The sequence below is a fragment of the Bacillus stercoris genome (genome assembly GCF_029772985.1).
Taxonomy (GTDB): Bacteria; Bacillota; Bacilli; order Bacillales; family Bacillaceae; genus Bacillus; species Bacillus stercoris.
The window spans coordinates 633,599-748,941 of sequence record NZ_CP121861.1 but is presented as its reverse complement, the minus strand read 5'-3'; the positions used below and the strand labels follow the sequence as shown (position 1 = coordinate 748,941).

The window sequence follows — 115,343 nt, the reverse complement described above, 5'->3', positions numbered from 1 at the left end:
GCCGTCAATTCTGACTCTGACATAGCCTTGTTTTCTAATCTGTTCAAGCACCTTGACATGAGCGCCTTTTCGGCCCGAGACAATCGGCGCCAGCACCTGAAGCTTCGTCCGTTCCGGGTATTCCAGAATTCTGTCCACCATTTGCTCGATGGTCTGGGATGTAATCTCAATTCCGTGCTCCGGGCAATGAGGCTTCCCTACTCTCGCATATAAAAGACGCAGATAATCATAAATCTCCGTTACCGTACCGACAGTAGACCTCGGATTGCGGCTCGTTGTTTTCTGATCGATGCTGATGGCGGGAGACAGGCCTTCAATTGCATCAACATCAGGCTTATCCATTTGCCCTAAAAACTGGCGGGCATAAGCAGACAGCGATTCGACATACCGTCTCTGTCCTTCAGCATATATCGTGTCAAAGGCAAGGGAGGATTTACCTGATCCGGACAAACCCGTGACAACGACAAGCTGATCTCTCGGAATCGTTACATCTATATTTTTCAGGTTATGCGCCCTGGCTCCCTTCACCTCTATCCGATCCATAGCCATTTGTTCATCATCCTTCCGCTTTTAGCTCTAAAAGTAAATCGCGAAGCTCCGCGGCTCTTTCAAAGTCAAGCGCCTTGGCGGCTTCCTTCATTTCATGCTCCATCTGTTCAACGACTTTCTGGCGTTCTTTCTTCGTCATTTTCGACAGCTTCGGCGCGGCTTTTGCTTTGTATTCCGCTTTATCCTCAGCTGCTACTGTGGCACGAATGACATCGCGAATTTCTTTATTTATCGTTTTCGGCGTAATGCCGTGCTCTGCGTTAAACCGCTCCTGCTGCTCGCGGCGTCGTTTTGTTTCGTTAATCGCAATTTCCATAGACTTCGTTATTTTATCGGCGTACATAATGACGCGGCCTTCCGCATTTCTCGCTGCCCGCCCGATGGTCTGGATCAGCGAACGCTCCGAACGAAGGAAGCCTTCCTTATCCGCATCCAAAATCGCAACTAAGGATACTTCGGGAATGTCCAGGCCTTCCCTCAGCAGGTTGATGCCGACAAGCACATCGTACTTGCCAAGGCGCAGGTCACGAATAATTTCAATCCGTTCAAGCGTCTTAATCTCAGAATGCAGATAGTTTACTTTAATGCCGATTTCCTTTAAATAATCGGTCAGATCCTCTGACATCTTCTTTGTCAAAGTTGTCACAAGCACCCGTTCATTCCGCTCGATTCTTGCTTGAATTTCGCCGATCAAGTCGTCAATCTGGCCTTCGATTGGACGAACGTCGATAAGCGGGTCAAGAAGCCCCGTCGGACGAATGATCTGTTCGACCATTTCATCTGTGTGTTCAATCTCGTACGGCCCTGGTGTTGCTGATACATACACGATATTATGCATATGCTTTTCAAATTCCTCAAAACGAAGCGGACGGTTATCAAGCGCTGATGGAAGCCGGAAGCCGTGATCCACGAGCACCTGTTTCCGCGCCTGGTCTCCGTTAAACATGCCGCGCACCTGAGGAATGGTCACATGCGACTCATCCACTACGATCATAAAATCGTCTGGGAAATAATCAAGCAGCGTATACGGCGTTGAACCTGGAGGCCGCAGCGTCAAATGTCTTGAATAGTTCTCGATACCCGAGCAGAAACCCATTTCACGCATCATTTCAAGATCATATCTTGTCCGCTGCTCTAAACGCTGCGCTTCAAGCAGCTTGCCGTTTTCGTGCATAACTTTCAGCTGTTCCTCAAGCTCTTTCTCGATATTTTGAATCGCTTTCTCCATTTTCTCGGCCCGCGTTACGAAGTGGGACGCCGGGAAAATCGCAACATGATCACGATCGCCGAGAATTTCTCCTGTCAGCGCATCCACTTCCCGAATCCGTTCAATTTCGTCACCGAAAAATTCAACTCTGATACAATGCTCATCACGGGATGCCGGGAAGATTTCCACTACATCCCCGCGCACACGAAATGTACCGCGCTGAAAGTCGATATCGTTGCGGGCATATTGAATGTCTACAAGTTTTCTGAGCAGCTCGTTGCGCTCAATTTCCATTTCACTCCGCAATGACACGACCATTTCCCGGTATTCCTCAGGCGAACCGAGGCCGTATATACAAGACACACTCGCAATAATAATGACATCTCTACGCTCAAACAGAGACGATGTGGCGGAGTGTCTCAGTTTATCAATTTCATCATTAATACTAGCGTCTTTCTCTATAAATGTATCCGTTTGAGGCACATACGCCTCCGGCTGATAATAATCATAGTAGCTGACAAAGTACTCGACAGCATTGTTCGGAAAAAATTCCTTGAACTCACTGTAAAGCTGTCCAGCAAGAGTTTTGTTATGGGCAATCACGAGAGTCGGCTTATTGACTTCTTTAATCAAATTGGACACCGTAAATGTTTTCCCAGTTCCTGTCGCACCCAGCAGAGTCTGATGCTTCTTGCCTTCCTGAATTCCTTTTACAAGCTTTTCAATGGCTTTCGGCTGATCTCCCTGGGGCTGATATTTCGAGACTAACTCAAAGCGATCTTTCACAAAAATAAGCCTCCGTTTCTTTAACGAAATCTTCCTATAGATATAGTAACACAATGGAAAGCAAAATCACTAAAAATACGAACTAAAGTTCGGTGGTTTTTTATTTCCAGCTGTTTTTGTGTATAAAAAACCTGCTTTTTAAACGTAAAAGCAGGTATTCGGTCTTTATATTCATTATGTCCGATTATTCTTCTTTTTTCTCTGCAGCTTTTTTGGCCATATACAGTCCGCCAGCCACAAGAGATACAACATCCAATCCTACAATAAAATACGTTTCTGTATAGCCTTTTAAATAAGAGGCAAACAGCAATGCAGCTGTTAGAGCGATCGCCACATAATGATTAAACGTGACTCTAGTAAATAGAACGACAAGCATAAAAGGGAAAAACAATGCAAAAACGGCTTTTGTAATCAACAAAAACCCTCCTCAGGGATTCTTCATCTGATCTGATTATAGTAAAAAATGAAGAATCGGACAATCATGCATTCGCTCCCTCTCCTACACCATACCCCTTTTCATCCAAAATCAATCACCATATTTGCATTTTTGGTGCTGGACATTGTTCTGCTGTCCCACACAGCGGCACTTTTTCTATTACATCATCAAGTCCGCCGCCAGATTCCTAGAATAAAAGAAAATAGGTATACAGCACCAGTTCATCCGTATATTTCATGATAATATAACTAACTTAACTATTCATTTTATTTAGGACTTTCTGCGTTTGACAGCATTTTCCTGAAAACCTACAATGGAATGATAGTGTTTACTATCATTTTTAAACACAGGCTCCGCCATAAAAAGACTAGAGAGAAAAATAAAATGAAGGAGAGAGGGGTTTCAACTATGTATTCTGTTTTATTTCGCCAGGCAGAAGAGTCCAGCCAGCTGGCTGGAGCAAAAGGAATGAATTTGATTAAATTGACCAAACACGGTCTTCCTGTTCCGGACGGGTTTATTATTCAAACGAACGCGCTCGCACGTTTTATGGAGGACAACCAGCTTCAAGAGACTAGCAAGAGCGTCGAAAGCGAGATCATTTCCGGGACATTTTCGGAAGAGCTGAAAAATGAGCTGACTAGTTCTTTTTATCAGCTTAGAGAATCATATCGATCCGTAGCCGTGCGTTCTTCATCTGCTTCGGAAGATTTAGAAGGCGCCTCATTCGCGGGTCAGTATGAAACCTACTTAAATATCAAAACAGAGGAAGAGTTTCTGGCTAAAGTGAAAGAGTGCTGGGCCTCATTTTTTTCAGGGCGGGTCAGCAGCTATAAGAAAAAAATGAACAATCAAATTACAGAGCCGTTAATGGGAGTGGTCGTTCAGGGGCTGATCGATTCAGAAGTGTCAGGTGTTATTTTCAGCCGCAACCCTGTTACCCATGATGATAGAGAGCTTTTAATCAGCGCCAGCTACGGGCTGGGTGAAGCTGTCGTTTCAGGAAGTGTTACCCCAGACACGTTCATTGTTCATAAATCTTCGTTTGAGATTCAGAAAGAAATAGGGGCAAAAGAAATCTACATGGAGTCTGCGGCAGAAGGAATTGCTGAAAAGGAAACGAGTGAAGACATGCGCAGCCGTTTTTGCCTTACAGATGAACAAGTGATTGATTTGGCTGAAATCACAAAAAAAACTGAAGACCTGTACGGGTATCCTGTTGATATAGAATTTGGAATTGCTGATCATCAAATATACCTTCTGCAAGCTCGCCCGATTACAACCATTGAACAGGACAAAAAAGCGGCAGAAGAAAAACGCAGCTTCATGATTACCGATGCTGATATGAATGACTTCTGGCTTAACATGGAGTCTAATATTGAAGGTCCGGTGAGTCCGTTATTTTCATCCTTCATCGTGCCGGCATTGGAATATGGCTTAAAGAAGAGCATGCAAAAGTTCCCGATTGGTGTTGTTGTTGATGAAGTAAAACTTTATCGCGGACATATTTATTCCAAAAACCAAGGAGGACAACAGCCTCCTTCTGAAGACTGTGGCAAAGAGCTTTTCCCAATTTTATCGGAGCGTATGTATGACATCATCAATCACACCTATCTTCCTTTTTACCGGACACTGGACCAGCTCGCACAAACTGAGCATACTGCAGAAAGCGCACTGGATGCTTTTCGACACCTAAAGGCATTTTATCTCACGGCTTATGAAGAGCACTTCAACATCGTTTTCCCGCAAATCCTTTTAACAAACAAACTGCAAGCGATGTATCAGGACATTCAAGGAGAGTCCGAAAACGCTCATTTTTACGAGATGCTGACAGGAAAAATGAACAAATCACTGGAAACTGACCGTTGCCTATGGCTTTTTTCCGTTGAAGTTCAGGAGAACCCGCACCTTCTGGCCATTTTTGAAAACAACAAGCCTGAACAGCTCCAAGAGAAATTGGAACAAACAGATGAGGGAAGACGCTTCCTGAAGAATATCCATGAATTCTTGCAAGAATACGGATGGAGATCTGTAAAAAGTCATGATCTGATTGAACAAATCTGGGCGGAAAATCCGTATTTTGCTCTGGCCAATATTCAAAATTATGTCCGTAATGGCTATCATTTTGACAATGAATTTCAGAAAACGAAAGAAAAACGAGAGAAATTATACAATGAATTCTTGAAAAACATAGAAGATCCCGATTTACGCACAGAATTTGACCGCTTTTATCAATGGACGCTGAACGCTGCAAATATAAAAGATGATCACCACTTTTATATTGACGCCATGCTGGATGCCAAGGCGAGAATCTTTCTGCTGAAGGTAGGTGAATTGCTGGCGGAAAACGGTGTTATTCAAGATCGTGAGGATCTTTGGTTCTTATATGACGACGAAGTGGAACACGCGCTTCTTCACCCTGTATCCCTGCAAGAAAAGGCTGAAAAACGCAGGAAGACCTTTCATGAGTATGAGCTGGCCCAAGCCCCTGCCTATCTCGGCACTCCGACAAAAGAACAGCTCAAAGCAGCTGAAGAAATCGTCGGCGCTGTGATAGAGGATGAAAAAAACACAGAGAATCATATTTTTGGCATTGCGGCATCAAGCGGCATTGCGACAGGTCCGGTGAAGATCATTCGGGACGCCAATGAATTTTCTCAATTCGCGCCTGGGGACATACTTGTTTGCAAGATGACCACACCGCTGTGGACCAGCCTGTTTCAAGATGCCAAAGCGGTTATTACAGACACGGGCGGCATTTTGTCTCACGCTGCGATTATCGCCCGTGAATACGGCATTCCAGCCGTTCTCGGCACACGCACGGCAACAGAAAGACTGCGAGACGGAGACATCATCACGGTTGACGGAAGCAGCGGCAAAATCACAGTTGTCAGCCGGTCCTGATGCGTCCCCTCTTTCTTATACAAGCGGGGCAGGTGTATACTTGTCCTGCCAGTATATTCGTGAGGTGAAACGTATTGAGACCGACAAACAAGAGAATCCTTGACGCTGCCATGCAGCTGCTCGTCCAAAAAGGATATCGCGCAACGACTACAAAAGAAATCGCAGAAAAAGCAAATGTAAGTGAAGCGACGATTTTCAGGAACTTTAAAAACAAACAAGGACTAGTTGAGGCTTTGCTTTCTCAGCATTCTACAAACAGAAGCAGCATTTTGGAACAAACCGAAGGGGATTTGTACAAAGACCTGCTTCATATCGGAACCTGTCTCTTGGAGGAGCTCGAACATAGAAAAGATATCATTAAAATCAGCTTTCGTGAACCGGCCATGTTTCAGGATGTCATTAACCACGTCACTGAATATCCCCAATCTATGAAACAGCTATTGGTTGATTATCTCAAAACGATGGGTGAAAAAGGGGTTATTCAGACAGGAAATGAAGCGGAGCATGCCGACGTGTTCATGTCGATTATCTTCGGTTATTTCATTCACCGTCTCCATTTAGGAAATCGGGTCATATCAATGCCCCAGGAAAAAATGCTGGAGCACAGCACAGCTTTATTTGTCAAAGGAATTTCTGCTGATTAACTCCTTGGCATAATAAAAAGGAGGATCCCAATGAGCTCAAGAAAAGAATGGGCGCTGATCGTCTCGCTATTATTGGGGGCCATTCTGGTTCCCATTAACTCAACGATGATCGCGGTCGCGCTCTCATCTATTTCCCATACGTATAACGAATCCCTCGCAAGCATCACTTGGGTGGTTACCGTTTATTTAATCGTGATGGCAGTCACACAGCCGATTGCAGGAAAGCTCGGTGACATGTACGGCAATAAAACAATGTACTTATGGGGAGTCGGCCTATTTCTATTCGCATCCCTAGGCTGCGCTCTCTCACCAAGTCTGCTCCTGTTAATTGTCTTTCGGGCATTGCAGGCAGTCGGAGGGGCATTGCTTACGCCAAACAGCATTGCCATTATCCGGCATGTGGTTTCTGAAAAACGCCTGCCGAAAGTGTTTGGATTTTTCGGACTGGGCGCGGGACTTGGTGCAGCACTCGGGCCTTTTATCGGCTCTATACTGATTGACAGCTTCAGCTGGCATTCGATTTTTTGGGTCAACATTCCGTTCCTCGCCATTGCTTTATTTACGGCATTAACGATGTTTCCTCAATATAAAGAAAATAAATCTGACGCGCCGCTGGATATCATCGGCTCTCTCTTGCTTGCAGGCAGCATCGTTTCCATTATCCTGCTGACGAAAAATGAGGTTTCGTGGGGTTATGCGTTATACAGTGTATTAATACTTCTTTTTGTTCCGCTTTTTTTCAGAAGAGAAAAACGTACACAGCATCCAATCATTGACTTTGCACTGTTTAAAAGCTCAACCTTTACAAATGCCAATCTATCAGTCTTGTTAAGCAATTTAATGATGTATGCCGTCTTATTGATCATGCCGTTGTTCATGACGAACCAATTTGGGCTTACTACGTCTAACAGCGGGATGGCGCTTTCTGTATTTTCGATCTTCATGTCAGCCAGCAACTGGGTGGGCGCACAGTTCCATCATAAGTGGGGAGCAAAAAAAATCATTTTTCTTTCATTTGCTATGATGGCTGGAGCGAATCTATTATTTTTGCTGTTAAGCAGCTCGCATTCCGTCTTGTTTCTCATGCTGTCTCTTATCCTTGGCGGACTTGCTTCCGGAGTCGGTCTGACCAGCATGCAGGTGTCATCCCTTGCCACAGTAGATCCTAGTATGTCAGGAGTGGCATCGGGCATTTTCTCGACCTTCCGTTATTTCGGAAGCATCATTTCATCAGCCTTAATCGGCCTGATTTCGGGATATCATACCCTATTTATGATTCTCTTTGCTGTATCCATTATCGGCGTTTTTGTTTCATTGGGCATCAAATCTGATGAAACGGCACGGATTGAAAAAAACTCAGCGTAATACAAAACAGCCCGGCCCCGCATCTTCCTGCGGTGCCGGGCTGCCTTTTATGATCCCGAAGCGGCTGCTTCGTCTTCACGTTCATCCTTTACGAAGAGGATGCCCAATTCATGATGTTCTCCTTCATAAGAAGCTCGCTGGTCAAAACGAATTTCTCCATTCAAACCGATAATTTCAAGCTTCACATATGCACGGTTATGCTGGAGCGCCTCATAGAAATCGGAAACGTTCTTAACCGGTATCCCATTAACTTTTGTAATGATTTCTCCGATTTTCAATTCCAGGTCCTCAGCCGGCGTATTGGGGATAATCCCAAGCACCATCAAGCCCTGATCCCGTTTCGAGAAATAAAACGGAGCCGCGTTATCATTCACCCTTTGTTTTATAGACAGAAAAATGCGTCCTAACAAAGCTGTACAGACGGCTGCACCCGCAAGCGGCGTCCAAAGCAAGCTCGCTGCACCAAGAACTGTGACGGCAAGGCCGAGAATACAAACGCGTTTCGCTGTGATCCTTATACTCGTTTCAGGAAGCGATCCCTGTACCCTTTGTCCGAATCCGACAAAGTAAGGAATCCATAGAAAATGGAATGAGCCGCCGGGAACAGTAAACACGGGCCACCAGCTAAGATGCGATTCTAAACCATTACCGGGCACGAGAAGGAACAGCGGCAAAAGCCAAACCCGGTTTGCCAGCTGCTGTCCGATCGGCAAACCGCGGCTGCTTACGACAAGCGCCGGTGATGTTCTCACATGCGCAGAACGATAAGCAACCGCTCCTTCAGTGATAATCAGCAAACCTAGAAACACAGCCACAGCCGGCCAAACAACTGCAAATCCTTGCGGAAATCTCTCCAGAAAGGGCTCAGCCTGATAGACTTGCAGTCCAAAACCTATCAGCATACTCACACTGACGATATATGCAGCAGACATCCAGTTTGCGCGAAGAGTGAACGCTGCCGCTGCAGTGATAACGGCAATAATCGCAAGTAAACCGAGAGGAATCGATATTCCGAGTCCACCTAAAACAACTGACAAAAGAAAACCTGGAATCAGTCCCTTTGTATATGTAAATTTCAGATCATCATAAATATCTGCTATTCTTGTATGAAAGGTTTTGCGTTCCCTTTTGATTCTTACATAGCCGAAAGCCAGAGTTATGATGATAAAAAACCAGAAAAGCGGGTGTAAGAAGAACAGGCCCGCGCTTTTTAACAGTTCAATTCCCCATTGAACAGACACTATCTCTCACCGCCTCAAGCCAAACATGTTACTCATATTCTATCAAATATTAAATGGCTTGGATATCCTCAGGAGAGTTTATCTCTCTTGCGTCATCCACAGCGTGACATTCGATAGTGAAAAATCCTTTAAATAGTGGTTTACGTCCACATCCAATAACCCGCTGATTAGATGCATCGACCTTTTTATATCTGTCAGATTAATTCCTAATCGCTTATGGTTTTTCATTAAGTAGTTAAAATAATGTTTGGCACATTCCTCATTAATGTCATTTACTGATTCGACATTGGTGTAATTGACCAAATATCTGCTGAACAGCATAAGAAGACTTAGTGCTTTTGTAGCTGAAAATGTTACGTCTTGTGTTCTGTCTTTTAATTGTTCCACTAATTCATAATATTTTTTCTCACGCACAATACTTGCCCTCTTCAATTGTGAACCCCCATTTTCTTTATCCAGATAAGCACGGGCCAGTATACGCAGCAGTACTGGAGTGCTAACAAGCATTCTCGCTAACGTTACTCTTTAAATACCTGTCGTTCAGCTGCCATAAACCTGATTACTGTTCTTTTTAGAACCTTCTTATATTGTATGAAGTAAACAAAGACTAGGCAACTTGCAAAAGTTTCATTTTAAATGCATATTAACTCGTTAGAAAGTCTCTCTCATATATTGATATCGGGTAATAACAGTCCTTTATAAATGTTTATTTGTGAAAATTTTTTTAATTTCTTGTCAAAAACTCATTTTTTATGTGACTTATGATCCATAATCTCTTTAAGCATAAAGAAACAGGAGATGGAATACCATCTCCTTTAATTGACAAATAATGATTTCAATGCTGTTTGAAGCTGCAAATCATTTTTTTCATCTGATTTTTTCTTTTCTATCTGCTGATTCAGTGCCTCTGCAGTGCGTGTGTCGATTACACCCGTTTTATTCAGCTTGTTTTGATCCTGAAAGGCCATAACCGCTTTTTTCATGTCTTTGCTGAAATAGCCATCCTCACGTCCCGGATCAAAGCTGAGACCTTTTAACAATACCTGCGCATGCTTGACATCTTCATTGTTCATGTCCACTTTAAGCGGCTCTTTCAGCTGCAACGGCCCTGCGGAAAAATAATCGGGCTGCTTAATCGCAATGGTCGGCTCAATTCCTTTCTTATGAATCCAGTTTCCATTTGGCGTCAGCCACTTGTAGAGCGTTAATTTGATGTTGCTGCCGTCCCCCATTGGCACAGCCTGTTGAACCGTTCCCTTGCCAAAAGACGTATCGCCTACAACATCATAATGGCCAGCCTCCTTTAATGCGCCGGCAAGAATTTCTGATGCGGAGGCACTTCCTTTATCCGTAATCACGTTGACAGGGTACGCTTTTTTATGGGCCAATGTTGAGAAATAACGTTTTTTATCTCCATTGCGTTCAGCAATCTGTATATACGGCTGATCCTTTGTAACGAAATGCTTAAGTATTTCTTCCACACTTTGAAGATATCCGCCCGGATTGCCGCGTACATCAATGACTAGTCCTTCTATTTCTTTTTTCTCAAGCTCTCTCAATGCTTTTGCAAAATCCTCTGCGGTATGCTCAGAAAAAGTAGAGATGGCGATATATCCGACAGAATGCCCCTGCACTTTTTTCTCTGATGCAAAAACAGTTTCAAGCGGAATCTCAGCTCTTTTGATCCGGAATGACAGCTGTTTCTTCGTTCCGGGCCGCTGAATCTTCATTGAAACACTGGACCCTTTCTTTCCTCTTATTTTTAACACAGCGTGGTTTAAATCCTTGCCGGCCATCGATTCTCCATTGATGCTGATAATTTCATCATTAGGCTTCAACCCGGCTTTTTCCGCTGGCGATTTCTTGAATGGGGAAACAATAATAATTTTGCCGTCTTCCATGCCAACCTCAGCCCCGATGCCTTCAAATGAGGAATCAAGAGAATCAGAAAATTGCTTAGCTGTCTGCTTGTCCATATAAACAGAATAAGGATCATTTAGCGTAGACAGCATTCCCTGGATGGCTCCCTCGAGCAGCTTTTCTCTATCAACTTTTTCTACGTACTCATTCGAAATTAACTCATACGCTTTTTCGATTTTGTCCATAGCTTTATCCCGTTCAGAGTCAGCTTGTGCCGTCGCGGGAACTGCTGCAGTCTGGGGCTTATCCATCTCAAGCAGGTTGATTCCCGCATATACACCGGCGCCTCCGAACAGCATGCTCCCTGCTGCTATCACAGCCATTATTTTTTGATTCATCCTTTACTCCTCCTGTATGCCAGACTGTCTTTATCAAAACCTAGAGATAGTATATGTAAAGGATGGAGATTTCATGTAATCATAGAAGAAAAAGAAGGCAAATGAAAAGCCGCCCCGAAAGCGGGACGGCTTTTTCACTTTATACTCGCAGAAACTTGCGGATGGAAGTCAGACTTCCCCATACTCCAATTACTGCACCGATTGCAATCAGCACTAACGAAACTTGGAATACAAATGGATTATAAGGAAGAAGAGAGACAAATGATCCTTGAACCTTTGGAACGACCCATCCGATGACGTATTGGTACGTGCTCAGCACCAATGCAATCGGGATCACAGAACCGAATACGCCTAGCAGCAATCCTTCAAGGAAAAACGGCCAGCGGATAAACCAGTTTGTCGCGCCGACAAGCTTCATGATTTCAATTTCTTTTCTTCTTGCGAAAATTGTAATTTTAATGGTGTTGGAAATTAAGAACATCGCCGTAAATACCAGGCCGATAATTAACGCGATTCCGATGTTGCGGGAAACGCCGACTACTTTAAACAAACGGCTGACCTCTTCTTTCCCGTAAGTGACTTTATAGACATGATCCATTTTTTCGATCTTTTTCGCCACGTTCGGCGTATCATGCGGATCTGTCGTTTTGACGACAAACGCATCATTAAGCGGGTTTTCCTGATCCTTCATCGTCAGGGATTTTCCGCTGTCGCCAAAGCTGTCAACCAGCTGGTCAAGCTCTTTTTCTTTAGATGAAAACGTGACACTCTGAATGCCCTTCAGTTCCTTAATATCGTTCTGAAGCTTGTCCTGCGCCTTCTGATCTGCAGTCAGATCAACCAACACTTTAATTTCGACTTGTTTCTCAGCATTCGTAGCCATGTTATTCAAATTCAGCATAATCACTAAAAACACGCCGACCAAAATCAGCGTAACGGTTACAGCACTAATGGATGCGAATGTCATCCATGTGTTTCTCCCGAGAGATTTAAAACTCTCACGCAAGTGGCGCCCGAGAATTTTAATCATATGAACCATACTCCCCTCTTGACTCATCACGCACAATGATACCATCTTCGATTGCAATGACACGTTTCTTCATGGTGTTTACGATTTCTTTATTATGTGTCGCCATCACGACTGTTGTCCCGCGGTTATTAATTTCCTCCAGCGTCTTCATGACTTCCCAAGACGTATCCGGATCAAGGTTTCCTGTCGGTTCATCAGCAATCACAACATCAGGGTTGTTCACAATTGATCTGGCAATAGATACACGCTGCTGCTCCCCGCCTGAAAGCTGGTCAGGAAATTGTCTCGCTTTATGCTTCAGCTGCACGAGATCAAGCACTTCAAGCACCCGTTTTTTAATGACAGACGGCTGTTCTCCAATCACTTCAAGGGCAAATGCCACATTTTCAAAAACAGTAAGTTTCGGCAAAAGCTTGAAATCCTGAAAGACAACGCCGATTTTACGGCGCACGAAAGGAATCTCTTTTTCTTTAATTGCCGCGAGATCTTTATGATTGATTAAAATTTGTCCTTTTGTCGGTTTTTCTTCTCTGTAAATCATTTTAATAAAAGTAGATTTACCCGCTCCGCTCGGACCGACAACATACACAAACTCGCCGGGATGAATGGCAACAGAAACCCCATTGAGCGCTTTTACGCCGTTCGGATAGGCTTTATATACTTCCTTCATTTCTATCATGAAATCACCTAATCTTTTATATCATTTTATCTATCACACGGTCATACTCTTCGAATGCATTCGACAATTTATGACCCATTCATTTGTAAAAAGATGAAAAATCTGAAAGTTTCCTTTTTCAATACACTTCATTATACGTCAAATTTAGACATAATACTATTACAGTTTCTTTTCATTCATATTGTTATGGTATAAAAAAATCCTTGCCAGCACTCGGCAAGGATTTTCTCATCTTACTTTTTTTCTGACAGCCATTTGGCAATAACAGCGGCTTCGTTATCATTTACAAGCCCCTTTGGCATATTGCCGCGGCCGTTTTTAATAATGCTTTCAATTTTGTGTTCGTCATATTTGCCTCCGACCTCTTGGAGATTAGGTCCTGACACACCTTCTAAATCCTTGCCGTGGCAACCAACGCAGCTTTGCTGATATAACTCTTCCCCTTCAGATGCAGTGGCTTCCGTCTTGCTGCCGTTGTCTGTCTTCTCTTCTTTTGCATCGTTTGAACCACAGGCAGCCAACAGAACAGAAAGCGCAAATCCAAGCATTAGTATCGATAACTTTGATTTCATGTTGAGAAGCACAACTCCTTTACGATCTCTTCCATATTATAACCTCGTTTAAGCGCGTTTGAAACCCTCGCCCAGCACCTCGCTCGCGTCTGCTACAATCACAAAAGCAGACTCATCAATCTGTTTGACGATTTGTTTCAATTTGGTGAATTCAGTTTGCCCCACCACGCACATTAAAATCGGACGGTCATCGTCGGTATATCCGCCAACTGCTGAAATTTTCGTCACGCCTCTGTCAATCTTCTGTAAGACAGCCTCCTTGACCGCCTGCTCCTGCTTTGTAATAATGAGCGCCATTTTGGAACGATTAAAGCCGACTTGCACAACATCAATGGTTTTGCTGGACACATAGACGCCAAGCATGGCATATAAGCCTTGCTCAATATTAAATACGATCATAGCGGTAATAACGATCATTCCGTCAATGATAGCAAGACACTTCCCCAATGACAGGCCGGAGTACTTATGAATGATCTGTGCAGCCAAGGCTGTTCCTCCTGTCGAACCTTTCCCTAAGTACACAATGCCAATTCCGACACCTATCCCGACACCGCCAAAAATTGCCGCTAAGAGTTCATGGTGAGTGGCTGGCTGAATATCCCTTGTCAAAAACACTACTAGCGGCAAAAAAACAGAACCTGCAAGCGTCTTTAGCCCAAATTTCCCGCCGAGCAAAATGACACCCGCAATAAATAAAGGAATATTAATAATCCACTGTACATACGCTGCTTCAAAACCGTATGATTGTAAAATCGTACTGATCCCGCTGACCCCACCGGCGGCGATCTTGTTCGGAAGCAAAAATACATTAAAGGACACGGCTGTAATCGCTGCTCCTATCAGTATGTATACATAATCCCGCAAAATCCATAATGTTTTATTCCGTACGTCCATCAAAATATCCTCCGTTTCTTCCAATGCTCTCCGATAGCATTTTAATCCTTCCCTGATTAGATGTAAATAACACCCAAATGCAGTGGTAATATGCTAAAGCAGCAGTGAAATCAAGGATATGAGGAATAAAAAACACACCCGGATGCATCAGGTGTGTTTTTCAGCTTAGGAAAGCTTAGAACGCAGATAGGCATCAATAAATGTATCAATGTCACCATCCATTACAGCTTGAACGTTCCCCATTTCTGTATTAGTCCGATGGTCTTTTACCATGGAATACGGGTGGAATACATAAGAACGGATTTGGCTTCCCCAGCCGATTTCTTTTTGTTCACCGCGAATTTCATCCAGTTCTGCCTGCTGCTCTTCAATTCTGCGCTGATACAGCTTGGCCTTCAGCATTTTCATGGCTCTTTCACGGTTTTTGATTTGTGAGCGCTCCGTTTGGCACGTCACAACCACATTCGTTGGCAAGTGAGTAATCCGAACGGCTGAATCTGTCGTATTGACGTGCTGTCCGCCCGCTCCGCTGGCACGGTACGTATCAACTTTAATATCCTCCGTACGGATATCAATATCGATCTCATCGTTAAATTCAGGCATGACTTCACAGGACACGAAAGACGTATGGCGGCGGCCTGATGAATCAAACGGCGAAATCCGCACGAGACGATGGACACCTTTTTCCGCTTTGAGATATCCGTAAGCGTTGTGTCCTTTGATTAGCAATGTCACTGACTTAATTCCCGCCTCGTCACCTGGAAGGTAATCGAGCGTTTCCACTTTAAAGCCGCGGCGCTCTCCCCATCTTGTATACATTCTAAGAAGCATAGAGCCCCAGTCCTGTGACTCTGTACCGCCAGCACCTGGGTGCAATTCTAAAATCGCATTATTTTTATCATACGGCTCGCTGAGAAGAAGCTGAAGCTCAAACTCATTGAACTCTTTTGTTAATGATTTTAGTTCTTTTTCAAGCTCAAGCTGGAGATCTGAGTCCGGCTCTTCTTTCAAAAGATCATGAGTCATTTGTAATTCTTCGTGGGATTCATTCAATTTTTTATACGAATTGACATAATCCTTTAAACCATTTGCTTCATTTATAACCGTTTGAGCTTTTTGCTGATCATTCCAGAATTCTGGGTCAGCCATTTGTTCATCTAGCTCAGCAATGCGGGCCTCCTTTGATTCGAGGTCAAAGAGACCCCCTAAAGTCCGCTAAACGAGAAGCCATATTTTCGAGCTCTGCTCTGATTTCTGATAATTCCATTTCATTCACCTCATTAAAAGATCCGCAGGCGCCTGCAGGCGCCGCGGTCAATAAACGTGCCGGAGCGAACTATTCAGTACGGCCGCAGCAATTTTTGTATTTTTTCCCGCTTCCGCAGTGGCATGGGGCATTTCGGCCGATATCAACCACTTTTCGAACCGGTGCTTTCTTTGCTTTTTTGTTATCGTCGCCTTCTTGCGGCTGATGGGCTGTGGTTTGGCCTTGTACAACCTCTTCACGCTCCAGATTGTTTTCAATCTCAGCTTTCATCACAAATTTTGCGACTTCATCCTCAATTGATTCAATCATATGCTCAAACATCGCAAAGCCTTCCATTTGATACTCACGCAGCGGATTTGTCTGCGCATAAGCACGAAGGTGAATTCCTTGGCGAAGCTGATCCATCGCATCGATATGATCCATCCATTTAGAATCAACGGCACGAAGAACGATAACTTTTTCGAATTCACGCATTTGCTCTGTGCCGAATTGCTCTTCCTTCGCATTATATTTCGTGATGATGCGATCCATAATGAGTTCAAGCATTTCATCCGGCTCTTTGCCGAAGATGTCGCTCTTCTCAAGTGCGCCTTCATCAAGATAAGTCGTGTTGATGAGCTCAACTAGACCATCAAGCTTCCACTCCTCAGGAAGCTCTTCTCTTGGCGTGTAGGCTGCAATTGCGCGTTCGAGAGAAGACTTAATCATATTTTCAACGATTTCACGCAGGTTTTCAGAGTCAATGACTTCAAAGCGCTGCTTATAAATGACCTCACGCTGCTGGCGCAGAACATCATCATATTGCAGAAGCTGCTTACGCGAATCGAAGTTATTGCCTTCAACTCGTTTTTGAGACGATTCAACCGCGCGAGATACCATTTTGCTTTGAATTGGAGTAGAGTCGTCCATTCCGAAGCGGTCGAGCATTGCCATCGTCCGCTCAGCTCCGAATCTGCGCATCAATTCGTCTTCCATAGAAAGATAAAATTGAGTGATCCCCGGGTCTCCCTGACGTCCGGAACGTCCTCGAAGCTGATTGTCAATCCGGCGTGATTCATGTCGTTCTGTTCCGACAACAGCGAGTCCGCCAAGCTCTTTTACACCTTCGCCAAGCTTAATGTCCGTTCCTCGCCCCGCCATGTTAGTCGCGATCGTAACTGCGCCTTTTTGGCCGGCCTCTTCAATGATCTGCGCTTCACGTTCATGGTTTTTGGCATTTAACACTTGATGCGGGATTCCTTTGTTCTTAAGCAGCTTAGAAATCAACTCAGATGTTTCAACGGCAACCGTACCGACAAGAACTGGCTGTCCCGTCATGTAACGCTGTGCGACATCCTCCGCAACCGCCTTAAACTTTCCTTCCATCGTGCGGTAAATTAAATCCGGGCGGTCATCACGGACAACAGGCCTGTTGGTAGGGATCGTGACAACCTGCATGTTGTAGATATTGCGGAATTCTTCTTCCTCTGTCTTTGCCGTACCGGTCATACCGGCAAGTTTTTCGTACATCCGGAAGTAGTTTTGGAACGTTATTGTCGCCAAGGTCATGCTTTCGTTTTGGATTTCAAGCCCTTCCTTCGCCTCAATTGCTTGGTGAAGCCCCTCACTGTAGCGGCGGCCTTTCATCAGACGTCCCGTAAAGGAATCAACAATAACAACCTGTCCGTCTTCCACTACATAGTCAACGTCCTTTTGCATCGCAACGTGAGCTTTTAGGGCCTGGTTGATATGGTGGTTGAGCGCGACATGCTTCACATCAAAGAGGTTATCGATGCCGAACGCTTTTTCCGCCTTCGTCATTCCTTCTTCAGTAAGCTGTACAGCTTTTGTTTTGATATCGTACGTGTAATCCTTCTCCGCTTTTAACGTACGGACAAAAGCATTTGCCTGTACGTACAGCTTAGTGGATTTTGCAGCTTGTCCAGAAATGATAAGCGGTGTTCTCGCTTCATCAATTAAAATAGAGTCAACTTCATCTATTACCGCAAAATGAAGCGGGCGCTGAACCATCTGCTCTTTATAAAGAACCATATTGTCACGCAAATAGTCGAAGCCAAGCTCGTTGTTTGTGGAATAAGTGATGTCAGCGGCATAAGCTTCCCGTTTTTCGTCTTTTGACATTGAGTTTAAATTCAAACCGACAGTCAAACCGAGAAACTCGAAAATTTTACCCATCTGCTCAGCATCACGGCTTGCCAGGTATTCGTTGACAGTCACGATGTGTACACCTTTACCTGTTAGCGCATTTAAATAAACAGGCAGAGTTGACGTTAACGTTTTCCCTTCCCCTGTTTTCATTTCCGCGATATTTCCGTCATGAAGCGCAACGCCCCCCATGAGCTGGACTTTGAACGGGAACATGCCTGTTACGCGGCGCGAAGCTTCCCGAACAACAGCGAATGCTTCAACAAGAAGATCATCCGTTGTCGCCCCTTTTTCAAGGCGTTCTTTAAATTCAATCGTTTTATGTTTCAACGCGTCGTCAGAGAGATTTTCATAGTCTCCGCGAATCGCATCAATATCGTTAGCAATTTTTTCGTATCTATTCAGCGTACGTTTTGTTGGATCAAACATTTTATTTAAAATTCCAAGCATTTATAACGCTCCTCTATCATCACATGCCTATTTTAGAGGCATGTATAAATAATTTACTAGTCCATGTATACCTCTCATTATCATATCATACCTTTTGTTATTTCCAAAGAATTTGCAAATAAGAAAAACAAAAACCTTCCGCGGACATCACGGAAGGCTTCTCTTCATTATTCAGTCGGTTCAATTAAGCCATATTTCCCGTCATTTCTGCGGTACACGACATTTGTAAGGTTTGTTTCCGCATTTGTGAAAACAAAGAAATTATGGCCGAGCATATTCATTTGCAAGATCGCTTCTTCACTATCCATCGGCTTTAAATTAAAGCGTTTCTGACGGACGATGTCCAAGCTCTCCTCCTCTTCTATATCATCCTGAACCGCAATATCTGTATCAGAGCTAAGGCCGTTTGCCAATAAATATTTCGGAGAGCCCTGCTCACGGAATTTACGGTTTACTTTCGTTTTATGCTTACGGATTTGACGTTCCAGTTTGTTTGTTGCGAGATCAATTGCGTTGTACATATCCTCGTTATGCACCTCGGATCGAAGCGCCAGATCTGTCATCGGAATCGTAACCTCAACCTTAGACTCCTTGTCATTGTAAAACTTCAAGTTGACGTTCACATCGGCATTCACGCTATGGTCAAAATAACGCTCCAGCTTGCCGATTTTCTTTTCGACATGATCCTTTAACGCAGGTGTCACTTCAATATTTTCTCCTCTGATGTGATAGTTCATCAAAGAACGCCTCCCTTTTATTAAGGATATGTATCTATTTCTCTTTTACCCTTTACAATTCCTGCTGAAACATAAATCTTTTGTGAAAATTCAGTGAACTTTGTCGAATATTGTTATTTACTGCTATTGGCGGTTCAGAGGTATATGTATATGCTGATTCAACAAAACAAATACCTCCCACACGCCTAATTGATTAAAAAGGGTTCCATACATTGATGAATAGACAGCATCCATTTTCTATAATGAATCAGAAAATGTTCCTTTAAAAACTCACAGAACTCATGAGAGGGAAAAGAGAAAGAGACCAATTGATCAAACTCCGCAAAAATTTGGTCAAAAGCTTTCACACAAATTTCAGCACACCGCGTATCCATAATAAAGAGAAGTGTTGAATGTGTTGAATCCAAATAAAAAAAGGCTTGGATCAGATCTTGATAGATCCGATCCCCTTCTGTTTTTGATAAATTCTCTTCAGCCTCTATCAAATAACATAACCCTTCTTCAATGGTAAAAAGAAGATGATAATAAGCTGATAAAAGCGTATAATCTTCAATGCTCTTCAAGGCACTCACCTATTTACGCTTGTCATAATATGTGCCGTCAATCGTAATATTGTTATAAGGATTTAAATACGTCGTATGCATCACACGTTTTCTTTTCATCTGCTGAAGTTCTGTTGCGATTGACTGCTTCAGTCTTTCCATTTCCTTCACAATCAGCTGATCCCATGTCAAGATGAGTTTCATCTGCTTTCGCTCTTCTTCTGAAAGCGGCAGAGATATCTCCTGAATCAGTTCAGACCGTGTAGCCACAAAGTCTTCAATTTGCTTTAAAAGTTCATCGCTTTCCGAGGTATCTTGTATGTGTGACAGCATACTCTTCGTCTCAGTGTATAGTTGATCTATGTTATTCATGCGATCCCGCCTGATCCGTGCCGGTCCTTCCGTTCACTTTGAATGGCTTGTTTCCAAGCATCGCGAAAATCTGTTACATAACCTTCAACCTCAGCCAGCATGCCCGTATCATTTTTGATGTTTGCCTGTACCAATCTTCGATACATATAATCGTACATCGCACCCATAGAAGCGGAAAGCTCTATGTTACGGTTAAGTGTAAAATTTAATTCCTGAATGATTTTTTGCGCTTTAATCAGATTTTCATTTTTACGTTCCATATCATCATTCTCAATGGCCTGAGAGGCAAGTCTTATAAATTTCAAACAGCCATTATACAGCATAAGCGTCAGTTCACCGGGTGTAGCCGTATTCACTGAATTTTGCTGATAGGCTGTATAAGGATTTTGGATCGCCATGTGTCATCCTCCAAATTACATTTATTGTGCAAGAAGCTGTGATAAATAGGACGCTTGTTCGTTCATTTTTTGAATCGCAGAATCCATTGCACTGAATTTTGTATAATAGCGGTTTTCTATCGTGGTCAACCGGTCCTGCATTTTGGTGATATCAGTGCTGATCGTGTTTAAATTTTTACCGATTGAGTAGTCATTGGTTCCCATTGTCGAGTTGCCGGCTTTTGCTTCAATGCTTTTCACCGTACTTTTCAGTGTGTCACCAATGCGTTTCATAATTCCTTTATCACTATAGGCACTGCTGTTCGTTCCGCTTGTAAATAAGGCGGCAACACTTTGCGGATCTTCTTGTATTTTGGCTTTCAGTTTGTCTTCATTAATCTCTAAATGGCCCCGCATTTGGTAAGCACCTGAGGTTGTGATACCAAATTCAGTTAATTGATAGGATTTTCCATCCGCATTCACTTTAGAATAAAAATCTGTCCGCATTTGGTTCGTACCTGTGCTGATGCTGCTATCATTTCTCAGCAAACCGCTTTTTGCCTTCTCTTCCCAGAGTTCTACCTCTTTATCGGACATGGCTTCTTTTTGTTCACTCGTCAGCGGCGTATAGTCTCTGTATTTTTCTTCTTGTAGCTTTTCGTTCAGGCTGTCAACCAATTCATTGTATTTATCTACAAACTCTTTAATTTGGTTGTAAATCCCGTCAACATCAGTAGATACAGATGTGGTAACAGGGCCTGTGGCTGCAGTTGTATTTTTGATCGAATAAGTAACGCCATTCACTGTGAAGTTGTTTGACAGCTTCTCCATTTCAAAGCCGTTGATGGTGACTTTTGCATTCGTTCCTTCTTTGTAAGCAGTAATCTTATTATCAGCGTCCAAAGAAAAACCTAGCTGGCCAGACATAAAATCTGCTGTAGAAGAGTCTGCTGCCTGTATGCTGCCTCCTGCACCTGTTGCTTTAGAAGAAAACGCAATCGTTTCTACGTACTCTGTACCATTCCAAATTTTATCTTTAAAAGCTGATACTCCCAGATCTGAGCTGTTAAGTTTAGAAATCACATTATCAATCGTATCGGCGCTCGTCACACTAATGTTCACTGTTTTTGCCGTTGTCTCACCAGGCGCAACAACGTTAAATGCCAAATTGTAATCGCCTTGTGTGTATCCTGTATAATTGTTTGCCTTATACGTCGCTGAAGTTGCTAAGCTCGCCACTTCAACAGTAGAAGAAGAGTTTGGTGCACTTGCGCTTCCTGTAGCAGTTAACACAGACTCATTAGAGCTTGTCACAGTTTTGCTCTGATACGTGCTAGGATATGTCAACGTATTTTTAGACATATAATCTTGCAATTCTTTTATTTTTGTATTGACTTCACGATAGCTGTCACGCTGCCATTCAAGAGTCTGCTTTTTTTGCTTCAGCTTATCAAGTGGCGCTCTTTCTGTCTGCATCAGCTTTGATACAATATCATCTATATCCATTCCTGACGCCAGACCTGTTATTCTTGTGACCATCTCAAACCACTCCTATTCTACTTTTTTTCATCTACAAATAACCCAAGAAATTCAGTCATAGCCGCATAAAAATCTAGCCACCGCTTTGGCGGAATTTCGCGGATCACTTCATTTGTAGAGTCCTCTATTACCTTTACATAGTATTCATTTAACTTGTCATGAAGCTCGAACTTCAGATGAACTTGCGAAGGTTCCAAAAGCTTGTTCATTTCCTCCACCATTTCAGCAAGATTGGTATATGAAACTTGATGAACAGGAACCTCGTTATCATTATCTTTCTGATTATGTATTTGAGTATCATAACGATCCCAAACAGGTTGTAACGTAGTGAGCCTTTCAATGTTCAATTGATCATCCCCTATGCCCCAATCTATCGTTTATATCGACTAAATGGAGATAAGATTACACATATTTTTGGAAAAAAATCTTCTGTTTTAGATTTCTTGTTTGGAAATACATTTATAAAAAGTTAGTGGAGAATCCGGTTATTATATCATGAGTTAGAGAAAGCAAGGAGAATGATTCGGAGTTAGAAATATAATAAAAGACCTTGGCAACGCCAAGGTCTTTTTTAAAATTAACGTAACAATTGAAGTACGTTTTGCGGCTGTTGGTTTGCTTGAGCAAGCATCGCTTGAGAAGCTTGAGAAAGAATGTTGTTCTTTGTGAACTCGCTCATCTCTTTAGCCATGTCAACGTCACGGATACGAGACTCAGCAGCTGTCAGGTTTTCACCAGAAGCGCTTAAGTTGTTGATTGTGTGCTCTAGACGGTTTTGCACCGCACCAAGTTTTGCACGTTGAGTAGATACATTATTGATTGCAGTATCAATAGTAGCTAAAGCATTATCAAACGTTGTTCCGTCTGCAGCAGCAGCAAAAGTAGTTACATCAAGAGTGTTCACTCCAAGTGCTGATGCACTCATGTTGCCAATGTTAACAGTAAGCTGTTGACCGCCATTAGCTCCAATTTGGAAATTAAGGTCTGCAGTTCCAGCTGCAAATGAACCGTCTAAAAGGTTTTTACCGTTGAATTGTGTTCTGTCAGAAATACCTTTACTTCCAGCTTCTCCACCAATCTCTTGTTTTAAAGAGTTGATTTCGTCTTGAATCGCTGCTAAATCAGTAGTATCTTGAGTTCCTGTGTTACCAGCTTGAACAGTAAGTTCACGCATACGTTGAAGGATTGCATGAGTTTCAGTCAATGCACCCTCAGCTGTTTGGATAAGAGAGATTCCGTCTTGAGAGTTTTTAGAAGCCATATCAAGACCTCTGATTTGTCCTCTCATTTTTTCAGAGATCGCAAGACCAGCTGCGTCATCTCCCGCACGGTTGATACGAAGACCTGAAGAAAGTTTCTCCATGTTCTTTTGTGATGCACTGTTGTTTGAAGACAAACGGTTCAGTGTGTTAAGTGCTGCGATATTGTGGTTAATTCTCATTTTTATTTCCTCCCTGAATATGTTGTTAAGGCACGTCCTTGTGCCTCAATTTTGTAATCGGCGGAGCCATTTGTGCCCTCTCCCGGCTACATCATTAATATCGGATTGTCTCTGATTTTGTTAATACAAAAATAAAAAAATCCTCACTTTTTTTGTGAGGATAATGCGGAGATCACATCGCTGGATAACGACGCCGCACGGTTATTTTCTTCCTGAATGGTTAAATAAATCTCTTTCCGATGAATATCAATATGCTTTGGGGCTTCAATTCCAAGCTTCACTTGATCCCCCTCAACCGCAATCACTTTCACTTCAATATCAGTGCCTATTTGAATCGCTTCGTTTATTTTCCGCGATAAAACTAGCATGATTCTCCTCCAATCGGATGCTTTGTCGTATATAAGGAGTCGTGTAAAACGACTTGCTTAGCCATCATGTTCTTGCGATTCACAATAATTGGAGCCAATAAATTCGCAGTAGACTTTTCGAATGGCTCTGCCATAGTCAGTATTGTCATGACTTCTATATCTTCAATATTTTCAATATCCAAAAGTTCAGCAGTTGATTCATCAAGGTCAAATTCATAATTCTTAAAGAAGATAAACGGACTTACGACGATAAACGCAAGATTTTCTGAAGTGACGGACTGCAGTGCCACGAATGGAGAGTCTTCTGAAAGCGGAAGAATGACGAACTGTTTTTCTTCTAAAAAACCTGGAATTCCGTTTTCAAAAAGAATGATTTGTTCTTCTTTTACGTTCATTTGGCCATGGTACTTCGTATGAATGATCATTGTTCACGATCCTTTTCTTTTTTTTACTTTTCGGGTGATTCTTTCGGGTATTCTACATCTATATTTAAATCAGGGTATTGGAGCATGTCAACCTTAACATTTCCTGGCGTATATTCAACAATAGGCTTATGCGGCTCAGCCTGAATAACAGGCTTTCGCGGCGTAATCTGAACATCAAGCTGTGACGAAGTATATTGTATTTTCACTCTCGAAAGAGAAGGAGCATAATGTTCGCCTAATTGAATTTGGTGCACCTCAGAGTTCCTCCTTGCTTGTGAAGCGATTGGGTTCCCCTTATTTTCAATTCTCATAAGCTCGTCTCCCTCTTCGGCAGTACGGGCTATCCCCTCCATTACATCCTCATGTCCTTGTTGGGCGGCTTCTTCAATTCTCTTGAAAACATGCTTTCTGTCTAATTCTTCCCATGCTTGTGTCTGGTCAATCGTGAGTTTTCCAGGTGTCACCGATATTTCCATTTCCGCACTCGGCTGTTCGATCTCAAGATCGGCTTGCGGCTGCTCCATTTTTAAGCTGGCGGGCGTCGTTGTTAAACCTATTTTCCCTTGAACACTATGCATAATCAATCTGGGAATCTGCATCACTCTACCTCCTGAACTATAAAAAAAGCGAACTCCTAAGAGCCGCTTACTTTAAAAAGTCAATCAATGTAGGCTGAACAATTTGCGCATTAACAGCCAGAGTTGCCCTGTGCACACTTTGCTGCGCAATAAATTCAGTTATTACTTCTTCCAGTTCTACATCTTCATTGTCTGACAACACTTTGGTAGCTGTTTCTTCTTGAGCTGAAAGTCTTGTATTAACCAGTTCAAGACGATTATATCTCGCTCCAAGATCAGAACGTTCAGCGCTCATGCCGTCAGAAAAATGATCAATATCATCTAAAACACTGTCCATGCCATCTAGCGAGCCAGAACTTAGTGCTTTCTCAAAAGAATCAAGCATTTCAAATACATTCTGTCCGCTTTCAGAAGTGCCTCCAAAAGCTGACTTTGGATCTGAATTCACTTTCAATGACATATTATTTGATATATTGACTACGACATCAGCTGTATCAGAAATTGTATAAGTTCCGTCTCCGTTATCTGTAACCGGAGGCTTATCTGAATTTGTCCCGTTAAAGATATATCTGCCGTTCACTTGTGTATTCGCAATATTTAATAGCTGTTCCTTTAGCTGCTTCACTTCTACGCCAATCGCTTGCCGCTCCGCCTCGCCGTTTGTATCATTTTGAGCTTCAACCGCTAATTCTCTGACCTTCGATAGGATGTCAATTCCTTCTGTAATGTTTGTTTCAGTGTTTTCGAGCCAGGTAAAGGCTTGAGAAGCATTGCTTTTGTACTGCTGCACTTGAGACAATTGCGTATTATACTTTAAGCTTTTCATTGCTACTACAGGATCGTCGGAAGCCTTTGAGATTTTTTTCCCTGAAGAAATCTGTGACTGGAGTTTATCCAGTTTTGAATAGCTCGAACCGATATATCTCAGTGAGTTTTGCTGTATCATGCCTTGTGTTACTCTCATATGACTTTACCTACCTTCCCCCAACACCCATGCCGTTGATCACTTTATCAAGCAATTCGTCTTGTAAAGTCACCATTCTTGCAGCTGCATTGTATGCGTGTTGGAATTGAATCATATTGGTCATTTCTTCGTCTAAAGAAACTGCGCTCATTTGCTGACGGTTTATGTCTGCATCATTCAGCTGTGTTTCTGTATTAGACGCCAGCCGATTAGCCTCTTGAGCTTCGATCCCTAGCTCGCCAATCAGACCCGCATAATAATCTAACACACTAGTTTCTTTGCCGTTAATGGTTATTTTGCCGGTTAAAACATTTGCTAATTTTGTAGCATTGGCGTTATCGTTTGCTGAACCAGTCAGTGAGAAAGCAATGTTTGCGCCTTTTGAATCTATTATACTGTCAGACACTTTAATCTTGCCCGCCGCTCCCTTTGCAGGTTCAGTTTCACCGCCGGTAAAATCAAAAAAGTCTCCGCCTTGTTCACCGCTCTTGGTCAAACCATTTCTGTGTACTTCATTGAAAGCTTTGACAAATTCAAGCGCCATATTGTCAAGATCAGAAAGCATTTCCGGGTATACGCCCTTTTCTTGACCGTCTGCTGTTATATACCCGTAAGACTCTATAAATCCTAAAAGAGATCCCTTGCTGCTGAAGGACTCCGCCTGCACAGCTTTATCTCCGATTGAAATACTTGATACTAAACCAGTTTCATTATCATAGTTGGCTGTAAGTTCTGAAACCTCGTAATTTTTACCGTCCAAAACAGTTCCAAGCGACTGTTTATTTTTATCAAGGATTTCAATTGATACAGTTCCCTCAGCAGACGAAAGTGCATTCCCGCCTGATTTGTTATAGCTGACTTTGATATCAACCATTGAGGATAATTTATCGATCAGCAAATCTCGCTGATCATATAAACCATTCGGAAGAAGCCCGACCGGTTCTACTTGTGCAATTTGCTTATTTAAACTGTTTAATTGAGAAAGCAGAGAATTGACATCCAACACAGTTGTATTTAACTCCGCTTTTAAATTCGATTGAACATTGGTAAGTGATTCAGAAATATAATTAAACGTTTCAGCTACAGCTTGTCCTTTTCGAGCAACAACAGAACGTGCACTTTCTTCATTTGTATTATTCGATAATTCCTGCAGGGAATTCCAAAACGAATTCAGCACACTGTTCAAGCCGCTGTCATCCGTCTCATTTAAAACGCCTTCCATTTGCGACAGCGCTTTAGCTTTCGTGTCATAGTATCCGGCACTGTTGTTTTGAAGACGGTATTGATAATCAAGAAAGATATCTCTTATTCTCTCAACTGACTTTCCTTGAACACCTGTACCCATTTGTCCAGCTGTTTTTTCTGCATTTTTGGATACCGCAGGGAAATAGTCAGTTGCCTCCAATGAGACCCGCTGTCTTGTATAACCATCAGTATTGGCATTTGCCACGTTATTTGCAGTCGTGCTTAACGCTGCCTGCTGAGCGCTTAACGCCCGCCTTGCAGTTTCAAGCCCCATAAAGGTAGATGTCATTTTCTGAATTCCTTTCTGCTAAGCTTTTGAATCAAAAAGTTTCATTCGGCTGCTCTTCGGCAGCTCAGCTTTAATTGATTTGCTGTAATTGAAGTTATTTTCCTTAGGAACCAGCATATCGTACGAAATAGAGATGAATTGCAGCGCGTCTCTCGTCAGCTGCCTATTCATCTCATTTACTTTTTTCAGACGTCCGAGAACTGTAGAAAGAGATTCGTATAGTTGTTCCAGCTCTTCCCTTTCGCTGCCTGAGGTTTTGGCGATACATGCGGTAATGGTGTTATTTTCGCTGTATCCGAGAAAGGCGGAGGTTGCTTTGATCCGGTCATCTTCTGTCTGCGTGATCGCTTGAATATATTTTTGCTCTTTTGTCAAAAGGTTTGAAAGCTCCTTTGTTTTGCCGGCTTTGAGCGCTTCCGTCTTTTCTTCAGACAGCGTGAGCAGGTGCTCATGCAGAACGCAAAGTCGCTTCAATTGTTCAATAATGGCCTTTGCTGACATGGGCTTTCTCCTTTTTATTGCTTTTTATAAAAATTAATCATATTTTTCGCTATGTGATTTGCGTCTACTTTGTATGACCCGTTTTCGATTTGCGCTTTAAGCTGCGCAATTTTTTCCTGTCGTGAACCAGCGACTGCGTCGGATGCATTTTGCATTTCTTTAGCCTGTGACGAAATTTCAATTTTATCTTGAGGCTGTGCAGCAGTTTTTTGCACCGCTTGCTTTTCATAATTTTTTTGATATGGATTAACGGATTGTGTTCCAAATTGATTGATTTTCATAGGATTCCTCTCGCTTTCCGTTGCAGTCTTTAAACAATCTTAACCCTTTTATCGACTGCGTTTTCAGTTAGTTTAGGGAATCAGCTGTTTTTGGTATTATAGGCATAGTATGTGTCTTTTTTACTATTTTCTTTCTCGATTTTCAGAGCGTCCTTGTGGTTCAAATGATCCATTTGAGCCTTGATATCGGACTGGCAAGCCTTGCAGAACTTGCCTTCTCGAATCGATGTTCCGCACCTTTCACAAGGGTATGCCAAATTAGGAAGATGAGTGATCTGAATTCGCTTCTGCCTGATGAATTTCAATATCAGCTCTTCTTCCACACCTGTTTCCTCAGTTATCCGGTTCAAAGTTGATTGCCGATTTTCCTGCTTTCTTAAAAATTTATAAACAGTCTCAAATGATTTTTCTTCTTCCTTAATACACGCCTGACATAAGGTTTGCAGCTTTGTCTTTAAAAATAAAGTATTACATTTCGGACAATTCGCCAGTTCTCCCATCTTTTTTTCTCCTTATTCGATAATATGCCTGTGTCAATTTCTAGTGATTATATCGGCATAAAAACAGAATCATTTAGCTTCTGATTAAGGTAAAAGATGCCACTGAAGCGGCTTTTCCTTTTTCTAATAAGCAGCGCGCTGCAAAATGCAAAGTGGCGCCTGTTGTATAAAGATCGTCTATTAAAATGATATTCATACCTTCTGCTGAATTGTTTTTTGTATCAAAAATACGCGCTGAAAGCAGGCGTTCTGTTTTCTTTTTCTTAGACTGTTTCTCATTATTCAGGCGGATGAGGGGATGGTGGATGGGCCTGCCTAAACATTCTGCCAGGAGCTGCGCCTGATTAAATCCGCGCTCCTCTTCCCGTACCTTGCTTAGCGGAATAGGAACAAGAACAAAATGCTTATCGGGGTATACCTTTGAAAAGGTTGAAGAAAAATCGCTTTTAAAAGCATTTATGATTTCTGCATCTCCTCTAAATTTAAAACGGGAGAGTGTTTCTTTCATCATATCATTATATGTGTAAACTGAACGATTTTGGCGGAGCAGCAAGCTGTGACTGATCCTTAATTTCCACGCCTCACAATCCCTGCATACCGCATAAACGGATTGAGGTCTGCCGCATATGGTGCAGATATGCCCTGTAATTTTTTTTAACTTGCTTCTGCAGGAATGACAGACCTTTTCGTCAGGCTTTAATAAAAAAAGTGCTCTCCATGTAACAGCTTGAGAAAATTGCGAATCGCATAGCAGACAGATCAGTTTATGAATGCCTCCTCCTGCTTTGTTTGGCATAAATCGCTTGGACTCTCTGATACCACAGCTGCAGATTCAGCCAAAATGACAAGCATAGCCGTATTTTTTTGTTTATCTACCATCTCTGCTTTCGTATATGCGATCTTTTTAAGATCAGTAACGTAGGATGGTCTCACTTTGTTTAAAGAAAGTGCCAGTACATCGTTTTGGCATACTTGGCACGTGCAGGCCATGTGAAGCTGGTCCATATAACGGTCGAGCAGTTCTTTCATTACGATTTCTTTTGAATTGACAAGCATTTTTACAGCTCCTCATCATCGGTTATATGAGTATACTGTACCACGTTTTCAAATAATGGCTAGTCTGTTCATTCATTTTTTGCTGCCAAGCCGTTCATTTCTTTTATATGCTTTTTTGCATCGAGCATACTCTTTGTTTTGCCGTAGTGAAAGAAAATGACATCGCCGTCTGCATGCTCTTTATGCCGGCCGGTTCTTCCTGCGATTTGAATAAGTGCGCTTTCCGTAAAGATAGAAGATTCCGCTCCCAGTACACCTGTTTGCACCTTGGGAACCGTAACGCCTCTTTCCAGTATTGTTGTTGTGATTAATAGATCGAGCTGACCATCTCTGAATCGCTGCACTTTCTCCTTTCTATGCTTGTCTTCCGCATGCACAGTCGCGGTTCGGCAATTAACATCTTTAAAGCTCGCAGCAGCCTTTTCTAGAATAGAAACGGAGGGAACGAATAAAAAAACAGGCCTGCCTTCTTTCACATGAAACTCTATCCATCTTTTCACCGCTGTCGGAATTTTATTTCGGTTTAATTTCTTCTTCCAGTTTCCACACCATACAAAGCGCGGTTCGGGTAAAGGTTGCCGGTGGTGTCTTGCGGGGATGCGAACTGAATGTAACCGTCCGTTCCGCGCTTTTCTTTTTAATTCTTTAGGAGGTGTTGCACTTAAATAAACGAGGGTGCTGTTTTTCTTTCTTGCTTTTTGAACAGCGAATTGAAGGGTTTGATCAGCAGAATACGGAAAAGCGTCAACCTCATCAACGATCATAACATCGAATGCATCTTTATATCGCAAAAGCTGATGCGTGGTGGAAATCATGAGCGGAGATAGCCGCCCTTTGTCATCGCTTCCTCCGTAAAGCGCTGAAATGTCAGCACCCTGAAAGGCAGCCTTGAGTCTTGGAGCAAGCTCTAATACAACATCGGTGCGAGGAGTTGCAATACATACACGCAGTCCTTGATTTAACGCTGATTCTATACCAGGAAATAGCATTTCTGTTTTACCAGCGCCGCAAACCGCCCAGATGAGGAGCTCTTCTCTTTTTGATATTGCTTCAATTAAAATATTGGCGGCTTTTTGCTGTCCGCTTGAAAGCTTACCGCCCCATGTCAGCTTAACAGACTTCCAGTTTTGTTCATCTCCCTCTTTCCATGAATATAAAGGAACCTCCTCACTCACTCTGCCCATCATGATACAGGAACGGCAATATAGCTGATCTTTTCCAAATGAGTGATAAAAAGAAAAATACCGCTTATCAGTTTGGCCGCACCTATTACATCTATAGCCCTGTTTATTTATTGATATAGAATTTTCAGTGGTGATATAGCCATTCTTGATATGCCATTCAATCATTTCATCGGAAAATGGGAGTTCAGTCCTGAGCAAATGACGGCTTTGAAGCGTCTGCTGCAATTCTCTAGAAAAGGAAATGTTCTTTTCAGTTGGCACCTTCACATAGCACCGCCTCCTTTCGAGACAGTATGCCTGAATGAATAGTTTCTGTCGAACAATCAAAATAGAAATATAAAAAAATCTCCGTTGCTAAAACGGAGATTTGGCCTTATTTAAAACACCAGCAAATTCCTAGCGCACCTTCACCCAAATGAGTGCCGATTACCGCGCCAAAATAGCTGTTATAAAATTCAACATGGGGATATCTTGCAGAAAGCTCTTCAATGATTTTCGCTGCTTCTTCCTCGCGATTAGCGTGGATAACGGCAGCACGCATAGGCAATCCTTTGCTTGCATCTTCATCTAAAAGCTCATAAATTCGCGAAATTGCTTTTTTACGTGTGCGAATCTTCTCAAAAGGCACAATTACCTTATTGTCAAAATGAAGGATAGGCTTTACCTTTAGAAGACTTCCAATGAAGGCTTGGGCGCTGCTTAATCGCCCGCCGCGCTGAAGATGAGCTAAGTCGTCTACCATAAAATATGCTCGAACTGTTTTTTTCATTTCTTCCAGTTCTTTTATAATATCTTCCGGCGATGATGCTCCGTTTTTAATTAATTCAGCGGCTTTAAGAGCATAAAAGCCTTGGGCTAAACAGCTTATCTCTGAATCAAATGGATACACATCAATATTGTCGACCATTGAATCAGCCGTTGCCGCACTGCTGAATGTTCCGCTGATCCCGCTGGAAAGATGGATACTGATGACCGCATCATAAGATTTGCCAAGCTCTTCATACAACGCAATCAGCTCGCCGATTGGCGGCTGAGAAGTCGTCGGGAGCTCATTATGTTTTTTTACTTCTTCGTAAAAGCTTTTCCAGTCCAACTCAATTTCTTCACGGTAAGCCTCCTCCCCAAAAACAACCTGGAGAGGGATCATATGTATCTGATGTTGTTCACGCATTTCTTTCGGAATATATGCCGTGCTGTCTGTTACGACTGCAATATTCATAGCTTCGATACCTGCCTTATTGCTTTATAACTCTATTGTAAGGGAAACGGCAGCCTAAAAAAAGACCTGCCTAGAAAAAGGCAAGTCTCCTAATATACTATCTCATTTCTACCCAGCCATTTTTAATGGCGACCACAACGGCTTGCGTCCGGTCGTTCACATTCATTTTTTGTAAAATATTGCTCACATGGTTTTTAACGGTTTTCTCACTGATAAACAATGATTCACCAATTCCGCGGTTGCTTTTTCCGTCTGCAAGCATCTGCAGCACTTCACATTCCCGCCTAGTTAGAATATGTAATGGTCTGCGGATTTCAGGGTAAACCTCGTGTTGAGGATGTGCAGAAACTCCGCTTGTTGCAAGACGGCGGAATTCGTTAACGAGGTTATGCGTAACCTTCGGATGAAGGTAAGAGCCGCCCTCGGCAACTACTTTAACCGCTTCAATTAATGTATCAGCATCCATCTCTTTCAGCAGATAACCTCTAGCACCTGTTTTCAGGGCATGTGTTACATAATTTTCGTCATCGTGAATTGATAGAATAATTACTTTAGATTCAGGATACAGCTCAACAAGCTGTTTTGTAGCTTCCACACCATTTACGTTTGGCATATTGATATCCATGATCACAACATCAGGATGATAGTGCTCAACAATACGAGCCGCTTCGTCTCCGTCATCACCTTCGGCTACCACTTCAAAGGTAGGTTCAAAATCCAATATCCGTTTAACACCTTCACGAAATAACTGATGGTCGTCGATAATAACAATGTTTACTTTAGTCACAAGCCACGCCTCCTTGTATTATTGTTCTATATACTCTAGCATTCGGTCAATATGCCTTTTGGCTCTATTTTACAAATCATAGTCAAAGAGATAACGGAACCTTAATCATAATAAATGTCCCAAGACCTATTTTCGAATCTATTGTCATCGTTCCTTCCAATAAATCTACTCTTTCTTTCATGCCCAGCAAGCCGAATGATTTGTTTTTCTTCTCTTTCGCTTCCTTCAGGTCGAACCCTTTACCGTTATCTTTTATCATTAAAATCACAAAATCATTTGTGATTTCAACTTTGACTGTAATTTCTTCAGATTCAGAATGCTTTAGCGCATTAGACACAGCTTCCTGTGCGAGCCTGAAGAGCGCAACTTCAAACTGAGGCGCTAGCCTCTGATCCTCTGTTTCTCCAATACACTGAAAATGTATTTTGACCTTCCCGTTATATTCTTCGGTTGTATATAGATATTTTCTTAAAGTTGGAATCAGGCCTAGGTCATCAAGGGCCATCGGTCTTAAATCATATATAATCCTTCTCACTTCGTAAAGGGCATTCCGAACATTTTGACGGAGATTTTTAATTTCTTGGAATCCGTCCTCTGCACCCCGGTCACGGAAAATCCGCTCGATTAATTCCGATCTCATCATAACATTCGCCAGCATTTGAGCGGGTCCGTCATGGATTTCTCTTGAAACTCTTTTTCGCTCTTCTTCCTGCGCCTCAATAATTCTTAAGCCGAAATCCTGTTTTGCCTGAGCATCTGCAAGAAGCAGTCCGACTTCGCGCAGATCCTGGTTCAAGTAATTAAGCACAACTGTAATTTGGCTTACTAATGATTCTGACCGCTCGATGATTTCCTGAAGCCCTAGCAATCTGCGCTCCAAATCATCCCGCCGTTCGCGCAATTGCTTCTCACGCTGCTGGATCATCGTCAATTCTACCTGCAGCTTATGGGCTTTTTCATAAGCATTGCGGATTTCCTCTTCACTGAATCTATGAAAATTACGGCTGACCTCGGATAAACGGTTTCTCGCATGGCGGGTTTGCACTTCAAGTTTATCTCCAAGCTCGATCACTTCATACACCTGCTGCTTAATTTGTTTCAGTTCTTCAACCAGCTGTTCATACTGCTGGCGTGACTGCTCCCCGATTTGAAAAACCTCGTCCTTGCTCCCGTCAACGGTTTTCAGCATCTTCATCAAAATAGAATCCAACACTTTGGAATCCATCTTTGTTTTATTCATAATTTCCCTCCGTCACGGCGTTGTCATATATTTTTATTATAAATGTAATTGATCTGCAAATTATGTCGAATTATAATGAAAGAATGCGTATATTCTAGAAAAAAACATTTTTATATACTATCTACTCTTTATGATACCAAAATACGCACAAAAATTCTAAAGACTGTACGAATTTGTATAGGCAGTCTTTTATGCTTAGCAGGAGGGTCAGCTAGCATGCTGCACAGCTATTTTACTGTGAAAGAAGCAGGAGAACACGAGATTGTTATAGAAAAATCGCGTTTTATCTGTCATTTAAGCCGTGTTTCTACCGAACAAGAGGCACAGGAATTTATACAGAAAATAAAGAAACAGCACTGGAATGCGACTCATAATTGCTCAGCTTACGTTATCGGCGAGAATGATCATATCCAAAAAGCCAATGATGACGGAGAACCAAGCGGTACAGCGGGAGTGCCGATGCTTGAGGTATTAAAAAAACGCGGACTTAAGGATACTTGCGCCGTCGTTACACGATACTTCGGAGGTATTAAGCTTGGGGCTGGCGGATTAATTCGCGCTTATGGGAAATCAGTGTCTGAAGGATTAAATCATATAGGTGTGGTAGAACGGAAGCTTATGCGTATCATGCATACTTCCGCAGATTACACATGGCTTGGCAAGATTGAAAATGAATTAAGGGAGTCACAATTTCTGTTAAAGGAAATCCATTATTCAGAAAATGTTGAATTCGAAACATACGTGGAAGAAAAGGAAACAAATGCTTTTTCTGAATGGATGACAGAACTGACAAATGGAAAGAGTGATATTAAAGAGGGAGAGTTGACGTATCTTGAAAAAGCCGTCAATCACATAAAGGAGACTGAATAATGGCTGAACGCGTTAGAGTGCGGGTGCGAAAAAAGAAAAAGAGCAAACGCAGGAAAATTATAAAAAGAATAATGTTATTGTTCGTCCTCGCCTTATTAGTAGTTGTAGGGCTTGGCGGATATAAACTTTATAAAACCATTAACGCTGCCGATGATTCGTACGATGCCCTATCTCGCGGGAATAAATCAAATCTTCGCAGCGAAGTTGTAGACATGAAGAAAAAACCGTTTTCTATTTTATTTATGGGAATAGAGGATTACGCGACTAAAGGACAAAAAGGGAGATCAGACTCTCTTATTGTAGTTACCCTGGATCCTAAAAATAAAACCATGAAAATGCTGAGTATTCCGCGTGATACACGTGTGCAATTAGCCGGTGACACAACCGGAAGCAAGACAAAGATCAATGCCGCTTACAGCAAAGGCGGTAAAGATGAGACAGTTGAAACTGTTGAAAACTTCTTGCAAATCCCGATCGATAAATATGTCACAGTTGATTTTGACGGATTTAAAGATGTGATAAATGAAGTCGGCGGTATTGATGTAGACGTGCCTTTCGATTTCGATGAAAAAAGTGACGTAAACGAAAGCAAACGGATTTACTTCAAAAAAGGCGAGATGCATTTAAACGGCGAACAAGCCTTGGCGTATGCCCGAATGAGAAAACAGGATAAACGCGGAGACTTTGGCCGTAATGACAGACAGAAACAAATCTTAAACGCGCTGATTGACCAAATGTCAAGTGCAAGCAACATTGCTAAAATTGATAAAATCGCAGAGAAAGCCAGCGAAAACGTTGAAACCAATATTCGTATTACTGAAGGTTTAGCGCTTCAGCAGATTTACAGCGGCTTTACCAGCAAAAAAATCGACACGTTGAGCATTACAGGGTCTGATTTGTATTTAGGTCCTAACAACACGTATTACTTTGAACCTGATGCTACAAATCTCGAGAAAGTCAGAAAAACGCTTCAAGAGCATTTAGATTATACTCCAGATACAAGCAGCACTGGCACTTCCGGTACCGGAAGTTCAACAGATGGGACTGACAGTTCAAGCGGTTCTGACAGCACTGGCACAACAACTGACGGCACGACGAGCGGAAGCAGCTATTCGAATGACAGCAGCACAAGCTCAAACGGTACACCGAATTCAACAACTGGTTCATCCTATTAAAAAATGCCCGGTCCTTTAGAGGATCGGGCATTTTTGCGCAGAAAAAACTCCGGCACATAAGCCGGAGTTTTTAATTCCTTTTCACCAGCCGTTTATAAAATTTCGTAAACGGTTTGAATTTTTCATTCACGAGTCCTGTCACTTCTGCTATGATTTGCATAAAAATGATTAAAATGAAGATAATAAACAAAGAGAGCCAAATTGTGGCAGTTTTAAGCACAATCGCACTGATACTGAAAATAAATCCAATCATATAAATAACTAAGACCGACATCCGATGTGAAAGGCCAAAGGCCATCAGTCTATGATGGATATGTGACTTATCAGGCGCTGAAATCGGCTGTTTGTTTAAGATTCTCCTGATAATAGCAAATGTTGTATCAAAAATCGGTACGCCTAATATAATAATCGGGATAACGATACTGAACAATGTGACACTTTTATACAAGCCTAATAATGAAAGAATCGAAATACTATACCCTAAAAAAAGTGAGCCCGTATCTCCCATAAAGATTTTTGCCGGATGAAAGTTGTAAAACAAAAATCCAAGCGTGCTGGCAATAACAACTAATGAGAGTGACAGAATGAGCACTTTTCCGCCGGATAGCGCCATGACGGCGATTGTTGACAGGCCAATAACAGAAAGACCGGCAGCAAGGCCATCCAATCCGTCAATCAGGTTAATTGCGTTCGTGATGCCGACAATCCATAATACGGTCAGCGGATAAGCCATCCATCCTAATTCAAATCGTTCTGTTAAAAAAGGTACTGAGAAAAAGTCCATTTTTAAGCCAGTGCTTACAATCATAATGGCTACACCTAATTGAATCAAAAACTTCACTTTTGCACTTAATTGATATTTATCATCAAGAATACCTAACACAATTATGATGAATGCTCCGGCTGTAATAGCCGTCATCCTTGTTTCAGTGTATATACCGGATGCAAGCACGCCTGCAACCACCCCGATAAATATGGCCAGCCCGCCCATCCGGGGCATGATTTTGTCATGTACTTTTCGATTGCTGGGCTGGTCAACTGCACCTATTTTAATCGCAATCCTTTTTACGATTGGGGTTATGATTAAAACTGTCAGCAGCGAGACAATAAACGCAACAACAATGCGAATCATGCGTTCGTCAAGCATAAAGAAGTCTCCTTTGGAATTAAATAAAGTCTTTATTTATATAGAGAACCGTTCCTTCCATTATACCTTCTCCTTAGTTATTATAACAAGCTTCATCAAAAAGAAACACGTATAATCAAAAAACGCGCATCCCAATTTATAGGACTACGCATGTTTTTGAATCCCTGTATATTTCATAATTTGTCTAAATAAGCAATCCCAATCTTGGGTGCGGGCGATGTTTCGGCGCATTTCTTTATAGGTCTCGTCTCCGTTTTGTCCGAGAACTTTTTCACAAGCGGCTATAAAATCAATCGGATGATCGCCCTCTACATATTCGTATACATAAGGCTTTTGCATTTTTGAGGTTGACGGAAGATTAGTGCCTACAACAGGTTTTCCTGCTGCTAAAAATTCAAATAGTTTCAGCGGAAACACAGCTTGGTTATACGGTGATTGTTTATATGGCATGATGCCAATGTCGATAAGCTCCATAAAATGAGGCACTTCTTTTGGATCTGCCGGACCGGTCCATATAACATTGGGAAGTCTCAGCAGCTCTTGAAACGAAACGTCACCATTGGTGGCATCCGGGCCAACCCATAAAAATGTCCAATCAGGCTTTTGCAGAGCGGCGGCTTCAATCATTTTAAAATCGAGCTTCGGTTTAATCCCGCCAATAAAGCCTAACACCGTTCCTTCTCTCCCCTGCAGTATACTGCGATCGGGAGCCTGTTTATGTGCAGAAAACAGTTCAAACTCCACACCGTTTTCCACAGTATGAACCTTTTCTCGCCCCACAGTCAGTTTTTTGCCTACTTCTTTATGAAGATAATCAGATGAACAAGTAATTGAATCTGCTCGTTGTATAATTCTCAGCTCTGCCGATTTTATGACTTTTCGCCGGAATTCAGACAGCAGATTTGAACGCCCGCTGATCGGCGCAGCCCATAGGTCACTGCAATCATAAATGACCTGATCCCAAGAAAACAGCGAAGACAGCAGCGGGAATCCCGGAAACGTGTACCATAAACAGCAGCGTTCACCGTTTGAAGAAGCAGATGCAAGCTCATCGAGTAAAGGCGAGAGCTTATGTCTGTAAAAAACATCTGTATATCGACCAAAACGAAACATTTTTTTCTGCAGCAGGTCTTTGACAGCGAATTGCCTGATGCCAGAATGGACTTCTTGAAATTCTTTCCCCTGGGCACTCGGAGCCGGACATACCCAAATGACTTCTTTCGTTTCCTCTTGAGCAGCTAAAAATTCTGCCAGCCGGTGCCTTCTGTATCTTAATTGGTCTTTTCCCCATTCAGCAGTGGCAACGATGACATGAATGATTGCTTCTTTTGTTTCCACCTTCATCACCTTTTCTCTCTGTTTGCGGCTATAATCTTTTTTTCACCGCGTTTTTGGCATATTGAACAAAACACCATGTCGCTTTCATGAAGTGAAGCCGTTCGATTTCCCTGTAGACAAACCACGTTTTTTTCGCAGCCTTCCATTTGTTGCTGGAAATTGAGTTGTTGACAAGCCGATATTCAGCAAGGCATTCATTCATTCCATAGGCAGTAAATCCTTTTTTTAAAAGAGACAGCCATGTGGCTAAGTCCTGTCTCGTTCTGATATTCGGCATTTGGATCTGTCCCGTTTGCTCTCTGTCAATCATCACCGTCAAGCAGCCGATAATTGTATTTTTCAGAGCATCATCGTACGTCAGCTTTTCAGGCGCATGAATGAATTTATCGAGCGGGGTTCCGTCCTGCTCCATTAAGCTGTAGCCCGTGAAAGAAAACGCACAGGAGCGCTCCATCATAAACGCGATCTGCTTTTCCAGTTTGTCTTTTTTCCATTTGTCATCACTGTCCAAAAATGCTACGTAACGCCCTTGAGCGCGTTCCAACGCTTTGTTGCGAGCAACCGCAGCTCCGCAGTTCTCCTCCAGATACACCACTTGAATTCTTTCGTCTATTTTTTCATACTGCTGTAAAATGTCGCGGGTCCCATCCGTTGAGCAATCATCCACGATAATCATTTCCCAATGAGGATGGCTCTGATCTAATACCGAATGAACCGTGTCTTCAATATAGTCACGCGCATTATAGGAAGGTGTAATGACAGATACGAGAGGTTTCCAATTGGTCATGATCACATCTCCATCGTATGATTTTAAAAGGATTCTCTGAAAAATTCAGGAATGACAACGAACATAAAGGCAATCGTAAGGCCAATCATAACGCCGAGAACTGCTTTCTTTTTCGGAGACATTCCGCCGCCTGCTGTCTCACTCACGGTTTCAGAATCTGTAACACTGGCCGCTTTTAGATTAAGCTGAGTATTTTTAAGTTCATACAAAAATCTCTCTTTATCCACTTTGGAATCCTCGCTCACCTTCTCACCTTCAAGCGCATCGATGCTGCTGCGGATGACGGCTTCTCTTTCTGCATACAGCTTTTGATCGTTTTTGAGAAAGGTGGAGGAAATGGCGTTTAGGACAGATTCCGTTCGATCCTTATCCTCGTCGCTATAGCTTAAAGTCAGTAACGATTTAGATTCTGTTTTGATGGTAAGCTTCTCTTTGATTTTTGCTATATCTTCATCCTTTTCATCAGGAAGCGCCTCCTTCAAAAAAGAATCGCTCTTTAGCAGAAGCGGAATCTCCTCCGTGCTGTTATAAATCGGATGATCATAGCTCCCCACAGCCAAAGTGTCCTCAGCTGTATAGCTCTTTTGACCAGCGATTTGTGACGGCAGGATATACCCCGCCGCACCTAATATAATTGGCACCGCTATGATCCAAATGATATTTTTTTTTATGCGACGGGCTATTCTTATCAATATATCGTTCATATAAGTCTCCCTGCTTTTTGTAGTCTGTTTATCTGTACATCGGCTCAGGCATTTGTCTGGACCGCCTTAACACATTCACAGCGGCGATGACTAGCGCCATAAACACCCAATGGAAAAATAAATTTGAAACAGAGCTTGGGCTGATACTTGATACCAGGAAACTGACCATAGCGGTAATAAGCCCTTCTGTGATCAGTTTTGACTGATTTTCTAATTTTCTTTCATAAAACTTGTAAAGCACCCATATGAGGTAGGCATAAATGGACAGATATCCCAGCATGATGAACAAGCCAAAATTAGCAAGAATTTCAACGAGCCAGTTATGCACCTCTGCCACATTGTCCGTATCATATAAAGCATAATGCTCAAGATAATAGGATACATTTCCTGCCCCGACTCCGAATCCGTATGAATCCAGGAAGAAATGCCAAGCGTTTTTCAGCAGATTGGCCCGGGCCACATTTGATGGAAGCCTGTCATGAAATGAATGCAGCGTCTGCGGGGCCAGAAACAGCTCCCAAAACTTCGAATACATTTTGCTGGCGAAAAGAACTGCGAAAAGAGCAATTCCCGCCACCGACAGCCAGATGGCCATTTTCTTTAAAATAGGCGGCAAAACAATGAAAATGTAAACTGCAACACCTGCAAAAATCCCCAGAAGACTGGCTCTTGAACCAGTAGCAAAAATTAAATACAACGCACAGAGCGAGAGCACAAGGCCAATCGCCTTGATGTATCCATTCTTACTGTTTTTCATCATTGTGATGTAAAAAAAGAAGCTGATCGATAAAAAGGTCGCAAAGTCATTTTGATTAAAAAAGACTGATGTCGGATAATGCTGCTTATACTCCGGTCCGCTGTACAATGTGGAACTCGCAAGATGATGGTGGGTGATATGATTGTAAAAACCAATGATCATCAGAAATACTGTCATCACCAGCCAAATGGCATAAACAATCATCAGCCGCTCGATTTTTTGCACGTACATGACAATGAGATAAATGAAGAAAATTCCCATTGCCAATAAGGCCAAATATTTGAGGCCAGCTGTTACCGACTTGGCCCATAGCAGAGAAACAAGGCCGTATATAAACCAAAAGGCGAAAAAGAGCAATATCCCTTTCACCTGCAGCCCATTCCATCTTTCGATATGGGTACGATTCCGAACCATGCCAATAATGTGAAGGCACCCGGCGGCAATGAGTAGAAGCCTGTAAAGGAACAAACTGAAAAATCCAAGATGAATGGCGAAAAATGCATTATTTAAAAAAGTGCAGGCGATCAAAATATAGATTACAGCCATAAAGAGCCGTTCTTTTGTTGTAAATGCGGTTGCAAGCGCCAGCGCGAACAGACCAATTGCCAACACCGCAAGCACAGCGGCCATCTGCACGAAACCTATATCTTTATGGATGGCTCCCACTAATAGAACGACTCCTAATATAGCAGCGGCCAGTAACGCTAGCGTATGGACCGCTGATCGTTTGATACTCACATGTTTAACCCCTTTCCTGATGTTTCAGGAGCCGGCGGCCGAGCCTAGCAGCCGGCAGCTTCAGCCAAGTAATACTTTTTCTTTTTATAAATTGACGCTCCCAAAGTCTTTAGCCAATTCCTCAAGCGGCAAACCCGGAAAATACTTGTCAGAGGGTTCCGTTCCTCGAACAGCGGGACGGCCGATAGAGTGGTAAATGTATCCGGCTGCCTGCATCTCTTCAAGTGAAAATAAATTTCTGCCGTCGATGATGATGGGCTGTTTTAAGAGGGTTTTCACTTTCACAAGCTCCATTTCTTTTACTTCCGGCCAGTCTGTTAAGATGAGGCATGCATCTGTGTGCTCAATCGCAGCATACACATCTGTGTAATACTCGACCTGTTCGCCAAGGATTGCTGAAGCTTCAGGAATGGCAATCGGATCGTATGCTTTTACATGGGCGCCCAGCTGCTGCAGCATCGGGATAATATCAAGCGCTGGAGCAGATCTCACATCGTTCGTATTCGGTTTGAAGGCCAATCCAAGGACTGAAATGGTTCTTCCCTTGATGCTTCCCATAACAGTCAAAAGTTTATCTACAATATGAACACGCTGCTTTTCGTTCGTTTCAATGACAGCTTCAATGAGCTTGAATGGATAGCCGGCCGATTTTGCGATTTGCAGCAGTGCAGTTGTATCCTTAGGGAAGCATGAACCGCCAAACCCAATACCAGCTTTAAGGAACTTTCTGCCGATCCGGCTGTCAAGCCCAACGCCATCAGCAACCTTTGAAACGTCTGCGCCGACTCGCTCACAGATGTTTGCAATATCATTGATAAAGGAAATCTTTGTTGCCAGAAATGCATTCGCAGCGTATTTAATCATTTCTGCACTTTCTAGATTTGTTTTAATGACAGGAGCATGGAATGGCTGATGCAGATCCTCAATGATGGCAGCGGCTTTATGACTTGTTGAACCAATCACGGCACGCTCCATATTCATCGTGTCATGAATTGCTGAGCCCTCCCGAAGAAATTCAGGGTTAGATACAACATCAAAAGAGTATCTTCCCCTTGAGGCTTTTTGAACGATAGATTGCACCAGTTTCCCTGTTCCGACCGGGACTGTGCTTTTATTTACGATCACTTTGTAGCCGTTAAGATGCTCACCGATTGTTTTCGCCGCCGCTTTTACGTACGTTAAATCAGCTTCACCTGTTTTTGACATAGGCGTTCCGACTGCAATATATATAATATCTGAGGCTCGAATGGCGGACGGGATATCGTTCGTAAAGGTCAGGCGCTGACCCAGCACATTTTTTTCAACTAAGTCTGCAAGCCCTGGTTCATAGATTGGGATTACTCCATTTTTCAGACTTCTGATTTTTGATTCGTCGATATCACAGCAAACAACTTTATTGCCGATTTCCGCAAAGCAAGTGCCTGACACGAGTCCCACATAACCTGTTCCAATCACAGCTATTTTTTTCACAGCGCTCATCCCTCTCCTGTAAAATGATCTTCCTATTTATATTGGTCGCAGTTTCTGACGATTAAACGGACGTTTTCATGACCGTCTGATACTGATGATGCAAGGCCTTGGCATTTTTTCCTGCGTCAAATTGAGCCTGCACAGTTTCATACAAATCATCTGCCACTTCCGGCTTCCATACTTGCTCATGTTCGTACCGAGTGATCGCTTCCGCCAAGGCTTGAGCAGATTTTGGCTTAATCAGCAGATGCTGGTGCTTTCCGAATAAAGATGCCACTCCGCCAACATCTGTACAGATGACAGGAATCCTTAACGCCAGCGCCTCAATTACAACAGTCGGCATTCCCTCACTGTAAGAAGGAAGCACGAATAGGTCTGCCGCAAGCAAATAGTCTCTTACCTGATGATTTGGGACTTGGCCTGTGACGATATGCCCCTTCTGCGTCAGCATCGATTTTGCGGGACCATCCCCAACAAAGACTGCCTGAGGAGGGTCCTGCAGGGATTCGATGGCTTCGGACAGTTCAAAAATGCCTTTCTCCCTGACCAGCCGGCCGACATAGACAGCCAGACGCTGATCGAGTGGCAGCCCGAGTTTTTTTCTGAGTTCTTCTTTCGTCTGCTCATTTTCCTGAAAGCGGCTGAGCTGTATGCCGATCGGCAAAACCGAGCTGTCAAAGCCCGAAAGCTTTTTGGCTTCTTCCTGAAGCTTGTGGCTGACCGCTAAAACGGCTGACGCTGAACCTACGGCACGCTTGAAGGCTTTAAACGCTCCTTTGCTGTAATGCGGATAGACATTCACATCACTGCCATGCAAGGTCAGGACATAAGGAATTCGCATTGACTCTGACACGACTGCCGCAGCCCCGCCCGATGGCATGGCAAAATGCGCATGGATCAGATCCGGATTTAGGTCGCGTTGTTTCATGGTTTTTATAACCGCTGATGCAATTCTCCGGTGAGGCTGCGCCCACTTCAGCTGGCCGGGAACTGCCCGGTAGAAAGGCCGGTAAACCGGTATCCCCTTCCTAATCTCATACTCCGGTCTGGCATCCTTTTTACGATATGTCTTTTTCAGCATACGGACAGGTGCTGAATGAAAAGGCCTTGGGCATATCACAGTGATATCAAGCCCGAGTTTCTGCAGCTCTTGCACCTGTGTCTCATGGAACACACCTTCACCAGGTTTCAGACTGCTCGGATATACGCTTGTGATCCACAAAATCTTCATGACAAACGTCCTTTTCTTAGTAGTTTGCTTTTCGTTTGAGGGTACGCTTTTACCAAAAGAAAGAGATAGCACAGCGCCCCGGCCGCAACTGAAATGGCCAGCCGCATTTCTGCCTGCATACTGAAGTGTTCCGTACTCAGGCTTACACCAAACGCGATGATGCCCATCGCCGCAGTAATCAGAAACGGCTTCATAATCGACTGGAAATAAGCTGAAAGGTTAAGCTTGATGACATATGCCAAAAGCCAGCGCCCGATCAGGAAATTAACAACGCTGATAATGGCATACACCCATGCGACTGTCAGCAGGCTTCCCGTCTGTACAGCTGCAAACAGTGATAAGCCGTACAGCAGCAGCACGCCGGAATCCCAATAAAACGCTAAGTCAGCTCTTCCTTTAGCCAGCAGCACAGATCCATTTGGATTCATAAGCACTCTTAGTATTCCGACAATCGCCAGAACATTTAGGATCGGAACAGCAGCAAGCCACTTTTCTCCGAAAACCGCTGTGATAAAGTCATCTGACACCGATACGAGCCCGATTAACAGCGGAAACGAAACAAGCGCCAGCATTTTTGTCATATTCAGAAAGCCTTCTCTGATCACGCTGTTTTCATATTTGTTTTTTGCGAAAACAGGGAATGCCACCCGTGTGACAATCGGATTGATCTTCAAAACCGGAATGGTGACTATCTGATAGGCGAGGTTATAAATCCCCAATGCTTCAGCACCAATAAACCGGCCGATCAAAATCATATCGATATTTGCTCCCAGCCTGTTCACAAGACGGGATGAAAGCTGAAAGGCTCCAAAAGAAAAGAACTCCTTCATGCCTCTCAAATCAAAAACAAAAGCAGGATGCCACTTTTTCCGGTATACGGCCCAATATAAAATCCCTTTACTGGACTGGAGCAGGACCTGAGAAATGACGTAAGCCAAAATCGCATCCATCATAAAAACCGCAATCGCTAAATATCCGAATGACAATACATTTGAAAAAATCTCTATTTTGCTTAACGTATTAAAATGCAGCTGCTTTTGCAGCATATACTGGTACTGCTGTCCAATCGGCGCGATCAAAAACATAATCGCCAGAATCCGAACTAGAAACACCAGCTCTTCTCTTTGATAAAATCCCGCAATGACAGGACTGCTCACATATAAAAGAACAAACAGCAAAACGCCCGTCATAATGTTAAGCCAATACAATGTGGACAGCTGACGCTCCGTCGCGTCGTCTCTCTGAATTAACGCTGCGCCAAAACCCATATCAAGCACAATCTGGGCGAAAACTGTAACCGTTGTGATCATGCCGACGAGCCCAAATTCTGTTAAGGTCATCATATTTCCAAGCAAGGCAAACTGAACAATTTGTATGATTGTAATACACATAGTTGAAATACTTGTCCACTTTGCGCCGCTCATAATTTGTTTTGTAATACTTGGCATCATATTCCCTACTTCTTTTTAAGCTCAGATTGATGGTGAATACCGGCATTCCATTTTATCTTGCACCATCACCTGTCCAGACTACTTTACAAGTTTTTAACATAATTTTTAATTCTAAAGTGAAAGTCAGGTTGCGAATGTAATATAAATCAAATATCAGCTTTTCCTTCGGCGTCATATCGTAACCGCCGTTCACCTGAGCCCAGCCGCTCAATCCCGGTTTAACAGCCAGACGCTGCGTAAAGCCCGGAATCTCATTCTGGAATTTTTCCGTAAAAACGGGACGTTCCGGACGAGGGCCAATCATACTCATATCGCCTTTCAGCACATTAAACAGCTGAGGAAGCTCGTCAATTCTCGTTCTTCTGATAAAAGCTCCGATCCTTGTCACCCGCGGATCTTGCTTCTGTGCCCAAACCGCACCAGACTTCTCGGCATCTATTTTCATGGAACGAAGCTTATAAAGCTTAAATGGTTTCCCGCCTTTCCCTACGCGTTCCTGCGTATAAATGGCAGGCCCCGGCGTCTCCAAACAAATCAATATTGAAAATACCGCAATCATTGGCAGCGCAATCGCCAACCCAATGAGCGCAAACCAAATATCCATTACGCGCTTTATTGCCAAATAACGAGCCGTCTTTTCAGATAATGTAAAAGAATGTATTTGCTGAACTGAGAATTCACGACTCACATTCATGCTTTTCTCTGCACTCACTGACACACACCTCACGATTTGTTTGGGATGTTATGATGACCTATGCCAGTCAGTTTAGCAGACGGATGTTAATTGGATGTAAATGGTATGTTAAGAAGTGTGAATTACGTGTTTTTTCTGATAAATGTTGTTAATACTCTTTTACTATTTTATATACAAGTCCTATTTGTTTTAATCATTTCATATAAAAAAGAGACAAATCTGTGATTAGATTTGTCTCTTTCGATTATCTGTAATAAGATACTGTGCCGTCATGAATAGCTTGTGCAGCTTTATCTTTATAAACCGCTTGCTTCAATTTACTCGCATCGGATGCATTAGTGATAAAGGCAGTTTCAACTAAAACACTCGGCATTTTAGAATATTTAATAACGTAGAAAGCAGCTGTTTTTACTCCCCGGTCTCTCGTTCCAAGATTAGTGGCTAACTTGGGTTGAATTTGTTCAGCTAGCCTCCTGCTATTTGTTGCTTGATATGTTGCATCGTAGTACGTCTCACTTCCATCTGGTGATGAGCTGTCATTAGCATTAGCATGTATACTGATAAATAAATCTGCTTGTGCTGAAGCTGCTTTATTTACTCTCTCCTGTAAAGAATAAAACGTATCATTAGATCTCGACATGACTGGGAGAGCACCTGAAGCATCTAGCTTTGTATTGACTCTTTTCGCTATATCAAGGTTGACTTCTTTTTCGAGGAGTCCATTGCCGATTGCTCCTGAATCTTGATCACCGTGACCCGGGTCAATAAAGATTGTTTCACCAACTACCGGATTTTTTAGCTGATTAGCAACCTTGGTGCTTACAGCAGGAGTGTTTCCGATAATCGTGAAGTTTGACATGTTTTTACTTCCAATGATTTTACGGGCTCCTGTAGATAAATTTTCACCATTTGTAAGGATAAGAGATTGCTTCTTCTTAGCTGCCAGTGTAGCTCCTGCAATAGAGTCAGGATAGCTGAATCCATTGCTTACATATACGGTGCTTGTTGATAAATTAAGTTTTTGTACGATATTTGCAGCAAGCTCATATCTGTTTGAACCGCTAATTCTTGTAGGAGAAGGTAACTTGTTGTATACCGTATTGCTGATACTTCCAGTTCCTCCAACAACAACCGTACTTGAAATTCCCTTATCTTTTATCACAGACGTTGTCGCACTATTTATAGATGTTTTATTTGTAAAAAGAATTGGATACCCGTTTTTCGCTGCATAAGGAATGACGGCCGGAGCGTCTGCATATAAGAAGCCATTCAAAATAACAGCTTTTGAAGTCGCACCCATCGCTTTTGCCACCCGTGCAGCCGTATCATAACGGTTGCTTCCTGCAATTCGTTTAATACTTATCCCCAAACTTTTAATCTGGTTAGCAGTGTTGGAAGAAACAGCAGGTGTTCCACCTACAATAATTACATTTTTAGTCTTCATCTCTTTCAATCTTGTTTTCGTTTCATACGAAAGCTTATCAGAGTTAGTGTAAAGCAGTGGCGCATTCTTCTGATAAGCAAGAGGAGCTGCTGAAATTGCATCCGCATAAGAACTCCCACCGACAATTACAGCTGTACTTGCAGTTGAATACATTTGCTTTGATATTTGAACAGCAGTGCCGTATCTATTGCTTCCCCCGACTCTTTTCACCGAGTTATCAGCCAAAGCTGTTGGTACAAAAAGTATGAGTCCCAAAAAACACATTGTTAGGACTTTTATATAAGAACGCAATTGATTTCCTCCTTAAAAGGCGTTTATCCTAAAATAATTAATAAGTTGTCAGAGTTGTACCTGGATAGTAAAATTTCAAAATTGAACTATATGAATCTCCAGCTTCTGCTCTTGCTTTTGCTCCATATTGACTCATTCCGATCCCGTGACCATATCCTTTACCGCTAATTGTGTACTTTGAAGTATCTTTTTTTACAGTCACATAAGTACTTTTAAATACAGTCGCTCCAATCATTGTTCTTAACTCACTCGTTGGTACACTTATGGTTGTAATTTTGCTCAAGTTATAAGAGCCAGTACTGCTTTTAACAAAATACTTCACTTTCATTGATGCTGTTTTAGCGCGCTGCCCCTGCGTCATACCGCTAAAGCTCAAATCTTCAATACTTGCAATTTTGACAGAATCAGCGCTTGTTTCTTTATTTTTCAAGATCCAGTTCTTAACTCCAGAAAGTCTTGCAGAATCAGTTTCAGTTGCTGAAGACCACCAAGAAGAAGGCTTCGTTAAGTCCAGAGAATTCGTATCTAGCTGTTGTTTTGCTAAGGTAAGCGTCCAGCCAATTTGAGGATCCTTTGTATCTTTTTTTGCAATCAAGTAAGGTACGCTTGACGACCATACTTCATTACTAGCTTCTGTGTAACCTCCATTACTGGAAGAATAAGCTGCAGTTATAAGTGATCCATTATATTTCAGAACTTTCCCTTTCGTTTGCTCAACCGCTTTATTGGTATTTGAATTCCAACTGTATCCTCCATAAACTTGAAAAGCGGTTGTATCAGGTACAGTAGCTCCTGTTTTTGTTATTGAGTACGTTCTTGCAGCAACAGTTTGTGCTTTAAGAGCCTCAAGTGACCAGCTAGCAGGCATTTCATTCGGAATCACTCCTTTTAAGTAATCCTCAAATGGAATATTTTCATTTACCGGTCGGATATATTTAGTAGATTCAATTGAGAAATTAACCGTGCCAAGATACTGCTTTCCATCAAGACTAATCCTGTTTGAAGTAGAATAGTTTTCTGGTTTAATTCTTAGAGAGTTTCCGTAAGTTTTGATGTTTGCAAGATTTAATTTTCCGCTGCTGATTTTTAAATTATAGGTGTTACCGTTAGCTAAATAAAATTCATCAGCAAGTGAATTCTCAACTTCAGCAGAAATTGAACTGGTACTTCCAATAAAGTCGTATGCATATGTGGCTTTATCTTTCGTTATACTTTTAGCCGCAGCCGGAACGCTATCTTGTTTAATATATAAAATTTGGCTGTTTTTCTTCGAGGCAAGCGTTGCGCCTACCAATACGTCTGCATATTTTGTCCCGTTCGTCATTACGACTTTATCAGCCTTCAACTTTAGTTGTTTAATTATATTTGCCGTGAGTTCATATCTGGTCGATCCAGGAATCCTTTGCACAGTTGAAGTTTTTTTAATTTGGTTTTCTACACTATCACTGACGCTAAATGAACTGCCTATAATGATGACTTGTTTTGGCAAATCATAATCCGGAAGCTTGTCTTTATCTGTAAGCAAAATAGGATATCCGTGTGCTGCTGCATATGGAGCAATGGCTAAAGCGTCTTGAAAAACTCTTCCGGTTACAACGATCGCTTTATCATAGCTGCCCATTTGTTTTGCAATGTTTTCTGATAATACATATCTATTTTTTCCGCTTATTCTTTTTACAGCGCCATATGATTTCAGCTTGTTTTCTACATCTTTTGAAATGCTTCGCGCTCCCCCAATGATTAAAATATTATCAGGGTTATACTTAGCAATTTGTCTTTCAGTAGTCTTTGTTAACGTATCAGGCTGAGTAAATAAAACTGGCGCATCCAGCTTTTTTGCCAACGGAATAACAGGCAATGCATCAATAAAAATATCTCGGTTTACCAATATCACTGTATTAGGATTTTTCCACTGACTGCTGGATGCAAGAGTTGCAGTTTCATAGCGTGAAGCGCCTGCAAAGCGATTTGTAACGGCAACATTATCTCCAGTTACTTTATAAAATCCTGTAGGCGATAGACTGATGCTTGATTTATTTCCAATATAATTTGACAACTTAACTGAGATGTTTGAGTCTGCTGCAAAAGTAATTGATGGAATCAATAATAAGATTGCAGCAAGTGAACACACTATCAATTGTTTGCAAGATTTCAAAATTTCAGGTTCCTCCCTATATCTTAGTTGGCACGTTCAATATCTTTTAACAGAAGCTGACCCTCATTACTTTTTTCATATGTAATCGTGACCTTATCTCCATTGTTAAACTTATCAAGATCACTTGTCGATTCTTCAGTGATATCAAGACTAACCGCTTCATTATCTACTGTTACTTCTATTGTATGAGTATCAGCTAACCCTACATAAGTACCTTCTTTTGTTTCAATGTTACTGTCTGGCGATACATCTTCACCCTGACTCTTTTGACTATTAACCCCACAACCCGAGAGAAGCAATATAAAGAACAGTAAAGCAATAAATTTTTTCATTTTTTTCACCTCATTATATTTTATCGTCAACCTATTTTATATTTTAAAGAAAAAATTAAGAAACAGTGAAACTTTTTTTTATAAAAAACGACTATTTTAGGATTTCATTCTTGTATTAAATAGAGTTGTATTTATTGGAAATTTAACTCATAATGAAAATAATTTAACAGACGAGGTGCAAAGGATGAGAAACGAACGCAGAAAGAAGAAAAAAACTTTATTACTGACAATTTTAACGATTATCGGACTTCTTGTACTCGGAACTGGCGGCTATGCATACTACTTATGGCATAAAGCAGCATCAACCGTGGCAAGTATTCATGAAAGCATTGATAAATCGAAAAGGAGGGATAAAGAGGTCAGTATCAATAAAAAGGATCCTTTTTCCGTCTTAATCATGGGTGTGGATGAACGCGACGGCGATAAAGGCCGTGCCGATACGCTCATTTATATGACCGTTAACCCAAAAACGAATACAACCGATATGGTCAGCATTCCTCGTGACACGTATACAAAAATTATCGGAAAAGGCACAATGGATAAAATCAACCATTCATACGCTTTCGGCGGCACGCAGATGACGGTTGACACGGTTGAGAACTTCCTCGATGTTCCAGTTGATTATTTTGTAAAAGTGAACATGGAAAGCTTTAGAGACGTTGTTGATACACTTGGCGGCGTCACAGTAAACAGCACATTCGCGTTCAGCTATGACGGTTATTCGTTCGGCAAAGGAGAAATCACGCTGAACGGAAAAGAAGCGCTCGCTTATACCCGGATGAGAAAAGAGGATCCGAGAGGCGATTTCGGACGCCAGGACCGACAGCGACAAGTCATAGAAGGAATCATTAATAAAGGCGCAAATATTTCATCCATCACGAAATTCGGAGATATGTTTAAAGTCGTTGAAAATAATGTGAAAACGAACTTGACCTTCGATGACATGTGGGATATCCAATCCGATTACAAAGGCGCGCGTAAAAAGATTAAACAGCACGAACTGAAAGGCACAGGCACGAAAATCAATGGAATTTACTACTACCAAGCTGATGAAAGCGCCCTTTCCGATATCACAAAAGAGCTGAAGGAAAGCCTCGAAAAGTAAAACAAAAAAGAAGCTTTGCACAATGTGCAAAGCTTCTTTTTTATTTGCCTGTAAATGAATCCGGATGCTCTTTCCTATACCCGTAATGAAACAGTAATTCTTCCACAATCCGGCGGGAAGCCTCTCCATCTCCATACGGATTAGAAGCGTGGGACATTTTCTTGTACTCACCATGATCAGTTAACAGCTGTTTTGTCAGCTGATAAATGTTTTCCTCATCCGTCCCTGCAAGTTTCAATGTTCCCGCCTCCACTCCTTCAGGCCGTTCCGTCGTATCACGCAGAACAAGCACCGGCTTTCCGAGAGACGGCGCTTCCTCCTGCACACCGCCCGAATCTGTCAGAATAAAATGCGATTTTGCCGCAAAGTTATGGAAATCAATCACTTCTAACGGTTCAATCAGATGCACTCTGTCCGAATCGCCAAAATGCTTCTGCGCCGCTTCCCGGACAACAGGATTCAGGTGCACAGGGTAAACGACCTGTACATCGTTAAACTCCTCAACAATTCTGCGGATGGCCTTGAACATGTTTTCCATTGGCTCACCCAAGTTTTCTCGGCGGTGCGCGGTCAGCAGAATCATCTTATCATCGCCCACCTGATCGAGGACAGGATGTGCATAGCCGTCCCTAACCGTTGTGCGAAGGGCGTCAATCGCTGTGTTTCCCGTTACAAAAATAGAATCAGCTTTTTTATTTTCTTTTAATAAATTGTCTTTCGCCTGGCCTGTCGGGGCAAAATGCAAATCAGCAATCGCTCCTGTCATCTGGCGATTGAGCTCTTCCGGAAATGGGGAATACTTATTCCCTGTACGGAGCCCTGCCTCCACATGGCCGACAGCAATTTGATGATAAAAAGCGGCTAGGCTTCCGGCAAACGTCGTCGTCGTATCACCATGGACAAGCACAATATCGGGTTTGATATCTTTAAACAGCTCATCCAATTTCACAAGTGCGTTGGACGTAATCTCTGCCAGTGTCTGCCGCTCCTTCATAATGTTCAAATCGAAGTCAGGCTTGATGTGAAACGCATCTAACACCTGATCTAGCATTTGCCTGTGCTGTGCAGTGACCGTTACGTAGGAATCTATTTCAGGATATTTTTTCAATTCAAGCACTAGAGGTGCCATCTTGATCGCTTCAGGCCTGGTCCCGAAAACGGTCATCACTTTTAGTTTTTTCATATTTGTCACCTGATTTTCTGCTATAGTAAATAAATTCATACTACATATTCTACATGAAAATGTAGTATTTTAAATCATTTCATCCTTGATTCAAATAAAATGATATGAGTTTTTAATATTAAGGATAAAGCTTGTTTAAAAATGGTTTATCCTATATCATAAAAATGTGTAAAAACATAATGAAAAGGGTAAATAGAGAATAGTTTAACCATAAATTTTTTCGATCATAAGGAAGGTGCCTTTTAAATGAAAAAAGTACGTAAAGCCATAATTCCAGCAGCAGGCTTAGGAACACGTTTTCTCCCGGCTACGAAAGCAATGCCGAAAGAAATGCTTCCTATCGTTGACAAACCTACCATTCAATACATAATTGAAGAAGCTGTTGAAGCCGGTATTGAAGATATTATTATCGTAACAGGAAAAAGCAAGCGTGCAATCGAGGATCATTTTGATTACTCCCCTGAGCTCGAAAGAAACCTGGAAGAAAAAGGAAAAACCGAACTGCTTGAAAAAGTGAAAAAGGCTTCTAATCTAGCTGACATTCACTATATCCGCCAAAAGGAGCCTAAAGGACTCGGACACGCTGTCTGGTGCGCGCGCAACTTTATCGGCGATGAGCCGTTTGCGGTTCTGCTTGGAGACGATATTGTTCAGGCAGAAACACCAGGATTGCGCCAATTAATGGATGAATATGAAAAAACACTTTCTTCTATTATCGGTGTTCAGCAGGTGCCTGAAGAAGAAACACACCGTTACGGCATTATCGACCCGCTGACAAGTGAAGGCCGCCGTTATCAGGTGAAAAACTTCGTTGAGAAGCCGCCTAAAGGCACAGCACCTTCTAATCTTGCCATCTTAGGCCGTTACGTTTTCACGCCTGAGATCTTCATGTATTTAGAAGAGCAGCAGGTTGGCGCCGGCGGAGAAATTCAGCTCACAGACGCTATTCAGAAGCTGAATGAAATCCAAAGAGTATTTGCGTACGATTTTGAAGGCAAGCGTTATGATGTTGGTGAAAAGCTCGGCTTTATCACAACCACTCTTGAATTTGCGATGCAGGATAAAGAGCTTCGTGATCAGCTCGTTCCATTTATGGAAGGTTTACTAAACAAAGAAGAAATCTAAACAAAAAGGCTATTGGACATTCATCCAATAGCCTTTTTTTATTTCGACATCAAGGTCAGCGTATGCTCTTCATTATCAACTGCGAAGACCTGATCAACGGCCTGCCACAAAAATTAATAATCCCAGCAAACACACTGATTGTAGAGTTAAACAAACTAAATGAAAACATAAATACAATCATGCAGATTAAATAGTAAATATATTGTATTCAATGCAAGCTAAGTAAACACCACTTGCTAAATGAACAATGACTAAACAACCATCATTACAAAATAATTAAATAAATTTGAAGCAATTACAACAGAAGGCAGTGAACTGATCGGAAAGTTCATTTTGGCTACCATATTAATCCCTTTAACTACACTGTTGGATTCATCAAGAATTGTCGGGCTAATAGAAAACCACGGAATCAAACCAGCCAGCATTCAAACGATAAAAGGCACTTCTCCGATACCTGTTATGACCAGCTTACTGTTGCGCATCCCAAATACAAACCAGTACGCCATCATTAGAATAAGGGGATTTAAAACCTGCCATAATACACCAAAATAATTGATTTTTTGGATCTTTCGGTTAAAGAAATTTGAAAGCATCGATGAATATTGTAACAGATAATAGAGTTTTTTTTACATCAGCAGGTTCAAGGTCGGTGAAAAAAACTTACATTTAATTTTCATCCAATTATAGCTATAGTAAATAAAAAAAGTATTTCGAGATATTTGTCTCGAAATACTAATTACAGCATTATTGGGCCTCAATTTGAGAATAAACCTTTTTTAAGGGAGTTTTGTTTTTTTTAAAATCTTGCTCATTCAAAAGATTTTCCCACTTTGATCCTACAACTTCAAATGAGTATCTTTTTACATTTTCCTTTGCATTCCTGCCCATTGTTTTCCTCAAACCATCTTCTTTTATTATGGTGGCTAAAGATTCTGCTAGCTTATCCACATCATTTCTTTCGACTAATACCCCATCTTCACCATCTTTAATAATTTCAGCAGGACCAATACAAGAATAACTAACACAAGGAACCCCTACGGACATAGCTTCAATGATAACCATTCCAAATGATTCATTTCTTGAGCTCAATGCATATATCGAAGAATTGGCCATCTCCTTAATAATATTATCTGTTTTTGGCATTAAGTAAACATTATTATACAACTTCTTATCGAATATCATCTGACGTAATGAATCTTTCTCAACACCATCACCAAAAATCTTCAATTTCCAATCTGGATATTGTTGAGCCACTTTTTCAAATGCTTCAATCAATAGGTCAAACCCTTTTTCATGAACAAATCTCCCAGCAGCAATTACTGTTCTTTCTTCTAGATTTGAGCTCTCCTTTGGCATGTGTGTTGCATTCTCTATTTTATATAAATCTGTAGAATGGTTATTTAGAAGCTTCTGATAATCATTAATTTCTGCATCAGTTAAGCATGTCAGAGCATCCAGCTTTTTATAATACTTTCTGATTTTCGTTTGAATTGACTTTTCATATCCGCCAAAATACTTATGCTCTTGCCCAATTTTAACGACATTACTATTAACAAATTTAGCAGATAAGAAATTAAAAGATGGAATGGTCGTTATGAGTACACCCTGATTAATTTCTGAAAGTTTTTTAAAAATTTTTAGGTCTACAAATAAATTAAACATATGATATAGATCTTCATTTTTATCAATAAACACACTTGGTATCTTCATTAAAATTCTTTTAATGATTTTCTTGTATAAAGGTGTGTTTTTACCAAAGAGCTTTCCTCTTCTTGCATCAAATATAGGTTTCAATTTAACCCTCTTGTCTATCTCAAACATAGGTTTACCCCTTGTTCTTCTAACACTTATAATCTCAACATCATAGTTTTGAGCCGCCAAATAATTAGCTGTGTTAGCAACGGTTCTCACTGTTCCACCCATGCCATAGATATTGTAAACCAAAAATGTGACCTTCACTAAATTTTCCTCCTTTCTATTTAAGCATTTTTATTTGGTTATATATACGTTCTGAATTTTGTTTATCCTGATAGTTATAAAACTTCTTTGATTTCACTTTGTATTTTTTCTCATACTTAAAATCATTTTCAATTTGCTTTTGAACGATTTCCAATAAGCTTTCATCTGTATAAGCTGTTTGACCGAATAAATCTGTACTCAAATTGACATAAGACCCTCTGTAATGTAAATAGTCTGGTAAATCAAATTGATAAAAGACTACAGGCTTTTCCAGATAATTAAAGTCAAAAGCCACGCTTGAGTAATCTGTTATCATTAAAGAACTTTCACTGACGAGATTTTTAACACTCTCTTCTCCGACTTTTACTAATTTTATGTTTTTATGCAGATCTTTAAAATAGTCACTATATTTTTTTTGCAGTTCTATATGCATGAAAAACTTCAATATAATATTATTGTCTTCTAAAAGTTTGTGTAGTTTCTTATTATTTAAAAATCCACTGTAGTGAAGATAGAATTTCGAACTTGCAAAGTCATCAATCCACTCTCTCCAAGTCGGAATAAGGAGTATTTGTTTTGAATTCATCTTTTTACTATTATCAATCAACGTATCAAATCTCGATAACCCTGTAACCATCACTTGGTCTTTTTTAAAATTCATTTCCTTAACTAAAATTTGCTTTTCATGATCAGATGAAACGACAAACTTTTTAATTTTACTGTTATATGACTTTCTATTAAAGCTCAATTTTTTCATTGCAATAATGCCATGCTGCAAATAGATTATTTCTTTTGGATTTTCACTCATTTTATTATGAATGACACTAGGAATAACATCCCTAATACCATGGCTTACAATTAAATACTTACTTAAATGATAAAATACGAGATGTTTAAAACTATCATAAGTTATAATGTTTTTCGGATATTTCGAAATGTTAACAGAATTTTTATTATCTTTTTTGCTTACATAGTAGTATTTTTCTTTACTTTTATTTCGAACACAGTATTCAAAAAATGCAAATCCATTATCCTGTGCCACTTCTCCTAAATTCTCTCCAACAAACCATACTGGTTTATTAACAAAAGGCTTTAAAACTTTTGCAACAAGCCCTGCAAATATAAACCTTATTTTTTCCGATTTCTTTTCAATAGCCTTTATGTCTCTCATTTCTAACTTTAAAAGAGAGTTTCTTTTATCAACAAAAGCAGATAAAAAGACGGACCTATTCATTTTAATTGCACCAGATTTAAATGTTGACTTATTATTTATTAGTTTCAAATCTTTTATTTTTATTGATGACTCAACATACTTATTATTAATTAATAAACATAAACCGACATCGTATTGCATTTGTTTTTCCAAACCATAACTTTCAGCTTCGCTTACCTTTAATAAAAACACAAATTCTTTATGGTCTTGCTGCTCCTGTACTAGTGCAGGTTCTAGCAGGATCAAGCGGCTATTCTTGTCTTTTAACTTCAGATAAATTTTATCGTATATCAAATTACTTTTTTCAATAGCTAAATGAATTTCTATTTCTTTTTTTTGGCTGATTATATCTGTGCATTCGGCACTAATATAAGAAGAAAAAACAAAAGATAATTCATTTAACTTATTAAACTTAGGCTGTATTGAAAACGGCTTAATATTATTAATTATAAACTCCGGATAAACATGAGATTGTGATTTATCTAAAATATCATCCAAGTTCGACTTCAGTTTTACAACATATTCTTGATCCTTTATAAGAATTGAAATATAAAAATCAAATATAAAATGATTCATTGCATCTATATCTGCTTTTTTTATTTTAAGCCTGCTCTCAAATCGCCAAAAAGAAGAAATTTTTTCAAGGTTATTATTAAAATAAATTTTCTGCTCATTGTTAGCTAAAAAAATGTTTTTAATTTCAAATTCCTTATCTAAAATCTCTATAGAACCTTTAATTATTAAATTATCACCATCATGATGTATATAAGATATATCTCCCAATATTGCTGAATCTTTTATTAAAACTGCTAAATTGTTATCTAGAGTAGCATACATACGTGCTCTTTTTATGCTTCCCTTAGAATTGTAAATGGTTTTAGGCAGACTAATAAATTTACCTGCAGATTTATCATTTGCTGAATCAAATGATAATCTTTGACTAACTGTTAATCCATTTGTATCAAACTCTAGGTAAACATCCCATATTCCATCAGTTTCAAAAAAGCTTTGTATCAAAAAAGGCACACTTATCTGTAAAAAGCCGTTATCATGATCTTTTTCCTGCAAACGAACTATGTGCTTATCCTCGGTTTTTCTATTGATAAAAACTAATTTTTTTATAAAAATCTGTTTTTCCTCATTTGGAATAACCTCGCATTTTAAATAAAGATTATTATCATCAATGCTTAAATGATGAATTTTAGTTTGAATTAACAGCTCATTAAATTTTGAAATGTTTATTAGCAAATCTTTATTTTGATTTTGGGAAACGTTATGAACAAAGAGTTCACCATTTTCAGTAAATATCTCTTTTGTTTGTAAAGCAGTATTAATATCAGTTTTCATTTTAACCGTAAACTGCTCTTCACCTACCTTAACTTTGGTATAAAAATACCAGTTACCTTGATATAAAGGATAATCCTTCATTGTTAAGGATATTTCAAAAGTTGAGTTTTCTGAAAGCGCAAAAGATTTCTTCTCTATTATTAATTGTTCCTTTGTTACTTCGTTTTCTAAGTAACAATTTATGAATTTGAACGAGTTATTTAAAAAGAAAAATGAATGTGATCCAAAAAAGGTCGTACGATTTGCTGACATTTGAACATTTTCAATTACAAAAGCCAATTCGGAAAGGCTTGTTTTATTTATGATTAAATTATCATTCTCTTGACGAACTAACTCTAGTACAGATCCGTCAATAACCAGTTTAAATGCATCATTTAAATGGTTTAAAATATCTATAAAAACTTCATCACTATCTAAAATAAGCTTCAGTTTAAAAACTGTTTGATCCGAACAAGACTTAAGCTCATTTAATGGGATGACAACTTTCATAATACCTTCATCTCTAAGTAAAGAGATATTCGATAAGATATCTATGTGGCCATTAAAAGTTGCAAGAACAACGTTCTCTATCCTACTGAAAAAGTGATCATAAAAATCCTTTTTTTTACACATCAGATCAAATATGATATTTTCGTTTTCAACTTTCATGTTTATTAAATATATACCGTAGTCCATTAAGCCTCGCCTTTCTCTGCTTGCTTTTAAATGAATTATCTTTTATCCAAAAAGCCTTTTACAACTCTTTTTGTTGACTCGCCTACTTCTAAATAACAAAACTCACTATGGAATTTCTGATACTATCGTTAGTACTGTAATCAACTCTTTCGACATCATAAATAGATTTAATTACACATCATCTGTGGTCATCACTAACGGTCCAGTGGCCTCACTTTCAAAATCATAATAAAACCCTCTTACTTATCTCTCTATGTATTAATATCGGGAACAATAATGGGTTTCTTAAGTGACCCAAAATCAAAGAATACAGAAGAGTAATCAGTAATTAAGATATCTGAAATAAAATATAGTTCACGAATATCCTTATACATAGACAGGTCATATGCAAAGTCTTCTAAGCCCTCTAAATCGATAACATCAGCTACTAAATAATGCATTCGAAGTATAACAACATATTCATCGCCTAGATGTTCTTTTAATTTTTTAAAATTCAAATGAATATTGAACTTATAAGCGCCTTTTTTATGATATAGGTTATCACACCATGTAGGTGCGTATAAATAACTTTTTTGCTTATATCTATACCAAGCTTCTGCTTTATATTATTTTTCTCATTATGTGTTTTTGGCGAAAATAAATAATCATTACTCGGATAACCAGCCTTAAAATTTGTTTTTTAAATTTAAACGCTCGTTTAAAAATTTCAGTCGAGTAAGCATTAGCTAGTTTTTTTAACGGAGTGCCGCCACGTTTGCACATACAATGTGTTTTGGGGTTTTGGAATCCATAAAAGGCGGCCGACTGTTTGTAATCAAATATTTAGCTGTAGCCATGTAAACCTTTATATATATGCAGCATCAACGCCGTTTAATGTCGACAGATATCGTTTATCAATGCTTCATATCGGTCCTTATTTTCCTGCAGAGACTCGTAAATTGCTCGGGAATTGCAGCTAAACTGTTTTCCAGCTGGGCTTTGAAATAAAATTAATTTGTTGTTTCTCGGCAGAAGGGCAAAAATCTTAAAAAGAACTGAATAAGCCCTGACTAACAAACTTCTGCATTTATTTAAAATAAAAGATTTCATCATGAACACCTTAAAGAGTGAAAGATTTATATGTGCGCAAGCAAGAAAAAAAGAAGCAACTGAATTTACTTCAAGCCTCTTTTAGTTAGTGCTTCTATAAGCTAGCCATGTCTTTTTTGATTTGGGTAGTTGAAATGCCTTCTGTTCTTGGAAGATAAATGACCTCACAATATTCCTTTAAGAAGTCAAATTTCCCTTCCCAGTCATCGCCGATGACAAATGTATCTATATCGTACTTTTGAATATCTGAGATTTTTTGTTCCCAGTTTTTTTCGGGAATGACTTCATTAACAAAACCGATGTTTCTAAAATGAATGTTCGATATTCATAAGAATGATGCGATTTTTTTGTTTTTGAAGATTAAATTCATCTGTAGACAATCCTACAATTAAGTAATCACCCAGATTTTGTTTCTCTTTCCAGCAGCTTCATATGTCCGTAGTGAAATAAATCAAATGTTCCGTACGTTATCACTTTCTTCATGAGATAACATCACCTTCCAACTGAGAGTACCAGAAAAAAAACAAAAACTTTAACAGGTTGTTTATCATTTCGACATATTTTTTATGTACCATTAATAATGAACAATAATAGCATAAGTTCCTATAAAAGTTAAGACTCTTTAAAAATGTTAATCACCAGCATTTTTGGTATCACCGTTGTATTGTTGTATATTTTTTGCATGTTCAATATCTTATCTATACCCTTTATAACAAGTTTTCTTTTTCGGGAAAATCTATACTTTTGTCACGTTTTTAAGTGAAACGTTTTCTTTCTGCAACACCATTTATTTTGTACGCCCTTCTCATATTAATACATCGTCAAAACATGAAGGAATTGTAATGCGAATGTTAAAAGTTCCAAAAAGATTTTTGCGGTAAGATAGAGTAAAATGTTTTCAAGCTAAGAGACTTTAATCAAACTATACGAATGACACTTGTTTTTATAGACATATAGATGAAAGAGAAAGTGAAAAAAGCTTCTAACCTGGCTGACATTCACTATATCCGCCAAAAAGAACCTAAAGGTCTCGGACACGCTGTCTGGTGCGCGCGTAACTTTATCGGCGATGAGCCGTTCGCGGTTCTGCTTGGAGACGATATTGTTCAAGCAGAAACACCAGGGTTGCGCCAATTAATGGATGAATATGAAAAAACACTTTCTTCTATTATCGGTGTTCAGCAGGTGCCTGAAGAAGAAACACACCGCTACGGCATTATCGACCCGCTGACAAGTGAAGGCCGCCGTTATCAGGTGAAAAACTTCGTTGAGAAGCCGCCTAAAGGCACAGCACCCTCTAATCTTGCCATCTTAGGCCGCTACGTATTCACGCCTGAGATTTTCATGTACTTAGAGGAGCAGCAGGTTGGCGCCGGCGGTGAAATTCAGCTCACAGACGCCATTCAAAAACTGAATGAAATTCAAAGAGTATTTGCGTACGATTTTGAAGGCAAGCGTTATGATGTTGGTGAAAAGCTCGGCTTTATCACAACAACTCTAGAATTTGCGATGCAGGATAAAGAACTTCGCGAGCAGCTCGTTCCATTTATGGAAGGTTTACTAAACAAAGAAGAAATCTAAACAAAAAGGCTATTGGACATTCATCCAATAGCCTTTTTTTATTTCGGCATCAGTGTCAGTGTATGCTCTTCATTATCAACTGCAAAAACCTGATCAGCTGTGTTCACAAGAAAACGATTCTTGCTGCTGTCATACAATACATCGCTATCACTTAAGGATAGTGACGACGGGTTGATAGGAGAAATGTTATGAAAAATAAGCTCTGTTGCTTTATCATTCTCCAGCACATAGCTGATTTTTTCATAATCAAAATCTAACGTTTTTCTGCCGTCAGCCGTATCCCCTTCAGTATATCCATTCAATTTGGATTGAATGCTGGTTCTGCTGTCTCCCAGGAATTTCAGAAAGTATTCATAGGAAGATGCTGCGTTTTGCGAGACATAAGACGTAAATGCAGCGGCATGCAATTTAGCATGTTTCATATTAGTTGCAACGGCGCTCTTTTTCACAAAATAAGACTGTCCGTTAAACTTTATTTTCGCTGCTTGTTTGCCTTTTGCAGCTACCGTCACCTCTGTACCGAATGGCAGTGTAACGTCAGCCTTCTGTTTTAAACCTTGATCCTTATAAGCAGGGGCTTTTTCATTTGCTATAAACCCTTGCTTATTGACTGCGGTTAAGCGTTCTTCTGATTTGCCCTTTGCATTGCCATGCTGATTCTTCACTTCATTTTGCGGGATAGCGCCAAACGAAGCAATTGTACGAAGCGGGGCATTAAAAAACATCGTTCCCGCCATGAATACAGTCAGGATAGACAAAATAGCAATTTGAACCGCATTAGCCAATGATTTTGGCTTTTTCTTCTTTTGGCGGAAACGGGCAAACGCTTCAGGATCTTCTTTCTTCCGCTCTTCCGTTTGCTCTTTTTTATATGTCTCTTTTTCTTTTTTCGAGAGCTTATTAAACCAGTCAATAAACGCTTTATACTCTTTCACAACCGTTTTTGTTTCATCAAACATACGAAGCTCGCCGTAGTGCATCCAAGCGACGCGGTCACACATCTTTTCAATCTGACCGATCGAGTGGCTGACAAAGAATATGGTTTTTCCTTGCTTTTTAAACTCATTTATTCTGTCTACGCACTTCTGATAAAACGTTTGGTCCCCTACGGAGAGCGCTTCGTCAATAATTAAGATGTCAGGGTCAATATGCACGGAAATCGCGAAACCGAGACGCGACTTCATCCCGCTGGAATAGTTTTTAACCGGCTGATTAATAAAATCGCCAATCTCAGCAAATTCAACGATGCTGTCATACATATCATCAATTTCTTTATTGGTTAACCCCATCATCAAACACTTGAGCCGGACATTGTCCCGGCCTGTTAATTGGTTATTTAAACCGGCAGCAATCGCAATCAGCGACGGCTGGCCGTTCATTTCAATTTCACCGCTGGTCGGCGGAATAATTTTAGCCAGCAGGTTAGACATGGTCGATTTCCCTGATCCATTTATCCCTACAAAACCGATTGTCTCTCCCTCATACACGTCAAAGGAGACATTCCGCACAGCAAAAAAACCATTATCCTTAGCCGGAAAAAACAACCCTTTAATCTTGTCCGATTGTTTTTTATACAAATGATATTGCTTTGAAACATTTCGAAACGAAACTTTTAGTTTCATCGTACAATCTCCTTACGTATTAAAGAAAGTCAACAAACTTGTCTCTGAATTTCATATGCAGGATAGAACCCACTAACAATAAAAGGAATGTGACCAACCAAAAGTACAGCGTGTACTTCATGTCATGGAAAAACCACGCCCCGTCTAAGAAGCTGTTCCGGAATCCTTCAATAATATAGAATAGTGGATTCAACTTCAGAACAGGCACTAATTCGGGGTGGCTATGGCCGAGTTTCGCATTAACATCCCAAAAAATTGGCAACAAGAAAAACAAAAGTCTTGTTACGGCCTGCAGCAAAAATTGATAATCCCTAATCAGCACACTGATCGTTGAGTTAAACAAACTAAAAGAAAACATAAAAGCAATCATACAGATGAAGTAATAAATATATTGTAACCAATGCACACTCGGGAAAACACCATTAACTAGTAGTACAATGATATAAATTCCCATCATAATCATATAACTAAATAAGTTAGACGCAATGGCCACGGATGGTAGAGAACTAATCGGAAAGTTCATTTTAGCCACCATATTAATGCGCTTAAATACACTGTTTGAGCCATCAAGTATAGTTGGACTGATGAAAAACCATGGGATTAATCCCGCCAGCATCCAAATAATAAAAGGCACTTCGCCCGCTCCGGTTGCCACAGGACCGCCCTTTCTAATCCCCATACCAAAAACGAACCAGTACGCCAGCATTTGGATAAGCGGATTTAAGAACTGCCATAAGACACCTAAATAATTCATTTGATATTTAGACTTGGTTTCATAAGCCGCCAATCTTAAAATTAAAGGAAATGACGTTATTTGCTCTCTGAGTATTCGCAACAAATCATTCATTTTTTATCTTCCTTAGACTTAATTGTTTTTGGGAATCTTTCGTTTGAAAATTTGAAAGCACCGCTGACTATTGTAACAGATCCTGCATTTTTTTTCACTTCTCAACAAGTATCTAAAAAGCTGCCGAAATATCGACAGCTATACATTTTACAAAATAACGCAAATTATTCAGCTTTAAATACAGTATTAACTACCTTTTCTGATGAACGTCCTGACTCTAAATAGCAGAATTTCTCATAAAAGGGACCAAAAGAAACCGGGAGCTTATAATTAGGCGATGAGATTTGCTTAATAGCCTCAATCGTTTCTTCAGTAGTTTTTACCAATGGACCAGGAGCTTCTTTTTCAAAATCAAAGTAGAAACCTCGCAACTTATCCCGGTAGGTTTCGATATCAGGGACAAAGAAAAGCATTGGCCGTTTTAAATTTGCAAAATCAAAGAATACAGAAGAATAATCAGTAATCAGCAAATCAGAAACCATATACAATTCTCGAATATCCTCATAAGCAGAAAAATCATATGCAAATCCTTCAAAAGGACCTAAATCAAAATTCTCAGCTACCAGATAATGCATTCTTAAGATTACGATATATTCATTTCCAAGCTCTTGTCTAAGTTGATGCAAATCTAAATCCAGATCGAACTTATAACGCCCTTTTGCATAGAACTGATCATCTCTCCATGTAGGAGCATATAAAATGACCTTTTTATCACGAGGTATATTTAATCTACTCTTTATCAATGATATTGTTTCTTCATTATTATCATTATGAAGAAAATCATTTCTAGGGTATCCAGATTCAATCATTGTTTTGTTAAACTGGAATGCCCGTGTAAAGATCTCAGTTGAATAACCATTTGGCGAAATCAAATAATCCCAATTAGAAGCTTCCTTGATAAAATTCCTTTTATATTTTTTGGTGTTTGTACCAGGCATATGGACTTCTTCCATATCCATTGCCAATCTTTTTAAAGGTGTGCCATGCCATGTTTGTAAATATGTTGTATGACTAGGTTTCGGAATCCATAATGGAAGCCTGCTGTTAACAACCCAATACTCAGCTCTTGCCATAGCGAAGAGCCATTTTAATGAGAGGCGATTAATATAAGGAATTCCCTTTTCGTCAAATGGCGCTGAATATTGTTTGTTTACACTCCAATACATTTTATATTCAGGGTGGTTTTCCCGCATATATTCGTAAATCGCTCTCGGGTTACAACTGTATTGTTTCCCATTAAAACTTTCAAAAATAACTGTTTTCCTTTTAACTGGCATTCTGCTAGCCATCACGAATAGTGATTTGTATGTTTTAGTGATAATCTTGTTTCTCAATTTCGTGATTTTTTTTATTTTTGATACTAATCTCTTCTTCTTTCCTTTAACAAAGTATTTAATCCTTGTCTTAAGGCTGTAGTCGTTTACTCTGATACCTAGAGTCTGCTTTTTCTTTTTCTTAAAGACCTCGTAACGAACTGGTGCGTTGTTTGTTTTTATAACACTTACTAGTCCTTTTAATTTGTTTTTTCGATTTCCTAGAACAAGAGCAGTGCTGTTAAACTGAATATCCGTTCCTTCTTCGTCAATGCAAATATATTCCATAAAAAGACGATAAACATAACGTTTTTCATTTGAGAAAGGAATTTCTTTTAAAGGCACTTTCACTTCAAAATCATACAGTTCCGGGACAAAACCGTCTGCTCTCATGCTTTCAAGCCCATGTGTTTTTCTTTCTAGCTTGATTGGAAACTTTTCCTCAATCGGTGTTTCTCCACCCTTTTTTAAAATAAGGTTCAAGTTTTTTATCCGGTATTGATTTTCAGAACTCAGGTAGCCCGCATAACCTGTTATGCTTATTTCTTTAGAGCTAATCTCGATTTGATCAAATCTGATGATTTTGGCCTCTCTTTTCACCTTAATAGAAAAGTTGCCTTTATCAGTTGTATAAGGTAAAATCAAAAGTTCTGTGGTTTGATCGACATGAAAGGCGCGCTCAATTGATTTTACTTCAGTAGTAAGACGCTTCAAGAGTGGTTCCTGCTCCGCATCTTCATGTTTTTGTCGAAATTCAACATAAAAATCATATGTTTGTCCCATTTCAACAGGCATAGGCAATACATGAGCATTTACCTCAGCTTTATACTCTAATGAGCCAGTGTTTTGAAGTGGAAATTCAGATTCTGTTCCTGAACGTCTCTCTTTCAGCTTTAAAAATAACTGGTGATCTTCTAAAAACTGGTGTTCTGAATCAATTGAGATCAACAATTCAAGATTTCCTAAATTGTTTTTCAAGCTTTTCAAAATACATTTAATCACAGTGTTTTCAATCATTACTTTTTTCTGCTCCTCTGTATAAAAGCTCTTTCCTTTTTGCTTCCTTTTATTAGTATCAACTACTAAGGACATACCCAAAATATTAACTCTCTTTTATTTCTGTGACCCTCCAAGAGAAATTGCCTTTTACTGTTGTATAGGACTCTACTCTATAGCCATTCGTGTCTATACTGTTTCCTGACAACTCAGTTTCTTCACTCGAAAGTCTTCGCATTGTTTTAATATGGTTATTTGCATTGAAAAGAATATAAAAATCAATGACTTTGGTTTTATTAGCCGCTATCTTTTCGATATCCACATCTTTTTCCAGATCAATTGCAAACAGTTGATCATTTTGTAAGTTTGTTGAAATAATTTCGGCCTTATTCTTTCTGTCCAAGCCCACTAAACTTATTTTTTTAATATCATCATGATCAAAGTTCTCAATGTCAATTTCTATTTTAGTTTTATCAAAATCCTCAGTATAGGAACTAATAGAAGGATCTTTTTTTCCAACCTTTTTAGAGAACTTCTCTCTCTCTACACGCACTTCAATCATCTGATTAAGAGCGAAAGCCCAATTTTCAATATAGTTGGGTCTTGAATATTTTTCAGCCATATTAAAGGCTTGTTCTGAAAATTTCTGATGAGTACTTTCGTCTTTCATCAAAGAAATAATAGCTTGACCCAATTTCTCTATATTATACTGTTCAATGACATACCCATTTACTCCGTCAGTCACTAAACTCCTTGCTCCATAATCATAATCGTATGTTACAACTGGACACCCATTGCTCAGTGCCTCCATATTGGATAGACCGAATCCTTCAAAGTGAGAGGTTGAAATGGTTAGCCAAGCTTTTTGAAACTCTGCGTCAGGGTTATCTGTATAGCCTTTCAAAAAGACATTATTCTGCAGTTTAGTATCTTCAATCTCTTTTTTTACTTTTTCGAAATCTTCACCCGATCCAAATATATCTAGTTTTGCTTCAGGAATTTCTTTCACGACTAGACTAAATGCTTTTACTGCATGTACCAGATTCTTCATAGATGCAAGTCTTGAAATAATTACAGCTTTGTATTTTTCACTCGGCACATTCAATACAGCGGGATCAAGGGGCTTATCAATTGTATGCGGAGTAAAGAAAAACGTCTCTTGTTCCCCTGAGATCAATTTAAAATCTTCTAGCTGTTCCTCAGTTATAAAAAAGATAGCGTCTAAATTATACATCTGGCTAAATACTTCTTTATAGCGGCCTTTAATTTGATATTTATTGTTGCCGTAATGCTTGTTATGAATAATTGCTCCATAATAGGAAGAAGGTGATTTTTTCACTTTAAACACATGTTTGTCTTGCGGTCTGCTGTCCACTAAAAACAACTTAGGTTTATCATTTTCTTTTTGCAGATATTCTATCCAATATTGACGCAGTTCCGATTCATCTTTTACTTTTATCTCACCTTCAAGGGAGTACCATATAATATGAGATAATTGAACATCTTTTTCTTCATTGTTCCATACATAGAGTTTGTCTAAATATACTTGATTTTTGTCATTAATATATTCCTGCAGATACATCTTGTTTAGCTGCACATCATAATGAGTAACGAGAACTAAGTTTCCGTTCTTGGTATATTCCTCTCTCTTTATAAGCTGGTTTTTATCGTTCCAATAGTCGACATAACGGATAGTCTCTCCATCTCCATAATAGGATGCAGAAATTTCATTACTATTCTTACCAAGTAATCTTGACATGGCTTTCGCAAACTTCCCCATGCCTACTTGCTTTTTCACCTGGTCAAGGCCTATCCTTTCGTCATATGATCTTTTCTCATTTGTTCTTTCACTTAAAAAATCATCAAACAGATTAATAACTTTTGTGAATTTTTTATCAATCTTACCGTTGCTGTACAATTCATCAATCTTTGAAGACAACTCTAAATCAAAACGAAACGTTAAGAAAAAGGTGTTTTGGTTACACTCTTCTCCGAATAATTTAGAACGCAATAATAATGATTTCGTCAGACCGCCATAATTACTTGGCAGTCCGCCAGAGATAAAATAATAATCCATGTCAGGAATTTTTTTTATATTAGATTCACTCACCGCATGTAATGACAATTTATTACTCCCTTTCGGCATCTAGAATAAATGATCATTGAAATTTATATCTACCCGGACACTTTAGCCACAAAAACCAATGCAAGCATCAAAAAGTACTTCTTATTTCAATAAGAAGTACTTTAATTAGATATTGAACCAATGATATCAGGATCCTAAATTATAAACCAGCAATTTCCTCTTTGATCTTTGTTGTAGAGATGCCTTCAGTTCTTGGGAGGTAAACAACCTCACACTGATCCTTGAGAAAGTCAAATTTACCTTCCCAGTCATCCCCCATAACAAAAACATCAATATTATGATCAATAATATCTTGCTTTTTTTGTTCCCAGTTTTTCTCAGGGATTACTTCATCCACATATCGAATGGTTTCTAAAATTAATTTACGGTGCTCATAGCTGTGATAAGCTTTTTTTTGCTTTTGTAAATTGAATTCATCCGTTGAAATAGCAACAACTAAATAATCACCAAGCTGCTTTGCACGCTCAAGCAATTTAATGTGACCCCAATGCAATAAATCAAAAGTTCCATATGTGATAACTTTTTTCATTTAAAGAAACTCTCCTTCCTAATGTTAAACACTATTAAAAACACTACTGACGTTAGCGATTAAATTCTAAAAAACCTGTTTGTGTTCCTTATATCGACATATTTCTCGTATGTCTTCACTGATCATTAATTATAGCATACCGCCTAAAAAAGGTTAAGTACTCACAAGGAGAAAAACATTCCAAAATATGTAATTACATTCAGACCCCATTAGCACCAAGGACTGTTGTTCATTCGTTCATTCAATTGTAAAATTGGAAACATATTTAAATTTAATGTAAAGATAATGTTAATCCTTTGTTGAAGATTTGTGTTAAAATATAAGATAGCTTGATTTTGCTTTCAGAAACTCTCGGTTTTTAACTATATAAATAGAATCTTAAAGGAAGGAGGAGCCAGACATGCAAACAGAGACTATTCACAATATTCCTTATGTTAACAGTAACTTAACATCATTTATCAATTACTTAGAGAAACATTATATTGATCAAAAGATCGGTGCTGTCATTTCCACAGTCAACCCTGAAATTGCATTTGCAGCTATTAAAGATCGGGACTACTTTGATGTACTATCTTCTTCAAACTTCATCTTGCCTGATGGGATCGGTGTAGTCATGATGTCACGTTTGACTAACAACAGGCTTCAGTCCCGAATTGCAGGTTACGATGTTTTTAAAGAGCTTCTTGGCATTGCTGACAAAAAGAAAAAACGTATATTTCTGTACGGTGCGAAGAAAGATGTTATCAAAGGTGTTGTATCCAAAATTTCTTCCGAATACCCTGACATTAAAATCGCAGGTTATTCAGACGGTTATGTTCAAGATCGCACCCTAGTGGCAAAGCAAATCGCCAAAGCAAATCCTGACATGGTATTCGTAGCTTTAGGGTATCCTCATCAAGAGAAATTCATTCATAACTACAGACATTTGTTCCCTAAAGCCGTATCTATCGGTCTTGGAGGAAGCTTTGATGTATTTAGCGGTAATGTCAAACGCGCTCCTTCCTGGATGATACGTTTAAATTTAGAATGGTTCTACCGTTTAATCTTGAATCCATGGCGATGGAAAAGAATGCTAAGCATCCCTAAGTATGCTTTAACAGTTTTAAAAGAAGAAAAAAACAAAAAAACTTTCTATCCAAAGCCTGAAAAAGATCATACAAAACAGATATAAAACGAAAACTTTTTTATAAATGGATTGATAAAAATGAAAATAAGATCATTACTGGCGAATTGCTACTTGTATTTTTTATCGGCAATCGCCTTTTTTCTGCAATGGGTGAAACCCGAAGGCAAAGTGACCCTCCTGATCTCATTCCAAGCAAACGCAAAAGCGATTCTGGAGGAATATGAACAAGGGCAATACTCATATAAACTTAACATCCTGTATACCCAACAGGCCTCGTCTATTGCCGAGAGCTTCCCTAATGTAGATGCGTATTTATTACAAGAAAAAAACCCTTTCCATCTCATTAAAGCTGTATACCTAATGTTTAACAGTAAAGTAGTTATAACAGATAATTACTTTCTATTAACAAGTGTGTTAAATAAGCGGAAGCAAACAAAATGCATTCAGGTATGGCACGCAAATGGCTCACTCAAAAAATTTGGTTTGGAAGACATTACAAATCTGCAACGGACAAAAGCTGATATTAAAAGATTCAAAAAAGTATATAATTCGTATGATTATTTAACTGTTGGATCTGAAGAAATGGCAGATATCTTTAAGAAATCTTTCGGTGTAAAAGATCATCAAATTTTAAAAATAGGTATGCCTTTAACAGATCCTTATTACAAAAAAAACAAGAAGAATAATTCGGCTACTCTAAACAAACAAAGAAAGAAGATAATCCTATATGCACCGACGTTTAGGGACTATGATATGCAATCAATTCAATTGCCCTTTACAGAAAAACAATTAATTCATCAGCTAAAAGAAGAATATGTTTTATTTGTTAAGTTGCATCCCGCCATTCAAAACAATATAACTATTAAATATTCTAGTGATTATATTAAAGATGTTTCTAATTATGCCTTGTTTGATCTGCTCGTGGCTGCAGACATATTAATTACTGACTATTCTTCCATTCCATTTGAATTTTCGATTTTAAATAAACCCATTCTTTTTTATACTTATGATTTAAAACTTTATCAAGAGAAGCGGGGATTGGTTGATCATTATCTTTCCATAATACCTGGAAAGGCCTGCTGTGACAGGGAAACATTAATAAATGAAATACAAACACCATTTAATTATTCCAAAATAAAAAATTTTTCCGATAGATGGAATAAGTATTCTAAAGGAAACTCAAGTGGAAACTTATTGCTGTTCGTCGAAAATTTAATGAGCTAAATCCTGACACTTGTTCAATACAGAACGAGTGTTCTTTTTTCTCTTGACTGGCGAACGTATGTTTGGTTTAATGTATTTAGTTGCTTATGGCAGCAAATAATTATAGAGGTGGTAAATTCATGAGAAAAAAAGAACTGTTTGATTTCACCAACATCACACCAAAATTATTTACTGAACTTCGTGTAGCAGACAAAACCGTACTTCAATCATTCAATTTTGATGAGAAAAACCACCAAATTTATACAACCCAAGTCGCAAGCGGATTAGGAAAAGACAATACCCAAAGCTATCGCATAACTCGTCTATCTCTTGAAGGATTACAATTAGACAGCATGCTATTGAAACATGGAGGTCATGGTACAAATATAGGAATTGAAAACCGTAATGACACCATTTATATTTGGTCACTATACGATAAACCAAACGAAACAGATAAAAGTGAATTAGTTTGTTTTCCATATAAAGCAGGCGCGACTTTAGATGAAAATTCTAAAGAACTTCAGCGATTCTCGAATATGCCTTTCGATCATAGGGTTACACCTGCTCTTGATATGAAGAATAGACAGTTGGCAATTAGACAATACGATACAAAAAATAATAAGAATAAACAGTGGGTGACAATCTTTAATCTGGACGATGCAATAGCAAATAAAAACAATCCTCTTTATACTATTAACATTCCTGACGAACTTCATTATTTACAAGGTTTCTTTTTAGATGACGGTTATTTATATTGGTATACAGGAGATACAAACAGCAAAAGCTATCCGAATCTCATAACTGTATTTGATTCCGATAATAAAATAGTGCTGCAAAAAGAAATTACTGTTGGCAAAGACTTGTCCACTAGATATGAGAATAACTTCCGTGAACCGGAAGGGATCTGTATGTACACCAATCCTGAAACCGGGGCAAAATCATTAATGGTAGGAATTACAAGTGGAAAAGAAGGAAATCGTATAAGCAGAATTTATGCGTATCATTCTTATGAAAACTTTATGAATCATGTGCCTATGCTTCGGTCCCCTTTATTAAAAACGGTGGGGCATCAAGATACACCTCCTGAAAGATTTCAACCATTTATTCAAACCTTCATTTTAGAATATAATGCTCAAAACAAAAAATGGATGGTTCCGACTTCAGGTTATTTACCATCTTACACATCAAATTTAGTCCGAAATATTACTATCAATGCAGATGGAAACTTGCAAGTCACATTAAATGAACGCTATATTAGTTTACTGCATCAATCGATAGAAGGAGATTTCCGATTAAAACAAAAGGATATCCGAATGGGGTCCTGGTATTTTGCCGGCGGAGAAAAATCAAATGTACTTGAAATAGGTTTTATGAAAGGGAGTACAAAAATTAGACCTGATGATGCAGTCATCTCAAATGCTTCAAGAATGAGTACTTTTATGATTGTTGCGGACAAGATTGAGGTGTGATGAACAAATAGGCTGTAGCTATTAAATAGCTACAGCCTGTTTGCAACTTTCTTAGTTTTTATTGATATTCCGGAACATCAAAGTAAAGTGTGTAACCGTCCAGCAATGAGTACAGGCTGTACATGCGGTTTACTTGTTTGTACGCCCAGCCGATGTCTGTTGCGTATTGGTGTGTCGCTGTAGCTGACCATCTCATTTTGTACAGTGTGTCCTGATTGTATGCTGTGTTGTGAATATACGATGAGCCTATGAATTTGGCTCCGCCGATAATGGCCGCTTCTGGTGTGAACCAGCCTTGCTCGTACGCGTATTTAGCGCCGTAGTAATTCGGGTTGCTGTCGTAGGCGCCAATTCCGTACATGTTATATACGGTTTTTCCGTTATAGGTTAAGCCATTGGCTAAATCAGATGTTCCATTGCCTGTTTCAAGGAGAGCGTGCGAGATTAAGTACAGCTCGTTGATGCCGTATTTATTGGCGGCATCGATAAATGCTTTTGCTTTCCCTGTCAGGATGCCTTTACCCGCAAGCACTTTCTGATTGACTTCAGTAGCGTTTAGTCCGGCCGTCTGTGACAGCTTGAGAAATTGGAAGTAGTACTTGCTGTCTCTAGAAAAGTTATTCGGGTCCACGTATTGAACCACTTCATCACTGCTTGCGTTTCGCCAGCCTAAATTAATTTTGGCCCAGCCGTTTGCCTGGCCGATGATTTTTACCTTATCGCCTTTTTTAAATTGCCCGATCACGTTCGTCGGGCTGACTCCCGGCGTTGACCGGATATTTAGTGCATCAGCCGTAACGGTTGATGTTGCTGTATTAATGTACGTGAGCGATACGTAAGCCGCCCCGTCTGTTTGCGGACTTACTGTCATTTGTTTTTGGACCATATCACGAAGCGAGAGATTGTAATTTGTTTTCATGATTTGCGGGCCGTTTTTGACTTTCACGATAGATGATGCCCATCCGTATAATTGTTTTAGCTTCGATGATGCCGCAGCAGCTGTATCATTGCCTGTGAACTGTTCGTTTACGCTGATTTTATAAAGCGTATTGCTTTTCGTTGTGTAGCTCGGAGTTAAACTTTGCGATTTAAGATAGGTTAACCCATTGTTCAATGCAGTTTTGCTGCTGAGCTGGGCTGTCACGATTTTGTATTGTGTATATCCCGTTTCACTTGTTTTTGCCGTAGTGCCGGCGATATTGTTTTGTTTAAAAAATGCTAAAACGCGGTCAATGTCTTCTTGGCTGATGATGGCTTCAGTTGTGATTCGATAGCTGCTTGCTGCCGACTGGCCGGTTTTCTGGCTTGCTGCTGATATATGATTCGACTTGAAAAACGTGAGTGCCTGATTGACTTTCGTTTGATCAAGCAGAGATTCAGTTGTGATCTTGAATGTGTCAGCTATTTGTTTTTTGACTGATTTCGCAGAAGCACTCAGCTGATTTTTCTTTAATAAGTTCAATCCCTTTGTGACTTTTGATTGGTCTGATGTTTCTTCTGAGATGAGCTGATATTGATTTTCTGCTGTAGTTCCAGCTGTTGTTTTTGTGGCTTTTACTTTTTTCTGAGCAAAGAAGGCTGCTGCTTTGTTTGCTTGCTGCTCGCCTAACATCTTTGCTGTCGTGATTTGGTAAGCCGCAGACGTTGTTGTTTTTTTGACGCTGGATGACGTATAATGCCATTTTTTCTTTTTAAAGAAAGTATTTACTTTTTGGAGCTGCTGTTTTGTTATCCCCTTCATATTCACGGTATATGATGTGCTTTTTCCAACCTGTTGGTAACTGCCGGATACGCCGGTGTTTTTCTTGATCTGGCTGATGGCGTCCTTTACTGTATTCAGGCCTTTGAAATAAGCTGATTGGACATTGTATGACTCAACGGTTGTTTTTTGATTGATTGACTTGTAGCTGCCTGTGATGCCAGTGCTCTGTTTCAGCTGCTGCAATAGAGTTTTGGCATTCGCTTCACCTGAAATGGCGGCAGTTGTAAACGTATAATAGGCTTGTCCTTTCACCGTTTCCTTTAATGATGCCTGCAGCCCCGATTCCTTTTGAAAGGCGTTTTTGATCTGCGCTGCTCTGCTGTCTCCGACGATTGTGCCTGACTGGATGGTTGTGACAGACACCGAGTGTATGATGGGCTGATACGAGCTTTTAATCCCCGTTTGCTTAGCCAGGCTCTGGATAAGCGCCTTGACTTTTGTCTCATCAGCAATGTCCGATGTCATGACATTCATATAGGGCTGAGGTGCTCCGTACGCTTTTACAGCGCCAGCTACTCCCGTCTCCTGCTTCAGCTTTGCCAGGATTGTGTTGGCCTGTTTTTCTCCGGAAATGGCACCTGACGAGATGGTGACATATGGCTGTTTGCTTCCGACAGGACTTGACGTTCCGGTAATCGATGTCTGTTTGGTGAGTCCGCTCAGTATTGCTTTCGCTTCTGAGTCGCTATGAATGCCTGAGGCGGAAATTTGGTAGGTCGTTGTTGTGCCTGAAGCCTGATAGGATGCATCCCAGCCAGTATCTTTTTCCAGTTTGGCGACAGCTTGTGAGGCTTGGCTTTCTGTACTGAACGTATTCGACGGCTCTACCTTATATATGGAGTAGTCGGTATACGCGGCGGCCTGGGCGGAACCAGACATGGCAAAAAAGGCAAGGGACGCGGCGGATAGAAGCATAGGTGCGATTAATCTCTTTTTCATTCCTTCTCCTCTTTCTTCTTCTATGAGTATATAAAACTAGTTTATTTATCGGCACGCGCATGCTTCATTTATAGGTGAATCACTTCCATTTTCTAATAAAAAAAACTTAATCTCGAAGTGAGATTAAGTTTAAATATGAGATACGATAAGTGTACAAGTTCCTTTCATCGTAAAATCGGGCATTTGAGCCGGCAAAATAAAGTGATCGCCTTTTTTGAGCGGACAAGTTTCGCCCTCATACATCAGCAAACCGCTTCCTTCTGTCACGCTGCAAATCAGAAAGGATTCATCCTGAGCCATTTCAGCTTCGCCATTGATGTCCCATTTATATACCGAAAAATATTCCCCTTGAACAAACGTTTTAATGGTTATTCCTTTTCTTGATTCGGTCGATTCATCTATATACCCATCCACATGGGGAACTGTGGCGGCATTGACCGCTTTGGCAAAATGAAGCTCTCTCGGATTCCCGTTGCTATCAAGACGGTCATAATCGTACACCCGGTATGTGGCATCTGAATTTTGCTGAGTCTCTAAAACTAGTGCTCCCTTGCACAATGCGTGCAGCGTTCCGCTTGGCACATAATAGAAATCACCCGGTTTAATTTTGATCCTTCGCAGCAGGCCCTCCCAGTCACCGCTGTTGATCATTGTGACAAGTTCGGTTTTTGAACGGGCCGTATGACCGTAAATGATTTCCGCGTTTTCCTTACAGTCGATAATGTACCAGCATTCCGTCTTGCCGAGTTCTCCCTCTTCGTATTCTCCGGCATAGTAATCATCAGGGTGAACTTTAATTGACGTATCTTCCTTCACATCCAGCAGCTTTGTCAGAAGCGGAAACCGGTCCCCCTCTACGCCGCCGAATAGTTCACGGTGCTCTTCCCAAAGCTCGATCAATGTCTTTCCTTTATACGGGCCATTCGCAACAGTACTCGGTCCTTTTGGATGAGCGGAAATGGCCCAGCATTCCCCCGTTGATTCTGAAGGAATACCGTATCCAAATCTATCTCGTAAAGCGGTTCCGCCCCAGATTTTTTCTTTACACACAGGCGTTAGAAAAATTGGTGATTGCGTCATGATCCGTACCCCTCCCCTGTAAATAACTGATCATCATTTTCCCGGTGCGCCCCTCTTACAAACGCCCGTATAAGCTGCTTTTTTCAGATGACAACATATGTACAAAGCATCATCTTTTCAAGACCCCTTCAAAGAAAACGCTTCCTTTCTATTATATCACGTTGAAAAGAAGCTTTGTTTCAGCCTTTTCCTCGAGAAGAATAATTCTCCTTTTTTGATACAAATTAATAAAAACCGTCAATCTGTTTATGAAGGAGAGAAACTATGCAAATCGACTCTGATCTCCAGAACAATTTAGACACACTGAAAAAAACATTGGGACAAAACGACGATATGATGTTTTATACATTTGCTTTCGGAGATAGCAGACGGAAGGCGTGTTTACTGTATATTGACGGTCTGACAGAGAATAAAATGCTGGCGCAATATGTCATTTCTCCTTTACAAAAAGAGGCTTTAGCCCATAAGGAATGCTCGATTGAAGACTTATCTGCCTTTTTTTTCGGCTTTCATCATAGCGTTGTTTCAACAATGAAAGAAATAGAGCAGCTCGTTTTTACAGGGCAAGCCATTTTGCTAGCTGATGGCTATCGCGGAGGATTAGCTTTTGACACAAAGTCAGTTAAAACACGCAGTCTTGAAGAACCCTCCTCCGAAGTTGTGGAACGCGGTCCTAAAGTAGGGTTTATTGAAAACCTGCGGACAAACACGGCGCTTTTGCGGGAAAGGACGAGTGACCCTAACCTTATCATCAAGGAAATGACTCTCGGAAAAAGGACGAAAAAGAAAGTCGCTGTCGCTTATATTCAGGATATCGCCCCAGATTATGTCGTCAAGGAAGTGTTTAAAAGGCTGAAATCAGTCAATATAGATGATTTGCCAGAATCGGGGACGCTTGAACAGCTGATTGAAGATGAACCATTTTCAATTTTCCCTACGATTTTAAGCACAGAACGGCCAGATCGTGTAGAGGCTGCACTGTTAGAAGGACGAGTGTCCATATTAGTGGATGGTACGCCGTTTGCTTTGATTGTGCCGGCTACGGTTGACGAATTTATTCATTCTCCCGATGATTACAGTCAGCGCTGGCTTCCAATGTCAGTTGTACGCCTTCTTCGTTATTCCAGCGTTCTGATCACCATTTATTTGCCGGGTCTGTATATTTCTCTCGTTTCTTTTCACACCGGGCTATTGCCGACTAGAATGGCCATTTCCATTGCAGGCAGCAGGCTTAACGTACCGTTCCCGCCTTTTGTAGAGGCCTTTATCATGATCTTTACGATCGAATTGATTCGAGAAGCCGGATTAAGGCTTCCTAAACCGATTGGACAGACGATTGGCCTTATCGGCGGCGTTGTCATTGGGCAGGCAGCTGTTCAGGCGCAAATCGTCAGTGCCCTTATGGTCATTGTCGTTTCTGTCACTGCACTGGCATCCTTTACTGTTCCTTCATACGCTTATAACTTTCCGCTGCGGCTGATACGCATAGCTGCAATGATCAGCGCAGCAGTACTTGGCATGTATGGCGTCATTATGGTCTTTCTGTTTGTAATCGGTCACTTAATGCGCCTGAAAAGCTTTGGCGAGGATTACATTATCCCGATCATGGCGCAGCCTGGACAGGATTTGAAAGACACGGTCATCCGTATTCCCACGATGTTTTTAAAAAGAAGACCGACACGAAACGATCCCGAAGATAACATCAGACAAAGGTGATGGCTATGAGGAAATCAGAGCATAAACTGACATTTATGCAGACGCTCATTATGATCAGCAGCACATTGATCGGTGCCGGGGTGCTGACCCTTCCCCGCTCAGCCGCCGAAACCGACAGTCCGAGCGGATGGCTAATGATACTGATCCAGGGCGTTATTTTTATTATCATCGTTCTGCTTTTTTTGCCTTTTCTTCAAAAAAACAGCGAAAAAACCCTTTTTAAGCTCAACAGCATTGTAGCTGGAAAATTCATCGGCTTTTTATTGAATTTATATATCTGTCTATATTTCATTGGGATTGTTTGCTTTCAAGCTCGGATTTTGGGAGAGGTTGTCGGATTCTTTTTGTTGAAAAATACGCCAATGGCAGTGGTGGTGTTTCTATTTCTTGCAGTTGCCATCTATCATGTGGGCGGAGGCGTTTATTCCATTGGAAAGGTATACGCTTATATTTTTCCCATTACCCTTATTATTTTTATGATGCTTCTAATGTTCAGCTTTCGCTTGTTCCAGCTTGATTTTATCCGGCCGGTTTTTGAAGGAGGCTATCAAAGCTTTTTCTCTTTATTCCCAAAAACACTATTATATTTCTCAGGATTTGAAATCATTTTTTACCTGGTCCCTTTTATGAGAGATCCGAAGCAAGTGAAAAAGGCTGTTGCTCTGGGCATCGCGATTTCCACAGTGTTCTACAGCATTACTTTGCTCATTGTGATTGGCTGTATGACTGTGGCTGAGGCAAAAACGGTGACATGGCCGACCATTTCCCTTATTCACGCATTAGAGGTTCCGGGGATTTTTATTGAACGATTTGATTTGTTCTTACAGCTGACTTGGACAGCCCAGCAATTTGCCTGTATGCTCGGATCCTTCAAAGGCGCCCATATCGGGTTAACGGAAATCTTTCATCTGAAAAATAAAAACAATGCATGGCTGCTGACTGCAATGCTGGCTGCGACGTTTTTCATAACGATGTATCCCAAGGACTTGAATGACGTGTTTTATTACGGGACACTTCTTGGATATGCTTTCTTAATTGTGATTACAATTCCATTCTTCGTCTGGTTTTTAAGCTGGATACAGAAAAAATTAGGGAGGGGGCAGCTGCAATGAAAACAGCAACAAAATTCTCCGTCATGTTTTTTATGCTGCTGGCCCTCTGCGGGTGCTGGGATGTCAAAAATATCGAGAAACTATCCTTTGCCAGAGGGCTGGCAATCGATGAGACAGATGATCACCAGTACAAACTGACGTATCAAAACCTGCTTCCCCAAAGTGAAGACAGCCAATCATCCGGAAAACCCGAATTCGTTAATGTGACGTCCCACGGGAAGACGATCCTGGAAGCAGTCAGTGATGTAGCCATCAAGGACCCTCCTGTTTACAGCGATCATTTAAAAGTGATTCTTCTGGGAGAAAAACTGATGAGGAATCAAAATGTTGACCAAGTCTTCAACCACTTTATCCGGGATGATGAGCTGCGGCGAAGCAGCTATTTGATGGCAGCCAGAGGGAAGGCGGCTGATATCTTTACAAAAGGAAACCCCGATCAGCAGCAGCCAATGCCTTCAGAAAAACTGATTGATTTGACAACTCACAGCGGATATAACGGTAAGATTATGATACCGCTGCGCATCGGCAGAGCATCTATATACTCTCAGAACGGGTACAGTTATCTTATTCAAGCCGTGAAAAACGAAAAGGGAAAAGCCAAGTATGACGGAGCAGGCATTATCAAAAGAGGCAGCAATAAACTCGTTGGATTTCTTTCAGCTGATGAAACCCAGACACTGACATGGGTCATGGGGACGATCCAAGGCGGTGTCATGCCGACGACAGATAAAGGGCATCCGATTACGTTTGAAATCAAAAAGTCGAAAACCAAAATTAAGCCGGTCATTGAAAACGGTAAGCCTATCTTTCATATTTCTGTTAAAACGAAGGGCATTCTGACAGAAGACCAAAACCCGAATGAAAACTCCTTCAGAAAAAGATATTTGCACAGGCTGGAAAACATTTTTGAGAAAAAGCTTGAACGAGATGTAAAACAGGTGATGGATAAACTGCAGCACGAGTATAAAACCGATCCAGTCTTTTTCTCAAACCACATAAGGATTCAATACCCTGACTACTGGAATAAAGTAAAAGGGCATTGGGATGAAATATTTACTGAGGCTGATTTTAGGTACAATATTTCTTTTAAAATCATTAATTTTGGCTCGGTAGGAAAGTGAGCAATCAAAAAGGTGCGCATGGATTGCGCACCTTTTTTTATGTTCCGACCGTTTGCTGTTTTCCGGCCTGTCCTCCTTGTCCGTTTTTGTCCCGTAAATCCTGCTCAATTTCTTCAAGGCTTTTTCCCTTTGTCTCTGTCACTTTAAATCGGACAAATAAGAAGGCCATGATACCGATTGCGGCATAAATCAGGAATAAATAACTGATTCCGATCGCTTCCATTAACATTGGATAGGTTAGTGAAACAATGAGTGTCCCAACGTGCAGCATTAAGGTCGAAACACCCGTCCCGATTCCTCTGACGTGAAGCGGGAACAATTCAGGAAGCATCACCCAGACAACCGGCCCCCAGCTGACCGCAAAGACAACGATAAACACACCTAAACAAATGACGGTCGTCCATGAGGCAGCCGGAGTGTCACCGAAAAAGAGATTTACTAAAGCGAGAACGATCAAGCTGATCACCATCCCCGCATTCCCGAATAGCAATAACGGCTTTCTTCCGATCTTGTCTATGACTTTAATCGCTACTAATGTCATGAGAACATTGACTGTGCCGATTCCGACCGTTCCTAAAATTGAAGCGGAGTTTCCGAATCCGACGTTTGTAAAGGTTTTTGGCGCATAGTAGATGATCGTATTCGTTCCGATAAATTGCTGCAAAAATGCCAATCCCAAACCGGCAATCAGGGCTGGGCGCACCCATGGATCGAACAGCTCCTTCAGGCCGCCTTCATCCTGCTTTTCCGCTTCTTTTATATCATGTATTTCCTGATCAATATCTGTTGTGCCACGCAACTTTTCAAGAATTTTCTTCGCTTTGTTTTCTTCGCCATTCGTGAACAGCCACCGCGGGCTCTCCGGCATAAACAAAATGCCAATGAGCAGGAGCAGTGACGGTACAGCAGCCAATCCAAGCATCCAGCGCCACGCTTCAGCATCGGCAAATATGTAATTGACAATATAAGAAAGAAGGATGCCGACCGTAATCATCAGCTGATTCAGTGATGACAGCGCCCCGCGCTTATGCTTTGGCGCCAGTTCAGATAAATAAAGCGGCACGATTGTTGTCGATGTTCCGACTGCAAGTCCCAAAATGATGCGAAACAGCACCATGACTCCTGTATTTGGGGCCAGTGCCACACCAAGACCGCCTATACAAAACAACAGCGCGGCCGCCATAATTGCTTTTTTTCTTCCGAAACGGTCAGTCAGCTTGCCGGCCGCTCCCGAGCCTAGTATCGCCCCAACCAGTAAGGAGCTGACAACAAGACCTTCTGTAAACGCATTCAATCCTAATTCCTTTTTCATAAATAAAATAGCTCCGGAAATCACTCCGGTATCATAGCCATATAACGCGCCTCCAAGAGCTCCGAAAAAATAAAGCCATATATTTGACTGCTTTTTCATAAAAATGACTCCCTTTCTCCATCAGCTGCAATGACATTGTCTGTGGGATTTTTTTAGAAATCTTTTAGCCTCTTTTTCTGGTCATTAAACCTTTTAATTTTGTAGATCATGAGTTTTCCAATCATTTACTTGTATTTTTTTCAATGTCACCGAAACATTTTACCTGTTGCAGCGTCCAATATAAGGTGATTCAGCAGATCATCGTTATCAATTTTCAAAAACAAGAAATTATAAATATAGGAAGATTTATCGAAAAATGTCTTTCGAGGAGTTGCCCCATGGCAAAATGAATGGTACGCTTCAAATATTAAAGAAACGTGAGGTATTGATATATGGAAGAACGATCACAGCGCAGAAAGAAAAAGAGAAAACTGAGAAAATGGGTGAAAGTCGTTGTCGGTTTAATGGCTTTCTTAGTCATTGCGGCAGGATCTGTCGGCGCCTATGCTTTTGTAAAGCTGAACAATGCTTCTAAAGAAGCGCACGTCAGCCTAGCACGCGGAGAACAATCAGTAAAACGGATTAAAGAATTTGATCCTGGAAAGGATTCTTTTTCTGTATTGCTCTTAGGGATTGATGCTAGAGAGAAAAACGGCGAGACCGTCGATCAGGCAAGAAGTGACGCGAATGTGCTGGTTACATTTAATCGGAAAGAAAAAACAGCTAAAATGCTGAGCATCCCGCGTGACGCCTATGTGAACATCCCAGGCCACGGGTATGATAAATTCACACATGCTCACGCCTACGGCGGCGTTGATCTGACTGTGAAAACAGTTGAAGAAATGCTGGATATTCCCGTGGATTATGTCGTAGAAAGCAATTTCACGGCTTTTGAAGACGTCGTAAACGAGTTAAATGGCGTCAAAGTAACAGTAAAAAGCGATAAGGTCATTCAGCAAATCAAAAAAGATACAAAAGGTAAAGTCGTTCTTCAAAAAGGAACACATACGCTTGATGGGGAAGAAGCGCTCGCTTACGTAAGAACACGTAAAGCGGACAGTGACCTTTTACGCGGGCAAAGACAAATGGAAGTGCTGAGCGCTATTATAGATAAATCAAAATCATTGAGCTCAATTCCGGCTTATGATGATATTGTGGATACGATGGGGCAAAATTTAAAAATGAACTTATCTCTTAAAGATGCCATCGGCCTGTTCCCGTTCATCACTTCATTGAAATCAGTTGAGTCTATTCAACTGACGGGTTATGATTACGAACCTGCCGGCGTTTATTATTTCAAATTGGATCAGCAAAAGCTGCAGGAAGTGAAAAAAGAACTGCAAAATGATTTAGGTGTATAATGAACGGGATGGCGATTACGCCATCCCGTTTTACATATTTCCTTGTTGAAAATTTTCAAAGTAACGTTTAGCCTTGGTTTATATGGATTATGTTTCGCAGACAAGCTGAACATACTACACGAAGCAGCTTCATTTTTAAGGAGGTTCCCCCTACATATGAAATGTATTGCGATTGATTTAGACGGAACATTGTTAAATAAAGAAAGCGTCATTTCTGCGGAAAACAGAGCGGCGATCAAGCGGGCCGTTGATGCCGGCATCCTCGTCACCATTTGCACGGGAAGAGCAACATTTGATGTAAAAGCGCTGCTGGATGACTTGGACATCCCTATCATTGCGGCTAATGGCGGCACGATCCACGACACGGGTTACCGTTTGATCAGCCGGACATTAATGGATCAGGAAGCCGGCAAAGCGATTGCTGATTACTTACTGTCAAAAAACATTTACTTTGAGGTATATACAGATGACCATCTGCTTTCTCCTTTTGACGGCGAAGCTAAGCTGCACGCGGAGCTAGACATTCTAAAGAGCGCAAATCCAAACGAGCAGACAGATGAATTGTGGCAAGGAGCCATGACTCAATTCAAGCAGTTTGGCATTAAACCAATCCCTCATATCGAATCTGTTTTTGAGGGCGGTGAAAACATTTATAAGCTTCTTTGCTTCTCCTTTGATATGGACAAGCTGAAACAAGCGAAGGAAGAGCTGAAGCATCATAAAAAACTGGCGCAAACCTCTTCCGGAAAACATATTATTGAAATCCTGCCGGCCTCTTCAGGAAAAGGACGCGCGTTAACAAAGCTGGCTGACATATACGGAATTGAAACACAGGATATCTATGCGATCGGCGACAGTCCGAACGATTTGTCCATGTTTGAAGTCGCCGGACACCGTATCGCCATGGAAAATGCGATTGATGAATTAAAAGAAAAAAGCACCTTTGTCACAAAAAGCAATGACGAAAATGGTGTGGCCTACTTTATAGATCAGCTTCTTTCAGGGCAATATGCATAAAGAAAAGACTCCAGAGATTCTGGAGTCTTTAAATTGTTGACAAAATCCTAAAACGACTTTAGTTTTAGGATTTTGTCATCTTTTCAGCGTGATTGTAGGAAAGGCGAGCATTGGAGCGGAGCGAATATTCTAATTCGTGAGCACCGACGCGCAGGCTTGACAAAGAATGCGAGGGTTTGTCAACACGCTGAAGACTCCAGAGATTGGAGTCTTTTTCTTTTATTGCACTCGTATACTTCCTGCGTATTTATCCTTCCAATACGTGCTCGTATTCATATTGGTGATGGTCACGCCGTTTGATAATGTGACATGAACAACTTGTCCGTTTCCGATATAGATGGAGGGATTTAAGCTTGTTGATTGAAAGAACACAATGTCTCCCGGCTTCAGGTCCGCCTTCTCAATCTTAGTGCCGGCTGTGTACTGGCTTGTTGCGTATCGAGGCAGGGAAATACCGGCTGCTTTCTGGTATACATACTGGACAAATCCAGCTGTATCAAATCCTGTCTCTGGAGACACTCCGCCCTGTTTGTAAGGCACTTCACCGACATAAAGCGTAGCTTCGGACACAATCGGATTTTCTTTCGGGATTGTCAGGTTGTCAAATCGGCGAATGCCCGTCATTTTCGATTTCCAGTAATCCTCTGATAAATAGGAAATGGTTACTTTTTCTGATCGGCTTGCCTGGATAAACCTGCCCGCGCCGGCATAAATGCCTGCATGCGAAATTCCTGTTTTATACGTATTGCTGAAATAGACGACATCACCTGGCTTTATATTCTGAGGGGCTACCTTCTCGCCCACTGCCCACTGCTGTTCGGCTGATCGCGGCAGATAAATGCCGAGTGCCTGTTGAAACACATATTGCACAAGCCCCGAGCAATCAAAGCCCTCTGACGGTGTGCTGCCGCCAAACACATATGGAATGCCGATATATTTTTCAGCCTCCTGAACGACAGGAACATCAGCCGTTGCCGGATCGGCAGCAATTCGTCTCGCCCCGATATAAGACCCGCTCCAATAGCTGCTTTTTTTATAATTGGTGATGATAACCCCTTTTGACTGTGTACTGTGAATCATTTGGCCGTCTCCGATATAGAGAGCGTTGTGTGTCGGAACAGTGCCGCTGCTCCCCTCTTTCTTGAAAAACAAAATATCACCCGGCTTCAGGTCTTCCGGTTTTACAGCTGTTCCGATTTTATACTGGTCGTTTACAGATCTCGGCAGATGAATATCAGCCTTACTGAAAACATATTGTATCAATCCTGAAGGGTCGAAGCCCTCCTTCGGCGATTCACCGCCGTATTTATACTGATAACCAAGCAGGCTTTTTGCTTCGCTGATGATCAATTCAGATGATGTATCAGCCTCCGCAATCTCCGCTTTTGTCATAATGGGAACCAAAAAACAAATGATAACCGCCACAAGCAAAAACTTCTTCCAGTTTGCTAGTGAGTTCACTTTTCGTATCTCCTCCTCTTTTTGCAGTTTTAACATCGGTATTTTTTTGAATATGTTAAGCAACATTTTGAAATTTTTACAGAATGAATATGCTGGGTAAATAAAAAGAGAGTGTCTCATCAGACACTCTCTTTTTTGAATTATTTATTGGTGCTTGCCGTTTCTTCCTGCTGTTGGATTTTATGCATCTCCGTATCAATCTTCTGTTTTTCCTGATCTGTCAGCTGATCATTGAATTTAAAAGCTGACATAAACATGAACACGATGGCTACGGCAACAAACGGCCAGATGGCTTTGACAAATTTCATCTTTATCACTCCGATTATTTAGATTTTAGTTTGTCACTATGATCAATATCAAACGTCAGTTTTCCGTCTTCTACTTTCCAAGCGAAATTAGAGTCTTTCGTCAGTTCGCGAATAATTGTTTTCTGTTTAAGGCTGTCTTTTTTCACTGGTGCAGGTGTTGCTTCATGGATATCAATCGGTGTCACTTCAAAGCGGCCTGTTCCATTTTTCTTCAGGTGATACTGAACCAGTGCACTGTCTCTCGTTCTCGTCCAGCCCTGGTCAAAGACAAAATTTCCGAGGCTGTAGAAAATGACGGTTCCGTTATATACTTCAATCGGTTCTAAGACGTGCGGGTGATGGCCGACGATGATGTCAGCTCCCGCATCAGACATGGCTCTTGCAAGCTGGCGCTGGCGGTCGTTTGGATCATTGTCATACTCTTGGCCCCAGTGTGACTGCACGACGACGATGTCCGCATATTTTTTCGCTTCTGAAATCATAGGAATGAAGATTTCAGGATCTGCGGGCAGCACGCCAGGTGTATTCTTTTTAGCTGCGAAGCCTTTCCCGGACACATCGGTAAAGCCAAGCGTCGCAATTGTTACCCTATTGACTTTCTGGTACGAAATTTTCTTTTTCGCATCACTTAAGCTGTACCCCGCTCCAACGATATCAAGGTTTTGCTTCGCAAATTCTCCAAGTGTATCTTTCATGCCCTGAACGCCGTAATCCATGGCGTGGTTGTTTGCGCTGTTGAGAACCGTGAAATTCATATCCTTCAATACTTTCACCGATTCCTTATTCGTCTGCAGATGAATCTCTTTATCTGCTTGTTTATAATTCTTTTGATAGGTTACCGGGTTTTCAAAGTTTCCTGCTACATAATCCGAGGATTTAAAGATCGGTTCAACATATTGAAAAATACTGTCTGCCCCTTTTTGCTCCGTTACTTTTTCAACATAGCGGCCCATCATAATATCGCCGACAAATGAGGCGGAGAGTACATCGTCAGAATACGTTTTGACCTTCGGTGTTTCTGCTTGTCCCGCCCACATGAAAGCGAACATGAGGACAAAAACGATCGGAATGGCAATAAATACGTGCTTATTGGTTTTCTTTTTTTGCTGTTTTGTCAGCTTTAGCAGCTTTTCATGAAAGCTCAGTTCTTTTTTCATCGTTTGACACACCTTACATTAAATTAAGTAGTAAACAAACATGATAGCAAAGGTCGCTCCGCTCAATAGAAGCGTGCTTCCGAACGTAATCGTTAAACCTTGTTTCTGAATGGTATTGGCAATTAAACCTGGCACGATGATGCCGATTCCTCGAAATTCTGCGATTTCAAATGGTACAATCGGGTATAGAAAATCAAATGCGATTTTCAGTACGATCCCTGTTATCAGCATGGCAGCGAATTTTCTGCGTCCGTACAAAATCATAAATTTGGATAAACCGTATTTCACAATGACATACGTGAGCAAGCTCACTAGCAAAACAAGTAAAATAAAGACCGGCTGATTAAACACAAGTCCTAAATATCCCGGTACAACCAGTCCTGCCGGCACGATCCCTGTTTTTTCCGCGAAAATTAAACTAAGTAGTACACCTAAAATAAGTGCGATGTATAAATCTGATCCGAACATGTCTGCATTTCCCCCTAGCTTACGAGCTGCTTAACCTTGTATTCGTGGATTTTTTCAATTAAAGGCTCTGCGGCACCATGAATATTGCCGACGCCATATATGACACGATTGTGCATTCTTTTCTTTAACAATTCCATAATTTCATCTGTTGACTTATACTCTAGATCATGCAGTTTGTCTGCAGGAATTTTGCCTTCTTCATAGGCTTTTACGATCGGTTCTGTTGTTTCACCGATTAAGATCAGTTCACTTGCTTCAATATAAGGCAATACGTCATTTGCGAATTGCTGTGTCCGATCGACACGGTCTGCGCGGCAGTTCATGATGATGATCGGATCATCGGTCGGGTAACCGATTTCTTTTACACGTTTCCATATATTCAAAGTAGAAGAAGCGTCGTTTGCGGCAAACCCATTAACAAAGTGCCCAGGCTCGCTCGGACTGATCAACGGAAGAATTCTCATTGCTCCCGGATCTGGCGGCGCATTCAGCATTCCCTTAAATGCTGTTTCTTCATCAATTCCGAGTGCTTGAGCCACGCCCAAGGCCAGAGAAGCGTTATCAGGGAATACCATGTATTCAAATTTACGTAAATATTCATCTGTAATTTTTGAGTTATCAGCAATGATGACTTTTGTGTTTCGTTCTTTTGCTTTTTGTTTAAAGAACTCGGTATATTCACTATCTGTAATGACAAGATGGCCATTATAAGGAATAGTAGCGGTAAACGCTTCCGCAATTTCATCCAGCGTCGGCCCCATGACATCCATATGATCCTCTAAAACGTTAACAATGACGCCGATATTGGCCTGCAGAAGTTCTTCCTGAAAGATGATTTGATAATCCGGGTTAACAGCCATGCACTCACTGACAATCGCGTTAGCCCCTCTTTCTACAGTTTCTCTCATGACTTCTTTTTGCTCTCCGATATTCGGCCCCTGTGGTTTCCGTTTAATCGGCTTTTCTTCCGGTGTGTCCCAGTAAATCATTCTTGCATCTGTACCTGTTGTTTTTCCAACAGTCTTGTAACCGGCTTCTATTAATATTCCGGTTGTCAGCCTTGTCACAGTCGATTTTCCTCGGATGCCGTTAATATTCACCCGAACAGGGAGGGCATCAATGTTTTTCTGATGTCGTCGTTTTTCTAATATTCCGATGACCAGTATGACAGCACAGGCTATAATGAGTAACCACATTGCTTTTCGACATCTCCTTCTATATTGTTGTAAATTCATTCATCAGTATATAGAATCACTATGAATTCTCAATCGGCATTATGTAACATAATCTCCCCTCATCGACTATGCCAAAATTCTCTTTTGAAAGAGATTTTATACCTACAAACTGTTTTCTATTTTTGGTAAACAGCAGGACTTACACCTTATCTCTTTTTTAAAAAATCAAAAGGAATGCGCTTTCATTTTGCTTCTGATATCCTTCTGTACGTATAGTCACACCCTGCTGTTTAAATTTAATATGCATTTCAAATCAATCTTTTTTTCAGCCTGTATTATCAAACTTCTCCCGCTCTCATGCATGTTTCCGGTTCTTATGAACACAAAATAGTTTGATCCTGTTTCTTAAGGATAAGGTCATAATGTCATCCTTTCTGCATGGAATAAGCAATATGAGGCCCATTCCAAAATGACTAAGGAGTTCCAAGATGAAAACGCTAAATTTACGAGTCCGAATTCTCTAACATAATTAAACATTTTCTGGGCTGATAGTCTTTCCTGTTTCTTTTCATTTACAGGTCTAAACGCATGACATTGAAACAATTTTAATAAAACTTAATATTTGTTCAAGAAATCTTCATCCATATTTGTGAAGACTTTGTCAAAAAAAGAGTGAAAACCTTAAATTTTTCAATTATATATACAATTTACAAATAGATTTCTTTTGATATTTTTATTGCCAACTTCGGATCACCCATGATAATCTATCTATGTAAACGGTTACATAAACGAGGAGGAGCTGTTTTGGCTACAATTAAAGATGTCGCCGGAGCGGCGGGCGTTTCAGTTGCGACGGTTTCCCGCGTCCTGAATGGTAACGGCTATGTACACGAAGAAACGCGAACCCGTGTCATAGCGGCGATGGAGGAGCTGAACTATTACCCGAATGAAGTCGCCAGATCTCTATATAAAAGAGAATCCCGGCTGATCGGACTTTTGCTCCCGGATATCACAAACCCTTTCTTCCCCCAGCTTGCCCGCGGTGCGGAGGATGAATTGAACCAGGAGGGCTATCGCCTTATTTTCGGCAACAGTGACGAGGAATTGAAAAAGGAACTTGAGTACCTTCAAACATTTAAGCAAAACCATGTTGCAGGCATTATTGCCGCAACGAATTACCCGGATCTTGAGGAATACAGCGGCATGAATTATCCGGTCGTTTTTCTGGACAGAACACTTGAAGGGGCCCCTTCTGTATCCAGTGATGGCTATACAGGAGGAAAGTTAGCCGCCGAAGCTATTATTCACGGAAAAAGCCGGCGCATTACGCTCTTGAGAGGCCCCGCTCACCTGCCGACCGCTCAAGACCGCTTTAACGGCACTTTGGAAATTTTACAGCAGGCTGAAGTTGATTTTCAGGTGATTGAAACTGCTTCATTTTCTATTAAAGATGCACAATCAATGGCGAAGAAGCTGTTTGCCGCTTATCCAGCGACAGACGGTGTGATCGCGAGTAACGATATTCAAGCCGCTGCAGTTTTACATGAAGCATTGCGGCGCGGAAAAAACGTGCCGGAGGACATTCAAATTATCGGCTATGATGACATTCCGCAAAGCGAGCTGCTGTTCCCGCCACTGTCTACAATTAAACAGCCATCATATGATATGGGAAAAGAAGCAGCCAGACTGCTTTTGCGTATCATCAAAAAACAGCCGCTGGCAGAAACGGCAATTCAAATGCCTGTCACCTATATAGGAAGAAAGACGACAAGAAAGGAAGATGAGGATGCGTAATATTTGTGTGATTGGAAGTTCTTCTATGGATTTAGTGGTCACCTCGGACAAACGCCCGAAAGCCGGTGAAACGGTTCTTGGCACGTCGTTTCAAACTGTGCCGGGCGGCAAAGGAGCAAATCAGGCGGTTGCCGCAGCAAGACTTGGGGCTCAAGTATTTATGGTCGGGAAGGTTGGAGACGATCATTATGGAACAGCTATTTTGAATAACCTAAAAGCAAACGGTGTTCGCATTGACTATATGGAACCGGTTACACACAAAGAAAGCGGAACCGCCCACATTGTGCTTGCTGAAGGTGATAACAGCATTGTCGTTGTCAAAGGCGCGAACGATGACATCACTCCAGCGTATGCGATACATGCGCTTGAACAGATTGAAAAGCTCCATATGGTCCTGATTCAGCAGGAAATTCCAGAGGAAACGGTTGATGAGGTGTGCAAATACTGCCATTCCCACGATATCCCGATCATGCTAAACCCGGCACCGGCCCGCCCGTTGAAGCAGGAAACAATTGATCACGCCACCTATCTCACGCCGAATGAACACGAGGCTTCGCTCTTATTCCCTGAGCTTACCATTTCTGAAGCTCTGGCGCTTTATCCGGCAAAGCTCTTTATTACGGAAGGAAAACAAGGCGTCCGCTATTCAGCTGGCAGCAAAGAGGTGCTCATCCCGTCCTTCCCTGTTGAGCCCGTTGATACAACCGGAGCCGGTGATACGTTTAACGCAGCGTTTGCCGTGGCTCTGGCTGAAGGAAAAGACATTGAAGCTGCATTGCGGTTTGCCAATCGAGCGGCTTCCCTTTCTGTCTGTTCCTTCGGTGCCCAAGGCGGAATGCCGACGAGAAATGAAGTAGAGGAGCTGCTGTCATGAAAAAACACGGTATACTGAACAGCCATCTTGCCAAGCTTTTAGCTGACCTTGGCCACACTGATAAAATTGTCATCGCGGATGCCGGACTCCCGGTTCCTGACGGCGTTTTAAAAATTGATCTTTCATTGAAGCCGGGTCTTCCGGCTTTCCAAGAGACAGCGGCAGTGCTCGCTGACGAGATGGTCGTCGAAAAAGTCATTGCTGCAGCTGAAATAAAAGCATCTAATCAGGAGAATGCGAGATTTCTAGAAAATCTTTTCTCTAAACAAAAGATTGAATACCTTTCTCACGAGGAGTTTAAGCTGCTGACAAAAGAAGCAAAAGCCATCATTAGAACGGGTGAATTCACACCATATGCCAACTGCATCCTGCAGGCGGGTGTGCTTTTCTAGAAAGGAGGAGAAAACATGCAGATTGAAATGAAAGACATTCATAAAGCATTTGGAAAAAACCAGGTGCTATCAGGCGTTTCCTTTCAGCTCTTATCTGGCGAGGTTCACGCGTTAATGGGAGAAAACGGCGCCGGCAAGTCCACGCTTATGAACATTCTGACAGGCCTGCACAAATCGGATCAAGGCCAAATCAGCATAAATGGAAACGAAACGTATTTTTCCAATCCAAAAGAAGCGGAACAGCATGGGATAGCCTTTATCCATCAGGAATTGAATATCTGGCCGGAAATGACTGTTCTGGAGAATCTATTTATCGGTAAGGAGATATCCTCCAAGCTGGGCGTTTTACAAACAAGAAAAATGAAAGCGCTAGCAAAAAAGCAATTTGACAAACTCTCTGTCTCTCTTTCTCTCGATCAAGAAGCTGGTGAATGTTCTGTTGGACAGCAGCAAATGATTGAAATCGCAAAAGCGCTTATGACAAATGCCGAAGTGATCATTATGGATGAGCCGACCGCTGCTTTGACCGAACGAGAAATCAGCAAGCTCTTTGAGGTCATTACAGCATTAAAAAAGAACGGCGTCTCCATTGTCTATATTTCTCATCGCATGGAAGAAATTTTTGCGATTTGCGACAGAATTACCATCATGCGTGACGGAAAAACGGTGGATACAACAAACATCTCAGAAACTGATTTTGATGACGTCGTCAAAAAAATGGTCGGACGGGAGCTGACTGAACGATATCCAAAACGCGCTCCTTCTCTCGGTGACAAAGTATTTGAGGTGAAAAATGCCTCTATAAAAGGGAGGTTTGAAGATGTCAGCTTTTATGTTCGTTCCGGTGAGATCGTCGGTGTATCAGGATTAATGGGAGCCGGCCGGACAGAAATGATGAGAGCGCTGTTCGGCGTTGACAGGCTGGACACGGGCGAGATATGGATCGCAGGGAAAAAAACGGCTATTAAGAACCCGCAGGAAGCCGTGAAAAAAGGTCTCGGCTTTATTACAGAGAATCGCAAGGATGAAGGGCTCCTGCTCGACACCTCGATCCGCGAAAATATTGCCCTGCCCAATCTGTCCAGCTTTTCACCAAAGGGTCTCATTGATCACAAGCGGGAGGCTGAATTTGTCGATCTGTTAATCAAACGCCTGACTATCAAAACAGCATCACGGGAAACGCACGCACGCCATTTGTCAGGTGGAAACCAGCAAAAAGTGGTGATAGCCAAGTGGATCGGCATCGGACCGAAAGTGCTTATCTTGGATGAGCCAACCAGAGGTGTGGATGTTGGAGCCAAACGAGAGATTTATACGCTGATGAATGAGCTGACCGAACGCGGCGTCGCTATCATCATGGTGTCATCAGAGCTGCCGGAAATTCTCGGAATGAGCGATCGGATTATCGTGATCCATGAAGGCAGAATCAGCGGAGAAATCGATGCGCGAGAAGCAACACAAGAACGAATTATGACACTTGCCACGGGAGGGCGGTAATATGAAAACGGAACAACTGCAAACAGAACACAAACGGATTCACTTCGACGGAGTCATGCAAAAACTCGGCCCGTTTCTTGGTTTATTTATTCTCGTAATCATTGTATCTATTTTAAATCCCAGCTTTCTTGAACCGCTGAATATTTTAAACCTGCTTCGCCAGGTCGCCATTAACGGATTAATCGCGTTCGGCATGACGTTTGTGATTTTGACAGGCGGCATTGATCTTTCTGTCGGCGCTATTCTTGCCCTGTCCAGCGCTTTAGTTGCGGGAATGATTGTATCCGGTGTTGATCCGGTTCTCGCGATCATCCTTGGCTGTATCATTGGTGCCTTACTCGGCATGATCAACGGATTATTGATCACAAAAGGAAAAATGGCGCCCTTTATCGCCACACTTGCGACTATGACTGTGTTTCGCGGACTGACGCTTGTGTATACTGACGGAAATCCAATTACCGGACTTGGCACAAACTACGCTTTTCAGATGTTCGGACGCGGTTACTTTTTAGGCATTCCTGTACCGGCAATTACGATGGTTCTTGCCTTTGTCATCCTTTGGGTGCTTCTTCATAAAACACCATTTGGACGCCGAACATACGCTATCGGCGGCAACGAAAAAGCCGCGCTCATTTCAGGCATCAAAGTGACACGCGTGAAAGTGATGATCTATTCTTTAGCTGGACTTTTATCCGCTCTTGCAGGTGCCATATTGACTTCCCGCCTGCATTCAGCCCAGCCGACTGCCGGGGAATCGTACGAACTGGATGCTATCGCGGCAGTCGTCTTAGGCGGGACAAGTCTTTCCGGCGGCCGCGGACGCATTGTCGGCACGTTAATCGGGGTGCTGATCATCGGCACACTTAATAACGGTCTTAATCTGCTGGGCGTCTCATCATTTTATCAGCTGGTTGTCAAAGGGATTGTCATCTTAATTGCGGTATTGTTAGACCGCAAGAAGTCAGCATAGGAGGGTTTTCACATGAAAAAGGCTGTATCCGTCATTTTAACGTTATCATTATTTTTGTTAACCGCCTGTTCGCTTGAGCCTCCCCAATGGGCAAAGCCGTCAAACTCGGGGAACAAAAAGGAATTCACCATCGGCTTGTCCGTCTCCACGCTTAATAATCCTTTTTTTGTCTCATTAAAAAAGGGCATCGAAAAAGAAGCTGAAAAACGGGGAATGAAAGTGATCATTGTGGATGCACAAAATGATTCATCGAAACAGACAAGTGACGTGGAAGATTTAATTCAGCAAGGCGTTGATGCATTATTAATCAACCCGACTGATTCTTCGGCGATCTCAACGGCAGTAGAATCTGCAAACGCAGTCGGTGTGCCCGTCGTCACAATCGATCGATCCGCCGAACAAGGAAAAGTTGAAACTCTCGTTGCTTCTGATAATATAAAAGGCGGTGAAATGGCCGCGGCATTTATTGCCGACAAACTTGGAAAAGGAGCAAAGGTAGCAGAGCTTGAAGGCGTGCCTGGCGCCTCTGCCACACGGGAACGCGGCTCCGGCTTCCATCACATCGCAGACAAAAAGCTCAATGTCGTCACAAAACAATCAGCTGACTTTGACCGGACCAAGGGCCTGACAGTCATGGAAAATCTGTTGCAGGGGCATCCTGATATCCAAGCTGTTTTTGCTCACAATGATGAAATGGCACTCGGTGCCCTCGAGGCAATTAACAGTTCGGGGAAAGACATATTGGTGATCGGTTTTGACGGCAATAAAGATGCGCTCGCTTCCATTAAAGACGGAAAGCTATCAGCCACCGTCGCTCAGCAGCCTGAATTAATCGGTAAACTGGCTACAGAAGCAGCAGATGACATTTTGCACGGAAAAAAAGTGAAAAAATCAATATCCGCGCCTCTCAAACTAGAAACACAAAAATAATAGTCAAGGATCAGATTTTTATCTGATCCTTTTTCATGTTTAGAAACCTGCGATAACGTGAATAGGGATATAGAGTGAATTATTTCTCTTACGTGAGGAGAGGAACGACATGAACAAACCAATAAAAATATTTTCAACTTTAGCACTTGCGGCTGGAATGACTGCGGCTACTGCAGGCGGCGCTAACACGATCCATGCTCAACAGCCAGAAACAACTGTAAGCATTGACGATTTATACAGTTATCCGATTGATTCTTATTTGGTGTCAGCAGAGGCTCTAAATGTCAGAACGAAGGCTTCCGCATCAAGCCAGAAAGCCGATACACTGCACTTAGGCGATAGCTTAAAGCTGATTTCCTTCTCCAGTGCCGACTGGGCAAAGGTTCATTATAAAAACGGAAAAACAGGCTTTGTCTCCACTCATTACATTGTAAAAGCAGCAACAACAGTAAAAACCAAAACAAAAACGAAAGTATACACATCCGCTGACGGAAAGAGCATCAAGACTCTCCCAGCAAACACAAGCGTTTCTTTTTTAGGCTGGAGTAAAACGAATAAAGGCGGTTTTGATTTTGATTGGGTATTCGTTGATTACGGCGGTGCGACAGGTTATATGAAAACACAGGATTTACGCATGACAAAATAACTGAGAGGGATTCCGTATTTGTGCGGAATCCCTTTTATTATGAATGGATTTGTCACATTCCCAAGATATTTCTCAGGAAATATTGTCGTATGCTGTGTCAAAACCTTACATGATCATCGACATTTTTGTTCACGCTAAAAAGCGGAGGTGTAAATATGGATCAATTTGAAGCAGCATACGAATCGTATAAAGCCCGGCAAACAACTGCCGATCAGGAAAATGTCCCATCTGGAAAAGAAGAAATTATTGCGGTTAGAAGAAATGAGGAAGACAATATTATCGCAGTGAAAACCAATACAGGAAGAGAGCTCGATTACCCTACAGCGCTGTCAGAAGCAAAAACAGGAAAGCTCGCTCATGTTGATGTCTTTCATAAATACGGGCGTGACATTTTGCGAAGTGAACCGGACGGCACGAAGGAAAATAACCTGTCTGAACTGCCGGATTTTTAATCACAAACAGCCCTGCCGTATGTCGGGCAGGGCTTTCTTTTAAACAAAAGGCTGCTGGATGTATTCGGCTAATCGTTTTGCATTGAGAGAAATATCCTCTGCAGTTGCATAATTCACGCCATAGAACACATATGGAGGCAGATACTTCATACCGATCAGATTACTCGTGGCCTGAAATGGTTTCAATAGCTCACTGATCGAGTAATGATTGGCTCCGCCGGCTTGATATTTTTCCGCTTCGCTTCCTGTTGACACAGCCAGCATCAGCTCCTTGCCATGCAAGGCATTTCCTTCTGAACCAAAAGCCCAGCCGTAAGTCAGCACAAGATCCTGCCATTTTTTCAAGAGCGGCGGAGAGCTGTACCAATATAGCGGGAATTGAAAGACAATCCGATCGTATTCCTCGCACAGCTGCTGTTCCTTCGCAACATCTATCGCTTCATCCGGGTATTCCTTATAAAGATCCCGTACTGTGATATTGTCATGTTTGCTCAATTCCTCAGCCCACGCCTTATTAACAACTGATGTCTCCATATGAGGATGAACTGCCAAAACCAATATTTTCATCAGACCACACCCTTACTGTTTTGATGTTATTTTATCTAAAATCAGGAAAAGAGCCAAATAAAAAGAAAGCCCTGCAAAAAGGGGCTTTCTTTTTTTCTATTATTCAGGGCTTCCTTCAGTTGTTTCGATATCTTTCGCAAAATCAGGGTTATCCAGATTCGCATTAAAGAAATCCGCTGTGTTCGGAAGTCTGAGATTCATGTTCATTTTTTGAGAAATCGTAACCGTGCAATCCTCTAGCACATAGTCAAAAACGTGTCCGCCTGAATTGCGTCCTTCGTCAATGAAGTGCAGGTGATAGCCAGAAACGGCGATTCCGTTTGCATAAGCTGGTGTCAAGAAACCTACGATCGTTCCTCTCACGTTGTCGAAGTTGAAAATCGGCTGTGTTTTGACCGCTTCAACCATTGGCACGTAAGGTTTTTCTTGCAATTCTACCGTCCTTGTCTGCACCTTTTTAAACAGTCCGTCAATACGGATTGCGTAAAATAAGTTTTTGCTTGGCAGAATGCTGTTGATCTCTTTTTCAAACTCTTCACGTGTCATTTTCGCATCAATTTTGTGCGTCATGTCCGGTGTAAAGAACGTAAATGAACAGAACGGTGAACGGTCCCCTTTTTGGACCGGTGTCGCGGTTCCGTCTGAGCGCAAACGGTAAAATTCCCCGTCAAACCCAATCAGCTCTCCGTCAAGCTTGTTAAAGGTTCCGATACCGAAGTCCCCATATTTCGGAATCTCTGACAGTTCAAAATCCCCGTCATATACTCCGTCTAATAGAGAAGTCATTGTTGATACTTGATAAATCTGGCTCACAGGCTGATCTTTTTGGCCGCGGTGGAGCACTTGAATGTTGCTTTCGCGTTTCATATTTCCCTTCACTCCTTTTAATTAGTGCTGTTCATAAAACAGTGTCGTGATGCGCAGAGTGCTAGAGAGCTTTCGTTTTCATGAGTTCCCCGAATTCTTTCGGAAGCTTGTCACTTGCTAAATTAATGTTATCACTATAGTCAACCGGGACATCAATGATAACAGGACCTTCAGCGTTCATGCCTTGACGCAGAACATCTGCCAGCTGGTCTGGTGATTCTACGCGCAAGCCAGTTGCTCCGAAGCTTTCCGCATATTTCACGATATCGATATTTCCGAAATCGACCGCAGATGTACGGTTATATTTTTTCAATTGCTGGAATGCAACCATGTCATATGTGCTGTCGTTCCATACAATGTGTACAATTGGTGCTTTTAGTCGAACTGCTGTCTCTAACTCCATTGCTGAGAATAAGAAACCGCCGTCACCAGAGACAGAAACCACTTTTTCTCCCGGTTTCACCAATGAAGCGCCGATTGCCCAAGGAAGCGCAACGCCGAGTGTTTGCATACCGTTACTGATCATTAATGTTAACGGCTCGTAGCTTCGGAAATAACGTGACATCCAAATCGCGTGTGAACCGATGTCACAGGTCACTGTAACATGATCATCGACTGCATTACGCAATTCTTTAACGATTTCAAGAGGATGCACTCTGTCTGATTTCCAATCTGCAGGCACCTGCTCACCCTCATGCATATATTGTTTTAAATCAGAAAGGATTTTCTGCTCACGTTCTGCAAAGTCCACTTTTACAGCATCGTGTTCGATATGATTGATCGTGGACGGAATGTCACCAATCAATTCAAGTTCCGGCTGGTAAGCATGGTCAATGTCAGCAATAATCTCGTCTAAATGGATGAGTGTCCGGTCTCCATTGACATTCCAGAATTTCGGATCATATTCAATTGGGTCATAGCCGATAGTCAGAACGACATCCGCCTGCTCAAGCAGCAAATCGCCAGGCTGGTTGCGGAATAAACCGATCCGGCCGAAGTACTGATCCTCTAAATCTCTTGAAAGGGTACCGGCAGCCTGATATGTTTCAACAAATGGAAGCTGAACCTTTTTCAAAAGCTTGCGAACCGCTTTAATCGCTTCCGGTCTTCCGCCTTTCATGCCGACTAAAACGACAGGAAGTTTTGCTGTTTGGATTTTTGCGATGGCCGCACTGATTGCATCATCTGCTGCAGGACCGAGTTTTGGCGCTGCAACAGCACGCACGTTTTTCGTATTTGTGACTTCATTCACAACATCTTGCGGAAAGCTCACAAAAGCGGCCCCAGCCTGCCCTGCTGACGCTATCCTAAATGCATTTGTAACAGCTTCCGGTATATTTTTTACATCTTGAACCTCTACACTGTATTTTGTAATCGGCTGAAATAGCGCCGCATTATCTAAAGATTGATGTGTCCGTTTTAAACGATCTGAACGGATCACGTTTCCAGCAAGCGCAACGACAGGGTCTCCTTCAGTGTTCGCTGTCAGCAAACCTGTTGCCAAGTTAGATGCACCTGGCCCTGATGTGACTAACACGACTCCCGGTTTTCCAGTTAAACGGCCGACTGCTTGCGCCATAAATGCTGCATTTTGTTCGTGCCGGGCAACGATAATTTCAGGTCCTCTATCTTGTAAAGCATCGAATACCGCATCAATTTTTGCACCCGGAATGCCAAATACATGTGTGACACCTTGCTCCACTAAGCAATCAACAACAAGCTCCGCCCCTCTGTTTTTCACAAGGGATTTTTGTTCTTTTGTTGCTTTTGTCAACACCCTCACTCCTTATTATGCATTTTAACGTAAAATTTTAAATGACTTGTGATACGTTTCACTATACACTCTTTGGAAATTGACCTCCAATATCGATTCGCCTTATGATTAATATGTAATACGAATTATTAACCTATGGAAAGGAATGCATATTGAATGGAGCTTCGCCATCTTCAATACTTTATCGCGGTAGCCGAAGAGCTTCATTTCGGAAAGGCTGCCCGACGGCTGAACATGACGCAGCCTCCTCTCAGCCAGCAGATCAAACAGCTGGAGGAAGAAGTCGGGGTTACGCTTCTGAAAAGGACAAAGCGATTTGTCGAGCTTACCGCAGCAGGAGAAATCTTTTTAAATCATTGCCGCATGGCATTGATGCAAATCGGACAAGGAATTGAACTGGCACAGCGAACGGCACGAGGCGAGCACGGCCATCTCGTAATCGGTTTTGTCGGATCAGCTACATATGAATTTCTGCCGCCGATTGTCCGGGAATATCGCAAAAAATTCCCATCTGTAAAAATAGAGTTACGTGAAATATCCTCGTCTAGGCAGCAGGAGGAGCTACTAAAGGGCAACATTGATATTGGTATACTTCATCCTCCCTTACAGCATACAGCTTTGCATATCGAAACCGCCCAAAGCAGCCCTTGTGTTTTAGCTTTGCCTAAGCAACACCCATTGACTTCTAAGGAATCAATTACGATTGAGGATTTAAGAGATGAACCAATTATTACTGTAGCTAAAGAAGCATGGCCTACTCTATACATGGATTTTATTCAGTTCTGTGAGCAAGCGGGCTTCAAACCCAACATCGTCCAGGAAGCTACAGAATATCAAATGGTGATTGGTTTAGTCAGTGCTGGAATTGGTATTACATTTGTTCCTTCCTCAGCCAAAAAATTATTTAATCTGGATGTTACTTATCGAAATATGGACCAAATACAGCTTAATGCAGAATGGGTTATCGCTTATCGCAAAGACAATCATAATCCGCTTTTAAAGCACTTTATTCATATTTCAAATTGTCAACAGACAAGAACTAAAGAGAGTGATGCAGGTACATGAACGATACATACTTGCAATCTCTTTTTTCTTTTGGGATTCTTATGGAATTTTTATTAATTTAATATAATCGCTTAGTACAACTTCATATCAGTATACGTATACATACAGTACAAATAGTTGGCAAGGACATTAGTAAGCGCATGACAATCGTCTGATTTTAATAATGAAAGATAGAGAGGTGAAGTAAATTATTGAGTTCACCAGCATATTAACATTGCTCGCTTTTTTTGCAACACTGATTTTTATTTACTGGAGGCCAAAAGGACTAAATGAAGCTATCCCCGCAACATTAGGCGCTTTAATGGTTTTATTGTGCGGAAGTGTGTCATTGGCAGACTTAGGGGAAATAGGAACAAAAGTCACGGGTGCATCGGTTACAATCCTTGCCACTATGATTATGGCCATTGCACTGGAAAGCTTTGGTTTCTTTTATTGGGTGGCTGCAAAACTGCTCCAACAATCCAGAGGTTCTGGCATCAAGCTTTTTTGGCTAACCAATTTGCTCTGCTTTCTCATGACCATTTTCCTAAATAATGATGGGAGCGTTTTGATTACAACCCCAATCCTTTTGCTTGTACTAAAATATTTAGGTTTAAAAAAACATCAAAAAACCCCATATTTATTAAGCGGTGTTTTAGTAGCCACAGCCTCTAGCGCACCGATTGGCGTAAGTAATATTGTGAATTTAATTTCTCTCAAAATCATTGGAATGGATCTTTATCTTCATACCGCCATGATGTTTGTCCCTAGTATGATGGGACTCATTTTTATGACTTGTCTACTGTTTATGTTCTTTTATAAACGTCTTCCCAAAAGCCTGCCAGATATACCGGGCCATTTTCAGTCTCTGCAGCATAGAAGGTACCATCCTCTTCATTCGCCGTCAGCTCCTTTACGAGAACGAAATCAAACAAAAATCATGCTGTTTGTGCTTGCATTTGTTTTTCTCGTCAGATTGAGTCTATTTGCAGCATCATATACCGGTATTTCTGTTCCTCTTGTCGCTGTCATCGGGTCCTTTATTCTTTTGGGCTGGAGATGGATTTATTTCAAAACCTCCCCAAAAGACTTGTTATACAAATCTCCTTGGCACATTTTTATATTCGCTTTTACTATGTATGTCTTAATTTATGGTCTGCATAATATCGGATTCACTGAGTTACTTGTGAGCTATTTTGAACCAGTGGTTTCTGGAAGCCTCGCCCATGCAACTTTCGCATCGGGAATCTCTACTTCAGTCTTTTCTAATCTATTTAACAACCATCCAGCTTTAATGATCAGTACTTTTACCTTAACTGAAATGCCACTGAATCCTTCAACAACAAAAATCATCTACTTGGCAAATATTATCGGCAGTGATATCGGTTCATTATTATTGCCTATAGGAACCTTAGCAACGCTTATTTGGATGCATATACTAAAACAGCATGATGAAAGTATTTCATGGGGCGAATATATCAAAACGACCATTATCATCATTCCGCTGACTGTTCTTTTTACGTTGGCATGTTTATATGTTTGGATCAGTTGGTTATTTCTTTAGCCAGTATGGAATGAAAAACTGCCTTCCGCTATTCAAGAGGGCAGTTCTTATACACTAGGGAAGATGCATTGTCTTTAGATGATTCAACTTCCAAATGACCGGCTCTCCACTTGCGTTAATCAGCTCAATTATATTATTGGAAACATCTTTTAATAGTCCGACTTTTTCTGGCACCTCTCCCATATCGAATATGACCAATTCACCAATATATTTTTTGATCTGCTCCTCAAAATTACGGACAAGAGGAACATTGGAAGGCACGACAGGCAATTGTGAGTTATCAAGAGTATACGGTGTTTGTTCAGTTGAATAAGGGGTAAACCACTTTAAATGATGCATAGATATAAAAAGGATTTTAAATACGGGTGAGAAAAATACAATATAATCGTTTAAAACGTTTGTAACATACCCATGTATCGATCGACCCCCAGTTACATAAACTTCAATAAACTGGCTTTTGACCTTGTTTAATGTATTTCTATATGAAAAAGCTTGAGTTTCTGCCTCCGTCATTGGATCTTCCGGATTGATCAAAATTGATTTCTTATTGCTGGTCATAATTTTCGCCTTGTTCATTTGATGAAGATGCAACAATGGAATATAAAGATAATTGCAGCCATCAAATATAACAAAAATATCCTGTCCGACATCTATGAGGGTGCCAACAAACCTTGTATCTCCTGAAATGACAACCTCAACATCTGTGTCAAGTAATTGATTCAAACCTTTCACTATTCTCCTCCTTTAACTGAAAAAGGGCATCACTCAATCTGATGCTCCTCGTTATCAATTAAAATTTACGTTTCCAGTGATAGTCTATCGTTCTGACAATCGTTTCATGGCTATAATCTTCTTTTTGTCTTCCTGAACTTTTGAAGGAACTTGAATAATCTGATGATCTTGGTGATCGTTTAGATGATTTTGATGAACTTTTTGAACGTGACGAACGACCAGATTTGGATGATTGATAATCTGAAGATTTTAGTGATCGTTTGGATGATTTAGACGAACTTTTTGAACGAGACGTGCGACCAGATTTGGATGATTGATAATCCGAAGATTTTAGTGATCGTTTAGATGATTTTGACGAACTTTTTGAACGTGACGAACGACCAGATTTGGATGATTGATAATCTGAAGATTTTAGTGATCGTTTAGATGATTTTGATGAAATGAACGAACTGCTGTCTTTATCATGATTGTCTTCTTGGTTTTGCTCATTCTTTTGATCCTCTTTTTTGTGCGACCCTTTTGGACCTAAGCTGATGCTTTTTATGTGAAAAGGATAGATGCGAAGCACCTCTTGATTTTTCACTAAAGTATAATGGCCGTCAGCATTATCTACAAGGATACCCTCAATTGCTTCCGGACCTCCACGATTAATGGAAACCCATTTATGAGTTAGGCTTTTAAAAACCTCGCTTAATTCATCAGCTTCCAGGACACCCGCTGGCGTCTGTTCTTCTGTTTTCAAATCGGACTCATGTTTACTTATGCTTTTGATGTGATGGATAGCAAAATACACTACCCCATCCTCATTTGTGTGTAACGCAGCGTAATCATCTCCCAGCCAGACTAATCTTCCTTTTTTAGATTCCGGACCCCCTTGATTAAATTGAACTGATTGGTTCATTAATTGTCCGATTAAGCTATGAAAATCATCAGCATCGGGCATTTCCTCAGTTTCAATTGTTGTAGTGCTATTATTGGTATCCTCAGTAATGCTTTTCACATGATCCAACTGATAATAAATTATTTTTTTTTCAGCTTGTAAAGCAATATAATCTGATTTTACAGCTGCTAATTTTCCTTTTTTAGATTCCGGACCTCCACGATATACAGTAACAATTTTATCTTTCATTGAGTGCAAAAAGTTATAATAAGATATTTCATTATTTGAATGATATTTCATTCTCCTCTTGCTCATTCAAATTCCTCCTAGTCACTTATACATAGATGATAAACATACTGCATATATACGTGTCACATTTATTTGTTGAACTAATTCAATAGCCTAATTGTCGCTTTTTCAGCGAATACCCATTTTCACACATTTATAAAATACTTAAATGATTATTGAGGTATTGTGAACGGTTTATAATATACTCGCAGATCACATCCGGCTCACGATCAAAACGCTCAATATCATTCTTTTTATACGGGTCCATCAGAACAAACGGCCTAATCCATTCATACATCGCCATGATTTTCGGTTTCATATATTCTATTGTAAAAAGAGATTGGAGCGTTTTTTCTAACAGGCGCTTGTAAGACCTGCGAAAATCGGGTTCATCCAATATCCGGGCGGTTAGTGTATTAAACCCTTGAATCCTTACATAATCGGCAGCCATCCGCTCTCCATGGATATCCCTGCCCCAGGTCGCGTCATAATCCCAAGGAATCACCTCAAATAATCCGGTTTCCCCGCTTCTGTATAATGCGTAGTTGTGGACAAACCCATCATAGTTTGAGGTGAATACAATACCGGCAAGCCATCGCAAATACTTATCGACATCCACATGCTTTGTCACTTCTGATTTAAACTGAGCTTTAGGGACAGTATTAATTTTAAAAATCATATCCTGTAAATAAAAATCATCCTCCTCAGTCCCTGTCTTCTTTTCATATCCAAGCTCCAGCGAGGTCTTCGTTTCTCTTTCCAAATCGCTCATCAGAGAAAAGTTAGCATCATCATCCACCGCGTAAAAAATCGCACCGTCCGCCAGCTTCCTTTTTGCTAAGTAATATTCATCAACGGATTCTAGTTCAAGATAAACCCCTTCATTCTTCCCATTCAGCTTTACAAACACAAACTCTGCCTTTGGAGACAGCGTCCCTAGCTCTGAGAAAAAATCCAAAGACAATTTGTTTCTCATCAAAGAAGGGTCTTTATACTCCGCATTTAAGTGAATCTCTCGTGCGCCGCGGAATAACTTAGGCTGATAAAAGGAAATATGGTATGACTTCTTTTTGAAGTCTCTGATATGTGATCCCCGATACGCAATATCAATATCCAGCCTTTTTTGGTTTACCTTCATCACAGCCGGCACCGGATCATCGTCCCATATATCCTTTTTTAATTCACGCAAATCTTTTGGATGAACAAACAGCTGATAAAGCGGTAAATTGGATTGATTCTTCATCCATAATCCCCCTTACAAATTTTAGGCTTTTATTTTTATGCGATCTCAGCGGAACACTTATACACTTTTTAAAACCGCGCGTACTATGAGGGTAGTAAGGAGCTTCATCCTTAACATATTTTTAAAAAGGAGGATTTCAAATTGGGCCACTATTCCCATTCTGACATCAAAGAAGCGGTGAAATCCGCTAAAAAAGAAGGTTTAAAGGATTATTTATACCAAGAGCCTCATGGAAAAAAACGCAGTCATAAAAAGTCGCACAAAAAATCTCGCAGCCATAAAAAATCATACTGCTCTCACAAAAAATCTCGCAGCCATAAAAAATCATACTGCTCTCACAAGAAGTCTCGCAGCCATAAAAAATCATACTGCTCTCACAAGAAGTCTCGCAGCCACAAAAAATCATATTGCTCTCACAAGAAATCTCGCAGCCACAAAAAATATTACTGTTCTCACAAAAAGTCTCGCAGCTACAAAAAATCTTACCGTTCTCACAAAAAATCTCGCAGCCACAAAAAATCTTACCGTTCTTACAAAAAATCTCGCAGCTATAAAAAATCTTGCCGTTCCTACAAAAAATCCCGAAGCTATAAGAAGTCATGCCGCACATACAAAAAATCTTACCGTTCCCATAAGAAACACTGCAAAAAGCACGATGATTATGACAGCAAAAAAGAATACTGGAAAGACGGCAATTGCTGGGTAGTCAAAAAGAAATACAAATAATTTAAGTTTCCATGTTTCAATAGGCTGCCGGCGAAGGTACGGAAGCCTATTTTTTCATTTCCCCTGTATTAGATATATGTCATGACATAACATATGCAACCCGCATCATTTGGTTTCCTCGAAACCATTTCGTTATAATCAAGATATCCTAACGATAAAGGCGGTTGTTGCCATGTACATATTTCAAGCTGACCAGCTTAGTGCCAAAGACACATACAAGCTATTGTCAGGTACCGTTATTCCCCGCCCCATTGCATTTGTGACAACACTTTCTTCAGGAGGAGCGGTAAATGCCGCGCCTTTCAGCTTTTATAACGTCGTCAGCTCAGATCCTCCGCTCCTCAGTATTTCTGTGAACAGGGCGGGAGGACGCCAAAAAGATACAGCGCGAAACGCAGTGGAAAACGGAGAATTTGTCGTTCATATCAGTGATGAATCCATCATTGAAGATATCAATGAAACGGCTGCAAACTTAGGGCCGGATGAAAGCGAGCTTACGCGCACCTCGCTTCACCCTGTTGAAAGCAACGCTGTTTCGGTTCCCGGCATTCAGGAAGCCCGAGTTCGCTTTGAGTGCACATTAGAGCGGCATATTACCTTTGACAATGATCAAGGGGTCACTACAGCAGATCTGCTCATCGGAAGAGTCGTCTGCTTCCACCTAGACGAAAAGGTGTATGATGCAGAAAAGGGATATATTTTAACAGATGAATTAAAGCCAGCCTCACGATTGGCGGGAAACCACTATGCCAAGCTCGGGGAAGAATTCACACTGATTCGTCCCAGCTGAACAGAAGGACTATTTAAATAGAAGGAACTAGTCAAAAAGACCTTGTGATTACATAATGTTACCTATAAAAAAGAACACCCGGGGAAAGTTTCGGGTGTTCTTTTATGAAACAATTTTCTTTTTTCTTTGTATAAAAGATAAATAGGGGGGATTAGAATGGAAGGCACTCATTTTTTGATTGTGATACTGGTCATGTTATTTACCAATATTGCTTTTTATACCTATGCCCGAAAAAAACTTGGAATCCCTAAACCACCTCGGTGGTATAAACCTGTAAATAGCACACAAGGATTGCTGGACATCATCTTGCTCATTTTATTAGGTTTTTCTTTGTTTCACTTTCCTCCCGAAAAGATGCTTATTTTATTTCTGCTCTTGTCGAATTGTTTGCGTACATTTATGGAATGGAAATATAGGCAGGAAGAAAAACAATATGTACACTATTTATTTGGTGCCGCGACACTTCTAGTTATTCTTATTTATATTTGTGTTTTCTTCTAATCTCAAACCCCCACAGCCGCTCCGTCTCCCCGGGGATCAGCTCCTCCTTGGAGAAATCCTTCTTCATCAACTTTAATTGCTGCTGCATGCCCCATCAGCGGATCATAGTCACCGACAACCTCCACGAGATGTCCGCTGTCTTTCAGTTTTTGGATTGTTTTCTCTGTGAATCTGCCCTCGACTCTGAGGCCTTCGTATTCCTCTCCCCACGTTCTGCCCCATACCCAGCGCGGTTCGCTGATTGCCTGCTGTGGATCCATTCCGTAATCCAGCATTCGGGTAATGATGGCCGTCTGGGTCTGCGGCTGGCCTTCGCCGCCTTGTGTGCCGTACAGGATTTTCGGCTTTCCGCCTTTACAGACCATAGCCGGCATCAGCGTATGGAAGGTGCGCTTTCTCGGTTCAAGCGTGTTGACATGATTTTTATCCAATGAGAAAAATGACCCGCGATTTTGCAGCAAAATGCCTGTATCACCGGCAGTGACTGCAGAGCCAAATTCAAAGTACAGGCTTTGAATGAATGACACTGCGTTGCCATCCGCATCGATTACGGCCGCATATGCCGTATCGCTTCCCACCGGCTTGCTTTCAGCCGGTACTGCGAGATAGCCGATTTCTTCTGCCAATCGTTTTGCATAACGTTTGTCCAAAAGCCTTTCAAGCGGGATGTCTGCAAACGCCGGATCAGTCAGGACGGCATTCCGATCTAGAAAACTCTTTTTCAATGCCTCCACAAGCACGTGATAATACGTAAAAGATCCATTTTCGATTTTGGTGAAATCATAGTTTTCCAAAATGTTTAGTGTTAATAAACCGGTAAATCCCTGAGAATTCGGCGGCGCCTGATACACACTGTATCCTCGATAATCACTTGAGACAGGCTCCGTCCACTCGCCCCGGTGCGCTTTAAAATCATCGAGTGTCATGTAACTGCCGTTATTTTGTAAATACGAGACAATCCGCTGAGCGATATCTCCTTCATAAAATGCGTTTCTTCCTTTTTTGGCAATCATGTTCAAGCTCTCTGCAAGCTCTTTTTGCACAAACCGCTCTCCCGGAATAGGTGCTTTTCCTCTTCTTGTAAAAATGTCGGCTGTGTATGGCGTGGAGACGAGCAGTTCAAGATTCGTTTCTGTGTGACGGCACTGATCGGCTGATACAGGAAACCCATTTTGTGCATAATCGTATGCAGGCTCCAACACATCCTCAAGAGACATGCGACCGTACTCCTTCAGTACCGCATCCCAGCTATCAACCATCCCGGGCACGGTAATGGCACTGTCAATTCCCCGAAGCGGAATCACGCTTTTTCCCTTATATACATCTCTCGTTACGTTTTTTCCTGAACGTCCGGTGCCATTGTAGACTTTTACTGATTTTGTTTTCTGATGAAAGGTCAGCCAAAAGGCATCCCCGCCAAGTCCGGTCATATGCGGATACACAACCGCCAGGCAAGCACTCACCGCAACGGCGGCGTCAAATGCGTTACCTCCTTTGTCCAGTATGCGGTTTCCGGCCTGAGAAGCAAGATAATGCGGACTAACCACCATTTGCTTTGTACCGATGACAGATTTGTTCATCACAAGTCCCCTTTTTAAGAGATTTTCTTCAGTATAGGGAGCCTGATTTTTCACATCTACTGATCCGGCAGAAAAACTGACGAACTTTCTTCTTTTCGAAAACAATAAGATATTTATTCATTCATTTCGAAAACAAATAAAAATTTTTTCGTTCGAAACGTAACTTTTTATGATAAAATGATGGCTAAAAGGCTACGAAAGCAGGTGGAGCAATTGAGTCATGAATATCAAATCCCCAACCTTGTACTTGATGAGACTGATAAACAAATTCTCACGATTTTGCATGAAGAAGGCAGAATTTCTTATACGGATCTTGGCAAAAGAGTCGATTTGTCCCGAGTCGCCGTCCAGGCTCGTATCAACCAATTAATTGAAGCCGGCGTTATTGAAAAATTCACCGCGGTCATCAATCCCTCTAAAATCGGCATCCATGTATCCGTGTTTTTCAATGTCGAGGTAGAACCGCAATTTTTAGAAGAGGTCGCTCTTAAGCTTGAGGAAGAGCCTGCGGTCACCAGTCTTTATCACATGACAGGTCCGAGCAAGCTGCATATGCATGGGATCTTTGCCAACGATCAAGAAATGGAAGAGTTTTTAACAAAACGGCTGTATCCATTGCGAGGCGTCGTCAGTGTTGATTGCCAGATGCTGATCAAACGATACAAAAGCCGTATGGGAATGAAGCTGTAAAGGAGAGAAACAAAATGAAAAACCATACTTATCGGGATATGACGGCTGCGATGGTGCGCACCGGCATATTAGGATTCGGCGGCGGACCTTCCGTGATTCCGCTGATCCGCCATGAAGCGGTCAATAAATATAAATGGATTGATGATGATGAATTCGGAGAAATATTAGCAATCGCTAATGCGCTTCCCGGGCCGATTGCCACAAAAATGGCTGCGTATCTGGGCTTCAAGCTTAAAGGCACATTAGGTGCCATTGTGGCGACACTCGCCCACATTCTGCCTACATGTCTTGCGATGGTGGGCTTGTTTGCGGCAGTAAATGTGTTAAGCCATTCAGCAGTTGTTGCCGGCATGATAGGCGCCGTCACGCCGGTGATTGCAGTAATGCTCGGTATTATGGCGTACGAGTTTGGACAAAAAGCGCTTAAAGGTTTCGGCTGGGTCACCGGCATCCTGTTTTTTATCATCGCTTTTATCGGCCTGCAAACGTTTCAGATTAATCCCGGCCTTGTCATTATCATTTTCCTAGCGTACGGGGCGTTTCATTTTAAACTGAAAGACAAAGTCACAAATAAACATGATAAAGGAATGTCGGCCTCATGATATCGATCTATTTATTTATGGCGTTTTTTATCGCAAACCTACTGGGATATGGCGGCGGACCTGCATCTATCCCGCTAATGTTTGAAGAAGTCGTAAACAGATACAGCTGGCTTTCAAACGATCAATTCTCAAATATGCTCGCACTTGCGAACGCATTGCCGGGCCCCATTGCCACCAAAATCGCCGCGTATGTCGGCTACAGCGCAGGCGGTTGGCCCGGCTTCCTAATTGCCCTGATTGCAACCGTCGTACCGTCGGCGCTCGCATTGATCGTCCTGCTGCGCATCATCCAGCGCTTCCGCCAATCCCCTGTTATCAAAGGCATGACACTGTCCGTTCAGCCTGTCATTGCGGTCATGATGCTCATTCTTACCTGGCAAATCGGCGCAGACGGCATCAAAGCGATCGGCTGGGTCCAATCGATCGTGATTGCGGGAATTTCGCTCCTTGCCATGACAAAATTCAAAATGCACCCGGCATTTTTGATTATTGCGGCGTTTTTATATGGAGGCCTTGTGATCCCTCATTTATAGAAAAAAGCACCTGGACAGGTGCTTTTTTATTTTGGCCCAGAAATGCCGTTTGATATGACAGCTGTTTCTTCTCCTGCGTCACTCTTGATGATGTGCTTGACTTGCAGCGTGGTTCCTGCCATTCTCACAGATTTCTTCAACTGGGGTGAATTGGTTTCAACATGTATCCAAACAGGAGGCTTGACCTTCCAAAATAAAAAGAATGCAAGAATCAGCATGCCAGCAATGACCGACAGCAAAAACTTCATATCGCATCGCTTCTTTTCAGTAAGCGGCTCGCAGCGGACAGCGCCTGATGATCACGAAGAATATCGCCTGGACGATTGCCTTCTCCCAGCACATAACCTTTAAAGGGCATTCCCATAAAATGAAAAATATGTTCGAATTGCTGAATCAGCGGCAGCCCTTTTATTTTTGGATTGTCTCCGCCCACTGCTGTCACATATGCCTGTTTCGCTGACATTTGCTGTTTAAAATCAGGAAATCTCGGATCTCTCAACGTCTGTGACCAGCGATCAATAAACAGCTTTAATGTCCCTGACATGCCAAACCAATAAATTGGGGTGGCGAATACAAGAATATCGCACGGCAATATCCGCTCAATGATAGAATCGTAGTCATCTTGAACAGGTCGAAAGCCGTCTTGGTCGTGGCGCAGATCTTCAATTGGCTGGATTCGATATTTCCGCAAATGAATGTGCTCTGCATCAAATCCTTGAACAGCCTTCTCCGCAAGAATATCCGTATTTCCGCCAGACCGAGTTCCGCTGTTAATAACCGCAATTTTCATGATGCATCTGCTCCTTTGTTTACGAATGATTTTCTTCATTTTATAATGGATTCATCAATCAATACAGATGATTATTTCGATTAATCCAATCGCTAAAACCGATTTAGAAAGGAAGAGAACAAGTGGAATTGAAGCAGCTGATCACCTTTATTACGGCGGCAGAACATGTAAACTTCACCCTAACCGCCAAAATGCTTAATTATGCACAATCAAGCGTTACCTCTCAGATCAAATCACTTGAAGAAGAAATCGGGACGCCTTTATTTGAACGGCTCGGCAAGCGGCTTATCTTGACAGAAGCAGGAAAAACGTTCAAATCTTATGCACAGAAGATTATTGCGTTAACAGAAGAAGCGAAAATGGCCGCAAATCAAGTAAAAGAAACAACCGGAACCTTAAAAATCGGGGCGACGGAAAGCCAGTGCACATACCGCCTGCCGCCTATCATAAAAGAATTTAAACAGGCATTTCCCCAAGTAAAGCTCATATTCAAACCATATATCTCCAATGAACAAGCGAAAGAACAGCTTTTACAGGGCCAGCTTGATATCACCTTCATTTTGGATGTAAACCGGACGGAAGACGCACTGCACGTTGAATCTTTGATTCAGGATGAGATCAAAATGGTGGCTGCTAATGACCATCCTTTTCCTGCGGATTTACCAGTAACATTGAAGGATCTTCAAAACGAAACTCTTCTGCTGACAGAGGACGGCTGCTCGTACCGCACGCTCTTTGAGAACAATTTGCATGACTCCGGTGTCTATCCTAACAAATTGGAATTCGTCAGCATAGAAGCCATCAAACAATGCGTAATGGCCGGACTTGGGATTGGAATCTTGCCTGAAATGACAGTAAAAGATGATATTGCAGCAGGCCGAATGAAAGAACTCAATCGGCAGAGCGATTGCCCCGTTTTCACTCAATTAGCATGGCATAAGGACAAGTGGATGTCTGCGCCATTAAAGGCTTTTATCAATTTGACGCGGAAAACATTCAAATAAAATCTTTCCATAAGGACAAGGTTTTTGAGATCAGGAAAGCACACAGCATACAAAAAAACACTTGATGGCTTAGAGCCCCAAGTGTTACCCATGATTTTTCTGATAAAACGTTCGCAAGACATGTGTTTCAAGGTCAGCCAGGCGGACAGGGATCGGCAGTCTGCTTTCTTGATTGATTAAGCTCATCGTGATCTGATAGCTGCTTTCTAAATCAATATAATTACCGCAAGACAAGAAAATAGGCTTCACGTCCCTCCGCGTCCGCAGCGCCAGGCCATATACCTCGCCGTCAATGAGAATATCGGTGTATGCGCCGACTTCATTTTCAGGCATCACGAAATCACAGCCTTTGATTTTGAGATAGGTTTTCGCAATCCCAATCGTCGGCTTACCCAGAAAAAAAGCCGCATGGGTGGCAACGCCCATATGATTGTAATGCAGATATCCGTTGCCATCAAACAAGAAGACATCCGGCTCCGTCTCCAGCTTTTTCGCCGCTTCAATGATCAAAGGCAGCTCGCGAAATGCAAGAAAACCCGAAACGTACGGTACGCTGATTTTCCCCATGCTATGCACTTTTTCAATGACTTCTTTTGTATCAGCGTCAACCACGATAATACTGCACACCCCGTATGGTTCTCCATTCTGCTCCCAATAGGCGAGATCGACGCCTGCGCAGGTGTTGATGGAGTCTGGATGGATCGTGTGAGATAGGTTGATACGATTTCTAAGGGATTGTTGTATTTGAACAAAATCCGATTCATCTTTTAGATGAAAATCGTGAATTTGATGTATTTCCATTTTACTTGTTTCCCTCTCTTCGCGCTCAATTGTCCTGCATGTCGATTTTAGCAATGACTCCAAATTATTTCATTGAAAAATGCAGATAGTATAATCTGCTTTTTTCAATGATATTCATTTTTCATTTCTTTCATAAAAATATAATCCAATTGTTTAATTAATTCTTTAAGTTCAGTACACATAATATCCTCTAAAGGATTTTCCCAATCTTCGTTTTTTATTAGTTCAATCCCATAGCTTCCGGCTTGATCACCTTCTGGGTACCACCCTACGTCAAGCAGCAATTTTTTTGTCTTATGAGAAATCTGTAGGAGATCTTGATTAAAGTCAAATAACCAAGCATCGTCATTTGCCTTTAGAGTCTTAGGATCAGTATCTTTTAAAGTAATATAATCAACGGTCCAACCAGCCGGTATCTTTAGCCTTAAGAAATTGGGAATCTGTTGGGTTAGCGGCTGCAAATTTTCTAAAACCCCGCTTCCCACATTCCAGATTTGATATTCTAACTCAACTAATAATTGTTCTCATCTCATTAAAAGACTCATCTTCATAAATCTTATCTGTATGTAAGCCAGCTACTTTGATATAGTATTGATTATTTTCATAACTTACCTAATAAAGGCCTTACGTTTTTCATTTTGCAGTATTAGTAATTCACATTTTTCTTGCATTCTTTTTTCTGAACATAAATTGTTCAGTACTACAGACCAGCCATTACAGATTTTTAATGGCTGCAATTGAGAAATATGGTCTCTTTTCATCCCGCTTCTCCTTGCACTCTACATTGTTATACTTTCTATAAAAAAACTTGCCGATGACAACACGGCAAGTTTTTAACTATAGCAATTCTAATACATCAGTAAACAAGGCATCTCCTAATGTTAATCTCCTGTTGAAAGGCTGTATATGCGGCAATTCACTCCACTCATACACAGTATCGTAGTAATCATACAAATAACTGAGTTCAATAAACCCTTTCTCTTGCATTATTTTATTAATATAGTTCGTTCCCTGAATGAATTCTAAAGATTCAGCGGTTCCTACAATGTCATAAGCGCCATCGATTAAATCGTGTCTTAGGGAATAACTATAATCTAATACATAAACAGGAACCAATTTAGATACTTTCATATTGATTTGCTGTTCTAAATGAAAACCATTTTCCCCAGAAAGACCTTGCAAATGGATATCAATTTCTCCTGAAGGATTGTTTAAATCTCTAACTTCAATTTTTTTCAAACCTTTTATTTGATTAAATTCATCAGGTACTTTTATTTTCTCTGCGCATTTGCTCTTGTACCATTCGTCTAATTCCCTATTTACAAATAGACGATGAAGCAACTCACCGATTTCAGGGTATTCATTAATAAATCTGATTCCATGTTCCATATTTTTTAACCATCCCATCTTCTTGAAGGCTCGCCTTTTTTCGTCTGCTTACCAGTTACAGGATCAAACTCTCCTAAATGCTCTGTTCTTCTGCGGTTCCACTTTTCTAATTTGCCATGCTGGGAATCCCATTGCCAATTAAATCCATCTCTATCTGTCCAAGATTTTCTTTTTAATCTTTCTTTTATTTGTATCATACCTCTATCTTCCA

General features: G+C 41.1%; 106 protein-coding genes and 4 pseudogenes (2 of these 110 running past the window's edge). 34 read left to right on the top strand and 76 right to left on the bottom strand.

The genetic code is table 11. The features are described from left to right. The 3 genes from uvrA to QA442_RS03835 form a co-directional block, all read right to left on the bottom strand. A protein-coding gene (gene uvrA, locus QA442_RS03845; RefSeq protein WP_095431972.1) for an excinuclease ABC subunit UvrA crosses the window boundary here: on the bottom strand, window positions 1-549 show its 5' end (the start). The gene continues 2,325 nt to the left of window position 1, outside the view; the window shows 549 of its 2,874 coding nt (coding positions 1-549); the start codon lies at window positions 547-549; the stop codon falls past the left edge of the window. A gap of 7 nt (window positions 550-556) precedes the next feature. Beyond that, window positions 557-2,542: an excinuclease ABC subunit UvrB gene (gene uvrB, locus QA442_RS03840; protein ID WP_069838622.1), complete on the bottom strand. Its 1,986-nt coding sequence runs from the start codon at window positions 2,540-2,542 to the stop codon at window positions 557-559. Between the two features lie 184 nt (window positions 2,543-2,726). After that, window positions 2,727-2,957, bottom strand: coding sequence for a CsbA family protein (locus QA442_RS03835; RefSeq protein ID WP_003228053.1), 231 nt, complete (start codon window positions 2,955-2,957; stop codon window positions 2,727-2,729). Between the two features lie 429 nt (window positions 2,958-3,386). On the opposite strand from QA442_RS03835, the gene QA442_RS03830 reads away from it, so the two are divergent. From QA442_RS03830 to QA442_RS03820, 3 genes are all read left to right on the top strand, one after another. After that, entirely contained in the window at window positions 3,387-5,882 is a 2,496-nt protein-coding gene (locus QA442_RS03830) for a PEP/pyruvate-binding domain-containing protein (RefSeq protein ID WP_095431973.1), read from the top strand. A gap of 74 nt (window positions 5,883-5,956) precedes the next feature. After that, complete coding sequence (locus QA442_RS03825) at window positions 5,957-6,526, top strand: TetR/AcrR family transcriptional regulator (RefSeq protein ID WP_014665534.1); 570 nt, start codon at window positions 5,957-5,959, stop codon at window positions 6,524-6,526. Between the two features lie 30 nt (window positions 6,527-6,556). Further along, complete coding sequence (locus QA442_RS03820; RefSeq protein ID WP_095431974.1) at window positions 6,557-7,891, top strand: MFS transporter; 1,335 nt, start codon at window positions 6,557-6,559, stop codon at window positions 7,889-7,891. A gap of 47 nt (window positions 7,892-7,938) precedes the next feature. On the opposite strand, the gene minJ is transcribed toward QA442_RS03820, so the two are convergent. The 30 genes from minJ to degS all read right to left on the bottom strand — a co-directional run bounded on the left by minJ (window position 7,939) and on the right by degS (window position 34,072). Beyond that, window positions 7,939-9,132, bottom strand: coding sequence for a cell division topological determinant MinJ (gene minJ, locus QA442_RS03815; RefSeq protein ID WP_095431975.1), 1,194 nt, complete (start codon window positions 9,130-9,132; stop codon window positions 7,939-7,941). Between the two features lie 78 nt (window positions 9,133-9,210). Then, window positions 9,211-9,564: a swarming motility protein SwrAA gene (swrA, locus tag QA442_RS03810; protein WP_015251121.1), complete on the bottom strand. Its 354-nt coding sequence runs from the start codon at window positions 9,562-9,564 to the stop codon at window positions 9,211-9,213. Between the two features lie 383 nt (window positions 9,565-9,947). Then, window positions 9,948-11,390 (bottom strand): carboxy-terminal processing protease CtpB, encoded by a 1,443-nt coding sequence (ctpB, locus tag QA442_RS03805; RefSeq protein WP_071582339.1) that lies wholly within the window; start codon window positions 11,388-11,390, stop codon window positions 9,948-9,950. Between the two features lie 139 nt (window positions 11,391-11,529). Further along, entirely contained in the window at window positions 11,530-12,420 is an 891-nt protein-coding gene (ftsX, locus tag QA442_RS03800) for a permease-like cell division protein FtsX (RefSeq protein ID WP_015251119.1), read from the bottom strand. Continuing rightward, window positions 12,413-13,099, bottom strand: a complete 687-nt coding sequence (gene ftsE / locus QA442_RS03795; RefSeq protein ID WP_014665539.1) for a cell division ATP-binding protein FtsE — start codon at window positions 13,097-13,099, stop codon at window positions 12,413-12,415. Before ftsE ends, ftsX begins: the two co-directional genes overlap by 8 nt. A gap of 233 nt (window positions 13,100-13,332) precedes the next feature. Then, complete coding sequence (cccB, locus tag QA442_RS03790; protein WP_095431976.1) at window positions 13,333-13,671, bottom strand: cytochrome c551; 339 nt, start codon at window positions 13,669-13,671, stop codon at window positions 13,333-13,335. 48 nt (window positions 13,672-13,719) lie between these two features. Continuing rightward, on the bottom strand, window positions 13,720-14,565 hold the full coding sequence (locus QA442_RS03785; RefSeq protein WP_040081675.1) for a YitT family protein: 846 nt from the start codon (window positions 14,563-14,565) through the stop codon (window positions 13,720-13,722). Between the two features lie 165 nt (window positions 14,566-14,730). Next, a protein-coding gene (gene prfB / locus QA442_RS03780) for a peptide chain release factor 2 (protein WP_101172229.1) occupies window positions 14,731-15,832 on the bottom strand; the annotation gives its coding sequence in 2 pieces (ribosomal slippage) (window positions 14,731-15,759 and window positions 15,761-15,832; 1,101 coding nt in all). A gap of 69 nt (window positions 15,833-15,901) precedes the next feature. Then, a complete protein-coding gene (gene secA, locus QA442_RS03775) occupies window positions 15,902-18,427 on the bottom strand; it encodes a preprotein translocase subunit SecA (RefSeq protein ID WP_014665544.1) in 2,526 nt (841 codons plus the stop codon). A gap of 167 nt (window positions 18,428-18,594) precedes the next feature. Beyond that, window positions 18,595-19,164: a ribosome hibernation promotion factor gene (hpf, locus tag QA442_RS03770; protein ID WP_095431977.1), complete on the bottom strand. Its 570-nt coding sequence runs from the start codon at window positions 19,162-19,164 to the stop codon at window positions 18,595-18,597. 185 nt (window positions 19,165-19,349) lie between these two features. Next, window positions 19,350-19,727, bottom strand: coding sequence for a DUF8042 domain-containing protein (locus QA442_RS03765; protein ID WP_095431978.1), 378 nt, complete (start codon window positions 19,725-19,727; stop codon window positions 19,350-19,352). A gap of 9 nt (window positions 19,728-19,736) precedes the next feature. Then, the gene (fliT, locus tag QA442_RS03760; protein WP_095431979.1) at window positions 19,737-20,078 is read right to left on the bottom strand and encodes a flagella biosynthesis regulatory protein FliT; all 342 of its coding nucleotides are present in this window, start codon (window positions 20,076-20,078) and stop codon (window positions 19,737-19,739) included. Further along, window positions 20,075-20,476 carry a flagellar export chaperone FliS gene (gene fliS, locus QA442_RS03755; RefSeq protein WP_095431980.1) on the bottom strand — a complete coding sequence of 134 codons (402 nt, stop codon included), beginning with the start codon at window positions 20,474-20,476 and terminating at the stop codon, window positions 20,075-20,077. The genes fliT and fliS overlap by 4 nt, the downstream gene beginning before the upstream one ends. Window positions 20,477-20,497: 21 nt before the next feature. Continuing rightward, a complete protein-coding gene (locus QA442_RS03750) occupies window positions 20,498-21,994 on the bottom strand; it encodes a flagellar hook-associated protein 2 (RefSeq protein WP_095431981.1) in 1,497 nt (498 codons plus the stop codon). A gap of 17 nt (window positions 21,995-22,011) precedes the next feature. Beyond that, a complete protein-coding gene (gene flaG, locus QA442_RS03745; protein WP_095431982.1) occupies window positions 22,012-22,341 on the bottom strand; it encodes a flagellar protein FlaG in 330 nt (109 codons plus the stop codon). A gap of 230 nt (window positions 22,342-22,571) precedes the next feature. Then, window positions 22,572-23,435: a flagellin Hag gene (hag, locus tag QA442_RS03740; RefSeq protein WP_095431983.1), complete on the bottom strand. Its 864-nt coding sequence runs from the start codon at window positions 23,433-23,435 to the stop codon at window positions 22,572-22,574. A 143-nt stretch (window positions 23,436-23,578) separates the two neighbouring features. After that, window positions 23,579-23,803, bottom strand: a complete 225-nt coding sequence (gene csrA / locus QA442_RS03735) for a carbon storage regulator CsrA (protein ID WP_069838614.1) — start codon at window positions 23,801-23,803, stop codon at window positions 23,579-23,581. Continuing rightward, on the bottom strand, window positions 23,797-24,228 hold the full coding sequence (fliW, locus tag QA442_RS03730) for a flagellar assembly protein FliW (RefSeq protein ID WP_069150416.1): 432 nt from the start codon (window positions 24,226-24,228) through the stop codon (window positions 23,797-23,799). The genes csrA and fliW overlap by 7 nt, the downstream gene beginning before the upstream one ends. Before the next feature lie 23 nt (window positions 24,229-24,251). Then, window positions 24,252-24,827: a DUF6470 family protein gene (locus QA442_RS03725; RefSeq protein WP_095431984.1), complete on the bottom strand. Its 576-nt coding sequence runs from the start codon at window positions 24,825-24,827 to the stop codon at window positions 24,252-24,254. Between the two features lie 46 nt (window positions 24,828-24,873). Beyond that, window positions 24,874-25,770, bottom strand: coding sequence for a flagellar hook-associated protein FlgL (gene flgL, locus QA442_RS03720; RefSeq protein WP_040081667.1), 897 nt, complete (start codon window positions 25,768-25,770; stop codon window positions 24,874-24,876). Window positions 25,771-25,780: 10 nt separating this feature from the next. After that, complete coding sequence (gene flgK / locus QA442_RS03715) at window positions 25,781-27,304, bottom strand: flagellar hook-associated protein FlgK (protein WP_095431985.1); 1,524 nt, start codon at window positions 27,302-27,304, stop codon at window positions 25,781-25,783. A gap of 18 nt (window positions 27,305-27,322) precedes the next feature. Continuing rightward, window positions 27,323-27,805 carry a flagellar protein FlgN gene (flgN, locus tag QA442_RS03710; RefSeq protein WP_014665556.1) on the bottom strand — a complete coding sequence of 161 codons (483 nt, stop codon included), beginning with the start codon at window positions 27,803-27,805 and terminating at the stop codon, window positions 27,323-27,325. Window positions 27,806-27,819: 14 nt separating this feature from the next. Further along, on the bottom strand, window positions 27,820-28,086 hold the full coding sequence (gene flgM / locus QA442_RS03705) for a flagellar biosynthesis anti-sigma factor FlgM (protein ID WP_014665557.1): 267 nt from the start codon (window positions 28,084-28,086) through the stop codon (window positions 27,820-27,822). An 80-nt stretch (window positions 28,087-28,166) separates the two neighbouring features. After that, the gene (locus QA442_RS03700; RefSeq protein ID WP_095431986.1) at window positions 28,167-28,586 is read right to left on the bottom strand and encodes a TIGR03826 family flagellar region protein; all 420 of its coding nucleotides are present in this window, start codon (window positions 28,584-28,586) and stop codon (window positions 28,167-28,169) included. A 73-nt stretch (window positions 28,587-28,659) separates the two neighbouring features. Beyond that, on the bottom strand, window positions 28,660-29,382 hold the full coding sequence (locus tag QA442_RS03695; protein WP_141237723.1) for a double zinc ribbon domain-containing protein: 723 nt from the start codon (window positions 29,380-29,382) through the stop codon (window positions 28,660-28,662). After that, window positions 29,346-29,642, bottom strand: coding sequence for a late competence protein ComFB (gene comFB, locus QA442_RS03690; protein WP_014665560.1), 297 nt, complete (start codon window positions 29,640-29,642; stop codon window positions 29,346-29,348). The genes QA442_RS03695 and comFB overlap by 37 nt, the downstream gene beginning before the upstream one ends. Window positions 29,643-29,710: 68 nt before the next feature. After that, window positions 29,711-31,093, bottom strand: coding sequence for an ATP-dependent helicase ComFA (comFA, locus tag QA442_RS03685; protein ID WP_095431987.1), 1,383 nt, complete (start codon window positions 31,091-31,093; stop codon window positions 29,711-29,713). A gap of 106 nt (window positions 31,094-31,199) precedes the next feature. Further along, the gene (locus QA442_RS03680) at window positions 31,200-32,045 is read right to left on the bottom strand and encodes a DegV family protein (RefSeq protein ID WP_095431988.1); all 846 of its coding nucleotides are present in this window, start codon (window positions 32,043-32,045) and stop codon (window positions 31,200-31,202) included. A gap of 97 nt (window positions 32,046-32,142) precedes the next feature. Then, window positions 32,143-32,832: a two-component system response regulator DegU gene (gene degU / locus QA442_RS03675; RefSeq protein WP_003219701.1), complete on the bottom strand. Its 690-nt coding sequence runs from the start codon at window positions 32,830-32,832 to the stop codon at window positions 32,143-32,145. Between the two features lie 82 nt (window positions 32,833-32,914). After that, entirely contained in the window at window positions 32,915-34,072 is a 1,158-nt protein-coding gene (degS, locus tag QA442_RS03670) for a two-component sensor histidine kinase DegS (RefSeq protein WP_014665563.1), read from the bottom strand. Window positions 34,073-34,288: 216 nt separating this feature from the next. Here degS and QA442_RS03665 point away from each other — a divergent pair, with 216 nt between their 5' ends. Together QA442_RS03665 and tagV are read left to right on the top strand one after the other, a co-directional pair. Then, window positions 34,289-34,942, top strand: a complete 654-nt coding sequence (locus tag QA442_RS03665; RefSeq protein WP_014665564.1) for a YigZ family protein — start codon at window positions 34,289-34,291, stop codon at window positions 34,940-34,942. After that, entirely contained in the window at window positions 34,942-36,117 is a 1,176-nt protein-coding gene (gene tagV, locus QA442_RS03660) for a polyisoprenyl-teichoic acid--peptidoglycan teichoic acid transferase TagV (protein WP_095431989.1), read from the top strand. The genes QA442_RS03665 and tagV overlap by 1 nt, the downstream gene beginning before the upstream one ends. A 70-nt stretch (window positions 36,118-36,187) precedes the next feature. Here tagV and QA442_RS03655 read toward each other — a convergent pair whose 3' ends face one another. From QA442_RS03655 to lytA, 12 genes are all read right to left on the bottom strand, one after another. Then, window positions 36,188-37,264, bottom strand: coding sequence for an MraY family glycosyltransferase (locus tag QA442_RS03655; protein WP_069838605.1), 1,077 nt, complete (start codon window positions 37,262-37,264; stop codon window positions 36,188-36,190). Between the two features lie 144 nt (window positions 37,265-37,408). Further along, window positions 37,409-38,602 carry a teichuronic acid biosynthesis protein TuaH gene (gene tuaH, locus QA442_RS03650; protein ID WP_095432031.1) on the bottom strand — a complete coding sequence of 398 codons (1,194 nt, stop codon included), beginning with the start codon at window positions 38,600-38,602 and terminating at the stop codon, window positions 37,409-37,411. Between the two features lie 28 nt (window positions 38,603-38,630). Then, the gene (tuaG, locus tag QA442_RS03645) at window positions 38,631-39,389 is read right to left on the bottom strand and encodes a teichuronic acid biosynthesis protein TuaG (protein WP_095431990.1); all 759 of its coding nucleotides are present in this window, start codon (window positions 39,387-39,389) and stop codon (window positions 38,631-38,633) included. 23 nt (window positions 39,390-39,412) lie between these two features. Further along, on the bottom strand, window positions 39,413-40,093 hold the full coding sequence (gene tuaF, locus QA442_RS03640; RefSeq protein ID WP_095431991.1) for a teichuronic acid biosynthesis protein TuaF: 681 nt from the start codon (window positions 40,091-40,093) through the stop codon (window positions 39,413-39,415). Between the two features lie 28 nt (window positions 40,094-40,121). Beyond that, window positions 40,122-41,588 (bottom strand): teichuronic acid biosynthesis protein TuaE, encoded by a 1,467-nt coding sequence (gene tuaE, locus QA442_RS03635; protein ID WP_069838601.1) that lies wholly within the window; start codon window positions 41,586-41,588, stop codon window positions 40,122-40,124. A gap of 84 nt (window positions 41,589-41,672) precedes the next feature. Further along, the gene (gene tuaD / locus QA442_RS03630) at window positions 41,673-43,058 is read right to left on the bottom strand and encodes a UDP-glucose 6-dehydrogenase TuaD (RefSeq protein WP_081483690.1); all 1,386 of its coding nucleotides are present in this window, start codon (window positions 43,056-43,058) and stop codon (window positions 41,673-41,675) included. A 61-nt stretch (window positions 43,059-43,119) separates the two neighbouring features. Continuing rightward, window positions 43,120-44,289: a teichuronic acid biosynthesis protein TuaC gene (gene tuaC / locus QA442_RS03625; RefSeq protein ID WP_095431992.1), complete on the bottom strand. Its 1,170-nt coding sequence runs from the start codon at window positions 44,287-44,289 to the stop codon at window positions 43,120-43,122. Beyond that, entirely contained in the window at window positions 44,286-45,737 is a 1,452-nt protein-coding gene (gene tuaB / locus QA442_RS03620; protein WP_095432032.1) for a teichuronic acid biosynthesis protein TuaB, read from the bottom strand. Before tuaB ends, tuaC begins: the two co-directional genes overlap by 4 nt. A gap of 55 nt (window positions 45,738-45,792) precedes the next feature. Next, the gene (locus QA442_RS03615) at window positions 45,793-46,452 is read right to left on the bottom strand and encodes a sugar transferase (RefSeq protein WP_003242561.1); all 660 of its coding nucleotides are present in this window, start codon (window positions 46,450-46,452) and stop codon (window positions 45,793-45,795) included. 226 nt (window positions 46,453-46,678) lie between these two features. Beyond that, entirely contained in the window at window positions 46,679-48,169 is a 1,491-nt protein-coding gene (gene lytC / locus QA442_RS03610; RefSeq protein ID WP_095431993.1) for an N-acetylmuramoyl-L-alanine amidase LytC, read from the bottom strand. Between the two features lie 37 nt (window positions 48,170-48,206). Beyond that, complete coding sequence (locus tag QA442_RS03605; protein WP_095431994.1) at window positions 48,207-50,324, bottom strand: SpoIID/LytB domain-containing protein; 2,118 nt, start codon at window positions 50,322-50,324, stop codon at window positions 48,207-48,209. Window positions 50,325-50,347: 23 nt separating this feature from the next. After that, the gene (gene lytA / locus QA442_RS03600; protein ID WP_040081650.1) at window positions 50,348-50,656 is read right to left on the bottom strand and encodes a membrane-bound protein LytA; all 309 of its coding nucleotides are present in this window, start codon (window positions 50,654-50,656) and stop codon (window positions 50,348-50,350) included. Between the two features lie 184 nt (window positions 50,657-50,840). Here lytA and tagU point away from each other — a divergent pair, with 184 nt between their 5' ends. Beyond that, window positions 50,841-51,761, top strand: a complete 921-nt coding sequence (gene tagU / locus QA442_RS03595; protein WP_279473714.1) for a polyisoprenyl-teichoic acid--peptidoglycan teichoic acid transferase TagU — start codon at window positions 50,841-50,843, stop codon at window positions 51,759-51,761. Window positions 51,762-51,801: 40 nt separating this feature from the next. Here the strand turns inward: tagU and wecB are convergent, their stop codons facing one another. Next, window positions 51,802-52,944: a non-hydrolyzing UDP-N-acetylglucosamine 2-epimerase gene (gene wecB, locus QA442_RS03590; protein ID WP_095431995.1), complete on the bottom strand. Its 1,143-nt coding sequence runs from the start codon at window positions 52,942-52,944 to the stop codon at window positions 51,802-51,804. Between the two features lie 246 nt (window positions 52,945-53,190). Between wecB and galU the strand changes: the two genes are divergently transcribed. Both galU and QA442_RS03580 read left to right on the top strand, forming a co-directional pair. Beyond that, a complete protein-coding gene (gene galU / locus QA442_RS03585) occupies window positions 53,191-54,069 on the top strand; it encodes a UTP--glucose-1-phosphate uridylyltransferase GalU (protein WP_003227944.1) in 879 nt (292 codons plus the stop codon). A 333-nt stretch (window positions 54,070-54,402) separates the two neighbouring features. Then, complete coding sequence (locus QA442_RS03580) at window positions 54,403-54,621, top strand: hypothetical protein (protein ID WP_141237724.1); 219 nt, start codon at window positions 54,403-54,405, stop codon at window positions 54,619-54,621. Between the two features lie 192 nt (window positions 54,622-54,813). On the opposite strand, the gene QA442_RS03575 is transcribed toward QA442_RS03580, so the two are convergent. The 4 genes and pseudogenes from QA442_RS03575 to tagD (QA442_RS03555) all read right to left on the bottom strand — a co-directional run bounded on the left by QA442_RS03575 (window position 54,814) and on the right by tagD (QA442_RS03555) (window position 60,835). After that, on the bottom strand, window positions 54,814-56,028 hold the full coding sequence (locus QA442_RS03575) for a glycosyltransferase family 4 protein (RefSeq protein ID WP_095431996.1): 1,215 nt from the start codon (window positions 56,026-56,028) through the stop codon (window positions 54,814-54,816). A 16-nt stretch (window positions 56,029-56,044) separates the two neighbouring features. Next, entirely contained in the window at window positions 56,045-59,263 is a 3,219-nt protein-coding gene (locus QA442_RS03570; RefSeq protein WP_095431997.1) for a CDP-glycerol glycerophosphotransferase family protein, read from the bottom strand. 35 nt (window positions 59,264-59,298) lie between these two features. Next, window positions 59,299-60,352 (bottom strand): annotated as a pseudogene (locus tag QA442_RS22175) (CDP-glycerol glycerophosphotransferase family protein). 94 nt (window positions 60,353-60,446) lie between these two features. Further along, a pseudogene (gene tagD, locus QA442_RS03555) lies at window positions 60,447-60,835 on the bottom strand (glycerol-3-phosphate cytidylyltransferase). A 480-nt stretch (window positions 60,836-61,315) separates the two neighbouring features. On the opposite strand from tagD (QA442_RS03555), the pseudogene QA442_RS03550 reads away from it, so the two are divergent. Continuing rightward, a pseudogene (locus QA442_RS03550) lies at window positions 61,316-61,933 on the top strand (UTP--glucose-1-phosphate uridylyltransferase); the annotation flags it as partial. 38 nt (window positions 61,934-61,971) lie between these two features. On the opposite strand, the gene tagH reads toward QA442_RS03550, so the two are convergent. The 5 genes from tagH to tagD (QA442_RS03525) form a co-directional block, all read right to left on the bottom strand. Further along, entirely contained in the window at window positions 61,972-63,555 is a 1,584-nt protein-coding gene (tagH, locus tag QA442_RS03545; protein WP_095431998.1) for a teichoic acids export ABC transporter ATP-binding subunit TagH, read from the bottom strand. Between the two features lie 19 nt (window positions 63,556-63,574). Continuing rightward, a complete protein-coding gene (gene tagG / locus QA442_RS03540) occupies window positions 63,575-64,402 on the bottom strand; it encodes a teichoic acids export ABC transporter permease subunit TagG (protein WP_040081639.1) in 828 nt (275 codons plus the stop codon). A 164-nt stretch (window positions 64,403-64,566) separates the two neighbouring features. Next, a complete protein-coding gene (gene tagF / locus QA442_RS03535; RefSeq protein WP_095431999.1) occupies window positions 64,567-66,807 on the bottom strand; it encodes a teichoic acid poly(glycerol phosphate) polymerase in 2,241 nt (746 codons plus the stop codon). A 10-nt stretch (window positions 66,808-66,817) separates the two neighbouring features. Further along, window positions 66,818-68,836 (bottom strand): poly(glycerol-phosphate) alpha-glucosyltransferase, encoded by a 2,019-nt coding sequence (gene tagE / locus QA442_RS03530; protein ID WP_095432000.1) that lies wholly within the window; start codon window positions 68,834-68,836, stop codon window positions 66,818-66,820. 160 nt (window positions 68,837-68,996) lie between these two features. Beyond that, window positions 68,997-69,386 (bottom strand): glycerol-3-phosphate cytidylyltransferase, encoded by a 390-nt coding sequence (tagD, locus tag QA442_RS03525; protein WP_003227921.1) that lies wholly within the window; start codon window positions 69,384-69,386, stop codon window positions 68,997-68,999. 400 nt (window positions 69,387-69,786) lie between these two features. Between tagD (QA442_RS03525) and tagA the strand changes: the two genes are divergently transcribed. The 3 genes from tagA (at window position 69,787) to QA442_RS03510 (ending at window position 73,184) form a co-directional block, all read left to right on the top strand. Then, entirely contained in the window at window positions 69,787-70,557 is a 771-nt protein-coding gene (gene tagA, locus QA442_RS03520) for an N-acetylglucosaminyldiphosphoundecaprenol N-acetyl-beta-D- mannosaminyltransferase (protein ID WP_095432001.1), read from the top strand. Between the two features lie 33 nt (window positions 70,558-70,590). After that, window positions 70,591-71,736, top strand: a complete 1,146-nt coding sequence (locus QA442_RS03515; RefSeq protein ID WP_095432002.1) for a CDP-glycerol glycerophosphotransferase family protein — start codon at window positions 70,591-70,593, stop codon at window positions 71,734-71,736. Between the two features lie 119 nt (window positions 71,737-71,855). Continuing rightward, window positions 71,856-73,184 (top strand): phage baseplate protein, encoded by a 1,329-nt coding sequence (locus tag QA442_RS03510; protein WP_095432003.1) that lies wholly within the window; start codon window positions 71,856-71,858, stop codon window positions 73,182-73,184. A 58-nt stretch (window positions 73,185-73,242) separates the two neighbouring features. Here the strand turns inward: QA442_RS03510 and lytD are convergent, their stop codons facing one another. Both lytD and manA read right to left on the bottom strand, forming a co-directional pair. Next, window positions 73,243-75,885 (bottom strand): beta-N-acetylglucosaminidase LytD, encoded by a 2,643-nt coding sequence (gene lytD, locus QA442_RS03505; protein ID WP_095432004.1) that lies wholly within the window; start codon window positions 75,883-75,885, stop codon window positions 73,243-73,245. Window positions 75,886-76,014: 129 nt separating this feature from the next. Further along, the gene (gene manA, locus QA442_RS03500) at window positions 76,015-76,965 is read right to left on the bottom strand and encodes a mannose-6-phosphate isomerase, class I (RefSeq protein ID WP_040081630.1); all 951 of its coding nucleotides are present in this window, start codon (window positions 76,963-76,965) and stop codon (window positions 76,015-76,017) included. Between the two features lie 264 nt (window positions 76,966-77,229). Between manA and gerBA the strand changes: the two genes are divergently transcribed. From gerBA to QA442_RS03485, 3 genes are read left to right on the top strand one after another with little or no spacing between them, the layout of a single operon-like run. Beyond that, window positions 77,230-78,681, top strand: coding sequence for a spore germination protein GerBA (gerBA, locus tag QA442_RS03495; RefSeq protein ID WP_095432005.1), 1,452 nt, complete (start codon window positions 77,230-77,232; stop codon window positions 78,679-78,681). 5 nt (window positions 78,682-78,686) lie between these two features. Then, window positions 78,687-79,793: a spore germination protein GerBB gene (gene gerBB / locus QA442_RS03490; protein WP_071581889.1), complete on the top strand. Its 1,107-nt coding sequence runs from the start codon at window positions 78,687-78,689 to the stop codon at window positions 79,791-79,793. Continuing rightward, on the top strand, window positions 79,790-80,914 hold the full coding sequence (locus QA442_RS03485; RefSeq protein ID WP_071581888.1) for a spore germination protein GerBC: 1,125 nt from the start codon (window positions 79,790-79,792) through the stop codon (window positions 80,912-80,914). The genes gerBB and QA442_RS03485 overlap by 4 nt, the downstream gene beginning before the upstream one ends. 37 nt (window positions 80,915-80,951) lie before the next feature. On the opposite strand, the gene QA442_RS03480 is transcribed toward QA442_RS03485, so the two are convergent. Continuing rightward, window positions 80,952-82,325 (bottom strand): sugar porter family MFS transporter, encoded by a 1,374-nt coding sequence (locus tag QA442_RS03480; protein WP_040081624.1) that lies wholly within the window; start codon window positions 82,323-82,325, stop codon window positions 80,952-80,954. 332 nt (window positions 82,326-82,657) lie between these two features. Between QA442_RS03480 and tagT the strand changes: the two genes are divergently transcribed. Together tagT and ywtE are read left to right on the top strand one after the other, a co-directional pair. Then, complete coding sequence (tagT, locus tag QA442_RS03475) at window positions 82,658-83,626, top strand: polyisoprenyl-teichoic acid--peptidoglycan teichoic acid transferase TagT (RefSeq protein ID WP_014665604.1); 969 nt, start codon at window positions 82,658-82,660, stop codon at window positions 83,624-83,626. A gap of 156 nt (window positions 83,627-83,782) precedes the next feature. Further along, window positions 83,783-84,643: a 5-amino-6-(5-phospho-D-ribitylamino)uracil phosphatase YwtE gene (gene ywtE / locus QA442_RS03470; RefSeq protein WP_014665605.1), complete on the top strand. Its 861-nt coding sequence runs from the start codon at window positions 83,783-83,785 to the stop codon at window positions 84,641-84,643. Between the two features lie 219 nt (window positions 84,644-84,862). Here the strand turns inward: ywtE and pgdS are convergent, their stop codons facing one another. The 5 genes from pgdS to pgsB form a co-directional block, all read right to left on the bottom strand. Further along, the gene (gene pgdS, locus QA442_RS03465) at window positions 84,863-86,104 is read right to left on the bottom strand and encodes a gamma-DL-glutamyl hydrolase (protein WP_095432033.1); all 1,242 of its coding nucleotides are present in this window, start codon (window positions 86,102-86,104) and stop codon (window positions 84,863-84,865) included. Window positions 86,105-86,244: 140 nt separating this feature from the next. Then, window positions 86,245-86,412 (bottom strand): extrachromosomal elements maintenance protein EdmS, encoded by a 168-nt coding sequence (gene edmS / locus QA442_RS03460; RefSeq protein ID WP_014665607.1) that lies wholly within the window; start codon window positions 86,410-86,412, stop codon window positions 86,245-86,247. Between the two features lie 14 nt (window positions 86,413-86,426). Next, window positions 86,427-87,569, bottom strand: a complete 1,143-nt coding sequence (pgsA, locus tag QA442_RS03455; protein WP_095432006.1) for a capsular polyglutamate synthetase PgsA — start codon at window positions 87,567-87,569, stop codon at window positions 86,427-86,429. A gap of 18 nt (window positions 87,570-87,587) precedes the next feature. Then, on the bottom strand, window positions 87,588-88,037 hold the full coding sequence (gene pgsC, locus QA442_RS03450; protein WP_003227889.1) for a poly-gamma-glutamate biosynthesis protein PgsC: 450 nt from the start codon (window positions 88,035-88,037) through the stop codon (window positions 87,588-87,590). 14 nt (window positions 88,038-88,051) lie between these two features. Beyond that, window positions 88,052-89,233: a poly-gamma-glutamate synthase PgsB gene (gene pgsB, locus QA442_RS03445; protein WP_003227883.1), complete on the bottom strand. Its 1,182-nt coding sequence runs from the start codon at window positions 89,231-89,233 to the stop codon at window positions 88,052-88,054. 783 nt (window positions 89,234-90,016) lie between these two features. On the opposite strand from pgsB, the gene QA442_RS03440 reads away from it, so the two are divergent. From QA442_RS03440 to QA442_RS03405, 8 genes are all read left to right on the top strand, one after another. Beyond that, window positions 90,017-91,006 carry a LacI family DNA-binding transcriptional regulator gene (locus tag QA442_RS03440; protein WP_095432007.1) on the top strand — a complete coding sequence of 330 codons (990 nt, stop codon included), beginning with the start codon at window positions 90,017-90,019 and terminating at the stop codon, window positions 91,004-91,006. After that, window positions 90,999-91,880, top strand: coding sequence for a ribokinase (gene rbsK / locus QA442_RS03435; RefSeq protein ID WP_095432008.1), 882 nt, complete (start codon window positions 90,999-91,001; stop codon window positions 91,878-91,880). The genes QA442_RS03440 and rbsK overlap by 8 nt, the downstream gene beginning before the upstream one ends. Next, window positions 91,877-92,272 carry a D-ribose pyranase gene (rbsD, locus tag QA442_RS03430; protein WP_095432009.1) on the top strand — a complete coding sequence of 132 codons (396 nt, stop codon included), beginning with the start codon at window positions 91,877-91,879 and terminating at the stop codon, window positions 92,270-92,272. Before rbsK ends, rbsD begins: the two co-directional genes overlap by 4 nt. Window positions 92,273-92,287: 15 nt before the next feature. Continuing rightward, window positions 92,288-93,769, top strand: coding sequence for a ribose ABC transporter ATP-binding protein RbsA (gene rbsA, locus QA442_RS03425; RefSeq protein WP_095432010.1), 1,482 nt, complete (start codon window positions 92,288-92,290; stop codon window positions 93,767-93,769). Between the two features lies 1 nt (window position 93,770). After that, entirely contained in the window at window positions 93,771-94,739 is a 969-nt protein-coding gene (gene rbsC / locus QA442_RS03420; protein ID WP_071581661.1) for a ribose ABC transporter permease RbsC, read from the top strand. A gap of 12 nt (window positions 94,740-94,751) precedes the next feature. Further along, complete coding sequence (gene rbsB, locus QA442_RS03415; protein WP_069150446.1) at window positions 94,752-95,669, top strand: ribose ABC transporter substrate-binding protein RbsB; 918 nt, start codon at window positions 94,752-94,754, stop codon at window positions 95,667-95,669. 109 nt (window positions 95,670-95,778) lie between these two features. Beyond that, a complete protein-coding gene (locus QA442_RS03410; RefSeq protein ID WP_095432011.1) occupies window positions 95,779-96,315 on the top strand; it encodes an SH3 domain-containing protein in 537 nt (178 codons plus the stop codon). 155 nt (window positions 96,316-96,470) lie between these two features. After that, a complete protein-coding gene (locus tag QA442_RS03405) occupies window positions 96,471-96,767 on the top strand; it encodes a DUF3892 domain-containing protein (protein WP_095432012.1) in 297 nt (98 codons plus the stop codon). 39 nt (window positions 96,768-96,806) lie between these two features. Here QA442_RS03405 and QA442_RS03400 read toward each other — a convergent pair whose 3' ends face one another. The 3 genes from QA442_RS03400 to alsS form a co-directional block, all read right to left on the bottom strand. Continuing rightward, window positions 96,807-97,334, bottom strand: a complete 528-nt coding sequence (locus QA442_RS03400) for an NAD(P)H-dependent oxidoreductase (protein WP_095432013.1) — start codon at window positions 97,332-97,334, stop codon at window positions 96,807-96,809. 99 nt (window positions 97,335-97,433) lie between these two features. Next, on the bottom strand, window positions 97,434-98,201 hold the full coding sequence (gene budA / locus QA442_RS03395) for an acetolactate decarboxylase (protein WP_014665621.1): 768 nt from the start codon (window positions 98,199-98,201) through the stop codon (window positions 97,434-97,436). Window positions 98,202-98,262: 61 nt separating this feature from the next. Further along, window positions 98,263-99,975: an acetolactate synthase AlsS gene (gene alsS, locus QA442_RS03390; RefSeq protein WP_095432014.1), complete on the bottom strand. Its 1,713-nt coding sequence runs from the start codon at window positions 99,973-99,975 to the stop codon at window positions 98,263-98,265. 156 nt (window positions 99,976-100,131) lie between these two features. On the opposite strand from alsS, the gene alsR reads away from it, so the two are divergent. Together alsR and QA442_RS03380 are read left to right on the top strand one after the other, a co-directional pair. Continuing rightward, window positions 100,132-101,040, top strand: coding sequence for an acetoin biosynthesis transcriptional regulator AlsR (alsR, locus tag QA442_RS03385; protein WP_095432015.1), 909 nt, complete (start codon window positions 100,132-100,134; stop codon window positions 101,038-101,040). A gap of 214 nt (window positions 101,041-101,254) precedes the next feature. Then, entirely contained in the window at window positions 101,255-102,583 is a 1,329-nt protein-coding gene (locus QA442_RS03380) for an arsenic transporter (protein ID WP_095432016.1), read from the top strand. Between the two features lie 54 nt (window positions 102,584-102,637). Here QA442_RS03380 and QA442_RS03375 read toward each other — a convergent pair whose 3' ends face one another. The 3 genes from QA442_RS03375 to cotH form a co-directional block, all read right to left on the bottom strand. After that, window positions 102,638-103,315, bottom strand: a complete 678-nt coding sequence (locus QA442_RS03375) for a DUF2642 domain-containing protein (RefSeq protein ID WP_095432017.1) — start codon at window positions 103,313-103,315, stop codon at window positions 102,638-102,640. A 58-nt stretch (window positions 103,316-103,373) separates the two neighbouring features. Further along, window positions 103,374-104,510 carry a spore coat protein CotH gene (locus tag QA442_RS03370; RefSeq protein ID WP_103749283.1) on the bottom strand — a complete coding sequence of 379 codons (1,137 nt, stop codon included), beginning with the start codon at window positions 104,508-104,510 and terminating at the stop codon, window positions 103,374-103,376. A 127-nt stretch (window positions 104,511-104,637) separates the two neighbouring features. Further along, entirely contained in the window at window positions 104,638-105,726 is a 1,089-nt protein-coding gene (cotH, locus tag QA442_RS03365) for a spore coat protein CotH (protein ID WP_095432945.1), read from the bottom strand. Window positions 105,727-105,867: 141 nt separating this feature from the next. Between cotH and QA442_RS03360 the strand changes: the two genes are divergently transcribed. The 3 genes from QA442_RS03360 (at window position 105,868) to QA442_RS03350 (ending at window position 107,743) form a co-directional block, all read left to right on the top strand. Continuing rightward, window positions 105,868-106,452, top strand: a complete 585-nt coding sequence (locus tag QA442_RS03360; RefSeq protein WP_279473704.1) for a CotG/ExsB N-terminal domain-containing protein — start codon at window positions 105,868-105,870, stop codon at window positions 106,450-106,452. Window positions 106,453-106,624: 172 nt separating this feature from the next. Further along, entirely contained in the window at window positions 106,625-107,242 is a 618-nt protein-coding gene (locus QA442_RS03355; RefSeq protein WP_095432201.1) for a flavin reductase family protein, read from the top strand. A gap of 156 nt (window positions 107,243-107,398) precedes the next feature. Then, the gene (locus QA442_RS03350) at window positions 107,399-107,743 is read left to right on the top strand and encodes a DUF4181 domain-containing protein (RefSeq protein ID WP_095432202.1); all 345 of its coding nucleotides are present in this window, start codon (window positions 107,399-107,401) and stop codon (window positions 107,741-107,743) included. Between the two features lie 2 nt (window positions 107,744-107,745). Here QA442_RS03350 and ggt read toward each other — a convergent pair whose 3' ends face one another. Next, window positions 107,746-109,323: a gamma-glutamyltransferase gene (gene ggt, locus QA442_RS03345; RefSeq protein ID WP_251198734.1), complete on the bottom strand. Its 1,578-nt coding sequence runs from the start codon at window positions 109,321-109,323 to the stop codon at window positions 107,746-107,748. A 213-nt stretch (window positions 109,324-109,536) separates the two neighbouring features. Here ggt and chrS point away from each other — a divergent pair, with 213 nt between their 5' ends. Genes chrS through chrA form a run of 3 tightly spaced genes read left to right on the top strand, consistent with a single transcriptional unit; the run spans window position 109,537 to window position 111,148 of the window. Continuing rightward, window positions 109,537-110,013, top strand: a complete 477-nt coding sequence (gene chrS / locus QA442_RS03340) for a chromate efflux transcriptional regulator ChrS (RefSeq protein ID WP_069838571.1) — start codon at window positions 109,537-109,539, stop codon at window positions 110,011-110,013. 14 nt (window positions 110,014-110,027) lie between these two features. Next, on the top strand, window positions 110,028-110,615 hold the full coding sequence (gene chrB, locus QA442_RS03335) for a chromate efflux transporter subunit ChrB (RefSeq protein WP_095432204.1): 588 nt from the start codon (window positions 110,028-110,030) through the stop codon (window positions 110,613-110,615). Continuing rightward, on the top strand, window positions 110,612-111,148 hold the full coding sequence (gene chrA / locus QA442_RS03330; RefSeq protein WP_021480764.1) for a chromate resistance efflux protein ChrA: 537 nt from the start codon (window positions 110,612-110,614) through the stop codon (window positions 111,146-111,148). The genes chrB and chrA overlap by 4 nt, the downstream gene beginning before the upstream one ends. Before the next feature lie 26 nt (window positions 111,149-111,174). Here the strand turns inward: chrA and QA442_RS03325 are convergent, their stop codons facing one another. Together QA442_RS03325 and QA442_RS03320 are read right to left on the bottom strand one after the other, a co-directional pair. Further along, window positions 111,175-111,396, bottom strand: a complete 222-nt coding sequence (locus tag QA442_RS03325) for a hypothetical protein (RefSeq protein WP_095432205.1) — start codon at window positions 111,394-111,396, stop codon at window positions 111,175-111,177. After that, window positions 111,393-111,938: a flavodoxin family protein gene (locus tag QA442_RS03320; RefSeq protein ID WP_095432206.1), complete on the bottom strand. Its 546-nt coding sequence runs from the start codon at window positions 111,936-111,938 to the stop codon at window positions 111,393-111,395. Before QA442_RS03320 ends, QA442_RS03325 begins: the two co-directional genes overlap by 4 nt. Before the next feature lie 122 nt (window positions 111,939-112,060). On the opposite strand from QA442_RS03320, the gene QA442_RS03315 reads away from it, so the two are divergent. Beyond that, complete coding sequence (locus tag QA442_RS03315) at window positions 112,061-112,942, top strand: LysR family transcriptional regulator (RefSeq protein ID WP_095432207.1); 882 nt, start codon at window positions 112,061-112,063, stop codon at window positions 112,940-112,942. An 84-nt stretch (window positions 112,943-113,026) separates the two neighbouring features. On the opposite strand, the gene QA442_RS03310 is transcribed toward QA442_RS03315, so the two are convergent. The 4 genes and pseudogenes from QA442_RS03310 to QA442_RS03295 form a co-directional block, all read right to left on the bottom strand. Further along, window positions 113,027-113,743: an endonuclease V gene (locus tag QA442_RS03310; protein ID WP_095432208.1), complete on the bottom strand. Its 717-nt coding sequence runs from the start codon at window positions 113,741-113,743 to the stop codon at window positions 113,027-113,029. 104 nt (window positions 113,744-113,847) lie between these two features. Further along, a pseudogene (locus tag QA442_RS03305) lies at window positions 113,848-114,504 on the bottom strand (hypothetical protein). Between the two features lie 76 nt (window positions 114,505-114,580). Beyond that, window positions 114,581-115,132 (bottom strand): hypothetical protein, encoded by a 552-nt coding sequence (locus QA442_RS03300; protein ID WP_040082499.1) that lies wholly within the window; start codon window positions 115,130-115,132, stop codon window positions 114,581-114,583. Window positions 115,133-115,137: 5 nt separating this feature from the next. After that, window positions 115,138-115,343, bottom strand: the end of a protein-coding gene (locus QA442_RS03295) for a T7SS effector LXG polymorphic toxin (RefSeq protein ID WP_095432209.1). 1,612 nt of this gene lie beyond the right edge of the window; 206 of the gene's 1,818 nt are visible here — the last part of the coding sequence; its start codon lies off the right edge, out of view; it ends in the stop codon at window positions 115,138-115,140.

Excerpts from the sequence above, each read along its gene's own strand:
- QA442_RS03830 (WP_095431973.1), top strand. The coding sequence starts at position 3,387 with ATGTATTCTGTTTTATTTCGCCAGGCAGAAGAGTCCAGCCAGCTGGCT.
- QA442_RS03820 (WP_095431974.1), top strand. The coding sequence starts at position 6,557 with ATGAGCTCAAGAAAAGAATGGGCGCTGATCGTCTCGCTATTATTGGGG.
- ctpB (WP_071582339.1), bottom strand. The coding sequence starts at position 11,390 with ATGAATCAAAAAATAATGGCTGTGATAGCAGCAGGGAGCATGCTGTTC.
- ftsX (WP_015251119.1), bottom strand. The coding sequence starts at position 12,420 with ATGATTAAAATTCTCGGGCGCCACTTGCGTGAGAGTTTTAAATCTCTC.
- ftsE (WP_014665539.1), bottom strand. The coding sequence starts at position 13,099 with ATGATAGAAATGAAGGAAGTATATAAAGCCTATCCGAACGGCGTAAAA.
- cccB (WP_095431976.1), bottom strand. The coding sequence starts at position 13,671 with ATGAAATCAAAGTTATCGATACTAATGCTTGGATTTGCGCTTTCTGTT.
- QA442_RS03785 (WP_040081675.1), bottom strand. The coding sequence starts at position 14,565 with ATGGACGTACGGAATAAAACATTATGGATTTTGCGGGATTATGTATAC.
- secA (WP_014665544.1), bottom strand. The coding sequence starts at position 18,427 with ATGCTTGGAATTTTAAATAAAATGTTTGATCCAACAAAACGTACGCTG.
- hpf (WP_095431977.1), bottom strand. The coding sequence starts at position 19,164 with ATGAACTATCACATCAGAGGAGAAAATATTGAAGTGACACCTGCGTTA.
- fliT (WP_095431979.1), bottom strand. The coding sequence starts at position 20,078 with ATGAATAACATAGATCAACTATACACTGAGACGAAGAGTATGCTGTCA.
- fliS (WP_095431980.1), bottom strand. The coding sequence starts at position 20,476 with ATGGCGATCCAAAATCCTTATACAGCCTATCAGCAAAATTCAGTGAAT.
- QA442_RS03750 (WP_095431981.1), bottom strand. The coding sequence starts at position 21,994 with ATGGTCACAAGAATAACAGGTCTGGCGTCAGGAATGGATATAGATGAT.
- hag (WP_095431983.1), bottom strand. The coding sequence starts at position 23,435 with ATGAGAATTAACCACAATATCGCAGCACTTAACACACTGAACCGTTTG.
- csrA (WP_069838614.1), bottom strand. The coding sequence starts at position 23,803 with ATGCTAGTTTTATCGCGGAAAATAAACGAAGCGATTCAAATAGGCACT.
- fliW (WP_069150416.1), bottom strand. The coding sequence starts at position 24,228 with ATGATCATTCATACGAAGTACCATGGCCAAATGAACGTAAAAGAAGAA.
- QA442_RS03725 (WP_095431984.1), bottom strand. The coding sequence starts at position 24,827 with ATGCAGATTCCCAGATTGATTATGCATAGTGTTCAAGGGAAAATAGGT.
- flgL (WP_040081667.1), bottom strand. The coding sequence starts at position 25,770 with ATGAGAGTAACACAAGGCATGATACAGCAAAACTCACTGAGATATATC.
- flgK (WP_095431985.1), bottom strand. The coding sequence starts at position 27,304 with ATGACATCTACCTTTATGGGGCTTGAAACTGCAAGGCGGGCGTTAAGC.
- flgN (WP_014665556.1), bottom strand. The coding sequence starts at position 27,805 with ATGTCAGCAAAGGCCATTATTGAACAATTGAAGCGACTTTGCGTTCTG.
- flgM (WP_014665557.1), bottom strand. The coding sequence starts at position 28,086 with ATGAAAATCAATCAATTTGGAACACAATCCGTTAATCCATATCAAAAA.
- QA442_RS03700 (WP_095431986.1), bottom strand. The coding sequence starts at position 28,586 with ATGGGAGAACTGGCGAATTGTCCGAAATGTAATACTTTATTTTTAAAG.
- QA442_RS03695 (WP_141237723.1), bottom strand. The coding sequence starts at position 29,382 with ATGCCAAACAAAGCAGGAGGAGGCATTCATAAACTGATCTGTCTGCTA.
- comFB (WP_014665560.1), bottom strand. The coding sequence starts at position 29,642 with ATGCTTGTCAATTCAAAAGAAATCGTAATGAAAGAACTGCTCGACCGT.
- QA442_RS03680 (WP_095431988.1), bottom strand. The coding sequence starts at position 32,045 with ATGAATATTGCAGTCGTAACAGACAGCACGGCATATATTCCGAAAGAA.
- degS (WP_014665563.1), bottom strand. The coding sequence starts at position 34,072 with ATGAATAAAACAAAGATGGATTCCAAAGTGTTGGATTCTATTTTGATG.
- QA442_RS03665 (WP_014665564.1), top strand. The coding sequence starts at position 34,289 with ATGCTGCACAGCTATTTTACTGTGAAAGAAGCAGGAGAACACGAGATT.
- tagV (WP_095431989.1), top strand. The coding sequence starts at position 34,942 with ATGGCTGAACGCGTTAGAGTGCGGGTGCGAAAAAAGAAAAAGAGCAAA.
- QA442_RS03655 (WP_069838605.1), bottom strand. The coding sequence starts at position 37,264 with ATGCTTGACGAACGCATGATTCGCATTGTTGTTGCGTTTATTGTCTCG.
- tuaG (WP_095431990.1), bottom strand. The coding sequence starts at position 39,389 with ATGACCAATTGGAAACCTCTCGTATCTGTCATTACACCTTCCTATAAT.
- tuaF (WP_095431991.1), bottom strand. The coding sequence starts at position 40,093 with ATGAACGATATATTGATAAGAATAGCCCGTCGCATAAAAAAAAATATC.
- tuaC (WP_095431992.1), bottom strand. The coding sequence starts at position 44,289 with ATGAAGATTTTGTGGATCACAAGCGTATATCCGAGCAGTCTGAAACCT.
- tuaB (WP_095432032.1), bottom strand. The coding sequence starts at position 45,737 with ATGCCAAGTATTACAAAACAAATTATGAGCGGCGCAAAGTGGACAAGT.
- lytA (WP_040081650.1), bottom strand. The coding sequence starts at position 50,656 with ATGAAAAAATTTATTGCTTTACTGTTCTTTATATTGCTTCTCTCGGGT.
- tagU (WP_279473714.1), top strand. The coding sequence starts at position 50,841 with ATGAGAAACGAACGCAGAAAGAAGAAAAAAACTTTATTACTGACAATT.
- wecB (WP_095431995.1), bottom strand. The coding sequence starts at position 52,944 with ATGAAAAAACTAAAAGTGATGACCGTTTTCGGGACCAGGCCTGAAGCG.
- galU (WP_003227944.1), top strand. The coding sequence starts at position 53,191 with ATGAAAAAAGTACGTAAAGCCATAATTCCAGCAGCAGGCTTAGGAACA.
- QA442_RS03570 (WP_095431997.1), bottom strand. The coding sequence starts at position 59,263 with ATGGACTACGGTATATATTTAATAAACATGAAAGTTGAAAACGAAAAT.
- tagH (WP_095431998.1), bottom strand. The coding sequence starts at position 63,555 with ATGAAACTAAAAGTTTCGTTTCGAAATGTTTCAAAGCAATATCATTTG.
- tagG (WP_040081639.1), bottom strand. The coding sequence starts at position 64,402 with ATGAATGATTTGTTGCGAATACTCAGAGAGCAAATAACGTCATTTCCT.
- tagF (WP_095431999.1), bottom strand. The coding sequence starts at position 66,807 with ATGTCCTTAGTAGTTGATACTAATAAAAGGAAGCAAAAAGGAAAGAGC.
- tagD (WP_003227921.1), bottom strand. The coding sequence starts at position 69,386 with ATGAAAAAAGTTATCACATATGGAACTTTTGATTTATTGCATTGGGGT.
- tagA (WP_095432001.1), top strand. The coding sequence starts at position 69,787 with ATGCAAACAGAGACTATTCACAATATTCCTTATGTTAACAGTAACTTA.
- QA442_RS03515 (WP_095432002.1), top strand. The coding sequence starts at position 70,591 with ATGAAAATAAGATCATTACTGGCGAATTGCTACTTGTATTTTTTATCG.
- QA442_RS03510 (WP_095432003.1), top strand. The coding sequence starts at position 71,856 with ATGAGAAAAAAAGAACTGTTTGATTTCACCAACATCACACCAAAATTA.
- lytD (WP_095432004.1), bottom strand. The coding sequence starts at position 75,885 with ATGAAAAAGAGATTAATCGCACCTATGCTTCTATCCGCCGCGTCCCTT.
- manA (WP_040081630.1), bottom strand. The coding sequence starts at position 76,965 with ATGACGCAATCACCAATTTTTCTAACGCCTGTGTGTAAAGAAAAAATC.
- gerBA (WP_095432005.1), top strand. The coding sequence starts at position 77,230 with ATGCAAATCGACTCTGATCTCCAGAACAATTTAGACACACTGAAAAAA.
- gerBB (WP_071581889.1), top strand. The coding sequence starts at position 78,687 with ATGAGGAAATCAGAGCATAAACTGACATTTATGCAGACGCTCATTATG.
- QA442_RS03485 (WP_071581888.1), top strand. The coding sequence starts at position 79,790 with ATGAAAACAGCAACAAAATTCTCCGTCATGTTTTTTATGCTGCTGGCC.
- QA442_RS03480 (WP_040081624.1), bottom strand. The coding sequence starts at position 82,325 with ATGAAAAAGCAGTCAAATATATGGCTTTATTTTTTCGGAGCTCTTGGA.
- tagT (WP_014665604.1), top strand. The coding sequence starts at position 82,658 with ATGGAAGAACGATCACAGCGCAGAAAGAAAAAGAGAAAACTGAGAAAA.
- ywtE (WP_014665605.1), top strand. The coding sequence starts at position 83,783 with ATGAAATGTATTGCGATTGATTTAGACGGAACATTGTTAAATAAAGAA.
- edmS (WP_014665607.1), bottom strand. The coding sequence starts at position 86,412 with ATGAAATTTGTCAAAGCCATCTGGCCGTTTGTTGCCGTAGCCATCGTG.
- pgsA (WP_095432006.1), bottom strand. The coding sequence starts at position 87,569 with ATGAAAAAAGAACTGAGCTTTCATGAAAAGCTGCTAAAGCTGACAAAA.
- pgsC (WP_003227889.1), bottom strand. The coding sequence starts at position 88,037 with ATGTTCGGATCAGATTTATACATCGCACTTATTTTAGGTGTACTACTT.
- pgsB (WP_003227883.1), bottom strand. The coding sequence starts at position 89,233 with ATGTGGTTACTCATTATAGCCTGTGCTGTCATACTGGTCATCGGAATA.
- rbsK (WP_095432008.1), top strand. The coding sequence starts at position 90,999 with ATGCGTAATATTTGTGTGATTGGAAGTTCTTCTATGGATTTAGTGGTC.
- rbsD (WP_095432009.1), top strand. The coding sequence starts at position 91,877 with ATGAAAAAACACGGTATACTGAACAGCCATCTTGCCAAGCTTTTAGCT.
- rbsA (WP_095432010.1), top strand. The coding sequence starts at position 92,288 with ATGCAGATTGAAATGAAAGACATTCATAAAGCATTTGGAAAAAACCAG.
- rbsC (WP_071581661.1), top strand. The coding sequence starts at position 93,771 with ATGAAAACGGAACAACTGCAAACAGAACACAAACGGATTCACTTCGAC.
- rbsB (WP_069150446.1), top strand. The coding sequence starts at position 94,752 with ATGAAAAAGGCTGTATCCGTCATTTTAACGTTATCATTATTTTTGTTA.
- QA442_RS03410 (WP_095432011.1), top strand. The coding sequence starts at position 95,779 with ATGAACAAACCAATAAAAATATTTTCAACTTTAGCACTTGCGGCTGGA.
- QA442_RS03405 (WP_095432012.1), top strand. The coding sequence starts at position 96,471 with ATGGATCAATTTGAAGCAGCATACGAATCGTATAAAGCCCGGCAAACA.
- QA442_RS03400 (WP_095432013.1), bottom strand. The coding sequence starts at position 97,334 with ATGAAAATATTGGTTTTGGCAGTTCATCCTCATATGGAGACATCAGTT.
- budA (WP_014665621.1), bottom strand. The coding sequence starts at position 98,201 with ATGAAACGCGAAAGCAACATTCAAGTGCTCCACCGCGGCCAAAAAGAT.
- alsR (WP_095432015.1), top strand. The coding sequence starts at position 100,132 with ATGGAGCTTCGCCATCTTCAATACTTTATCGCGGTAGCCGAAGAGCTT.
- QA442_RS03370 (WP_103749283.1), bottom strand. The coding sequence starts at position 104,510 with ATGAGCAAGAGGAGAATGAAATATCATTCAAATAATGAAATATCTTAT.
- cotH (WP_095432945.1), bottom strand. The coding sequence starts at position 105,726 with ATGAAGAATCAATCCAATTTACCGCTTTATCAGCTGTTTGTTCATCCA.
- QA442_RS03355 (WP_095432201.1), top strand. The coding sequence starts at position 106,625 with ATGTACATATTTCAAGCTGACCAGCTTAGTGCCAAAGACACATACAAG.
- QA442_RS03350 (WP_095432202.1), top strand. The coding sequence starts at position 107,399 with ATGGAAGGCACTCATTTTTTGATTGTGATACTGGTCATGTTATTTACC.
- ggt (WP_251198734.1), bottom strand. The coding sequence starts at position 109,323 with ATGAACAAATCTGTCATCGGTACAAAGCAAATGGTGGTTAGTCCGCAT.
- chrB (WP_095432204.1), top strand. The coding sequence starts at position 110,028 with ATGAAAAACCATACTTATCGGGATATGACGGCTGCGATGGTGCGCACC.
- chrA (WP_021480764.1), top strand. The coding sequence starts at position 110,612 with ATGATATCGATCTATTTATTTATGGCGTTTTTTATCGCAAACCTACTG.
- QA442_RS03325 (WP_095432205.1), bottom strand. The coding sequence starts at position 111,396 with ATGAAGTTTTTGCTGTCGGTCATTGCTGGCATGCTGATTCTTGCATTC.
- QA442_RS03320 (WP_095432206.1), bottom strand. The coding sequence starts at position 111,938 with ATGAAAATTGCGGTTATTAACAGCGGAACTCGGTCTGGCGGAAATACG.
- QA442_RS03310 (WP_095432208.1), bottom strand. The coding sequence starts at position 113,743 with ATGGAAATACATCAAATTCACGATTTTCATCTAAAAGATGAATCGGAT.
- QA442_RS03300 (WP_040082499.1), bottom strand. The coding sequence starts at position 115,132 with ATGGAACATGGAATCAGATTTATTAATGAATACCCTGAAATCGGTGAG.